Origin of the sequence: Desulfurococcus sp., from assembly GCA_026626905.1 — an archaeon.
Taxonomy (GTDB): Archaea; Thermoproteota; Thermoprotei_A; order Sulfolobales; family Desulfurococcaceae; genus Desulfurococcus.
The window spans coordinates 1-115,343 of the sequence record JAPNUX010000004.1; the positions used below are offsets into that span (position 1 = coordinate 1).

123 protein-coding genes, 4 tRNA genes, 2 rRNA genes and 2 pseudogenes (1 of these 131 running past the window's edge) are annotated in these 115,343 nt (G+C 47.4%); 62 read left to right on the top strand and 69 right to left on the bottom strand.

The annotated features are described in order from the left end of the window. Positions 1-1,130, bottom strand: a 1,130-nt coding sequence (locus OWQ48_03790; protein MCY0868338.1) for a hypothetical protein, incomplete at its 3' end; no start/stop codon positions are given. Positions 1,131-1,482: 352 nt separating this feature from the next. On the opposite strand from OWQ48_03790, the gene OWQ48_03795 reads away from it, so the two are divergent. Continuing rightward, positions 1,483-2,595, top strand: coding sequence for a glycosyltransferase (locus OWQ48_03795; protein ID MCY0868339.1), 1,113 nt, complete (start codon positions 1,483-1,485; stop codon positions 2,593-2,595). A 262-nt stretch (positions 2,596-2,857) separates the two neighbouring features. Here OWQ48_03795 and OWQ48_03800 read toward each other — a convergent pair whose 3' ends face one another. The 13 genes and pseudogenes from OWQ48_03800 to OWQ48_03860 all read right to left on the bottom strand — a co-directional run bounded on the left by OWQ48_03800 (position 2,858) and on the right by OWQ48_03860 (position 11,057). Beyond that, positions 2,858-3,661: a ZIP family metal transporter gene (locus tag OWQ48_03800; GenBank protein MCY0868340.1), complete on the bottom strand. Its 804-nt coding sequence runs from the start codon at positions 3,659-3,661 to the stop codon at positions 2,858-2,860. A gap of 3 nt (positions 3,662-3,664) precedes the next feature. Further along, entirely contained in the window at positions 3,665-4,045 is a 381-nt protein-coding gene (locus tag OWQ48_03805) for a hypothetical protein (protein MCY0868341.1), read from the bottom strand. Between the two features lie 428 nt (positions 4,046-4,473). Further along, on the bottom strand, positions 4,474-4,890 hold the full coding sequence (locus tag OWQ48_03810; GenBank protein MCY0868342.1) for a nucleotidyltransferase domain-containing protein: 417 nt from the start codon (positions 4,888-4,890) through the stop codon (positions 4,474-4,476). Then, the gene (locus OWQ48_03815; GenBank protein MCY0868343.1) at positions 4,853-5,248 is read right to left on the bottom strand and encodes a HEPN domain-containing protein; all 396 of its coding nucleotides are present in this window, start codon (positions 5,246-5,248) and stop codon (positions 4,853-4,855) included. The genes OWQ48_03810 and OWQ48_03815 overlap by 38 nt, the downstream gene beginning before the upstream one ends. A 124-nt stretch (positions 5,249-5,372) precedes the next feature. Then, a pseudogene (locus tag OWQ48_03820) lies at positions 5,373-6,293 on the bottom strand (ArgE/DapE family deacylase). Further along, the gene (locus OWQ48_03825) at positions 6,241-6,615 is read right to left on the bottom strand and encodes a hypothetical protein (protein MCY0868344.1); all 375 of its coding nucleotides are present in this window, start codon (positions 6,613-6,615) and stop codon (positions 6,241-6,243) included. The pseudogene OWQ48_03820 and the gene OWQ48_03825 overlap by 53 nt, the downstream one beginning before the upstream one ends. 14 nt (positions 6,616-6,629) lie before the next feature. Continuing rightward, entirely contained in the window at positions 6,630-7,544 is a 915-nt protein-coding gene (locus OWQ48_03830; protein ID MCY0868345.1) for an AbgT family transporter, read from the bottom strand. Then, positions 7,468-7,818, bottom strand: coding sequence for a hypothetical protein (locus OWQ48_03835; protein ID MCY0868346.1), 351 nt, complete (start codon positions 7,816-7,818; stop codon positions 7,468-7,470). Before OWQ48_03835 ends, OWQ48_03830 begins: the two co-directional genes overlap by 77 nt. Before the next feature lie 467 nt (positions 7,819-8,285). Continuing rightward, on the bottom strand, positions 8,286-8,564 hold the full coding sequence (locus OWQ48_03840; protein ID MCY0868347.1) for a U6 snRNA-associated Sm-like protein LSm6: 279 nt from the start codon (positions 8,562-8,564) through the stop codon (positions 8,286-8,288). 105 nt (positions 8,565-8,669) lie between these two features. Then, entirely contained in the window at positions 8,670-9,203 is a 534-nt protein-coding gene (locus tag OWQ48_03845; GenBank protein ID MCY0868348.1) for a class I SAM-dependent methyltransferase, read from the bottom strand. Continuing rightward, entirely contained in the window at positions 9,193-9,996 is an 804-nt protein-coding gene (gene nucS, locus OWQ48_03850; GenBank protein ID MCY0868349.1) for an endonuclease NucS, read from the bottom strand. The genes OWQ48_03845 and nucS overlap by 11 nt, the downstream gene beginning before the upstream one ends. A gap of 19 nt (positions 9,997-10,015) precedes the next feature. Then, positions 10,016-10,657, bottom strand: a complete 642-nt coding sequence (locus tag OWQ48_03855; protein ID MCY0868350.1) for an SAM-dependent methyltransferase — start codon at positions 10,655-10,657, stop codon at positions 10,016-10,018. A 115-nt stretch (positions 10,658-10,772) separates the two neighbouring features. Then, positions 10,773-11,057 (bottom strand): hypothetical protein, encoded by a 285-nt coding sequence (locus OWQ48_03860; protein MCY0868351.1) that lies wholly within the window; start codon positions 11,055-11,057, stop codon positions 10,773-10,775. Between the two features lie 50 nt (positions 11,058-11,107). On the opposite strand from OWQ48_03860, the gene rqcH reads away from it, so the two are divergent. Further along, on the top strand, positions 11,108-13,078 hold the full coding sequence (rqcH, locus tag OWQ48_03865) for a ribosome rescue protein RqcH (protein MCY0868352.1): 1,971 nt from the start codon (positions 11,108-11,110) through the stop codon (positions 13,076-13,078). Positions 13,079-13,208: 130 nt separating this feature from the next. Then, on the top strand, positions 13,209-14,447 hold the full coding sequence (locus OWQ48_03870; GenBank protein MCY0868353.1) for a methionine adenosyltransferase: 1,239 nt from the start codon (positions 13,209-13,211) through the stop codon (positions 14,445-14,447). Here the strand turns inward: OWQ48_03870 and OWQ48_03875 are convergent. From OWQ48_03875 to OWQ48_03895, 5 genes and pseudogenes are all read right to left on the bottom strand, one after another. After that, the gene (locus tag OWQ48_03875; GenBank protein ID MCY0868354.1) at positions 14,444-16,342 is read right to left on the bottom strand and encodes a DUF460 domain-containing protein; all 1,899 of its coding nucleotides are present in this window, start codon (positions 16,340-16,342) and stop codon (positions 14,444-14,446) included. The two genes, OWQ48_03870 and OWQ48_03875, sit on opposite strands and share 4 nt — an antisense overlap. 60 nt (positions 16,343-16,402) lie before the next feature. After that, complete coding sequence (locus OWQ48_03880) at positions 16,403-17,290, bottom strand: serine/threonine protein kinase (GenBank protein ID MCY0868355.1); 888 nt, start codon at positions 17,288-17,290, stop codon at positions 16,403-16,405. A gap of 16 nt (positions 17,291-17,306) precedes the next feature. Then, positions 17,307-18,428 (bottom strand): aminotransferase class V-fold PLP-dependent enzyme, encoded by a 1,122-nt coding sequence (locus OWQ48_03885; protein ID MCY0868356.1) that lies wholly within the window; start codon positions 18,426-18,428, stop codon positions 17,307-17,309. 45 nt (positions 18,429-18,473) lie between these two features. After that, on the bottom strand, positions 18,474-18,773 hold the full coding sequence (locus OWQ48_03890; GenBank protein MCY0868357.1) for a hypothetical protein: 300 nt from the start codon (positions 18,771-18,773) through the stop codon (positions 18,474-18,476). Next, positions 18,753-19,823 (bottom strand): annotated as a pseudogene (locus OWQ48_03895) (RuvB-like domain-containing protein). Before OWQ48_03895 ends, OWQ48_03890 begins: the two are co-directional and overlap by 21 nt. 242 nt (positions 19,824-20,065) lie before the next feature. Here OWQ48_03895 and OWQ48_03900 point away from each other — a divergent pair. After that, positions 20,066-20,905, top strand: a complete 840-nt coding sequence (locus tag OWQ48_03900) for a hypothetical protein (GenBank protein MCY0868358.1) — start codon at positions 20,066-20,068, stop codon at positions 20,903-20,905. Between the two features lie 99 nt (positions 20,906-21,004). Continuing rightward, on the top strand, positions 21,005-21,484 hold the full coding sequence (locus OWQ48_03905; protein MCY0868359.1) for a hypothetical protein: 480 nt from the start codon (positions 21,005-21,007) through the stop codon (positions 21,482-21,484). A gap of 1 nt (position 21,485) precedes the next feature. Here OWQ48_03905 and OWQ48_03910 read toward each other — a convergent pair whose 3' ends face one another. Next, on the bottom strand, positions 21,486-21,884 hold the full coding sequence (locus tag OWQ48_03910) for a DUF2153 family protein (GenBank protein ID MCY0868360.1): 399 nt from the start codon (positions 21,882-21,884) through the stop codon (positions 21,486-21,488). A gap of 132 nt (positions 21,885-22,016) precedes the next feature. Here OWQ48_03910 and OWQ48_03915 point away from each other — a divergent pair, with 132 nt between their 5' ends. Genes OWQ48_03915 through OWQ48_03930 form a run of 4 tightly spaced genes read left to right on the top strand, consistent with a single transcriptional unit; the run spans position 22,017 to position 25,112 of the window. Then, on the top strand, positions 22,017-22,796 hold the full coding sequence (locus OWQ48_03915; protein MCY0868361.1) for a PAC2 family protein: 780 nt from the start codon (positions 22,017-22,019) through the stop codon (positions 22,794-22,796). A gap of 15 nt (positions 22,797-22,811) precedes the next feature. Further along, a complete protein-coding gene (locus tag OWQ48_03920) occupies positions 22,812-23,213 on the top strand; it encodes an Hsp20/alpha crystallin family protein (protein ID MCY0868362.1) in 402 nt (133 codons plus the stop codon). A gap of 17 nt (positions 23,214-23,230) precedes the next feature. Then, a complete protein-coding gene (rnhB, locus tag OWQ48_03925) occupies positions 23,231-23,974 on the top strand; it encodes a ribonuclease HII (GenBank protein MCY0868363.1) in 744 nt (247 codons plus the stop codon). Then, a complete protein-coding gene (locus OWQ48_03930) occupies positions 23,952-25,112 on the top strand; it encodes a TGS domain-containing protein (GenBank protein ID MCY0868364.1) in 1,161 nt (386 codons plus the stop codon). The genes rnhB and OWQ48_03930 overlap by 23 nt, the downstream gene beginning before the upstream one ends. A gap of 5 nt (positions 25,113-25,117) precedes the next feature. Here OWQ48_03930 and OWQ48_03935 read toward each other — a convergent pair whose 3' ends face one another. Beyond that, positions 25,118-25,432 (bottom strand): hypothetical protein, encoded by a 315-nt coding sequence (locus tag OWQ48_03935; GenBank protein MCY0868365.1) that lies wholly within the window; start codon positions 25,430-25,432, stop codon positions 25,118-25,120. Positions 25,433-25,527: 95 nt separating this feature from the next. On the opposite strand from OWQ48_03935, the gene OWQ48_03940 reads away from it, so the two are divergent. From OWQ48_03940 to OWQ48_03950, 3 genes are read left to right on the top strand one after another with little or no spacing between them, the layout of a single operon-like run. After that, entirely contained in the window at positions 25,528-25,893 is a 366-nt protein-coding gene (locus tag OWQ48_03940) for a hypothetical protein (protein MCY0868366.1), read from the top strand. Next, a complete protein-coding gene (gene glmM, locus OWQ48_03945) occupies positions 25,890-27,263 on the top strand; it encodes a phosphoglucosamine mutase (GenBank protein ID MCY0868367.1) in 1,374 nt (457 codons plus the stop codon). The genes OWQ48_03940 and glmM overlap by 4 nt, the downstream gene beginning before the upstream one ends. Next, positions 27,260-27,649, top strand: a complete 390-nt coding sequence (locus OWQ48_03950; protein MCY0868368.1) for a hypothetical protein — start codon at positions 27,260-27,262, stop codon at positions 27,647-27,649. Before glmM ends, OWQ48_03950 begins: the two co-directional genes overlap by 4 nt. Here the strand turns inward: OWQ48_03950 and OWQ48_03955 are convergent, their stop codons facing one another. From OWQ48_03955 to arcC, 3 genes are all read right to left on the bottom strand, one after another. Further along, positions 27,650-28,834, bottom strand: a complete 1,185-nt coding sequence (locus tag OWQ48_03955; GenBank protein MCY0868369.1) for a PLP-dependent cysteine synthase family protein — start codon at positions 28,832-28,834, stop codon at positions 27,650-27,652. 76 nt (positions 28,835-28,910) lie between these two features. After that, the gene (locus OWQ48_03960) at positions 28,911-29,762 is read right to left on the bottom strand and encodes a DMT family transporter (protein ID MCY0868370.1); all 852 of its coding nucleotides are present in this window, start codon (positions 29,760-29,762) and stop codon (positions 28,911-28,913) included. A 33-nt stretch (positions 29,763-29,795) separates the two neighbouring features. Further along, positions 29,796-30,770, bottom strand: coding sequence for a carbamate kinase (gene arcC / locus OWQ48_03965; GenBank protein MCY0868371.1), 975 nt, complete (start codon positions 30,768-30,770; stop codon positions 29,796-29,798). A gap of 169 nt (positions 30,771-30,939) precedes the next feature. Here arcC and sufC point away from each other — a divergent pair, with 169 nt between their 5' ends. Genes sufC through OWQ48_03980 form a run of 3 tightly spaced genes read left to right on the top strand, consistent with a single transcriptional unit; the run spans position 30,940 to position 34,091 of the window. After that, positions 30,940-31,674: a Fe-S cluster assembly ATPase SufC gene (gene sufC, locus OWQ48_03970; GenBank protein MCY0868372.1), complete on the top strand. Its 735-nt coding sequence runs from the start codon at positions 30,940-30,942 to the stop codon at positions 31,672-31,674. Between the two features lie 5 nt (positions 31,675-31,679). Then, entirely contained in the window at positions 31,680-33,086 is a 1,407-nt protein-coding gene (gene sufB / locus OWQ48_03975; GenBank protein ID MCY0868373.1) for a Fe-S cluster assembly protein SufB, read from the top strand. Next, complete coding sequence (locus OWQ48_03980) at positions 33,087-34,091, top strand: SufD family Fe-S cluster assembly protein (protein MCY0868374.1); 1,005 nt, start codon at positions 33,087-33,089, stop codon at positions 34,089-34,091. It begins immediately after the preceding gene. On the opposite strand, the gene OWQ48_03985 is transcribed toward OWQ48_03980, so the two are convergent. The 4 genes from OWQ48_03985 to OWQ48_04000 all read right to left on the bottom strand — a co-directional run bounded on the left by OWQ48_03985 (position 34,078) and on the right by OWQ48_04000 (position 36,739). Next, positions 34,078-34,308, bottom strand: coding sequence for a hypothetical protein (locus OWQ48_03985; GenBank protein ID MCY0868375.1), 231 nt, complete (start codon positions 34,306-34,308; stop codon positions 34,078-34,080). The two genes, OWQ48_03980 and OWQ48_03985, sit on opposite strands and share 14 nt — an antisense overlap. Before the next feature lie 377 nt (positions 34,309-34,685). Next, the gene (locus tag OWQ48_03990; protein ID MCY0868376.1) at positions 34,686-34,919 is read right to left on the bottom strand and encodes a hypothetical protein; all 234 of its coding nucleotides are present in this window, start codon (positions 34,917-34,919) and stop codon (positions 34,686-34,688) included. Between the two features lie 61 nt (positions 34,920-34,980). Next, positions 34,981-36,237: an ORC1-type DNA replication protein gene (locus OWQ48_03995; protein MCY0868377.1), complete on the bottom strand. Its 1,257-nt coding sequence runs from the start codon at positions 36,235-36,237 to the stop codon at positions 34,981-34,983. 10 nt (positions 36,238-36,247) lie between these two features. Further along, a complete protein-coding gene (locus OWQ48_04000) occupies positions 36,248-36,739 on the bottom strand; it encodes an RNA-binding protein (protein ID MCY0868378.1) in 492 nt (163 codons plus the stop codon). Between the two features lie 139 nt (positions 36,740-36,878). On the opposite strand from OWQ48_04000, the gene OWQ48_04005 reads away from it, so the two are divergent. Then, on the top strand, positions 36,879-37,382 hold the full coding sequence (locus OWQ48_04005) for a DUF4352 domain-containing protein (GenBank protein MCY0868379.1): 504 nt from the start codon (positions 36,879-36,881) through the stop codon (positions 37,380-37,382). A gap of 783 nt (positions 37,383-38,165) precedes the next feature. Here OWQ48_04005 and OWQ48_04010 read toward each other — a convergent pair. The 3 genes from OWQ48_04010 to OWQ48_04020 all read right to left on the bottom strand — a co-directional run bounded on the left by OWQ48_04010 (position 38,166) and on the right by OWQ48_04020 (position 39,952). Further along, positions 38,166-38,642 (bottom strand): transglutaminase-like domain-containing protein, encoded by a 477-nt coding sequence (locus OWQ48_04010; protein MCY0868380.1) that lies wholly within the window; start codon positions 38,640-38,642, stop codon positions 38,166-38,168. Further along, complete coding sequence (locus OWQ48_04015; GenBank protein ID MCY0868381.1) at positions 38,626-39,042, bottom strand: hypothetical protein; 417 nt, start codon at positions 39,040-39,042, stop codon at positions 38,626-38,628. Before OWQ48_04015 ends, OWQ48_04010 begins: the two co-directional genes overlap by 17 nt. A gap of 834 nt (positions 39,043-39,876) precedes the next feature. Beyond that, positions 39,877-39,952, bottom strand: a tRNA-Gly gene (locus OWQ48_04020). Positions 39,953-40,042: 90 nt separating this feature from the next. Between OWQ48_04020 and OWQ48_04025 the strand changes: the two genes are divergently transcribed. The 9 genes from OWQ48_04025 to OWQ48_04065 all read left to right on the top strand — a co-directional run bounded on the left by OWQ48_04025 (position 40,043) and on the right by OWQ48_04065 (position 45,283). Further along, positions 40,043-40,549 carry a hypothetical protein gene (locus OWQ48_04025; protein MCY0868382.1) on the top strand — a complete coding sequence of 169 codons (507 nt, stop codon included), beginning with the start codon at positions 40,043-40,045 and terminating at the stop codon, positions 40,547-40,549. 48 nt (positions 40,550-40,597) lie between these two features. After that, the gene (locus tag OWQ48_04030; protein ID MCY0868383.1) at positions 40,598-41,242 is read left to right on the top strand and encodes a hypothetical protein; all 645 of its coding nucleotides are present in this window, start codon (positions 40,598-40,600) and stop codon (positions 41,240-41,242) included. Between the two features lie 56 nt (positions 41,243-41,298). Further along, entirely contained in the window at positions 41,299-41,427 is a 129-nt protein-coding gene (locus OWQ48_04035) for a hypothetical protein (protein ID MCY0868384.1), read from the top strand. Further along, positions 41,428-41,856 (top strand): hypothetical protein, encoded by a 429-nt coding sequence (locus OWQ48_04040; GenBank protein ID MCY0868385.1) that lies wholly within the window; start codon positions 41,428-41,430, stop codon positions 41,854-41,856. A 71-nt stretch (positions 41,857-41,927) separates the two neighbouring features. Beyond that, positions 41,928-42,188, top strand: a complete 261-nt coding sequence (locus OWQ48_04045; GenBank protein MCY0868386.1) for a hypothetical protein — start codon at positions 41,928-41,930, stop codon at positions 42,186-42,188. After that, entirely contained in the window at positions 42,178-42,570 is a 393-nt protein-coding gene (locus tag OWQ48_04050; GenBank protein MCY0868387.1) for a hypothetical protein, read from the top strand. Before OWQ48_04045 ends, OWQ48_04050 begins: the two co-directional genes overlap by 11 nt. Then, positions 42,552-43,376, top strand: a complete 825-nt coding sequence (locus tag OWQ48_04055) for an ABC transporter ATP-binding protein (GenBank protein MCY0868388.1) — start codon at positions 42,552-42,554, stop codon at positions 43,374-43,376. Before OWQ48_04050 ends, OWQ48_04055 begins: the two co-directional genes overlap by 19 nt. A gap of 183 nt (positions 43,377-43,559) precedes the next feature. Beyond that, on the top strand, positions 43,560-44,897 hold the full coding sequence (locus OWQ48_04060) for a DUF438 domain-containing protein (GenBank protein ID MCY0868389.1): 1,338 nt from the start codon (positions 43,560-43,562) through the stop codon (positions 44,895-44,897). A 2-nt stretch (positions 44,898-44,899) separates the two neighbouring features. Continuing rightward, a complete protein-coding gene (locus OWQ48_04065) occupies positions 44,900-45,283 on the top strand; it encodes a transcriptional regulator (protein ID MCY0868390.1) in 384 nt (127 codons plus the stop codon). A gap of 78 nt (positions 45,284-45,361) precedes the next feature. On the opposite strand, the gene OWQ48_04070 is transcribed toward OWQ48_04065, so the two are convergent. Then, the gene (locus tag OWQ48_04070; GenBank protein ID MCY0868391.1) at positions 45,362-45,805 is read right to left on the bottom strand and encodes a nucleotidyltransferase domain-containing protein; all 444 of its coding nucleotides are present in this window, start codon (positions 45,803-45,805) and stop codon (positions 45,362-45,364) included. After that, positions 45,786-46,220, bottom strand: a complete 435-nt coding sequence (locus OWQ48_04075) for a DUF86 domain-containing protein (GenBank protein MCY0868392.1) — start codon at positions 46,218-46,220, stop codon at positions 45,786-45,788. Before OWQ48_04075 ends, OWQ48_04070 begins: the two co-directional genes overlap by 20 nt. Positions 46,221-46,667: 447 nt before the next feature. On the opposite strand from OWQ48_04075, the gene OWQ48_04080 reads away from it, so the two are divergent. Next, positions 46,668-47,186, top strand: a complete 519-nt coding sequence (locus OWQ48_04080) for a type 1 glutamine amidotransferase (GenBank protein ID MCY0868393.1) — start codon at positions 46,668-46,670, stop codon at positions 47,184-47,186. 32 nt (positions 47,187-47,218) lie between these two features. Here OWQ48_04080 and OWQ48_04085 read toward each other — a convergent pair whose 3' ends face one another. Further along, positions 47,219-48,112 (bottom strand): DUF1028 domain-containing protein, encoded by an 894-nt coding sequence (locus OWQ48_04085; protein ID MCY0868394.1) that lies wholly within the window; start codon positions 48,110-48,112, stop codon positions 47,219-47,221. A gap of 169 nt (positions 48,113-48,281) precedes the next feature. Here OWQ48_04085 and OWQ48_04090 point away from each other — a divergent pair, with 169 nt between their 5' ends. Continuing rightward, positions 48,282-48,512 (top strand): hypothetical protein, encoded by a 231-nt coding sequence (locus OWQ48_04090; GenBank protein ID MCY0868395.1) that lies wholly within the window; start codon positions 48,282-48,284, stop codon positions 48,510-48,512. A gap of 161 nt (positions 48,513-48,673) precedes the next feature. On the opposite strand, the gene OWQ48_04095 is transcribed toward OWQ48_04090, so the two are convergent. After that, positions 48,674-51,925, bottom strand: coding sequence for an N-6 DNA methylase (locus OWQ48_04095; GenBank protein ID MCY0868396.1), 3,252 nt, complete (start codon positions 51,923-51,925; stop codon positions 48,674-48,676). A 595-nt stretch (positions 51,926-52,520) separates the two neighbouring features. Between OWQ48_04095 and OWQ48_04100 the strand changes: the two genes are divergently transcribed. Beyond that, positions 52,521-52,895, top strand: a complete 375-nt coding sequence (locus OWQ48_04100; GenBank protein ID MCY0868397.1) for a DUF996 domain-containing protein — start codon at positions 52,521-52,523, stop codon at positions 52,893-52,895. 89 nt (positions 52,896-52,984) lie between these two features. Here OWQ48_04100 and OWQ48_04105 read toward each other — a convergent pair whose 3' ends face one another. The 5 genes from OWQ48_04105 to OWQ48_04125 all read right to left on the bottom strand — a co-directional run bounded on the left by OWQ48_04105 (position 52,985) and on the right by OWQ48_04125 (position 55,412). Next, entirely contained in the window at positions 52,985-53,968 is a 984-nt protein-coding gene (locus OWQ48_04105; GenBank protein MCY0868398.1) for a hypothetical protein, read from the bottom strand. A 169-nt stretch (positions 53,969-54,137) separates the two neighbouring features. Further along, positions 54,138-54,356: a hypothetical protein gene (locus OWQ48_04110; GenBank protein MCY0868399.1), complete on the bottom strand. Its 219-nt coding sequence runs from the start codon at positions 54,354-54,356 to the stop codon at positions 54,138-54,140. Between the two features lie 5 nt (positions 54,357-54,361). Then, positions 54,362-54,493 (bottom strand): hypothetical protein, encoded by a 132-nt coding sequence (locus OWQ48_04115; protein MCY0868400.1) that lies wholly within the window; start codon positions 54,491-54,493, stop codon positions 54,362-54,364. A gap of 9 nt (positions 54,494-54,502) precedes the next feature. Further along, positions 54,503-54,928, bottom strand: a complete 426-nt coding sequence (locus OWQ48_04120) for a HEPN domain-containing protein (GenBank protein ID MCY0868401.1) — start codon at positions 54,926-54,928, stop codon at positions 54,503-54,505. 196 nt (positions 54,929-55,124) lie between these two features. Then, entirely contained in the window at positions 55,125-55,412 is a 288-nt protein-coding gene (locus tag OWQ48_04125) for a hypothetical protein (protein MCY0868402.1), read from the bottom strand. Positions 55,413-55,727: 315 nt separating this feature from the next. Between OWQ48_04125 and OWQ48_04130 the strand changes: the two genes are divergently transcribed. Continuing rightward, positions 55,728-57,167, top strand: a complete 1,440-nt coding sequence (locus OWQ48_04130; protein MCY0868403.1) for an N-6 DNA methylase — start codon at positions 55,728-55,730, stop codon at positions 57,165-57,167. A gap of 154 nt (positions 57,168-57,321) precedes the next feature. On the opposite strand, the gene OWQ48_04135 is transcribed toward OWQ48_04130, so the two are convergent. Further along, positions 57,322-57,432, bottom strand: a tRNA-His gene (locus OWQ48_04135). Positions 57,433-57,941: 509 nt separating this feature from the next. Here OWQ48_04135 and OWQ48_04140 point away from each other — a divergent pair. From OWQ48_04140 to OWQ48_04150, 3 genes are all read left to right on the top strand, one after another. Then, on the top strand, positions 57,942-58,157 hold the full coding sequence (locus OWQ48_04140) for a hypothetical protein (protein MCY0868404.1): 216 nt from the start codon (positions 57,942-57,944) through the stop codon (positions 58,155-58,157). Between the two features lie 145 nt (positions 58,158-58,302). Continuing rightward, on the top strand, positions 58,303-58,674 hold the full coding sequence (locus OWQ48_04145; protein MCY0868405.1) for a hypothetical protein: 372 nt from the start codon (positions 58,303-58,305) through the stop codon (positions 58,672-58,674). Between the two features lie 355 nt (positions 58,675-59,029). Beyond that, positions 59,030-59,497, top strand: coding sequence for a hypothetical protein (locus OWQ48_04150; GenBank protein MCY0868406.1), 468 nt, complete (start codon positions 59,030-59,032; stop codon positions 59,495-59,497). Between the two features lie 391 nt (positions 59,498-59,888). Here the strand turns inward: OWQ48_04150 and OWQ48_04155 are convergent, their stop codons facing one another. Continuing rightward, positions 59,889-60,140: a hypothetical protein gene (locus OWQ48_04155; protein ID MCY0868407.1), complete on the bottom strand. Its 252-nt coding sequence runs from the start codon at positions 60,138-60,140 to the stop codon at positions 59,889-59,891. A gap of 562 nt (positions 60,141-60,702) precedes the next feature. Between OWQ48_04155 and OWQ48_04160 the strand changes: the two genes are divergently transcribed. After that, a complete protein-coding gene (locus OWQ48_04160) occupies positions 60,703-61,485 on the top strand; it encodes an ABC transporter ATP-binding protein (protein MCY0868408.1) in 783 nt (260 codons plus the stop codon). 155 nt (positions 61,486-61,640) lie between these two features. Here OWQ48_04160 and OWQ48_04165 read toward each other — a convergent pair whose 3' ends face one another. From OWQ48_04165 to OWQ48_04195, 7 genes are all read right to left on the bottom strand, one after another. After that, the gene (locus OWQ48_04165; GenBank protein MCY0868409.1) at positions 61,641-62,366 is read right to left on the bottom strand and encodes a glycerophosphodiester phosphodiesterase; all 726 of its coding nucleotides are present in this window, start codon (positions 62,364-62,366) and stop codon (positions 61,641-61,643) included. Between the two features lie 137 nt (positions 62,367-62,503). After that, the gene (locus tag OWQ48_04170) at positions 62,504-62,791 is read right to left on the bottom strand and encodes a 30S ribosomal protein S25e (GenBank protein ID MCY0868410.1); all 288 of its coding nucleotides are present in this window, start codon (positions 62,789-62,791) and stop codon (positions 62,504-62,506) included. Between the two features lie 22 nt (positions 62,792-62,813). Further along, positions 62,814-63,359, bottom strand: coding sequence for a DUF998 domain-containing protein (locus OWQ48_04175; GenBank protein ID MCY0868411.1), 546 nt, complete (start codon positions 63,357-63,359; stop codon positions 62,814-62,816). A gap of 7 nt (positions 63,360-63,366) precedes the next feature. Beyond that, positions 63,367-64,134 (bottom strand): ABC transporter permease, encoded by a 768-nt coding sequence (locus OWQ48_04180; protein ID MCY0868412.1) that lies wholly within the window; start codon positions 64,132-64,134, stop codon positions 63,367-63,369. After that, positions 64,134-64,931, bottom strand: a complete 798-nt coding sequence (locus OWQ48_04185; GenBank protein MCY0868413.1) for an ABC transporter — start codon at positions 64,929-64,931, stop codon at positions 64,134-64,136. The genes OWQ48_04180 and OWQ48_04185 overlap by 1 nt, the downstream gene beginning before the upstream one ends. 2 nt (positions 64,932-64,933) lie before the next feature. Beyond that, the gene (locus tag OWQ48_04190) at positions 64,934-65,878 is read right to left on the bottom strand and encodes an ABC transporter ATP-binding protein (protein ID MCY0868414.1); all 945 of its coding nucleotides are present in this window, start codon (positions 65,876-65,878) and stop codon (positions 64,934-64,936) included. Positions 65,879-65,920: 42 nt separating this feature from the next. Then, on the bottom strand, positions 65,921-66,757 hold the full coding sequence (locus tag OWQ48_04195) for an SAM-dependent chlorinase/fluorinase (protein ID MCY0868415.1): 837 nt from the start codon (positions 66,755-66,757) through the stop codon (positions 65,921-65,923). A 266-nt stretch (positions 66,758-67,023) separates the two neighbouring features. On the opposite strand from OWQ48_04195, the gene OWQ48_04200 reads away from it, so the two are divergent. The 8 genes from OWQ48_04200 to OWQ48_04235 all read left to right on the top strand — a co-directional run bounded on the left by OWQ48_04200 (position 67,024) and on the right by OWQ48_04235 (position 72,922). After that, positions 67,024-67,908: a hypothetical protein gene (locus tag OWQ48_04200; GenBank protein ID MCY0868416.1), complete on the top strand. Its 885-nt coding sequence runs from the start codon at positions 67,024-67,026 to the stop codon at positions 67,906-67,908. 61 nt (positions 67,909-67,969) lie between these two features. Then, positions 67,970-68,043: transfer RNA gene (locus OWQ48_04205), tRNA-Ile, on the top strand. A gap of 70 nt (positions 68,044-68,113) precedes the next feature. Beyond that, positions 68,114-68,326: a hypothetical protein gene (locus OWQ48_04210; protein MCY0868417.1), complete on the top strand. Its 213-nt coding sequence runs from the start codon at positions 68,114-68,116 to the stop codon at positions 68,324-68,326. A 248-nt stretch (positions 68,327-68,574) separates the two neighbouring features. Further along, positions 68,575-68,727 (top strand): hypothetical protein, encoded by a 153-nt coding sequence (locus OWQ48_04215; GenBank protein MCY0868418.1) that lies wholly within the window; start codon positions 68,575-68,577, stop codon positions 68,725-68,727. Positions 68,728-68,800: 73 nt separating this feature from the next. Next, positions 68,801-69,595, top strand: coding sequence for a family 16 glycosylhydrolase (locus tag OWQ48_04220; protein MCY0868419.1), 795 nt, complete (start codon positions 68,801-68,803; stop codon positions 69,593-69,595). 99 nt (positions 69,596-69,694) lie between these two features. After that, positions 69,695-71,521 (top strand): aldehyde ferredoxin oxidoreductase family protein, encoded by a 1,827-nt coding sequence (locus OWQ48_04225; protein MCY0868420.1) that lies wholly within the window; start codon positions 69,695-69,697, stop codon positions 71,519-71,521. Between the two features lie 147 nt (positions 71,522-71,668). Continuing rightward, positions 71,669-72,034 carry a CTP-dependent riboflavin kinase gene (locus tag OWQ48_04230; protein MCY0868421.1) on the top strand — a complete coding sequence of 122 codons (366 nt, stop codon included), beginning with the start codon at positions 71,669-71,671 and terminating at the stop codon, positions 72,032-72,034. A 327-nt stretch (positions 72,035-72,361) separates the two neighbouring features. Then, positions 72,362-72,922 (top strand): hypothetical protein, encoded by a 561-nt coding sequence (locus OWQ48_04235; protein MCY0868422.1) that lies wholly within the window; start codon positions 72,362-72,364, stop codon positions 72,920-72,922. 48 nt (positions 72,923-72,970) lie between these two features. Here OWQ48_04235 and OWQ48_04240 read toward each other — a convergent pair whose 3' ends face one another. The 10 genes from OWQ48_04240 to OWQ48_04285 all read right to left on the bottom strand — a co-directional run bounded on the left by OWQ48_04240 (position 72,971) and on the right by OWQ48_04285 (position 85,788). Then, entirely contained in the window at positions 72,971-76,411 is a 3,441-nt protein-coding gene (locus OWQ48_04240) for a pullulanase (GenBank protein MCY0868423.1), read from the bottom strand. A gap of 106 nt (positions 76,412-76,517) precedes the next feature. Then, the gene (locus OWQ48_04245; protein MCY0868424.1) at positions 76,518-77,366 is read right to left on the bottom strand and encodes an ABC transporter permease subunit; all 849 of its coding nucleotides are present in this window, start codon (positions 77,364-77,366) and stop codon (positions 76,518-76,520) included. Next, entirely contained in the window at positions 77,366-78,793 is a 1,428-nt protein-coding gene (locus tag OWQ48_04250; protein MCY0868425.1) for a sugar ABC transporter permease, read from the bottom strand. The genes OWQ48_04245 and OWQ48_04250 overlap by 1 nt, the downstream gene beginning before the upstream one ends. An 83-nt stretch (positions 78,794-78,876) precedes the next feature. Beyond that, positions 78,877-80,499: an extracellular solute-binding protein gene (locus tag OWQ48_04255; GenBank protein ID MCY0868426.1), complete on the bottom strand. Its 1,623-nt coding sequence runs from the start codon at positions 80,497-80,499 to the stop codon at positions 78,877-78,879. Between the two features lie 356 nt (positions 80,500-80,855). Further along, positions 80,856-81,473 (bottom strand): CRISPR-associated protein Cas4, encoded by a 618-nt coding sequence (cas4, locus tag OWQ48_04260; protein MCY0868427.1) that lies wholly within the window; start codon positions 81,471-81,473, stop codon positions 80,856-80,858. An 89-nt stretch (positions 81,474-81,562) separates the two neighbouring features. After that, a complete protein-coding gene (gene cyaB / locus OWQ48_04265) occupies positions 81,563-82,045 on the bottom strand; it encodes a class IV adenylate cyclase (protein MCY0868428.1) in 483 nt (160 codons plus the stop codon). A gap of 182 nt (positions 82,046-82,227) precedes the next feature. Further along, positions 82,228-83,256: a histone deacetylase family protein gene (locus OWQ48_04270; GenBank protein ID MCY0868429.1), complete on the bottom strand. Its 1,029-nt coding sequence runs from the start codon at positions 83,254-83,256 to the stop codon at positions 82,228-82,230. A gap of 14 nt (positions 83,257-83,270) precedes the next feature. Continuing rightward, positions 83,271-84,290 carry a phosphoesterase gene (locus tag OWQ48_04275; protein MCY0868430.1) on the bottom strand — a complete coding sequence of 340 codons (1,020 nt, stop codon included), beginning with the start codon at positions 84,288-84,290 and terminating at the stop codon, positions 83,271-83,273. A gap of 57 nt (positions 84,291-84,347) precedes the next feature. After that, positions 84,348-84,932 carry an archaetidylinositol phosphate synthase gene (pgsA, locus tag OWQ48_04280; protein ID MCY0868431.1) on the bottom strand — a complete coding sequence of 195 codons (585 nt, stop codon included), beginning with the start codon at positions 84,930-84,932 and terminating at the stop codon, positions 84,348-84,350. Continuing rightward, positions 84,922-85,788: a TIM barrel protein gene (locus tag OWQ48_04285; protein MCY0868432.1), complete on the bottom strand. Its 867-nt coding sequence runs from the start codon at positions 85,786-85,788 to the stop codon at positions 84,922-84,924. Before OWQ48_04285 ends, pgsA begins: the two co-directional genes overlap by 11 nt. Before the next feature lie 46 nt (positions 85,789-85,834). On the opposite strand from OWQ48_04285, the gene OWQ48_04290 reads away from it, so the two are divergent. The 12 genes from OWQ48_04290 to OWQ48_04345 all read left to right on the top strand — a co-directional run bounded on the left by OWQ48_04290 (position 85,835) and on the right by OWQ48_04345 (position 96,984). Continuing rightward, positions 85,835-86,395 carry an NUDIX hydrolase gene (locus OWQ48_04290; GenBank protein MCY0868433.1) on the top strand — a complete coding sequence of 187 codons (561 nt, stop codon included), beginning with the start codon at positions 85,835-85,837 and terminating at the stop codon, positions 86,393-86,395. Positions 86,396-86,654: 259 nt separating this feature from the next. Continuing rightward, entirely contained in the window at positions 86,655-87,275 is a 621-nt protein-coding gene (locus OWQ48_04295) for a V-type ATP synthase subunit D (protein ID MCY0868434.1), read from the top strand. Next, positions 87,250-87,684: a DUF61 family protein gene (locus OWQ48_04300; protein MCY0868435.1), complete on the top strand. Its 435-nt coding sequence runs from the start codon at positions 87,250-87,252 to the stop codon at positions 87,682-87,684. Before OWQ48_04295 ends, OWQ48_04300 begins: the two co-directional genes overlap by 26 nt. Before the next feature lie 14 nt (positions 87,685-87,698). Continuing rightward, complete coding sequence (locus tag OWQ48_04305) at positions 87,699-87,992, top strand: hypothetical protein (protein ID MCY0868436.1); 294 nt, start codon at positions 87,699-87,701, stop codon at positions 87,990-87,992. Continuing rightward, positions 87,993-89,966 (top strand): ATPase, encoded by a 1,974-nt coding sequence (locus OWQ48_04310; protein MCY0868437.1) that lies wholly within the window; start codon positions 87,993-87,995, stop codon positions 89,964-89,966. It begins immediately after the preceding gene. 200 nt (positions 89,967-90,166) lie between these two features. Beyond that, a complete protein-coding gene (locus OWQ48_04315; GenBank protein MCY0868438.1) occupies positions 90,167-90,634 on the top strand; it encodes an ATPase in 468 nt (155 codons plus the stop codon). A 6-nt stretch (positions 90,635-90,640) separates the two neighbouring features. Beyond that, positions 90,641-91,216 carry a V-type ATP synthase subunit E gene (locus OWQ48_04320; GenBank protein MCY0868439.1) on the top strand — a complete coding sequence of 192 codons (576 nt, stop codon included), beginning with the start codon at positions 90,641-90,643 and terminating at the stop codon, positions 91,214-91,216. Between the two features lie 6 nt (positions 91,217-91,222). Continuing rightward, complete coding sequence (locus OWQ48_04325) at positions 91,223-92,170, top strand: hypothetical protein (protein MCY0868440.1); 948 nt, start codon at positions 91,223-91,225, stop codon at positions 92,168-92,170. Between the two features lie 2 nt (positions 92,171-92,172). Beyond that, positions 92,173-92,487: a hypothetical protein gene (locus OWQ48_04330; GenBank protein ID MCY0868441.1), complete on the top strand. Its 315-nt coding sequence runs from the start codon at positions 92,173-92,175 to the stop codon at positions 92,485-92,487. 605 nt (positions 92,488-93,092) lie between these two features. Continuing rightward, entirely contained in the window at positions 93,093-94,862 is a 1,770-nt protein-coding gene (locus tag OWQ48_04335) for a V-type ATP synthase subunit A (protein MCY0868442.1), read from the top strand. Beyond that, a complete protein-coding gene (locus OWQ48_04340) occupies positions 94,852-96,282 on the top strand; it encodes a V-type ATP synthase subunit B (protein MCY0868443.1) in 1,431 nt (476 codons plus the stop codon). Before OWQ48_04335 ends, OWQ48_04340 begins: the two co-directional genes overlap by 11 nt. A 30-nt stretch (positions 96,283-96,312) precedes the next feature. After that, positions 96,313-96,984: a diphthine--ammonia ligase gene (locus OWQ48_04345; GenBank protein ID MCY0868444.1), complete on the top strand. Its 672-nt coding sequence runs from the start codon at positions 96,313-96,315 to the stop codon at positions 96,982-96,984. Here OWQ48_04345 and OWQ48_04350 read toward each other — a convergent pair. The 3 genes from OWQ48_04350 to OWQ48_04360 form a co-directional block, all read right to left on the bottom strand. Beyond that, complete coding sequence (locus OWQ48_04350) at positions 96,976-97,224, bottom strand: hypothetical protein (protein ID MCY0868445.1); 249 nt, start codon at positions 97,222-97,224, stop codon at positions 96,976-96,978. The two genes, OWQ48_04345 and OWQ48_04350, sit on opposite strands and share 9 nt — an antisense overlap. A 126-nt stretch (positions 97,225-97,350) precedes the next feature. Next, positions 97,351-98,793: a proline--tRNA ligase gene (gene proS / locus OWQ48_04355; GenBank protein MCY0868446.1), complete on the bottom strand. Its 1,443-nt coding sequence runs from the start codon at positions 98,791-98,793 to the stop codon at positions 97,351-97,353. Continuing rightward, positions 98,794-100,359: an aminopeptidase gene (locus OWQ48_04360; protein ID MCY0868447.1), complete on the bottom strand. Its 1,566-nt coding sequence runs from the start codon at positions 100,357-100,359 to the stop codon at positions 98,794-98,796. 102 nt (positions 100,360-100,461) lie between these two features. Here OWQ48_04360 and OWQ48_04365 point away from each other — a divergent pair, with 102 nt between their 5' ends. Both OWQ48_04365 and OWQ48_04370 read left to right on the top strand, forming a co-directional pair. Beyond that, on the top strand, positions 100,462-100,584 hold the full coding sequence (locus OWQ48_04365; protein ID MCY0868448.1) for a hypothetical protein: 123 nt from the start codon (positions 100,462-100,464) through the stop codon (positions 100,582-100,584). After that, positions 100,569-101,546: a DHHA1 domain-containing protein gene (locus OWQ48_04370; protein MCY0868449.1), complete on the top strand. Its 978-nt coding sequence runs from the start codon at positions 100,569-100,571 to the stop codon at positions 101,544-101,546. The genes OWQ48_04365 and OWQ48_04370 overlap by 16 nt, the downstream gene beginning before the upstream one ends. Here the strand turns inward: OWQ48_04370 and OWQ48_04375 are convergent. Next, a complete protein-coding gene (locus OWQ48_04375) occupies positions 101,535-102,296 on the bottom strand; it encodes a DUF2258 domain-containing protein (protein ID MCY0868450.1) in 762 nt (253 codons plus the stop codon). The genes OWQ48_04370 and OWQ48_04375 overlap by 12 nt on opposite strands. Positions 102,297-102,382: 86 nt before the next feature. Between OWQ48_04375 and OWQ48_04380 the strand changes: the two genes are divergently transcribed. Together OWQ48_04380 and OWQ48_04385 are read left to right on the top strand one after the other, a co-directional pair. Next, complete coding sequence (locus OWQ48_04380) at positions 102,383-102,619, top strand: hypothetical protein (GenBank protein MCY0868451.1); 237 nt, start codon at positions 102,383-102,385, stop codon at positions 102,617-102,619. 3 nt (positions 102,620-102,622) lie between these two features. Beyond that, entirely contained in the window at positions 102,623-103,102 is a 480-nt protein-coding gene (locus OWQ48_04385; protein MCY0868452.1) for a hypothetical protein, read from the top strand. Positions 103,103-103,131: 29 nt separating this feature from the next. Here the strand turns inward: OWQ48_04385 and OWQ48_04390 are convergent, their stop codons facing one another. Next, positions 103,132-103,770 carry a hypothetical protein gene (locus OWQ48_04390; GenBank protein MCY0868453.1) on the bottom strand — a complete coding sequence of 213 codons (639 nt, stop codon included), beginning with the start codon at positions 103,768-103,770 and terminating at the stop codon, positions 103,132-103,134. Positions 103,771-103,864: 94 nt separating this feature from the next. Between OWQ48_04390 and OWQ48_04395 the strand changes: the two genes are divergently transcribed. The 3 genes from OWQ48_04395 to OWQ48_04405 all read left to right on the top strand — a co-directional run bounded on the left by OWQ48_04395 (position 103,865) and on the right by OWQ48_04405 (position 105,403). After that, positions 103,865-104,860: a bifunctional phosphoglucose/phosphomannose isomerase gene (locus tag OWQ48_04395; protein MCY0868454.1), complete on the top strand. Its 996-nt coding sequence runs from the start codon at positions 103,865-103,867 to the stop codon at positions 104,858-104,860. A gap of 42 nt (positions 104,861-104,902) precedes the next feature. Then, positions 104,903-104,978, top strand: a tRNA-Pro gene (locus OWQ48_04400). A gap of 128 nt (positions 104,979-105,106) precedes the next feature. Continuing rightward, positions 105,107-105,403, top strand: a complete 297-nt coding sequence (locus OWQ48_04405; protein MCY0868455.1) for a hypothetical protein — start codon at positions 105,107-105,109, stop codon at positions 105,401-105,403. Positions 105,404-106,242: 839 nt separating this feature from the next. On the opposite strand, the gene OWQ48_04410 is transcribed toward OWQ48_04405, so the two are convergent. The 5 genes from OWQ48_04410 to OWQ48_04430 all read right to left on the bottom strand — a co-directional run bounded on the left by OWQ48_04410 (position 106,243) and on the right by OWQ48_04430 (position 113,705). Continuing rightward, positions 106,243-107,094: a UbiA family prenyltransferase gene (locus tag OWQ48_04410; GenBank protein MCY0868456.1), complete on the bottom strand. Its 852-nt coding sequence runs from the start codon at positions 107,092-107,094 to the stop codon at positions 106,243-106,245. A 126-nt stretch (positions 107,095-107,220) separates the two neighbouring features. After that, positions 107,221-110,317: ribosomal RNA gene (locus OWQ48_04415) — 23S ribosomal RNA — on the bottom strand. 193 nt (positions 110,318-110,510) lie between these two features. Next, positions 110,511-112,044 (bottom strand): 16S ribosomal RNA (locus tag OWQ48_04420). Together the 16S and 23S rRNA genes form the textbook arrangement of a ribosomal RNA operon. Before the next feature lie 306 nt (positions 112,045-112,350). Next, positions 112,351-113,001: an HAD family hydrolase gene (locus OWQ48_04425; protein ID MCY0868457.1), complete on the bottom strand. Its 651-nt coding sequence runs from the start codon at positions 112,999-113,001 to the stop codon at positions 112,351-112,353. Further along, positions 113,001-113,705: a phosphoglycolate phosphatase gene (locus tag OWQ48_04430; GenBank protein MCY0868458.1), complete on the bottom strand. Its 705-nt coding sequence runs from the start codon at positions 113,703-113,705 to the stop codon at positions 113,001-113,003. Before OWQ48_04430 ends, OWQ48_04425 begins: the two co-directional genes overlap by 1 nt. Positions 113,706-113,860: 155 nt before the next feature. Here OWQ48_04430 and OWQ48_04435 point away from each other — a divergent pair, with 155 nt between their 5' ends. Next, positions 113,861-114,991, top strand: a complete 1,131-nt coding sequence (locus OWQ48_04435; protein ID MCY0868459.1) for an FAD-dependent oxidoreductase — start codon at positions 113,861-113,863, stop codon at positions 114,989-114,991. A 6-nt stretch (positions 114,992-114,997) separates the two neighbouring features. Continuing rightward, on the top strand, positions 114,998-115,343 hold the 5' portion of the coding sequence (locus OWQ48_04440; protein MCY0868460.1) for a 4Fe-4S binding protein. Its footprint extends 146 nt past the window's final position; the window shows 346 of its 492 coding nt (coding positions 1-346); its start codon is at positions 114,998-115,000; the stop codon falls past the right edge of the window.

Here is a 115,343-nt window from a genome sequence, read left to right on the forward strand (position 1 = left end):
TCGGGGAGCCATCCTATCCTCGCTATTCTTGAAAACTTCTCTTTGAAGTATAATTGACCGTATAATAGTTGTCTTGCAAGAGACTCCCCAGAAACCAGGTTTGTATCCGGTTCAACCCACATTCCTCCGACAGGGATCCACCGCTTCTCATTTACTCTTCTTGCAACAGCTTCGAACAGGCTTTTATCCTGTTCTTCAAGCCACTTGTAGTATTGTGCAGAACTCTGCGCGAATGAAAGATCGTATCCATGCTCGAATAAAGCTAGCACGTTAGCAAACGTTCTCGGAATCTTTCTGAGAGTCTCACTGTAAGGCCACAGCCATGCTGCATCGATGTGGGCATGCCCGAATACTATGACCTCCCCTGTTTTCCCGTACTTATCTGCAAGGTTCTTGAGATCCTCTATGAACACTTTGTACGCTTCTTCAATGCGAACTTCTGCTTCAAGGATTGCTGGATCCTCTACATCCCTATAGATCCCAAGGAGAACTGGTATACCATAAACGCTTGTAATATAACCTCTATCCCATCTACTTTCAAGGTTCTCGAATAATGCGTGTGCAGCTGTTACTTGCCTTATAGTGGGGACAATATCGATTAGCGAGAGAGCTTTTGAAAGTGCCTGGAGAAGTTCTGTCTTCAATGAATCCTGAGCATTCCTCGCTAGTTTTAAAGCTTCAAGCATTCCTATGCCAAGTGAAATCCCCTTCCAGTTTGCAGCTGCTGCAAGCGCGTAATTAAAGGTAATAGACCAGGGGTTTTCCCCGAAGAGGCTTCTAGGTGTAACCTCTAAGCGTACTGAGTGCTCGCCACTCTTCACAAACGTGAAACTATGATACGGGTCTATACCTTGATGAACTTTACCATTAATTTTAAGCAGGCCGTTTCCACTCAAAGAGAACTTTAATATCCACTCAGTATTCTCCACCTCTCTAAGCTTAACGCTAGTTTCAAACACATAGAGCTTATCAGGAGTACTCCTTGAAGCGTATGGAAGCTCTACTCTACCCACTCCTTCTAAACTCCACTCCATTAATGGGATAACTTCCTTAATGCTGAGGCTGACAAGATCGAATATTCTTCTATGTATCTCCTGTTCATTATATACAACCATATTCCTACTCACCACTTCAAGTACTCCATTCAATTCAATATAATATGTTCCCCTCACAAAATTTAAATGTTCATTAGATTTGGAAATCTGGTAGAAAGATGTGGTAAAGCTGATCTGACTGCAGCATAAATATACTGTATCCTATAGTTTTCATACAGGAATGCTATTATTAAATCTCAATGGTTTAATCTACTGATCTAGAGGGGGAAGAGAGTAATCACCGTGATGCCTGGAAGCTTTACTGGAGATACTGGGGGTGCTGGTGGAGAGGGTTGCTGCCTGGAGGTAATCTCGCCGTATAGTTCATTTAAGCTGGATGGGTTAGATGCATCCTTCAAATGGAGGATTAGGTTAGAGGTGTAGATGTGTGAGGATAGCAGTAGTGCACCACGGCTTGAATACCTTGGGTGGTGCGGAAAGGCTTTGTCTTTCCACCATTGAAGCCTTCGTGGAGCGCGGCTGGCATGTTATCCTGGCTACTATTGAGCCGACCGACTGGTCTAGGATATCATCGCGGTGGGGGAGTGTGGTTAAACCGGATGAAGAGATAACTGTTTCAATACCTGTAAAAGGCTTCACGATCTACAAGCGTCTTTTAACATCACTTATTATTCCAGGTCTTAGGAGGCAGGTTGATCTAGTAGTTAACACGCATGGAGACGCTCTAGCCGCTAACGCAGATATAACGTACATGCACTTCCCTGTATTCACCTTGTGGGAGTGGGCTCACCACAAGTATGAGAGAGGCTTCTGGAGGCTATACTTCACCCCCTACTATCTTCTTCAAAAAGAGCTCGCTAAGAGGCATACCAGTACAGTGCTACTAACAAACTCTAGTTTCTCAGCATCCGTGATCTATAGGGCACTCAATCGTAAAGCACTAGTCCTCTATCCTCCCGTGGATATCGACAGATACATAAGCCTGGAGGGTAGGCGAGAGACCAGCGTGGTGTCTATTGGAAGATTCTCCCCCGAGAAGAGGTATGAGTTTATAGTGGAGGTTGCAGAGAGATTAAGGGATACATTCTTCTACATAGCAGGCTCAGTGTCCGGTACTAAGGAAAGCAGAAGATACTATGAGAAGATAAAAAGCATGGTGGAGGAGAAGGACTTAAAGAATGTTGAGCTGATACCAGACGCCTCCGATAAGAAGTTGATGAGCATTCTATCCACAGCAAAGATCTACTTGCATTCAATGATCAACGAGCATTTCGGAATATCTATTGTTGAAGGGATGAGCGCGGGACTAGTACCAGTAGTACATAAAAGCGGGGGGCCATGGCACGATATAGTTGAGTACGGGAGGTACGGTTACGGATACTTGAATACTAGTGAAGCTGTTGAAGTGATCAAGCATGCAATAAGCAGCTATGATAAAATGAAGGATGCCGTCAGAATAAGGTCCATGTTTTTCTCTAAAAACAAGTTCAAGAAGAAGATTGTGCGCGTAGTAGAGAAATATGCTGAGTTGAAAGTGTAATACCTGCTGTAAGAGGCGGCTGCGTAATCCAGCACTGATACCTCTTGGAACATGACACGATACCCTAGAGCGGGGGGATCATGCTCCAGCAACCCTCTCAAGCGGAGAATTTCCATCCTGATACCTCGAGAAGGCTCCTTAAAGTATAGGGGATTTGATATTGTTGAGACGAGGGTGATTGAGGATATTCTAGAGGGTTGGAGAGCTCGTAGCAGAATGGAGAAACTACGGGAGGCTGTCGGGGAGCTGTAGCTGGTTGAATCTAGCTTAAGGCTACGTCAAGTGATAGCATTACGAGGAAGCCTATGAAGAAGCCTAGGGTTGCATGAGCTTCATGCCCGCTCCTATGGCTTTCTGGGAGTGCTTCATGGCTAACCACGTAGACCATTGCGCCTGCAGCGAAAGCTAGGACTAGTGCTAGGGTTACAGCTCCTCCTCCAGCTGCGAGTACTGCTATAAGTGCTGTAGCCACCTCGCTTAACCCGCTGAGTGCTCCGAGAGCCACCGCTAGTTTAAAGCTCCCTGTTGAAGCGTATACTGGGAGAGAGACTGCAAGTCCTTCAGGGAAGTCCTGTAGCCCTATAGCTAAGCCTGTAGCAATACCCAGCGGGATACTGTAGGCTGTTGAAGCACCTATAGCCATACCTTCAGGTAGATTATGAATTATCACTGCTATCGCTACAAGCCAGGCTGCTTTAATCTTTCTTCTAAGGCTTTCAGGACCCTCATAGCCTCTCACAAGATGCTCGTGGGGTGAGAGCTTGTTAACCACGTGTATTAAGAGTGCTCCAAGCGTGAAGCCTGCAAGCGATGTGGGGAGGCCTGCTAGATCTATTGCTGGAAGCAGGAGGCTCGTGAAGGATGCAACAATCATTACTCCACTGCTGAAACCCATTCCAACATCAAGGAGAGCTTCCAGCCTACCCTCTCTAGCTTTTCTAGCGAGTACTACGAGGATGCCGCCTAGAGTTGTAGTGAGAGCAGCGTACAACGATACGAGTAGTGCTGCTAGTAAAGGATTCTCCATTGAGAGCCCGGTGAGAACAGCAGTAAGTTCCTTCATCATGTTTCAACAACCATCAGGTAGCCTGCGGCCTTTAAACCCCTTGAGAGTAGAGTAGTCTTCACTGGACTGCGAGTCCGGCTTAGAGGAGAGCCCTAAAGCCTCGACTACTGAAGCACCTATAACAGGGGCTTCAACACCATCCTCCACGATGACTCGTGTCAGCGCTCTCTCACGGCCCACCTCAACTATCACGTAGGACTCCTGGATGACTCCTACACCACCAGGCCTCCTCTCGAATATTAAGGGTAATTGTAGTCTCTCAGCTATATCCGGGCCTACTATAGTGAAGGCTTTACTCGAGTCTACCACTGCATCTACATCAACACCTACACCGGTTTGAGGGTTAACTAATCTTACTCTCAGAGTCACCATTCTCCATCCCATTTACATCTCTCAGAATTTCCTGGCAATAACGTAATAATACATTCCAGCTAATAACACTATTCTACGAGGAGATCACCAGTTCAATCATCAGCAACCCTCCCCTCTTTGATAGCAGCTACCCTAAAGCTTATTTTACTCCTTCCAGCCACTCCATAGCTGTGTTTTTAAGTAATAGATTCCTCCGAGCACTTCTACATTAGGTTCGCATTTTTAACCCGTAGTTCAGCTACCTCTAGCTTTAACAATAGATTTAATACTGCTTTAGGCTCACTATGGAGTATCTTATTGGCTCAGCAGCTGTATAAGCCTCTCAATTATCTTCTAGTAGTTTAATACACTTCTCTACGCTTTAATAACTCAACTACACTGGGCTCGGAGTTAACCTGCCTCTACAGTTATATAAGCTGGGTATTTTCAAGAGCAGAGTTTCAAGAGTGAGGATTGTATGAGGGGATCCAGCCGGCTCTCGTTCTTATTAACCGCTTCTCTCTAATGTATTCTAAGGCTTTCTCTCTAGCTTTCTCTAAGATTACTCTATCACCGCATAGAAGTTTAGCATCAGCTAGAGCATCTAGAATTATCATAGACCATCCGAGAACTTCTTCAATTCTATCTAGAGGCAGCCAGAGGATTTGACCTATACTAGTAGATTCAATCCTGTACTCGCCGCTCTCCACTACAGCTAGTAGATCCCAGTCGCTTAAAGGAGTGTTATCACCACGGGCTCTAGAGCCGAATAAAGCTACAGCTAGTGCTCTACCACACAGCTCTTCGAGAAGCCTTCTAAAATCAGCTTCTCTCTCAGCTCTAATCTCTCCAACCAGTGAGATTATATCCCTGGACATAACTCCAGATAACCTCCATGCATTCTATAGCTCTCTCAGCCTCCCACCGCCTATACTCACTTATCCTTGCATCAGGATACCTTGCCTGCACGTAGTGTTGTTCTAGTTCTTCAGAACATCTAATAACAGATTCAGGTATTCTTCCATCGAGAGCTCTCGAAAGAATAGCCAGTAGCTCGGATGTCGAGCGAGTTAGAGGTCTAGCACCAGTTAACTTAATTAAGAAGGCTTTTAGCAGTAGTTCAACTGACTGATGAGAGTAGAAGGCTGCCGAGTCAAATCTACCTTTCTCTAAATCCTCTTTCGCATACCTCCTGAATCTCTCAGCTTTTGCAAGCCAGTTACTCCACATCTTCATCCAGACTTGTTGAAACCATTAAATGCTAATAAGTTTAACACCAGCTGAAAATAGACTACAAAATACGCTTGATACAAGTGAAGAGTACTAGAGAATGTGGAAAAAGTATAGATTAACTGCATGATTAGAGGGAGTTCTTCAGTAAGAGTAGGGAGTATACTGCTATCGCATCTAAGAGCTGCTGGATCTCAATGTACTCGTCTATGATGTGTGCTAGGTTTTCATCTCCTGGACCGAATGTGAGTGCTTTAATACCCTTGGAGCCGAAGAGAGCCATTTCTGTGAAGCCTGTTTTAACGCTGACTCTAGGCTTCACCCCGATGATTTTCTCTGTAGCCTGCATGAGAGCCGTAGTGAACTCTTCACCACCCTGCATGACGTAGGAGTTCTCCATGTCTTCGATAATGATTTCGTATGAGACTCCCAGCTCCTTGCTCTTAGCTTCTATGAATTCAGCTATCTCGCGGTAGGCTTCCTGGGTATCTTCATCTGGTAGTACTCTTCGATCGATCGAGAAGCAGAAGCTACCTGGGATTACATTGATTTTCTCTCCGCCTTTAACATACCCGCCTAGCTCCATTGTAGCTCTCCTAGACTCCTGGTCGTGGAAATCGTATCTAGATACTCTCCCTGTAATCCTGGGTTTAAGCTCTGAGAGAATCATGTATGCTAGTTGAACCCCCTTCTCGAATGCGTTCTCACCAAGCCACGGCCTTGAAGCGTGTGCAATCCTCCCCTTAACGCATATCTTCAACCATACACCTCCCTTACAGCCTATATCAATGCTCTTCAGGGATGTCGGCTCAGCTATCACAGCGTAGTCTGCTGCTACAAGATTCTCCTGGAGAAGATACTTTGTCCCCATGGAGGTTGTCTCCTCATCGGGGACTAGCGAGGCATTCACCCCGACATCCAGGTGGTCCTCGAACTCGCTTAGAATCCTCAGCATGCTGATTATGCTTGCTACACCACCCTTCATATCACTGGCTCCTCTACCGTAGAGTCTTCCATTGATGATTGCACCGGAGAATGGGTTGACGCTCCAGCCCTCCCCCGCTGGTACTACATCGTAGTGTCCATTGAAGTGTACTGTAGGCTTTCCCTTTCTTGAGCTCTGCTAGCAGGATGAACCTGGGGTACTCCCGTGGATTCTCAACGAACTGCCTAGCGTAGTCATCAGGGATTCTCACGATCTCTGTTCTCACGCCTCTCTCACTCAAGTACTCTCTCGCTCTCGCAGTGAACTCCTCGTAGTTCTCGCCTGGTGGATTCTGAGTTGGAATAGCGACTAGATCCCTGAGAATCTTGATGATATCATTCTTCTCCTCTCTGATCCTCTCGAGGACTTTCTCTTCTACTGCTACCACTTCTACCACCTCTACTAGAATGGCCCGAGGCGGATGATCACTGCTATAGATATGAATACTGCTGCAGTCAACCATAGTTTTACTGCTAGTGGTAGAATATACCTCAGCCATCTATCATAGGGTATCTTAGCCATAGCTATTGTAGCCATTACTATACCGCATGTCGGGTAGATCATGTTGGTTATTCCGTCACCAAACTGGTATGCGAGTACAACCGTCTGCCTTGTAACCCCTATAATGTCTGCTAGAGGCACCATAACTGGCATTGTGACAAGAGCCTTCCCGCTCCCCGAGCATATGACGAAGTCTAGTACGATGTGGACTAGGAAGACGCCTACACCGAATAGTTCATGGGGTACTCCTGTAAGTGGCTGGAATAGCATGTATACTATTGTATCCAGTATCCTGCCTTCACGTAGAATAACAGCTATAGTTCTAGCGAATCCTACAAGCAGTGCACCGTAGGTTAGTGACGCCGCTCCCTTTATGAAGTACTTTACAATATCGTTGGGGTGCATTCTGGCAATAAAGCCTGTGACAATAGCGCTAGCCATGAAGAGAGCTGAGATCTCATCTATATACCACCCGTACTCTAGCACACCGTATACTAGTACTGCGAATGTAGCCATGAAGCTTAAGAGCACTAGCTTCTGGCGTGTAGAAAGCTTAACCTCCCCGGTTCCCTGGGTGAGCCCGGCTTCCTCGTAGGGTATGTCGGCTACTATACTAGCCTTTGGATCCCTCTTCACTCTTGAAGCATATGAAGCATAGGATAGAACATGGTGTATTGCTATAGCTGTAAAAGCCAGCCAGACAATGAGTCTGAACTCTATGCCTGAGAATAACGGGAGCTCAGCTACTGATTGCGCGACTCCTATCGTGAATGGATTCATGAATGCTCCAGCGAAGCCTGCTGAAGCCCCCCACAAACGATATTGAGATCCCTACTACTCTATCATAGCCCATAGCTACACCAAGCCCTATCATTAAGGGAACGAATGCAAGAGTCTCCTCTGACATGCCGAATACAGCGCCTCCAAGACTGAACAGCAGCATTAGCACAGGAATGAAGAGTTTCTCCCTACCCTTCATTTTCAATGCTGCTGCTGTGAGACCTGCTGTTAGAGCTCCTGATGCTTCAACAATCCCTATGAGGCCGCCGATTACCAGTATGAAGAATACTATTGATGAAGCCTCATTCAATCCTTTAATAATGGATGTGAAGACCCCCAGAGGTCTACAGGACTCCTTTCAACGTAGTGGAATGTCCCTGGGACTACTAGAGTCCTCCCATTCACCTTTGTACGCTCGAATTCACCGGCAGGAATAACCCATGTTGCAGCAGCTGCTAGGAGTATTATGATGAATATTATAACATTATGTATCTGGGACTTTTACTACAGCTAGTCTATTACGTCTACTCCTCCTTTTCGCAATCCACTCCGCTCACCATTATTTCAGCGATGTGGAGAACTCAGGGTTAATAAGCTTTTCGCTCTCCGTCTTCAAGGGAGTATACTCCTGCCGGCAAGTTACACCATCCTAGTAGACGGGGATGTTGAGTCTAGTCTACGCGAGCTTTCATCACCTGTATCTAGCTCTAACTATCGGTTATTTAAGTTCACTGCTAGCGGTATTTGCTAGTGATTTTCAGCTGGCTGCTGGCTTAGCTAGAATGCTACTTTATCCGGCGCTACCTGCCCGTAGTTTGTGCTTATGAACTCTACGTGGCTTCCTCTAATTATTATCTTACCGTATCTTGATGATGGTTTACCGTTGTTATCGTACTCTGTGCAATCGCTTAAAACAATATTCATAGTGTTATCTATTAGATCCAGCACGCCGACGTACTCATGCCCGCCTTTAACTCTAACCAGTACTATCTGGCCTTCAGCACTCTTCAAGATCTTTAGGGGTGAAGGGGGTCTATACCTCTGCATGTTGCTCACGTACTCCACCACTACAGGCTATTCAATGTAGCTCTAAATATTAAAAGCATGGGGCTTTTTAAAGCATTTACTGTGAGACCTCCCGCGGAAGCTGGATCCAGGGGGTCATAAGCTGCAAGCGTAGAATTCATCAATGTGGACTGCTACAAGCCTGAAGCACTGGTTGTAGATGGAGGGAGGTGGCGCCTTATGCTTAGCGTGGCTGGATACAATGATCAACCCGCCTCTCCTTGCGACTCTTAGAAGCTCTCCTAGAGCCTTCTCTTTACCCTTGATATTACCCCATGCTGTGATTGAGAGAACTAGATCTACGGTTGAGTCTTTTAGCGGGGATTCCTCAGCGTAGGCTACGATAGGTATGACTCGGTGATCAAGCTTCTTTTCAAGGAGTCTTGCCAGCATCCCCTCGCTTGGATCAAGGCATATGTATCTGGAGTAGGTGTCAGCCCTGCTATCCCTTAAGTACTCAGCGAGCAATCCAGTTCCACAGCCGACATCAAGGATTAAAGCATCCCTAATTCTCTCTCCAGCGAGCTCTACGAGCACCCTGTACTTGCTGTACTGCTCCTCCCTGTACAACTCGTCGTAGGATGATGCTGTTGTATTGTAGAGTAGTATAGTGTCAGCGCTACCCTCCACTCTCCCCCAGCCCTCTTCTACGAGTATATTTGAAGAGGCTTTTCTTCAACCCCTTCTCTACTGCGAGCTTGTAGAGCTCTCTTGGATCTACACGCTTATACTCTAGTTTAAGCCTGTGGAGGGCTTCGAGAGCTGAAGGGGAGAATGAAGGAGCCACCAGTATTCCACGGGGCCTCCTACCATACTTCGACTCGTAGGATTCAACGTAGCTGTAGAGCTGGAGTACTGCTTCTCTTGAAGCCGTCACCCGCTTTAACTCTACTATAACAGGGTTTCCATTCTTATCCAGCCCGTATATATCGGCTTGCCCTGCCTCAAGCTTCTTCTCGTCTTCTACCACCCTGAACCCCGGCTCCACGATCTCAGGGTGCCTGACTATAATACTCTTCATTTCAGCTTCATCAAGGTACATAGTGTACTCAGCTTTATCCTTTAATCCAGCTATAACCACTAAGTCTACTCTCGTGAAGGATACATCCAGGACTTCTCTAGGCTTACTTCTCACTGAGAGTACCCTTAGTGCTGTATCATCGCTGCTCCATACCTCTATGGTTGATGAACTAGGCTGCCAGTTGATAGGTGAGTAGCCGGTGGGCCTGTGGAGGAGTACTGAGCCATCCTGCTTTATCACGAGGATTCTCTCACCGCTTCCTAGTCTTGATGCACCTCTACCCTCGTATTCAACACTACACTCTCCTATCACTATTACAAGCCTGCCCTCCCTGACAGCCTTCCTCAGTAGGTCTGGGAGCTGAGGGGAACTGGGCTTCTCGAGTACCACTAGGTCTTCCACTCACGCTCCCTCCAGTCTTCTACCCGTTATCCTTAAGCTCCTTCCACACGTGCTCCGGCAACCTCCTGTAGGTTAGGTAGTATACTAGCTCGCTTGATATAAGTGGCCTGCCATCAACTAGAGGATACCTGTAGGGTAGGTGTATCACACCGTTCTGTGTCTCAATTGTGACTCCATCCACGTAGCTGTAGCCTTCTAGGCCTTTACGAGTATACATGTAGTGCACGTAGTATACTGCCCCATCAATACTATACTGTCCCCCGCCGATATTGAAGGCTTCAACCCCTCTCAGCCTGCTTGTTAGAAGCTCTCTTGTTCTTCCTCTAGGCGGGTGGTCGCCTAGTATTCCCCCTATAACCACGTACCTCTTCTCGACGAGAACACTATATGCTAGGGGCTTCGGGCTTGAAGGATCCAGGATTAATAGTTCACTCGGCTTTACAAGCCCCTTCTCAACCATTTCAACTATGCTTTCAGGGAAAGGCCTACCATACTTTGAGAGCAGCTTACAGTATCTTCCAGGAATATTAGTGAAGAAAACGCAGTGTGAGCCGTAAATAGATGATAGATGCCTGTACTCTAGTAGTATCCAGGGTGTGAAATCCTCCTCTAAGTGCTCTACTACTATAATAGGCTTACTGCACGAGGACTCCTCTAGCATGGCTTAATCACCAGCTCACACTAAGGGAATCCACTCGGCTCATATTAACAATTAGTATATTAATACCTGCAGCCGCTGCAAACTCCTATAGGAGTAGTAGGGGGATGGTAACACTCTAGCCTGGCTTTAAGAGATCGTAGAGCACAAATACTGTTGCAAGCCATGACGCGTAGAACTCTAAGAGGCCGGTTACATACAAGTGCCATTTCCTAGCAGGCCTGTACTTTAAGTAGACGTATACTATTGTCGCATAATACACCATGGGCGAGAAGCTCCAGGCTACAGCTGTAGCTCTAATGGGATCCATGAAGTACAGTAGAATGAAGACTACCACGCCGTAGGCTACACCGGCTGCAAGCCTTGAAGCCCATATCTTGTCGTCTACATCCATGTACTGCATCCCATCATAATAATCCAGGATTGAGGTAATTAAGTGAAGTGGTGGTTGAAGTGCTTAAGAAATCCATGGATATCCTCGACGTCTACGCTTGGGCGTCCAGGTACGCGGGAAGTCTCCAGGGATGCTTCATCGACAACATATACCGCTCTAAATCCTACTGGATTCTCAAGGCTAGGTGTACTGAAGGCTTAACGCACATTAAGGTTGAACCAGGAGTTAGAGTACACTTCTCCCAGAGCATACCTGAAGAAAAAGGGATCGATGCGTTCACAAGATTCCTGAGAAGCAGGGTAAGAGATTCAAGAGTAACACTAGTTAAGCAGCCGTGGTGGGAGAGACTCCTGCTGCTCGAGACTACTCTAAGGGGAGTAGTGCTAAGACACTACATTGAGATCGTGCCGAGAGGCTTATGGGTTATCGCTGATACAAGCGATAGAATAGTGTACTCAACAAAGTTCACCGAGTTCAAGGATAGAGTTATCAAGCCTCTAGAAGCCTACAAGCCTCCACCCCTCAAGAATCCACCACCCTGGAGTAGAGAGCAGTTGCTTAGAGAGCTGGAAGCTGGAAGAGACCTTGTTAGAACAGTAGTTTCAGCATGGGGTCTCCCAGGCTATATAGCTGAAGAGCTACTCTACAGAGCGGGCTTGCTGGAAGTAAAGAACACTGACCCTAAGAGCATACCTAGAGTGGATTTAGAGAGGCTGGCAAGCGAGTACGAGTTGCTAGCATCCGAGGCTGGAAGAGGAGCCGGCTACCTAGTCTACGGTGACAGCACTCTCGAGTTATACACCTCCTACAAGCCACTGCTCTTCAGCGAGGTATACGATAAGAGTGTGAAGACCACGGGAGACTTGAATACAGCTATAGACGCCTACTTCACTGAGTACGAGGCTCTACTAGAGCATCAGAGGAGGATTGAGGAGGCCAGCAGAGCTCTGCGTGAAGCCGAGGAGAGAGTTAGAAGGCAGGAGGAGCTGATTGCAGAATACCGTAGAGAACTAGAGGAACTAGAGCATAGGCTTCAAGTAATATACAGCAACTACACTCTACTAGAAGAGGTATTAGAGTGCGCACGCTCCACTAGGGAAGCGAAGGGATGGGACTATATAACCAGGGAGTGCAGGCATGTAGCAGGTGTAGCCAGGGAGAAAGGAGCTATCACGGTAAGCTTGGATGGAGAGCTAGTAGAGCTGTCACTACGCGTGGACCTCGGGAGACAGGTTATAGAACTCGAGAAGAAGAAGGGTGAGCTGAAGAAGAAGATTGAGGTTGCAGCAGGAGTACTCGAGGAGATGAAGAGGAGGATGGAGGAGGCTTCTGGAAGCATTATCCACGAGGAGAAGACTATTGAGAAGCCCTCACCAGTCTTCTGGTATGAGAGATTCCACTGGCTTTACACTAGAAGCGGCCTCCTAGCTATCGGGGGCAGGGATCAATCCCAGAATGAAGTAATCGTTAGAAAATACCTGGGTGAAAGCGACGTCTTTATCCACGCTGACGTACACGGGGGTTCAGCAGTAGTCTTAAAGAGCAGTGGGAGACACTCAATCGAGGATGTAGTTGATGCAGCCTGTATAGCTGCATGCTACTCGAAAGCCTGGAAAGCCGGATTCAGCTACATAGAGGTATTCTGGGTTCCCGGGAGCCAGGTCTCGAAGACACCTCCTTCAGGCGAGTACCTTCCACGAGGAGCCTTCATGGTGTACGGTTCAAAGAACTACCTGAGAATCCCGTTGAAGCTGGCAGTTGGCGTTAGACTATTCAGTGATGAAGTATACGGGGAGTACGTTAAAGTAATCGTAGGACCCGAAGAGCTTCTCAAGGGATCCAGTATAGCGTACGCTATACTAGCACCGGGAGACAAGTCTCCCAGCGAAGTAGCAGGGATCCTCGGAGAGTTCTTCGAGAAGACTATACTAGAATGCAAGGGAGTACGGTACAGAGTACCTAGAAACGAGATTGAATCGAGGATCCCTGGGGCATCACGGATACTAGGGCTATACAAGCAGTGCTCTTAAACCCCTACTCCTAAAAGCCCTGGATGAAGCGCAAGTGGATTCTTCTCACCGGGCATCTTAGCCGAGGATATAGACTTAAATTCTCTAACATGTTATACTCTTGATTAAAACCATCAAGGAGGGTTACCCTGTGTCCGCGAGGAGACATATAGAGGTGGAGCTGCTGAGAACAGTTAGTGCGGGTAAAATGAGGGTTGAGCTAGTGGAGAGAAAGGGGGTTGGGCATCCAGACCACATTGCTGATGCTGCCAGTGAGGCTGCTTCAAAAGCTCTTTCTAAATTCTATTTGAAGGAGTTTGGCACAATACTACACCATAATCTCGATAAAACCCTGCTGGTGGGAGGCCAGTCTAACCCGAGGTTCGGTGGCGGCGTGGTCTTAGAGCCAATATACATTATAGTCGCGGGTAGAGCGACCACGAGAGTTAGAGTCGAGGATGGAGAAGTGAGAGTACCCTTCGGTAAGATCATCGTTGAATCCGTCAAGGAGTGGATTAAGAAGAACATGAGGTACCTTGACCCTGAAAGCCATGTTATAGTCGACTACATGGTTAGACCTGGTAGCGCTGACCTTGTAACAGTCTTTGAAGCTGGTAAGTCCATGATACCCTTAGCGAACGATACAAGTATGGGTATAGGCTACGCTCCCCTCACGCCACTAGAGAACCTAGTGCTTCAAGCCGAGCGGCTGCTGAACAGCCCTGAATTAAAATCTAAGATCCCTGCTGTAGGTGAAGACATTAAAATCATGGGTTTAAGGAGGGATAAAGAGATTACTCTAACAGTAGCTGCAGCCATAGTGGACAGGGAGGTTAGAGATAAATACGAGTACCTTAAAGTTAAAGAAGATATAGCTGAAGCAGTCCTCGAGCTAGCAAGCAGGATAACACCTGACTACAATGTTAAAGTAAACGTTAATACAGCCGACATCCCCGAGAAGAACAGCTTCTACCTGACTGTTACAGGCACGTCAGCTGAGCACGGAGACGATGGTGCTACAGGACGGGGGAACAGGGTTAACGGGCTGATAACACCTTTAAGACCCATGAGCATGGAGGCTACTGCTGGAAAGAACCCAGTCAACCATGTCGGTAAGATCTATAATGTGCTTGCTAAAAGCATCGCTGAGAAGATATACAGGGAGTACAATGGGATGTTCTCCGACGTCTACGTTGAATTACTCAGCCAGATCGGTAAGCCAATAGACCAGCCGCTCATAGCTAGCGTGAAGCTAGTGCCGGATAACTCCTCTATGAGCGATATACCCAGCCACATTAAGAGCGATGTTAGCAGTATAGTTGACAGAGAGCTATCTAACATCAAGAGGATTACAGAGCTGATAATCAACGACCAGGTGACACTGTACTAGGAGAGTGGTGTCTTAAACCTAGACTTCTGGTACTCCTCGATCATCTTGAGTATTCTTTCACGCCTCTCAATCTCCTCCAGCTCCTCTATCCTACGCCAGAGCTCTCCCGCCTTTTCTGAAACACCCCTATCTACTAGAACGTAGTCTCCGACTTCATGGACTACTACGGGTTTAACCACAGGTATTCTCTCCTTTAAGGAGTCTACTTCCACTATCGGTGAGACTATAAAGCCCTTTGACTCCACCAGCATCTTTTTTAGCTCGCTGGGTATATTGCAGGCTTTCTCCATGTAGACGCCTTTTACAGCCCCCTTCCACTCTCTCAGAGCCCCTGCTTTAGGTAGTAGTAGGAGCTCGCCGCGTCCAAGCTCCACGATCCATTCTTCAAGTGCCAGCAGCTTACTGTAGAGTTCTCTCACAACGCTATCCTTATCTTCAATTCTCCTCCTGAGGGCCTCTACTTCTGCTTCAAGCAGGCTTATTCTCCTCTCATATTCCTCTATCCCTGGCTTCCTGGAGCGGGCTAGCTTCAACTCTAACTCTAGATCCCTTATGTACTGCTCTCTCCTCTCCTTCTCCTCTAAGAGCCTCCGGACTAGTGCTTCAAGAGCATTCACGCTCTCCACTAGCTTACTACATCCCTGCTGAGCCGGCTGCTCTCTCCTCCACTCTACTACAGGCTGCTCGTGTGCCACGCTTCTCTTAAAGTATTCCTCGAGGACTTCGCTGAGAGGCCTGCCCTTCAAGACTTCTGCTATCAGCGAGTACTTATCGACTCCTCTTATTGATGCAAGTTTTGATTTAACCTCCTCAATTGTATTCCTGTAGCTATTGTATGCTTTCACAGCTGCCGCTAAGGCGTCCCGGGCATGGGAGTCAGGTATATCTAGAGAGTACTTTTCAGCGTACTCCTTTGCAATCCTATTCTTGTCTTCAACACTGATATCCTGCTCTGGAGTGTAGAGTATAGCGTTGAGCATGCTTGCCAGCTTAACGACTGTTTCAGGGGGCTTAGCGACATCTACTGCTACTATAACAGGTTTACCTAGCTTAGCTACCGCTTCAATTATTTCATCTCTATCAGGGTTCTTCACGCTTACAGCGAGGAGGGGTTCACCGTCTAAAGTGATTACTGCTACACCCGCACTCATCCCCGGGTCAACGCCTACTATAACAGGCCTTCTCAGCTCCCTCTCATCTGTAAAGAGTCTTCTACTCCTGTAGGGTTTAACAATAATCCTTACATTCTTGTACTTGAAGGGCTTGACTAAACCGTAAAGCCTCTCCCGTGGAGCGTAAACTATGAAGACACTTCTCTCTAAACCCCCCTTACTCTTCTTTAACATCATATCGTAGTCTAACCCCTCCTCGTCTAGAACCCGCTTTAAATCCCTTGTCGCCTGGATTATACTTGCTCTTATACTCCTGAGGAATCTATCCCTGCTCATCCCGCCCTGGCTAACACTCCTCCCCTTCGTAACCACTATCTTCGTCTTCTCAGAGAATATTTTTAACTGGGAGCCTACACCCTTGTAGGCTGCTAGAGCATTCACGTAGGCTGTTTTAAGCGGGGTTTGAGGTGCTGAAACCCCTAGCTCCCTGGCAATCTCGCCCATGCTCCTTGTGGAGCCGGGAGGCCCTGTAACCTGTACTACTTTAACCCCGCTGGGGAGTAGCTCTAGGAGTCTTCTAAGAGATGACTCGGAGGGTGCTAGCTCGTACACGTTGTCAACTGCTATTGTATCAACATGGTACTCTAATACCAGCCTCAGCAGCCTGTGTATCTCGATTGATTCAAAGGATGCTATGATCTCCCCATCCCTGAGTATAACTACCGAGTACCGTGGCTGCCTCCCGCTGCCGGGGGATGAGCCGGGCTCTATGTCAACGCCCATGACTGTGGACGCTATGATACCACCTAGTACTCCTAGTAGTATTTAACACCTTAAATGTCTTTAAGACCTCGAGGCAATCTCCCTGAAGACCTCCTCGGGGTTCACGTTAACCTTGTAGACTTTGCTGAAAAACCTGGTGATGTAGTAGACGTCTCTTCTAAGTAATTCAAGGGCGTTTGGATCATCGCGGTAGACGTATTGGGGCCAGTCAATAATGTATGGTTTCTCAGCTTCGATCGATACAATAATGTTGTACTCGCTTAGATCCCCGTGTACTATGCCTGCATCCCTGTAGGCCTTTCTAATAGTATCGACTATCAAGCCCAGCACTCCACCGGGGTCGCTTAGCTCTGGCCGCGTGTAGAGTTCAACTCCTTCAATATACTCTGTGACCACTACGTGCCTGTTGAATCCCAGTGGCGCCGGGACAAGAGCCCCTATACCTGAAAGAGCTTTCAAAGCCTTAAACTCTCTTTCAGCAGCAAGCTTCGACTCCTCGTACCATGATGCACTTGGTTTAATAGTACTCCAGGATCTCAGCCGCTTCGTCTTACGGAAGCTTGTCCTCCCAATCCTCAAGACTTTTACAGCTACTTTTACTCCACCTGGCGCTAGCCCGAGGTATATCTCGCTCTCCTTACCTACGCCTACTCTATCCCCTATAGCCTCAAGTACATTGCTTTTCGCGAGGGCTTTAAAGGCAAGCATATCGTAGCCTAGGTAGGTTAGCCTGTAGGCTTTAACACCAGCTATCCAGCCTCTTCTCACTAGTTTCAGCTGGTGGAGTTTACTGAGAATTAAAGCTAGTTTATCCTCGTGGATCCCGCTTATCTTCTCGATAACTTCAACTGGAGCTAGCTCTCTGCCTCTAGCAATACTCTTCTCTATGGCTGCGAGTACTCTGAAGTCCTCGCTGGTGAGAGAGGCGTATACTTCACCCTGGTTCACCAAAAACTATACACCCTTACAGCGAGTGTATCTCTCTTAGAGTATTAATTAGCTTATCCAGGTGGCTTCTGGTTACATGTGGTGCTACAACAACACGTAGAGCCTTGAGGGACGGCGACTTATACAGGTATAGCCTCCTCTCGAACAGCATTCTAAGCAGCTCCTCATAGCTGTACAAGCTGGATTTGAAGACGTTGATTGGTAGAATAGGCTTGTAGGCTACTAGACCCGGCACCTCTATGAGACCCTTGTAGAGGTAGAGGGAGTTCTCCATCATTTCCACAGCATTCTTCTCGTATCCTTCAACACCAGTAGCCATGTAGGCTGCTGCAGCAGCTATAATAGCACCACCAGGCCTAGTCCCCAGCAGCCCGCAGGAGCGGCTTGAAGGCATGTAATCCATGTTGAAGCATGCCTCCTCGAGAAGCCTCTCCTCGGAGAAGAAGAGTAGGCCTGAAGGTATAGGGCTACCTCCATTCTTATGCATATCCACGCTGATGCTTGAAACCCCTGGATACATCTTTAAGTCGACGCTTAAATACCCCCTCCTGTAGAGGAATGGAATCAGCAGCCCACCATAGGCTGCATCCAAGTGGAGGTATATATTATACTCCTCCGCCAACTCCCCGGCTTCTCTCACAGGATCCACTACTCCGGTCTCAGTAGTACCAGCTGTCACAACTACCGCGAAGGGCTTGTACTTCCTCACGTACTCCTCGAGTACAGCTGGATCCACAGGCTTTAATGGATCAACAGGTATCTTAACTAGCCTGCATCCTAGGAGAGCGCAGGCTTTATCCACGGAAGCGTGGACTGTTGAAGGAGCTACAACAGTATTGGTCTCGCCTCCTCTAAGCTTCCTTGCAACGTAGAGGGCGAGTATATTGGATTCCGTGCCCCCTGACGTGTAGAGTCCATGCTGGGCTTTAATTAACCCGCCTACACCTTTAACAAGTATCTCTAAGGCTTCTCTTACAACAGGAAATACCACTGGGTCATTACCGTTAACGTGGATGAACTCTGTGAATGCTTTAACAGCAGTAGGGTGGGGTTGGGTTGTCATGGAGCCTAGTATAGAGCCGTCGCTATGCCTAGGGGTTCTACGACTCCACTCTTCAAGCCATGCTAGAACATCCACGCTAGCACACCATGCAGCTGGATGTCGGTTTAAAAGAAATTAAAGCTACTTTAGGAAGAGCTTCTCGTACTGCTTTAAGTACTCGGTGCTCACTGTGGAATCTATGAAGAGTTTTCTCGCTCTCTCCACGTCTTCAACTTCAATTCTGCTGGAGCCTCTATCTCCTGCTATAATTCTCGCTGGCTCGAGTAGTTGTACAGCGTAGCGGAGGCTTGTCTTGCTTCCTATTTCAACAAGCTTCTCTAAGGCTTCACTAGATAGCTCTATCTCCATCTCTTCAGCTCTAATCCTAATAATCTCCCTGATCTCGTCCGGCGTGTAGGGTCTTGTAGGTATTATCAGCAGCCTGTCTAAGAGGTCTAGTGGGATCCCGTGAGGTGACTCGATGTCAGTGCCTCTAATCCTGGCTACACCGCGGTTTGTCGCCAGTATTAGTATTGGAGCAAACTCACTCTCCATGGCTCTAGTAAGGAAGCTGAATGCCTCTATATCCAGCATGTGGGCGTCGTCAATGAAGAGTACCCCGGGTATTATCTCCGCTTTCCTCTCGCTAATCCACTTTCTAACCATTTCATCAACCTGGCTTCTAACCTCTGATGGAATCTCTCTTTCCATGAATAAGCCTAGCAGGCTTACACTCCTCTGCGCCGCGTACACTGTATCCAGGTCGTGGAGTGTTAGAACATTTACTATCTCTTTCTCCTTCCTTACAGGTCCTTTAGGTATCTCGACAACCCTTTTAGTTTCAACATCGTATGCTCTCGCCCCCTCGATTTCTCTTGTACGGCCGACTCTGTGAACTCTACCTGTCTCAGCGTCAATCCAGATTACATCTCCCTTACGTACTCCTAGCTCGAGAATCTGCTGTGTGACCTCCTCGGGCACTGTGAGAGTGAGCTCTTCATCCTTGGTGGCTAAGACTACTCTAGCCTCCACGGGTACTGTAAGATAGGGGACCATGGGGTGTCTTGCCCTGCGGACCTTTAAATCTTTTACCACTCCTTCGTATACTTTTCTTACCTCCCTCAGCCTCACGCCAAGGGATCTTCTAAGTGCCTCCATGAGGATCTCAGTTTTCTTCTTCTCCGTGCTGTATATCTCGCTTCCACTCATAGCTACGAATGGTGTCTCCTCGCCTAGCTCTCTCGCAATAGCTACAGCGAGGGCTGTTTTACCTGTGCCTGGGGGACCGACCAGCAGTATTCCTCTACCGGCTATACGGCCTTCTCTAATCATCTTGACAACTATCCCAGCGGCTTCTCTCGCCTCGGTCTGGCCGACAAGACCATCTCCCACCGGCTTAGCTCTACCCTTCTCGTCGAGCCCGAGCCCCATTATATGGCTGTGAACACTTATTCTTCTACGAGTTGGGGCTTCAACACGTATACCACTCATCAGGGTTCACCCTCAATACTATTATATAATTATAATATTCTCAGTCTCCATTTAAGCCGTTTAAGCTGGTTTAAACTAGGTTTCAGCACCGCTGAACTCTTCACGGGCTTCAGCCCCTGAAGCCTCAGATCTACTCTTCATCACTGTGGAGGCAGGCTTCAAGCCATATGAATATTAATCCTGGAGTCTATTAGTGTTTTACCAGGCTTATAGATTTACCTGGGTTTAACGAGGGTTGAGTATTGAGTGAAGCTTCAAGGCCTGTGGTGAGCGCTGTCTTAAGGGATCTAGGGGTTCTTGAATCCAAGTTGAGGGAGCGGGGGGTACCGGAGGAGTGGCTTGGAGGCCTTAGGAGAGCAAGGTTAAAGCTGAGTGGTGTGAGAGCACCAGTGATTGCTAGCAGGGGGCTTATAGAAGCCTACACGTATGTTCAAGCCTTAATAGGAGAGCTCCAGATGCTACTGGATAGTGGAGCTGGTCTTCTAGACGCATACGTGCTTCTCAACGAGGTCTCAGAGAGGCTTGATGTATTCGCGGAGGCAGCTAGAAGATCGTATGTAAGGGAGAAAATCCAGTTGTCAATACCTTTAGTAATGGCTGTCTCCCTCCAGGCTCTCTCACTGTTATCCGGGTTCAAGCCGCCGAGCGTGCTCTCAATCCTAGTGCTTGCCGCGGGGGCTGTAGCCTACTACTTTAATACTCTAGCCGGGCTCGTGTTCACAGCTGCAGGCATCTCGCTGGGTATTGCTTCAACGCTAGTACTCTACGGTGGTATGCCTCTAGACGAGCTGCTGCTTGAGCTAATAGTACTGTTATCAGCTATACTCCACATCTACATTCTCCTGGAGGCAGGCGGCGTGCAGTACCGTCAGCGTGTCAGCGAGGTGCTTAAAGCCCTTGATACCATCATCATGGATAGCCTTAAACCCTCCGACCCCAAGGCTCTCACAGGCTTCCTAAGCAGCCTACTAGAGCAGTATAAGGGTGGTAGTATAGCTGAGCTCGCAAGATACAAGGCGGTAGTTATGCTGATGAATGGTTATAGTATTGAAGAAGTAAGAAGGACACTTCAATCCTCCTAGCTTGTGGAAGCCTGGCTTGAATACTACTAGCTGAAACCTTATTTAAGGGATTAGAATCCTCTATAACCCTTTAGAACTCTAACTCCAGGTGGCATCGTCATGCCGAAAGCCGAGAAGAAGCCTCAGCAGGAGGCTGGTAGCGAGAAGAGCAAGGAGGTTAAAATCATAGCTAGACAGGTTGTTACACCCCACGACTTAGAGAGGAATACTAGAGCAGTCAAGCTACTATACCTGGTATCTCTTAACGGTGGCAGTGGGATAAGCGAGAAGGCGCTAGTGAACCTTGCATACTTAATGAAGCAGAGCGGGTATGACTTAGGCTATAGCTTCGTGCTACTAGGCCAGAACCCCTCCAGCAGGGATCTCCTCAACGATCTAACAATGCTCAAGTACCTGGGCTTCGTTGAGGTTAATGCAAAAAGGAAGCTGGTTGCAACAGGTCTTGGAAAAGAGTTTCTTGAAACACACGCTACTATCATCAGCGATGCTGAAGTCTTGAAGAATCTCTTCAATGAGCTTAAACCTAAGATTGCACCCTTCGATGTAGAGGTGGATGTAAAAGCTAGGAGGAGAGCCTAGGCTATATTGTCGGTGAAACCCTCCTCCCGCCCTCCCTCTCCCCCTTCTCGATCATGAAGAGAGGATTCAAGGCGTTATCCTCCATAAGCTTCTTCAAGTGCTCGCTGAACTTGCTTGTATGCTCTATATCTAGGTCTATTAGCTCGTAGAGTATGACTCTCAGCTTAGACCAGAGTTCAACAAGCATTTCTCTAGGCATGTGGCTGGCTATCATTGGATCCTTCAGCCACTGGTCGAATGCCTCTATAGTCTTATTGATGTGCTGGAATGCTGCTCTCGAGAGAGTTATAAGAGCTAGTCTATCCAGGTTCTCGTAGTTTAACTCAGCCTTCTTAAACATCTCTTTAACAGCATCCTGCCTTTTAACCCATGCTTCTAGGTTCTCAAAGAATCCATCCACGATACTACACCTCTCCTGAATTCAAGGTTGATAAGCCCTTATATACTCGTATCTACAGTTCCGTGTTGAAGCTGCTATTAAACCCTTTGAATCTAGGAATTAATTAGTTGGATCTAGGGGTTGAGCTAGATTATGAGCGTGAAGCCTGCTAGAACAGTTAGGTTTCAGGATGTATTAATATACGAGTATCCTGAAGGAGCCTCCAAGCCCGTGAACCACCTGGTCCTCAGCTTCCCTGACACAGGTCTCGTGTCATCAATTATCGGCAGGCATCTCGTCGTCCACGAGGGCTTTAAGCTTGCTGGAGAAGTAGATCTACCGCAACTCCACAGTATCTCAGTAGTGCATGATGGCAGGGCTTTAAGCCCTGTGCAGATTTACCGCTTGGAGAGTCGAAGCGTGATGCTAGTACTCTCCGAGGTACCTCTACCACCGGATGCCACTGCATCCTTGATTGACGCGGTACTATCGTACTCGAGTAGCCTGGGTGTTAAAAGCATACTAGCTGTCACAGGTATTGCCGTGCCAAACAGGCTGGATTTAGAGAAGCCCGGGGTATTTGTTCTCCCGATAGGAGAGTGGATAGATATCAGTAGACTTCAAGTAGAAGAGTTAAAGGAGGGCTTTATAACAGGAGCCTATGCTACACTGATCAGGGAGGCTAAGAAGAGGAGTTTAAATGCCCTAGTAATATTCGTTGAATCCTTCTACGATATACCGGATCCAGAGTCAGCTGCCATCGGCCTTCAGGTTCTCTCGAGGATCATAGGCTTCGAGGTCAGCGTGGATAAGCTACTCGAGGAAGCTGAAGCATTAAAGCTCAGGCTACGCGATTTAATGAGGCAGACACGGGATGCTATGAGTAGAACCAGTAAGGATCTAGAGGCTAGAATGCCCTTAATGTACACGTAGAGGGGGGCTGGTTGAATGAGCTTGGAGCCATTTGATGAGTTCATTAGGAGGATTAGAGAGCTAGTGAGGAGCCTAGAGGAGTCTGCTAGCAGGCTGGAAACCACGAGGAGAGAGTTCATTGAGCCATTGTATAGTGTATACGAGTACACGGATAGATACGTGATAGTAGTAGACATGCCGATGGCCGACTTCAACGTGCTCTCAGTTGACTTGAGAGGGCGGAGGCTCAGCTTAGAGTGCAGGCTGAGAAGTGATGTGAGATTCGAGAGGTGGAGCATGCATAGGACTACTGGGTTCAAGTACTACAGGCTTGAGCTACAGCTACCAGAGGATGTAGTACCAGAGGAGGCCAGCATTGAGAGCATTCGATCCAAGTCAATGGTGAAGATCACTATACCCAGGAGGATCAGGCGGTAGGCGGGCAGGGTTTAAGAGTGAGCGGCAGGCTGATTGTAGAGATAGGTATTGATGAAGCAGGGAGAGGCCCCTTCATAGGAGACATGGTTATAGCCGGCGTGGCTGCCCCTAGAAGCGTCTTCGAAGAGCTCTCTAGAATCGGCTTAAAGGATAGTAAAGCTATTAGTCCTTCTAGAAGACGCATGCTGCTACAGGAGATCGTGTCTAGAGGTGTTGACATCGCAGCTGTCTACGTTGCACCACACCTAGTTGACTCGAGTAATATGAATAGACTAGAGTACACTGTGATGTGCAGTCTACTAGAACTCCTCTCATACAGCCATATGCTGAAATCCTCCAACAGCCTTGTAAAGATATACGTGGATGAAGTTAAAGGCTATGGGAGGCTCCTCGAGGAGTGCGCAGTGAGAGTCTACGGTGGCATTGAGGTACATGTAGAGCCAGACGCTGACGCTAAGTACCCTGCTGTCTCAGCTGCAAGCATAGTAGCCAAGGTGTTCAGAGACAACGGTATTAGAGCACTTAAGTTAATTGCTGGTGAAATAGGCTCAGGATACCCTAGCGATCCTACTTCAAGAAGATGGCTGACTACAGCTTACACGAGTATGCCGGAGCCCCCGGTATACGTTAGGAGGAGCTGGGGGCTGCTGAGAGAGCTTGCACCAGGATGGTATACTGTTAAGCATGCTAAACACTCGAGAACTAGAAGCCTACTAGACTACACAGGGGTCTCCCAGCATGGTGACAAATCTACCGGCTGAAGCTAAAGCTAAATGGCTTAAAGTCATTGAGGCTAGAACCCCTGAGGAGAAGATTAAAGCTCTAGAAGACTTTCTATCCAGCGTGCCTAAGCATAAGGGTACAGAGAAGCTTAGACTATGGGCTACGCGGAGGCTAGCAGAGCTGAGAGAGGAGGTTGAGGAGAGGAAGAGGAAGAAGGCTGGGCGTGGAGTATCCTTCCTCGTAGAGAAAGCCGGGGATGTTCAGGTTGTTGTAGCAGGCCCGCCTAATACTGGTAAGAGCATGCTTGTAAACAGGCTTACCGGCGCCAAGACTATTATAGCTGACTACCCTTACGCTACAGTGACACCTGTACCAGGCATGCTGAAGTACGAGGATATTTATATTCAGCTAGTAGACTCGCCGCCACTCGCTAGGAGTAGCAGGATGCTCAACAGGGTTCTAGGGCTTGTTAGAAATGCTGATGGACTCCTAATAGTCCTAGATGCTGCACGCAACCCTCTAGGTGAGCTCGAGGAGACACTAGAGATACTAGAGGAGTCGGGTATACTAGTCACTAAGCCTCGTGGAAGAGTAGTTGTAGAAGTCTACAGGAGCGGGGGGCGCGGGATACGCTTTACTCTAATGGGTAGGCTGGTTAATGCAACTCTCGATGATGCACGCAGGCTGCTAGAAGAGTACAGAGTGTACAATGCTCACGTGAAGATATATGGTGAGGTAGAGTTAGACGACATCGAGCAAGCATTATTCGGGAGCATAGTCTATAAGCCTACAGTAGTATTCATTAATAAAATCGATGAAGCAGGCAGCGTGGAGCAAGTCGCCGATGCTATTAGAGGTAGAGGTATCCCGGCTGTATTAGCAGGCTCAGCTCTAAAAGGTGTAGGCTTGGAGAGCGTGGGGGAAGCCCTCTTCAAGCAGCTAGAACTAGTGAGAGTCTACACTAAGTCACCTAACACTCAGCCCTCCAGTAAGCCACTAGTACTCAGGAGAGGGGCGACTATTAGAGATGTCGCTGAGGAGATACACAAGGATTTCGTGAGAAACTTCCAGTATGCTAGAGTATGGGGGAGATCCGTCCACTACCCTGGCGAGAAAGTCGGGTTAGACCATGTTGTTGAAGACAAGGATATAATTGAAATACATATTAAAGGATAATGCTGCTAGCACTTTACAATAGGTATCGGCAGCTTCTCCAGTATCACTGTTAAAGCTGTGAGAGAACCCTTCTCATCGCATACGTAGGCTTTGGAAGGAGTGTAAACTGAGATTAATTCTAGTACTTTCTCCTCAAGCCTCCTCCCTCCCAGAACTACTACTTCAAGACCCCCCAGGGCTTTAAGCAGCTTCATCTTCTGGAGCAGTCTAATGGTTTCAGCGTCTGCCACGAGAACTCTAGCATCACCTGCTAGAGCCTTCTCCATGAATGCTAGCTCGCTCTCACCTAGTCTCCTAAGTGATACAGCTATAATCTCCATTACGGTAAGCCACCTGGATGGTGATATCAAGGCCTGCATCTTATTTACTCTTATAGCTGGAATTATCTAACTGAGAAGGTAGTGGTGTTTCCGGAATGATTAATGATTTAGCTGATTTCCTCGCGAGAAATGGTTTTACTCCTGTAGTCCAAGGTAAAAGCTCGCTGAGAGTTTACGACTCCGAGCTACCAGTATACCTGGAGGCTAGACTGGAGGATAACAAGGTTTACACTTACATAGGCTTTACCGGCGAGCTGAGAGAGAAGCTCGAGGAGGCTGCTTTAAGCGGTGAGGATATCGAGGAGATGGTAGAAAACTCTCTCAGCTACCTGAATACCTGTGCTCTACTAGTTAAGAAGTGGGCTGATGAAAAGAGACTTATAACTGTCTTTAAGCTTAGAGAAGGAAGTGTTGAGCTAATGGAGCTGCTAGAAGACATCATGGAGGAATTAAAGGAATGAGTGGTCAGTCCAGGTTCTTCGGTACAGATGGAGTTAGAGGAGTACTAAACGAGGATTTAAACCCTGAGTTCCTTGTTAGGCTTGGATTAGCCATTGGATCCTTCTTCGAGAAGGGGTCTAGGATACTTGTAGGCATGGATGCTAGAGCAGGAGGCGATATCATAAAGCACTTGGTGATAGCTGCAGTAATGTCTACAGGAGTGAAAGTATATGATGCAGGGTTAACGCCAACACCAGCATTACAGTACGCTGTGAAATCCAAGGGGTTTGACGGCGGTATAATGGTGACAGCAAGCCACAACCCCCCTGAGTATAACGGCGTGAAGGTCATCGGCCCGCACGGGATAGAAGTAGATAGAGATGAAGAGAGAGTTATCGAGGAGTTATTCTGGGAGAACAAGTTTAGGAGAATCAGCTGGAGGGAGGCACTACACCGTGTTGAAGCATACCCGTATGTGAACGAAGAGTACGTTAAAGCTGTTATAAGCCACGTGGATGCTGAGAAGGTTAGAGCAAAGGGATTCAAGATCCTAGTAGATCCAGCTAATAGTGTGGGTGTTCTTACAACACCACTAATAGCTCGAGAGCTAGGTGTTAAACCAGTAGTAGTAAACGGCTCACTAGACCCCTTATTCCCTGGGAGGCTGCCTGAGCCTACAGCAGAGAATCTAGCTGAGACAGCCAGGCTTGTAGTAGATGTAGGCGCAGTAATAGGTGTAGCCCATGATGCAGATGCTGATAGAGCAATAATAATCGATGATAAAGGAGTAGTACAGTGGGGGGATCGCTCAGCAACTCTTCTAGCAAGATACCTCCACGAGAAGGGTTTAACTGGGAGGGTGTATACAGCTGTCTCCTCTAGTATTGTAGTTGAGGATGTCTTAAAGCCGCTTGGTGTTGAAGTAGTATGGCTTAAGGTTGGAAGCGTGGATATAGCTCACACAATGAGGAGGAGCGGGGATGCTTTATGCGGGTTTGAGGAGAACGGGGGCTTCATGTATCCTCCACACCAGTACGTGAGGGATGGAGGCTTAAAGACAGCTCTCTTCCTTGAAATGCTAGCCACCTACGGGAAGAAGGCTTCAGAGCTCTTCGCAGAGCTGCCGAGATACTATGTCTTGAAAACCAAGTATAGGATGGATCGCGAGAAAGCCTTGAAAGCCGTCGAGATAGTTAAAGAGGCATTTAAAAACGAGCGCTTGATAACTATTGATGGTGTTAAAGTAGTCTCTAGAGACTACTGGCTTCTCGTGCGTCCAAGTGGAACTGAGCCGCTTCTACGCGTCATGATTGAAGCGAAGAGCAAGGAGCAGCTAGCTGAACTATCATCCTACGTAGAGTCACTGGTGAAAGAGGCTGAGGAGCATTGATGAGGTACTGGGGTCTCGATGTACTAGTATGCGTTCACTGCAAGCACCACCCGTTAGAGCTGGTAGTCATAGAGACAGTAAAGCAGGATGTTGATACAAGCAGTATTACAACACCTGTATGCAAGGAGTACTGCGGGTACTTGAAGGAGAAGATAGATAAGAATAAAGCATACCCCTGCCAGGAGTGCCTTAGAACCGGGATTAAGACTGGAGTCCTCTACTGCCCTAGCTGCGGGAGATGGTATCCTATCAGGAATGGGATAGTCTACATGCTAACAGACAGCAAGAGGAATTTAAAGCAGGATAGAGAATTCCTAGAGGCCTATAAGGATAGAATACCGGAATACATTTTAAAGCAGGGTAAGCCGGTTAACCTTGAATCCTAGCTAGCTTTCAACGCACTCCCTGGCTACAAGCGTCTCTAGTAGCTCAGTATACTTGGTTCCATGGTCTGGGAATACTACTACAACATCACCTCTCACTAACCCCTCCTCGGCGAGCTTTACTAGAGCGTGTACTACGGCTCCAGCACTAAAGCCTGGGAGTACTCCGTCGCTTCTAGCTACTCTTAGCATGCCTTCAAGAGCTTCTTCGAGTGTTACATCTATGATCCCGTCTACTTCAACCATGTGTAGCCATTTAACACCTGTCTCTACTCTCCTCAATCCTGGTATACTGGAGTCTTGGGCTGGCTGCACGCCTATAACCTTGATGTTCTTGTACCGTTTCTTGAAGTAGAATGAGAGAGCTGAGAGATGCCCGCTTGTACCAAGCCCGGATACTATAGCGTTAGGCTTAACATTCTTTCTCGCTAGCTGGTAGTCTATTTCCTTAGCTGTATAGCTGAGGTGGACTAGGAAGTTGTAGTCGTTCTCGAACTGGTTTAACACGGTGGCGTTATCTCTAGAGGCTTCTAGTATAACTTTACCTAGCATGCCTGTTGTTATAGGAGTACTCTCTCTTCTCACCTCTGCACCCATAGCTTGAAACACGTACTCAATGCATCTCTGAGCTGTGGATGGAAGGTAGACTCTTGTTTTAATCCCATAGTAGTTTCCCAGCCCTGCGAGAGCCAGCCCTGTGTTAGTTGAAGAGGGCTCGTAAACCACGCTGGGCTTAATGTTCTTCTCGAGTAGTCTCTGAAGCATGTACCAGGCTACTCTATCCTTAATGCTAAGGCTGAATGGATGGTACCATTCCAGCTTAGCCCATACTCTCACACCTTGATCCTCGAGTAGCTTTAATCTAACTAGTGGTGTCGGGTTGTCTAATGCTACTAGCTCGGCGAGTGAATCGTATACTCTCGCATCACTGCAGCGTACATTGTAGAATGGGTCTAGTAGGTCTAATGGAACTTCTCCTCTCTCATCTTCTCTATCAGCTACAGGAATGTATTTCACCTTGAACTCGCGTAGAGCCTTATATACTACTACATCTTCATCTACTACTATATTTCCTCTAGCATGGATTAACGGAGCTCTCCACGTGGAGATCAAGTCTCCGAGAGCATTAATATATTCTTCGAGCTTTAAGTCTACTTCTCTAAGCCCTCCTGCTTCAACCAGCCTCATAAAGCACCCCTAGTCTGCTAGTGCATCTTGATTTAAGGGCTCTTAAACCTGCTATCCTACCGGCTGGTTGAAAAGCTCACTTAGAGCGCTTTAACTCAGCTATAGATGCAATGTATACTGCTAGTATTATCAGGCTTCCACCAGCCACCTTATAGAACTCTACCTCCTCGAGCCCCATTAACACTGAGAAGATTAAGGCGAATACAGGCTCTAAGAGGTATACTAGGGCTGCAGTCAACGGGGATACCTGTCTCTGCCCTAGTACTTGGAGGAGGGTTGCAAGCAGTGAGCAGAAGACTGCTAGGTATACTATATACCAGAATACCTGGGGGCTTGCTCCTCCATCTAGTATTACCGCGAGAGGGTATACGAGAGCTCCAGGCGTGAACATACCGTAGAGTATCTCGGTTAACCCAGTGCTGCTGAAACGCGAGACAAGAATTATCTGGGCAGCCCAGGCTAGCGAGCCGAGGAATACTAGGATAACACCTACTGTAATACCGCCTCCAGGTGATGTTAGAATGTAGAGGCCTAGTACTGCTAGAGCTAGGGCTACACCATCCAGCCTACTATACCCTCCTCTAGCCGCCACGATATACAGGTGAACGTGCACTGAGTTCAAGCCTGTCACGAAAGCACTTAGAGAAGGAGTTGTGTAGACTGTGCCAGCAGCTTGGAGATAAAGCCCTGTGAAGTATGCTATACCAGCTTGAACCCCGTTTACCAGTCCCCTAGCGTCAAGTCTTCCTCTAACAGCTTTCACAGCAATGAATGGAGTTAAGATTAGAACTGCTATCAGGCTTCTTAGAGCAGTATACATTAGCGGGGTTACATCTGAAACCGATAGCTTTATGAAGGAGAAGGATGTACCCCAGAGTAGCGAGACTAGTAGAAGTAGTAGTAAACCCTTTAAGAGCTCCCTATCCATCCTCTAAGACACCCAGGCTACCAGGCTTGTTATCTAACCTGGCACTATCCTCGTGCCAGCTTCTCCTCTTAAAGCCTCGTAGGCTTGATTCAAGTGTGCTATTACAGCCATTTCTCCCCCGTTAGCAATGAATCTCACGGCTGCAAGTACTTTCGGCCCCATGCTCCCCGGCTTGAAGTGTCCTTCCTCATAGTATCTTAAAGCCTCGCTAGCTTTCAGCACGCTGAGGGGTTTAGCCTCCGGTGTCCCGTAGTTCAAGTAGACTCTATCTACATCTGTTAGTATCACGAGTATCCTGGCTCCTAGAGCTGTAGCAAGTCTTTCAGCAGCTAGATCCTTGTCTATTACTGCTTCAACCCCATGGATGAATCCTCTTTCATCCCTGTATACTGGTACCCCGCCGCCACCACTAGCTATAACCATGAATCCCTGGTCTACTAGAGTTTTAACAGCTTCTACTTCAACCTGCACTACTGGGTCTGGGGATGCTACAACCCTCCTATAGCCGCCGCGCGGGTCAGGCTTGAAGACCCAGCCTAGTTCTCTTGAAAGTTTTTCAGCCTCCACGCTACTATACCATGGCCCAATATACTTTGATGGATTCTTGAATGCTGGGTCTCCTGCATCGACTAGCGTCTGTGTTATAATGGATACAACACCTTTAACCTTCGAGCCTAGTAGCCTTCTTCTAGCTAGCTCATTGTATAGAGCTTGCTGCAGCATGTAGCCCAGCCACCCCTGGCTCATTGCTCCAGCAACATCCAGGGGCATCGGCTGTATACCTTTCTCCTTTAACCCGAGGCTCATTAACTCTGCTATAATGCCTACCTGAGGCCCATTGCCGTGTGTCACTACTATACTGTAGCCTTCATCTACTAGTCTAGCTATAAGGCTTGCCGCCGTGTAAGCGTTCCTCCAGTAGTCTTCAGCTGTCCCTTTATCACCCTTACTCTGGAATGCATTACCGCCGAGTGCAACTACTATTAGGTTTCTTGAAGCCCTGCTCATACCTAATCCTCACTCTTAGCTCGAGGAGCATGAATTCCCATGGTAGACTCAGCTAATAACTATTACGCTACAAGTGGGATTAAAGCATATAAAAGTGTTTTACAGGCACTCAATACATCCCACTAGCTTTATAAGGTTTAATTGTATACTAGTTATCTCAGGTGGCCTGATGCTTGAAGCAAGAAATCTAACAGTAGAAGTAAATGGCAGGATAGTCGTAGAGGATGTAAGCTTCACTCTGAGCAGCGGTGAGATCGTAGTATTCATGGGGCCTAATGGAAGCGGGAAGACTTCTCTAGCCTACGCTTTAATGGGGCATCCAGCCTACAAGGTGGTTAAAGGCAGCATCATCATAGATGGAGAAGACTACACAGGTAGGCCTGCATACGAGAGAGCATTAGCAGGATTATTCCTAGCCTTCCAGAACCCTGTTGAAGCACCAGGCGTAACCCTAGAAATACTCTTGAAGAGCGCGTTGAATAAGAGGCTGGGTAAAACTGATCTCTCGGAGAGTATCCCAGGACTCTCCAGCAGGCTGAGAAGCGAGGCTATACTACTAGGATTAAAGGAGGATATACTAGCCAGGGATTTAAATATTGGTTTCAGCGGCGGCGAGAAGAAGAGAAGCGAGATACTCCAGGCTAGAATCCTCAAGCCTAGATACCTGATACTAGATGAAGTAGACAGCGGCTTAGATGTCGACGGGATTAGACTACTAGCAGACTACATTAATGAAGTAGTAGGAGGCGGGGGAGGAGTACTCCTTATAACGCACAGCCCTTCACTCCTCAAGCTGGTGTCACCTAGAGTAGTCTACGTGATACACCGGGGGAGAGTAGTTTTAAGCGGGGGTATTGAGGTAGCCGAGAAGATATCAGCTGAAGGATACAGCTGGCTTAGGTGAGAAGCATGCCGTTAGAGCTCGCTGAAAAACTAGGAGAGCTAGAATTAGAGCCCGTGGAGTACAAAAGAGAGATCGAGGTTAAAGGTAGGTTATCGAGAAGCCTTGTAGAAGAAGTCTCGAGAGCTAAGAAAGAGCCAGAGTGGATGAGGCTCTACAGGCTTAGAGCACTAGAGATGTTCGAGAAGCTGCCTTCACCAGCATGGCTACCCTGGGTTGAAAGCATAGACCTCGACGAGATATCCTCGTACTACGTTAAGCCTGAAGCCTCCCGAGTGGAAAGCTTTGATGAGCTCCCAGAGGAGATCCGGAGGATCTACGAGAAGCTAGGGCTACCAGAGGCTTACGTAAAGTATCTCGCCGGCCTCACAACAGTCCTAGACAGTGAGACAGTCTACGCTGTCATGAAGGATCTACTCAAGCAGCTAGGGGTTATAATGGTGCCAATGGAGGAGGCTGTTGAAAAGTATCCAAGCCTTGTTAAAGAGTATTTTGGTAGAGTATTCCCCTACACAGACCACAAGTTTGCAGCACTACACTACGCTCTCTGGAGCGGTGGTGTCTTCGTCTATGTTCCAAGAGGAGTTAGAGTACCATACCCTGTTGAAGCCTTCTTCTTCATTGGAAGCGAGCTGGAAGGGCAGTTCGAGCACACTATTGTTGTAGCTGAGGAGGGAGGCGAGATAACATTCATTGAGGGGTGTAGTGCACCCAGGTTAAAGAAGTACAGCTTCCACGACGGCATGGTTGAACTCTACGCTCACAGAAACTCGAAGATAAGCTTTGTAACTGTTCAAAACTGGAGTAGAAGCATAGTTAACTTCAATAATAAGAGAGGAGTGGCTGAGGAGAACGCTGTAATCGAGTGGATTGAAGGAAGTATTGGGAGCAGGGTAACAGTAACCTACCCTTCAACAATACTAAAGGGGAGGGGTTCTAGGACAACAAGCACTGTTATAGGTATAAGCAACGGTAGTCTTGTAAAGGATACAGGCTCTAAGGTAATCCATGCAGCTCCTGATACTACTAGTAGAATAGTATCAAAGAGTATTAGTGGTAGGGGGGGTGTGAACATCTACCGCGGCCTAGTACAGGTTAACAAGGGGGCTAGGAGGGCTAGAAGCTACACTCAGTGTGATAGCCTGATACTAGATGAAGCTAGCACGGCTAGCACTTACCCTATAGTACACGTATTCGAGGATGACGCTGATATAGGTCATGAAGCATCAACAGTTAAAGTTACAGAAGACCAGCTCTTCTACCTGGCTTCAAGAGGGCTCAGTGAGAGAGAGGCGCTCTCAATGATAGTATTAGGCTTTGTCCGAGACATTCTACCCAAGCTGCCATTCGAGTACGCTGCTATGCTATCGAAGGTCATACAGCTAGAGTTCAAGGAGCTCGGAGGCGTGGGGTGAGTGAACAGCGTGAAAGCCAGGGGGTCCGGTGACTCACCGACGATCAGAGAGTACATTGACAGAAGGAGTATAGTAGAGCTAGTTGAAAGAACCCTTAGAGGAGAAGTAGCTGCTAGCACAAGCCTTCTAACCGTGCTCGGTGGCGCAGTAGTCATCCAAGAGCCCTCTAAGCAAGGCAGTGGCTTCAAGCTGCTATCACCCGCGGGATACCGGGGACTCCACAGAGTTAAAACCACGAGTGGTAGAAGCGAGATTATAGTTAAAGGACTCGAGGAGAGCCCGGTGAACCTAAGCCTCTTAGAGTTGAACTTAGAGTCCAGTGGGTTAACAGTAGTCAGGGTTACAGGGGGCTCGGGCTCCAGGCTTACAGGCTTGAAGATACATGCTGCTAGGGGTGTAAGCCACGAGGTCATCGTGATACAGGATCCAGTGGGAGAGAATACAGAGGTCACCGAGATCATAGTAGAGCAGGAGGATTCAAGCAGTCTAATCCTGACAATTCTACTGAAGCCTAGCTCACTATCGTACACGAGTATTACTTCAAGACTTGCCGCCGGCTCGAAAGCCAGGAAGAATATTATCGTGAACCCACTGCCAGGAGCACGCGTAGACGTCGAGGATACCTCCCTAGTATCCGAGCCTGAGAGTAGTGTTGAATCCTACATTAGGTCCCGTCTCGAAGGAGGTTCAACCACAGCGCTACGCGGTAGAGGTGTAGTAGAGAGGAGTGCTAGGGGATCTAGAGTAGTCTACGGTATTGAATCACTGCTGTGCGATGAATCTAGTAGAGTCTACATGCAGCCCTTCCTAGACATACACACAGGTAGCGTAGTAGAAGCTAGACACTACGCTAGAAGCTACATGCTAACCCTAGACAGGCTATTCTACATTGAGACACGCGGGTTGAATACGAGTGAAGCCCGCAGGCTGCTAGTTAAAGGCTTTCTAACCCAGGGTTTAAGTGATACAGCTAGAAGAGTAGTTGAAGAGTCTATTTTCTCTTAAATAAGTACTCTACTAAGCCGCCCCCAGCCTCTAGGACTACTACTTCATACCCGTATCTTAAGCCTAGAAGTCTTGCTAAGCCTTCAGGGAGGATCTCAGGTTTAGATTTAACTCTTACTTCAGTATCCTGCTTCTTCAACACATCTAGTAGAGTGGTTAAAGGGTTCTCGCTACAGCTACCACTACTCGTTAAATCAAGCTCTCTAATCCTACTCATACAGGCACCTAATTGAACAGCTAGTTTAACCCTAATTTAAGTCTTCCCGTGGAGGAAGGCTAGTTGAGCAACCCTATTGAAATATTTAAAAGCATGTTCTACCCAAATTCAAGCCTTGGGGATGGAAATGTCCAAGAAGGCTGAGAAGAAGAAGGAGGAGAAGAAGGAAGAGAAGAAGAAGTAGACGGCTTCACTATCACCTTACCTCACGATTATTCTTTTTACCTCTCCCGCCCTCCCAGAGCCCTGCGCGATGAAGGGTAGCGGGATTAAATTCTATAGTGGATGTATTACAGTTGAAGGTACTTCTGTTATCACTGCTTCCATGGTAAGCGTGGAGTACTGAGTGGAGGTGGGGGAGTAGGCTGGGATCCGGGTTAAGGCTGGGTTAGACTACGTTTAGCGAAGGGGCAGGTTCTCCAGAGGGTTTCACATCTTTTTACAGCTGACTTGGTCAGGTATCTCTCGAGTACTGTGCAGTAGGCTACACAGTATTTTACTCCGTCTTTCTCGAACTCGAGTATCTTGAGGTTTACACAGGGGTCTTTAAGCTCGCATCTAGGTAGAGCGTGGATTGGCGTGTATATCTCCTTCGGTCTCCGTGACTCCATTTGCTTACACCGCCTACTAGATTACTTAGCGTCGAGCTGTGTTTTAAGCTCTCATGCCTGCTTAAACTCTACGCGGGCCCCCCTGTCTTCCACCAGCTATCTTTCTTGATATCTGCTCGCTGAGATACTGCTCTAGCTTCTCTAGGGGACCGTAGTGTAGTGATATCATGGTTGTCCTGCCTCGGTTGCCAAGGCTTTTCACTGTAGTAGAGATTACTCCTGCTCTTGTAAGACTCCTCACGTACTCGTATAGCTGTGTATGCTTACGCGGGATCTCATTGTAGAGGCTGCACAGCATTCTATATTCTTCTTCAACCTCGCCTATTCCTACAGCACTAGTATTCCTCCTGCGTAGGAGTCTCACGATGCTTAAGAGTAGTAGCTGCTCGTGGAGTGCTAGATACCCTACTAGATCCGTGATTCTCACGAGCTCCCTGCTCAAGCCTGCTATAGCTCTTCTAACATGCTCAGCACTCAGCCTGTCAGCACCTTCTCTCTCAGCTATATCGCCGGCTGTGAGGAGTACTGTTAGAGCGTGCCTAGCATTACCTTCACCTCCCCTGTCAACCCCCTCGTAGTCTGCTATTAGCTCTAAGACTTCATCACTATAGGAGTCCTCGCGTAGAGCCTGGGAAGCCCGGTATCTTAGGATGTCTAGTAGCTGCTTTGAGGTATAGGGGTTTAACTTGACTACATGCCTGCTGAGGTAGGATTCAGTCACGGGATCCATGAATCTCGCTACACCTGTATCAGTTGAAACCAGGATTGTGTTTAATCTTCTAGCAGCATCCCTTGACTCGTATATTCTAGCGAGAAAGTAGAGGTCTTCTCTACCAGCCATGCTTGCAAAGTAGTGGAAGTCGTCTAGTATGAGGAGTAAGTGCTTATCTTCCTCCTCTAGGCGTGATAACACTAGATCCATTACCTCCATTGGAGACAACCCTCTAACCGGCACGGGGATCCCCTGCTGAAGAGATATCTCGCTGATAACACTGTAGAGTGTTCTATTCCTATAGCAGTTTACGTAAGCGTAGTCTAAGCTAACCCCTCTCTCACCTGCAATCTCCACTAGGTTTTTAACGAAGACTCTAACCAGAGTAGTCTTACCTGTTCCAACCCCTCCTGTCACCAGGATGCTTTGATGCATGGAGCCAGGGTTCTCGAGGAGGCTCTTGAAGTAGGAGGCTAGAGCTCTAAGCTCGCTATCCCTGTGTGGTAGAGCACTAGGAGTATACTCTGGTGCAAGACTCTCCCTACTCTTAAACAAGCTCCTCCTACCCACCTCGCTTTCAATTAGTCTCCTAGCATCCCACTCCACAGTCACGCACCTAAACTAGACTCCTCCTAACACTCTTACACAAGCCTACACCAAGATATACTACTCCACCCACCCCTTCAATGAAGAGGCATGTAGGAGATGATGGATCATGGGTTACACCCATACTCCTCAACACCTCGGCAACTCTAGCAAAGAGAATCCTGCTTAATCCTCTCACACCCCTCATTCTAATCTTAATCTTCACTCTACCCGGGTATACTAGATTCCTGAGGATTACACCTGGATCCCTGAGGAAATCCTCGAGGCTAGCACTCCCGTGCACTGGGATAATGTTCTCTACGAAACCATACTCACTGCTAATAGCCCTCCTGTAAACCCTCTCAACACTAAGACAGCTGCGGACGAAGAGAACACCGGGGAATCCAGCCTCCTCTACAACAACATTACTATCTAGAGCGTAGAGTACATCACCAATCTCCCGAATACACCACTCAACACTACCAACCCTGCACGTAGCAATCAGCACAATACTACAAGCCATAAGCCAGCTCAACCCCTCGAGTAAACTCTTACCCTAGCACACCGTAAAAGAACAGGATCCAGGTGGTAAACCCAGTAATACACCACCATAGAATATTTAAACTACCACGCATACTAAAAGTATTATCGGTGAAGTAGTAGTGAAAGCAATCTCACCAGTAATAGCAACTGTCATCATAGTAGCTGTGACTATAGCTGTAGCAATAGCTGTAGCACTATGGATCTCAGGGTTAACCGGGGCATTCACAGGAACAGAAAACCTACAAATAGTGACAGCATACGCTACAGCATACGCTACTACAAACGAAACATACTGGAATATAACATTAGAAGTCAAGAATGTAGGGACAACGGATGCTACAATAGACCAGATATTCATAAACGGAAAGCCGTATACTGCGTATGGGGACAACATAACAGTTTCTGAAGTAACAGTAAGCACGAATACCATGCAAACTAATACTACGACTCCTACCATGCAAACTAATACTACGACTCCACCTTTATCGCTACCTGCTGGTAGCAATATAACCATACTCATAACGATCAAAAAAGACGCGGGGTTCACGTCAGGTCAGATGGTTGAGATTAAACTTCACACTGCTAGTGGTAAAGAGTACCCGAAGATGGTCACCCTCCCCTAACATAACAGTCTAACTTAGTCCTAGTGTTTTTCCACCTATCCCCTTCCTCTCCTAGTCTCCTAAGGGTTCCTGGTGTAAGTAGATGTGAATACCGTTAAACCCTCGATGTAATGTAGAGTGTTTTCAGGCTTGCTGCGGCCACGTCTCACTTAAGCTTATACTTCTCTTTCTCCTTCTTTTAATACACTCTAAGTGCTTTCAGTCTTTTTTATTGCTTCGGGTTATCTATGAATGTATCAAGGAGTGTATTCCACGCATTCTCATATTTCAGTCTTTTCTGATCGCTTCTAGACGTTGATTCTCACTGTAAGAGTCTATAAGCTTTTCGGCTAAGCTTCCCGCGAGCCGGTGAGATGCTAACTACGACTCTATGAAAAGTCAAGCATTCAGAATGCCATGAGAAAACCGGGGGTCAGTTTAAAATAAGCGGAACTAATAGTCTAGGGGTTAATGATGTATTTTTCGTATTTTCTCAGGGATTCCTGGTATTTCTCGAATTTAGGGCATATTAGCTTGAGAGTCCTCCAGAATCTCTTGGTGTGTCTCTTTACAAAGATGTGGGCAATCTCGTGAGCAATAATGTATTTTAGTGTACTTTTAGGTAGTGCTATAGCGTTCAGTTTAACTAGAATCTTGCTGCCTTTAAGCTTTACAATTCTCTGCTTCTTGCTATATAACCTCTATCACTCTCGAATACGTTTTCACGTAAGCCCACAGATTACTTTAGAGGTAGTTATTGAACCAGCTTCAGCCGATTGCCTGTAAATCTTTAAGTGGGAGAGGCTACGGGAAGTAGTGGATAATGACGTAGGGTTCGTGCTTTATCATGCCGACACAATAGTCGCTTTCAGAGGCGAATGGGTCTACTATGATCCAGGTATCTCCTTTTATTTCAAGGTATTTGACGCTGATGATATCTGGAAGCCTTGAACCTAGACCTACAGCTTCAGCTATCTCTTCCTCAGCATTCAAGAATTCCTTAAGGGAGCGCGGATAGCGGACAAGCACTGCGAGGTGATCGATGACTCTGTCGCCGTCTGTATCGACTTCAATAAACTTTGTTTGAAGACCCAGTGCCTGATACATTGAAGCTAAGAGTATAGCTACATCATCACAGTCACCCGCCTTAAGTTCAAGTGTCTCACTCGGCTTCTGGAAGAGTTCAAAGCCAGGGTCTTTAACATAACGGATGTTCTTCGCAACCCAGACATTCACAATCCATATATACCAGGCATCCCTGTCATCAATGTAGCCATACAAAGTTCTCGGTAAGCGGTTTTAGAGATTTCACAATCATTAATTTTACTCTCGCATCACCATAGCTAGCAGATACTATAAAATAGTAAGTCCCCTTCACTGGTACACGCCATTCAAAGCTAGAGGAGTAAACAGCTTTACGTGATAGTATAGTATAGTAGAATGAGCCTTTCTCCCTAAAGAGCTCGTAGTCATCCTCGCTCATAACATAGAAGTCGATGGGAGCTGTAGAGGAGAGAGAACCGTTCACGTAATCATACCTGTCGAGTTCAACTCTGATCGCCCAGTAATATCCTCTGCTGACATGCTTCTCCTCACTTACAAGTACATTTGAAGACCAGAGCTCAGGAAATGTTTCCAGAGGATTTGTTGCTAAGGCGACAGCGAATTTCCTCACAGACATGGGGTCAACAGCTTTTAGAACCCTTTCCTCGAAACTCGTTATATTATACCAGGAGGAGGCAATACTCGTTGTATTATACCAAGGAGAAACACTAAGGCGTGAGGCGTTGAAGTCTTAACCAATATAAGAATAAGATACTTCTAATACAAGCACCGTGGATGCTATCAAAATTACCGCGACAGCACGCTTCCGCCTCTCATCCTCACTCACTCTCCCATTCATACCCTCGCCTCGAATAGATTACTCCTAAATACACTTGTCTCGAACATGCCTAATAGTATTTTTATCAAATTAAACTTTATTTTTAGCGCCCTTAAGTTGCTTTGGGATCAATGGTACTTTTATCAGGCTCACACATATGGATGATGCTAACTTTTCCCGCTTTTACTAATTGATCCCCGTTAATCTAAGATGAGCGAGACTGAGAGATAATACTTTTCATGAGAGCCCGGTACTTCCAGGCTCCTAGAATTCAGCTTAAGCTTCAACAGGGTATTCCTATTTACTTTCTTTAATTAAACTGAGATACACCGGCACGATACTTCACGTTGCTCCATGCAGGCATTTCCATATAAACCTTAGCAGGAGACTCTAATACCTCGCTGTGAAGCCTAGTATCCTTAAATCCCCAGCTATCATTCAACACGTACCAGTATAGTAGCTAGTATAGGCATGAATACCACGGTACCCCTACAGTTCCCACTCTCCAAGCCTCCTCGTGTTAGATACACCTTCACTCTGCTATCAAGCCGAGAACACGCGTGCACGGCACTAGACCCCATGCGTCCCTCTAGGATGCCACCGAGTTTAAGCCGTGATTTTAATGAGGGGGAGTGCGGCGGCCGGGATTTGAACCCGGGATCTCCGGCTTGGGGGGCCAGCGTCCTAGTCCAGGCTAGACGACCGCCGCTCTAATACTAGTCTAAGAGATGTCGTGCTTTAAAATATTACTTCATTGTCTTAGTTTTGCTTGTTTTGAACTAGATGATAGAGCCTGTTATTGCTACTGCTAGCAGTACTCCTACCCGTATATACAACACCTGTTAATGCAAGCTTAGAGTTAGGTCTAATAGCATACGATGCAGAAGCCAATGGATATACAGGGCCTTCAACGACATTAACCCTTGAATTCTACTATGGTGGCGCAATATTGAAGGCAAGTGTTAGCGTTAATGGTGCTGATGCCTATGATGCCGCTCTGCTAGCAATAGTAGGAAGCTATGATACAACTCGAGGTGTATGGGTAAGTTTGGGGAACGTAATACAAGGGTATACTAAAAGCTGGTCAGGATCCTTGAACTGGGAGTCATATGATATCCGTTTAAAGAGCACCTATAAAACTGGTATTATTGTTACTCCCGGTTATGGAGGCTGTATTGTAGAAACCAGTGGATACGCTACTTTCGCTGTAACTCATTCCACGTGGTGGGGACTAGTAAGAGAAGAAAGAATTGATCTAATACCTCTTACTGCAATAGGAATCATCTGTAGTTCTGTAGGGTGTTAAAAATTTCTTACTTATTCTTCTCTTTAAACCATTAACGAGGTTGAGTGTATGCTTAAACCCATGGTATTCTACTCGCTTGCTCTCACCCTGCTACTCCTAGCTGGTGCTGTGAGCGCTGACTCTACTGTGTTAAAGTCTCCTGAGGTTCTCGCCTACTATGGCTCTATGTATTTTGTTGAGAGGCAGGGAGACAGCTTTAATTATAATGGAACTTACTTTGATGGGACTGTCACCATTGAGAAAATTGAACCCTTAAACGAGACAGCAGCCTGGGTTTATGTGGATATTACTGCCAGTGAAGTCTTGTATAGACCTGATGCATGCTCAGACACAGTAAACTTGACTATACCAGCTAAAATCGTTGTGCGTGACTACCGCTTGCAGTTGAAGTATCTGGTTGACACTGTAAGAAATTACGCGTGGGTTAATGGAGAGTTCATAGGCTTCTTCCCATTCTACATATTCCCTGAACTAAGCTATAGTAATGCATCTAAATACACCTACATCTACATGGAGGAGGAGCTAAAATTAGTCTCAGAAGAAGGTAAACCGCTCCCAAATGTAATAAGGCTTCCAGATAATACTACATTACCCACGCTCAATCTCGTGAACAAGTATATATCTATACTATACTATATCTATACCTATTTGTGTATCATTACCCAGTATCCATCTTTGGCTATGTACCTTTAGGGAATAACAGTTATCTGAAAGTTCGTCTATGGATTGATGGAAGCTGGCTTCCCTACTTGAAGTCTATTGACGACTACCCAAAATCTGTTACATTCATAGATTACAAGAAGCTAGCTTTAATTATCGCTACTATATCTGTAATCATAGTTTTAGTCATAGTATTCATTAAGAGAAGGAGGAAGTAGATGAAGCTACCTTTAAGAGAGGCTTTTTCAGCATCAGTTATTTTTATGATGGCTCTCCTAGTATCCTCGCCACTATTAATTGCTCTCCAGGGTTTTACACCCTACACTCTCAAAATTCAAGGCAATATCGCTAAGCAGTTTATCACTATAGGCTTTAATGAGAGTAGTAGAGGGCTGTGCCCGCCTACGGTGCTGGTGTACATTAATAGATCCATGCTTCTCTTAAACTACCGCGGGTATCTTGATGAGGTTTCAGCAGTATTCTTCATCATGCTAGGCGTTATTACAGCCTACATTATTGCTGAGCCATTAGAGTACAAGTACTTTTTCATTGAGGCTACTTATAGTGGTGGAAGACTAAGAGTATTTGCAACTAGACTCATCATTATATATATGCTTGGAGGTATAGCATCACTCTCGGTGGAGTAAATCTTGCTGGTGTAGCATACACCCTCAACCTCTTCGAGAGTATTAGTGAAGCACTGCTATTCTCCACGGTAATGCTCTTCCTTGAAGCCTTAATCTCCATAGCAGTTTCATCAGTGCTGTCAGTAGCCTCTAGGAGAGTATCTACAAGCATACTACTCGTTCTAGGTGTCCTAGTATTAATGCTAGCACTCGGCTTGAGATACGAAGTCTTTAATAGCGTAGTACTAGCTAGCAGGCTACTCGTAGATGGAAAAGGGATTGAAGTATACCTAGCAGTACTCCTTGTATCCCTAGCTACAGCTATCTGGAGGGTGGACTCCATTGAGTATTAAGACTAGAATAGCGGTTGCATTACTAGTACTAGCTGCTATAACACTCACAGAGTTCCTGGTGTTCATGCAGGGATACCTACCTCAATCTAGTATTCAAGTTGAAGTTAAAGCTCCACTCTACCCTGAGAAAACAGCTTATCTTTCAACTATTGATGTATTCCTCGGTAGAGGGTTATACGAGGTTAGAGTAAACCCTGCTACAGAACTCCAGGTATGCATTACAGCTGGAGGCAGTAGGAGTGAATTCAATGCTAGCAGGCCGGTAGTAGTCTACGTGTACAGTGAGACAGGGCTACACATTACTATTCTAGCTAGTATTGAACCATACCAGGTAGATTTAGGTTCTATCACGGTGGTTAGACGATGGGTGAAGATAGGGTAGTCTTAGAGAACATAGTTAAAAACTACAGGTATTTCACTCTTAGAGTAGACTACGCTGAATTCAAGAAGGGGTTAAACCTAGTGATAGGATCTAATGGCAGCGGTAAATCTACGATTCTAAAGATTATAGCTGGATTTATATGGCCTAGCAAGGGTAGAGTTAGAGTCGTGCTTGAAGGCCGCGAGTACACTCCAAGAGAATCCATGAAGCATGTAGGCTATGTCGCAGAAGATGTCATTCCCCCGAATATCAAGGTTAGAGAACTCCTAGAGGCATTTGCTCCCAGCTCATCTACACTAGAGTATCTAGCAGGTAGCCTCAAGCTAACCGAGCACCTCGATAAGAAGTACATGGAGCTTTCAGCCGGGCTAAGGAAGAGAGTTCAGATAGCTATAGCTCTGCTAAAAGACCCTAGATTAATTCTGTTCGACGAGCCCTTCTCAAACCTAGATGTCTCTATTATCCCAGCAGTGAAGAAGCTACTCGAGGAGCTTAAGAGTAAAGCTATAGTAGTAGTCACAAGCCACATATGGGTAGACATGGATGTAGACACTATAACAATACTAGACCAGGGCAGGCTACTTTACCACGGCGACTCTTCAATAGTAAAGCAGAGCATTCTATTCGATGTAGAAGTAGAAGGCGAGAAGACTACAGTAGACTTAGACTCCCTCAACAAGATTATACACCCGGTGAAAATACATAGAGTGAAAGCCAGCGACCCTGTAGAAGCCGTCCTCCAAGCAGTCCGTGATAAACCTTCAGGAAGCTCGTACACCACTAGTACTCCCACCAACAGTAGTTAAACTTGAATAACCGTGAAGTCAAAGTGAACCATCCCTGCCCTTACGCATCTAGTAGCACGCTTTTCAGTCTTTTCTAATGCATCCCCGTAAGGAATTACAGTTAACAGGCTTCACGATTTCTTCAGGCTCAAAGCATAAAGCTTATAAACCCATGTACTCTTAGTTTGGTACGGGTGTTGACGCGTGTCAAATACACTTAAGCTCCGTGGTAGCCTAGAGTTACTGAAGACCCTGCTTAGGAGGATTAGTGAAGGCGGGGATGTTAAGGAGTTAATGGAGGAGGCTAGAGTTCTCCTCAAGGAGTTATCACCTGCTGAAATCATACTAGCTGAGCAGCAGCTTGTCGCTGAAGGTATTGATGTAAGAGAGATTATGAGGGTTTGCGACCTTCACCTCGAGCTTGTTAAAGACTACTTGAGGGGTGTTGAATTAAAAGACGTGCCGGAAGGGCATCCACTCGACTACCTGCTTAGAGAAAACGACTATATTATCGCTCAAGCCGAGCTACTAGGCCTCTACGCTGCACAGTTGTTAAAGCTTGCTGGAGCCAGCAGCACGGATGCATTAAAGAAGACTCTCACAGAGCTCCAGGGGTTCCTGAGAGACTTGTACAGGAAGTCTAGGCTACACTACAGGAAGATCCAGATGCTCATATTCCCCTATATTGAGAGGAGGGGATTCGATGCTATACCTAGAGTACTATGGAATAAGGAGGATGGAGTTATAAGAAAGATAAGGGAGCTTGTAGACCAGTTGAACAAGATTCTCGCCGAGGGGAGCATTGATTCAGGCATCATTGAGAAAATAGCCGGCGACTTAAACTGGATTGCAAGAGAACTAGTAGACATAGCGTTCCGCGAGGATAAAATACTATTCCCGACAACATGGATTCTCTTCAGTGAAGGCGAGTGGACTGTAGTACACGAGATCGGGGAGGAGATAGGGTATATTGTTGAAGCTAGAGGCGAGTGGAAGCCTTCTGCGAAGCCAGTGTACCCTTATGAAGTAGAGGCTAATTTAACCCCTGAAATCCTCGAGAAGCTGCCTGCTAGCGTGAAGAGCATGGTTAAAGAAGTGAAGCCAGACTCATATAGGATTGAAAAGGATAGTGATTTAAAGCTAGAGACAGGCTTCCTCACAGAGGAGGAAGTTGAAGGAATCTTCAAGGCACTACCCCTCGAGGTGACATACGCTAACATTGATGATAGAATCAGATTCTACAGTAAGAGCATGTTGAGTAAGGGGTTTGTTAGAACTAAAACTATCATCGGGAGGCAGCTGTACTACTGTCATCCACCGAGGCTTGAAGCCCTAGTAAGACAGGTTGTTAAGCAGGTGAAGACAGGGGAGAAGCCTTATAGAGAATTCTGGACTAAGCAGGGTGATAGAATAATCAGAGTACTAATAACACCAGTAACAGGTAGAGATGGAAGAATCATCGGTGCACTCGAGGTAGTCGAGGATCTAACAGAGATCGTGAGGAATCCAGAGGAGGTATTAAAGAAGATAGTGGTGCTCTAGCCTTGAAATCCATCTACGAGATAGCGTACAGGTATATAGTGCCGTACGTTAACAGGCGTATCGTAGAAATTCTACGCGAGAAGGGACTAGCAGAGACGGAGATAGCTAGGAGGCTAGCCGTAACCCCTTCAGCTGTATCAAGATACATGTCCAGGGAGAGAGGAGGCCAGGTGGATTTAACAAGGTACAGGGATGTCGAGGAGAAGATCAAGAGTATTGCTGAGAGAGTAGCCAGCGGGCAACCAGTAATCGAAACTTACATGGAGGTAGCCAAGGTAACAGCATACATACTCTCGAGGAAATACGCTTGCAGCATCCACGTTAAACTAGACCCAGAAGTGAACCCAGCTCAATGCAATATATGCCCCCAGCTCTTCAACGTATAACCGCTTTGCCGGCTAAACTAGAGGAGTGCGAGCTAGAGAAAGCCTTCCAGCAGTTTATGTTGCAGTTCTCATGAAATACTAGTATTGCAGCTTGAATGCTTTCTCTGCTTTTGCCTTAATATCGTTAACCTCCTGTATTGACTTGAATCTCAGTCTCTCTGCTAATGCTACTTCTCTCTCAACGAGTACTACTCCTTCAAGCGCTTTTGCACGGAACCATGGTGGAGCATAGTCTACTATAATGGTATCTACAGGTATTCCTACCAGTGGCCCTAGAGTTCTAGATAACTCTTCTTCATATGCTTCCACCTCGCTGTACGGTATCTTGTACCCTGTGAATACTGCTACATCTATATCACGGAAGACACTGTACTTTACGAAGCCGCCGAAGACTACTGCCAGCAGCACCTCCCTCCTCTCAAGTAGAGCTTTAGAGAGGACTTCAACAACCCTCTTCTTCTCCTCCAAGCTTAACTCGTAGAAAGTAAACTTCTCTACGTCTTCACGGATCCTTAGAGACATACTCTTCTACCTCACGGATGAATGATTCAACAGCTTTTATACCGCTACTCTTAGCTTCACTGTATATTCTAGCATCATCAATACCCCAGTATCTATGAACAATCATATTTCTCAGTGAGGCTAGTAAACTCATACCTCTAGCTGTATTATAGCTTAGCACTCCTTTCTCAGCTAGCTTCACAAATACCTCTCTATAGCTCTCAGCTTTCTCGTTGAAGCATTGTCTAAGTATTGCTATACCGAGGTCGGCTGCAGCTTCAACTATAAGTATAATAGAGTATCTAGCTGTAAACCTCCTACTTTTATCACGCATAAAGCTCTCCATATCTAATGCCACGCTACTTCTAATTTCACTTAAACCCTCCTCAATCTCCCTGATAGTCTTCTCAACAAACTCTCTATCTACTCCCGTCACATACAACACCTTATCCAGCATGACCTCTTAGTATGAAGTCTCCCTGCTCTTTAAGATTAAGCTAAGCAGTAAACTCCTCTAGCTTAGAGAACCATAGCAGAATGAGGTAAAAGGATTTCCACTACTGGACTCCCTACTTAAAGGCTACTCCGGAATTCGTGGCTGCATCCCCAGATTACTGGAAACCAGTCTCACCTACCATCATTATATCCGTTATACTATTAATCGTAGTGTTCACTAAGAAAAAGGTGGATATTAAAGCTGCATTTAAGAGAGGCTTTCCAGCATCAATTGTTTTACTGGGTTGCTGGAAACTCTAGGATTCTACTGTAAGGGAAAGGGTTCCCCCAGGTGAAGTAGTAGAGGTAGCTAGAGTTGAGAAGCTAGTTAACTAGTGTAAGCTATATTAGGTCTTCCAGATATTCATATCCAGCTGGTGTCTAAGAGATGGCTAGAAGAATCCTCTTCTTGATTGGACCTGAATACGAGGATATAGAGCTACTATACCCGCTTTACCGCCTGCAGGAGGAGGGCTACGAGACTGTTATAGCTGCACCAACCCGTGGTTCTATTAAAGGTAAAGTAGGCTATAGCGTGGAGTCTAATAAGACTTTTGATGAGGTGGACCCCGCTGAGTATGACGCGCTGGTTCTACCAGGCGGCCGGGGCCCGGAGAGAATAAGGAATTATGAGAGTGTTAAGAGGATTGTAAGATACTTTATCCAGGAGAATAAGCCTGTAGCAGCTATATGCCATGGCCCGCAAGTCTTGATTAGTGCTGGAGTATTGAAGGGTAGAAGGCTGACTAGTACTCCAAGCGTGAAAGACGATGTAGTGAATGCTGGAGGAGAATGGATTGATCAACCAGTTGTAGTAGACGGGAATCTTGTGACAGCTAGGATACCAGCGGATATACCGGCATGGATGAGAGAGTTCACGAGGATTCTCAAGGCGGGTGAAAAATAACTGGATATTAGTCTAGCTAGACCACTATAGACTTATTTTTCTCCTGCTACCTCTAGAAGGAACCTGTATACAGTCCCCCAGATACGGTTATCGCTTCTCAGCTTATTCTCAAAATTGTTTACATGAGCCCACGTAGTGAACGCTGCCTCAGTCTCCTCGCTCCAAGCCCCGGTGACCTCGCCTTTATAGTAGCCTAGCTTCTTGAGAGCTGCCTGAATTCTTCTTACAGCCTCAATGTCGCTCTTAGAGACTGTATCCTCCGGCTTCTCTCTCGAGAGGAGTACTAGCTCCCATATCCTGAATATCCTCTTCAACTCCTGCACGGGCTCCGGGTGGTCGTCTACTCTAATGTCAACGTATCTATCCGTGTAGCCTCCGTAACCGCCGTTCTCTCTGACAACTAGTATTGCAGCAGACTGCTTACCCCTCCTGTCACCACCAGCCTTCTCTCCTGCTTCTAGTGCAGCTATAAGCTTGTCTACGAGTTCTCCACTAGTGTTCTCGAAGGCTCTAGCCATCTCCTCTAGAACCTGGGGTCCAGCTAGAATATTCCCTTGAACACTATAGCCATCGCCTATTATGTGGCCAGCGAACTCGTAGCACTTGCTGCCAGTGAAGGCTGCAGCCTCACCACGAGAGTCAACTATCCCCACCTGCCTCATCTCTCTCAACGGGTCATCGCTGACTAGCATCTCGAGCACGTGGCGGGCACTATAGCCTCTAGCTAGGAGCTCTAGTCCCCGCGGACCATATGAGACGTTAGCGTATGCTTGTGTTGCTATAGCACCAGTTCTAGCTTTAGCCCAGGGTACAACAACTCCGACAGCAATGAACTTTGAGGCTACAGCTACACCTAGATCCCCTGTGCTAGGATCGTATGCGACAATACTATAGGTTGACGTGTAGACTGGGCTACGGGACTGCAAGACATGCACCTAGTAGAGTAAATACTCTAAGCCTTTGATTTAAGCGTGACGTGAAGGCTTAAGCCTGTAAATCACCCCGGCTACTCCACGGGTTAGTACTCGCGGGTGAAGAATCCAGCTACAGGCTTATAAGTCCTCGAGTCGTTTTAACGCTCAGGGCTAGATGCTTATGCTTGATAGTAACGCTTTCGGTGTATGGAGTTTTATTGCTAAGAGGGCTTTCAAAGCTGTCTTCGAGAGGGCTTCAAGCGAGGAGGCCGCTGAGTCTATCAGCAGAAGCTTAAGAGAGCGTGAAGTAGCCTTATACATCCACATACCCTTCTGTACTGGCACATGTCTTTTCTGCCCGTATGTCAGGTACCCTATAGCTAGGAGTGAAGTAGAGAGGGTTCTATCTTAGTTTTGCTTGTTTTGAACTGGTTCCCACCTGGGTTTTTCAACTAGTCTTCTGTATGCTTGAATAGTTTTAAACTTTTCTTCAATGAGAGTGTTGTTAGCATTCTATGGGCTCGTGGAAAATCCTCCCGTTGAATGCTAGCCGAAAAACTTATAAACTCATCTTCAATGAGTAGAAGCAATCAAGAAAAGACTGAAAGGAAAGGACACTAGGTCTAGTGATTTTTCTAGTGCTTCTCTACTATTATGCTTCTCCACGTACTCGTCGAGTATTCTAACAATCTCCTTGAACTCAGAGTATTTATCGTATATGTGCTTTAATGCACTGGCTTGATTTGAGTATCCTCTAGCTTCTATCCTCCGGCTTAACTCTCTACTCAACTCTGCAATTCTCATTCTTGTATCCTTATTCACGCTACTCCAGCTTAAGCCGCTTAAAGCTACTGCTAGAAGAGGCCTTGCGAACTGAGTGCGTATGAAGCTTCTTCCCTCGGTGATAGCTTTGTATGCTAGGTAGTTGAGTACAGCTGCATAGTAGTATGCTTTATCTTCCTCCCTGCACTCTATGGATGCTACAGTAGAGTGTAGAACGAGATTCCTGCTGGCTGGCTTGACTACAAGTGACGTGAATACTCTACTAGCTCTGTATACAACGTAGTATGATTCAGGCTTCATTAACTCTAGTCTGCCTGGGTGAGCTATCTCCTCGAGGAGTCTTCTTATCTTCTCTTCATCCTCAAGCTTAATGCTATGCTTATTGTACTCTAAAGCATGATGCAGGAATTCTCTGAGTGGTTGAAGCCCGCCTTCAGAGAGTAGTACTGGTAGTGTTCTAGCTAGTTTAAACGGGTTTACCTCACTCATGTAGATAAGCTCGTAGACGCCTACCCTGTAGTTCTCCAGCCAGAATCTAGGTACACGCAGCTTTGATGTTGTCCCGTAGAGCTTGAACTCGAAGCCGCCTCCCGCGTACCTGTGCTCGCTGAGAACTAGGCCAGCGTAGGATCTACCCTTCCTGGCTTCTTTAAGCTCTCCTCCGAGAAGCCCTCTAATATACAAGCCCATTGGGATAACTTTCTCCACGCTGAGCGCTCTTGCAAGCTCCCCGCTACTCGTAGTAAAGTATAACAGGGGGGTTGACACGTAATCCTCGTATCTTATATTAAGCTTCTGGATTTCAAGTATATCTGGTTTTAGAGTTAGACTCTTAGTATAATTCTCTCTGTACCTGCTTGAGAGCCTGACTACGAGGAGCTCAGGCTCCTTCTTCAAACCTTTTTTAGCTATGACTAGCGCGGGATATATACCGTGCTGGAAGGCATCGTAGTCTACATCCACGAGCTTTAACTCGCCGTTAAAATCCTTTAGAACCGCGTATGCTGCTAGTATGCCGGCTCGCATTGAAGCCTTATGGTAGAATACCTGCTCTCTATTCATTACAAAGCCTACTCCTTCATCCACTGTGTTAACAGCCATCGCGAGAGCTACAGTAGCTACATCTGAGCCGTTGAGTATAGAAGTAATATTTTTCTTCTCGAGCTTCAAGCGCTTCTCTAATAGCTCCCCGAGGTATCTTCTAAGCTCTACCGCGTAAGAAGCTTTAAACTCTGTTAGCTTTATCCAGGGAGGATTAGTTAATATCAAGTCAACCCTGAGGTTTAGTAGGGCTAGCGGCACATACACTGAGGCTATTACTAAACCCCATTCACCACTCTCCTTGTACTTAGCGATGAGTTCTGCAAGCCTTAAGGCTAGAGGAGGCTTTAACTCTCTAGCATGCCTGAGAAAGCTATCCATTATAAGCCTGCTCAACTCTAAGGTGTTCTTCGAGTACTCACTAATATATTCTACTAGCTCTCGATCTATTACTTCTGCAAGATAGCTTCTAGCCTCGCTTTCACTCCACGCTAGACACTGGTTTCGAGTACACGAGTCGTAAGCTCTATAGAGAGCTAGTGTTAAAGCCTTCTCAATCCAGCTGAACGCTTCTAGGAGAGCTCTACTAGCTCCTTTAAGCCTTGGCGCTAAGTTAAAGTTTACTAGGATAGCAAGGTACTTCCAGGCGCTATCGAATAACGACTCTACCTCTGGAACCCACATGCCTGGAGCTGGCGGCGTTGGAAGCTCTCTACGCTTAGCGAAGCTTAAGAAGACGTCTGCATGGTATACTCGGGGAGGCTGGTCAGGCGTCCTGCCTGCTACTCTCGAGTACGCTATTATAAGCTCGGCTCTAGCTATAGATACTGCTAGCGGGTTTACATCAAAGCCTACTAGGCTCTTATATGCTTCCTCCGGGCTCTCACCCTCCATGATCTTCTTGTAGAAGGCTTTCACAAGGAATGTTCCAGATCCGCAGAAGGGGTCTAAGACTAGTTTACCCTTCAAGTTGAACTCGTTTAACATGTACTCGACTATCCATAGCGGTGTATAGTACTCGCCTATCTTCCTGCGTACCTCAGGCTCAACTAGAAGCTCGTAGAGGGATCTAAAGACGTCTTCAACCTCCCCTATACTACTATGCTCCCAGTCTATGAGGCTAGCTTTAAAGACTATGCCTGCAGCTACCTCTCCAAGCTTCTCCCGTAGCCTGGGGGGCATTGACTCATCACTGTATACCACCCTCCACCAGTTAAGGTATGGTAGTGCTACATCCACGCCTAGCAGGATGCCACTACAGACATCTACAGGATCCCCCTTTACTCCAAGAGTCTTTGAGAGGCTAGCGTGGACTATCATATGCATTAGTGTATGCTTAATAAACATGTCTTCAAGAAACTCCTCTGAGGCTCTACCGTAAAGCACCTCTAGGATTTTCCTGTAGGCTTCATAAAGGGGTTTAACCGCGGGATTCTCTCTTACATTCTCGAAGACTTCCTTCAAGGTGCTTACAGCCTCATCTATATTCCTAGTAAAGAACCTGCCTACAACTTCAGGTCTAGCTGGAAGCTTAACTCCCCCTAGAATACTAGGTAGAATCTGTGTTCTCAGAATCTCTACCGCGCTCGCTAATTCTACGTCTTTAGCAATAGATTTCAGCTCAAGCGCGCTATCCCTGCGTTCAACCCTATAAATCCTCCATAAATCGTAGTTAGTGATGACAACGTACTCCACGGTTACTGTCTCAGGGCATTGAAGATACTCCTCGAGAAGCTTGTAGTAAGCTTCATCAAATTCACCTGGCTGAGACTTAATTTCCACGATTAGCTTGCCGTGGAATACCATGTCAACAATCTTCCTACCTCTACACACGTAAACCTCGAATTGCACCATTCCGCGGAGGAGTTCTTTAAGAGTGTTCCCAGCGAGATTAGCAAGAGGTGTGTGAGTGATTTTAACGATATCACTGGCAAGGTATACGAGGAGGTCTTGCAGGATCCTCCTTACCTCCTCATGCTTACGCTCTCTCATAAGACTCATTGAAGTACACCGCAAGCTCTAACTTAAAGAGAAGTATCCTCTAAATCTAAACGAATCTTCATCTCGAAGTATTTAAGCACTACTAGGAGTCCACCATAGGTAAAGCCTTCTTCGAGAACCTCTACCTGTAACTCCCTCCTTTGATTACAGGTATAGGAGAAGTTTTGAGAACACTCCACGGGGAAAAACCCGTGAAGCACGACTTCTATACTTTTACTTTTACCGGTTAAAAATATTTATATTATCTTACCAGAAGAATAACTATATGGAGGATGGTATCTCTTGTCTAGTGTAGGGAGGGAGTTCGAGCGAAGTAAAATGATTGGCGGGATAGGAGCAATACTAACTGTAATTAGTTTCCATAACGCCTTCCTCTTAAATCCGCTCGGTATCCTACTCAGTTTCGGGGTCCCCTTCTCCGCCTGGAACATTGTATTATTCTTGAGTATCTGGAGTATAAGTATCACTGGGGTTTAATACTAGTGTTATCAGCTATGAAGAGTTTCTCTGAAATCTATGGTGAAAAATCAATATTCAGCAGTGTTCTCTACGGCTATATCATCAACATTGTTGGAGATATAATATTGGTATAATTATGGGATTTGCGTTCTCTACAGCCATAGCGAGAAGAATTACATATAGCACCTACTCACAGTTAAGTCCTGCTGAATTATACTCAATTCTTACCGAATCAATAGGAGTGTTAATATTAGCCTGGATAATGATTACGTTGTTTGCTATTTCTGGAGCCATATTCTATAGAACAGCATTCAAACTACTCGCTGAGAAGTCGGGGGAGAAGCTATTTGATACTGCAGGACTACTAATGCTTATAGGCGCGGTCTTAACAATAATAGTCATCGGTGGAATCTTAACTCTAATAGCATGTATACTTGCCGCTGTCGCATTCTTCTCAATTAAGCCGCCTTCCGCTGCAGCCCCCCAGCCACCCCCTCCATCTCCACAGTAAACTGCCTTTTTCTCTCTCCCAGCCCCCTCTCTACCAGAGCACTTTCAGTCTTTTTGACTGCTTCACATTCCTTTAGGGGTGGTGGGAGTTCAGTACTCTACTGTCATTGACCACTCGTAGAGGGTGTATCCGAGTTCTACTCTTCCATTAATGTCGTTGAACTCCATTCCTACATTAATGGAATTTAGGTAGTATTGGCTTTCATTTATTTCCGGGAATACCTTATTTATCCACCGGAACTCATCTTTTATGAAGAACGTTAGTGGGATGCTAACTTCTCCTTCTAAGTTCTTATTCGATAAATAGTATACTCCTATCCAACCAGTAGGAGAACCAGTATGAGGTAGCACGTACACGGTGAACGTCCACGTAGTTCTACTCCCATTCACGTAGATAGGTACTTGTACCTCCCCCATCTTTATGAAGGGGGGTGGGAGAGCCTCACCTTGGTGGTGTAGCCAAATCATTAATTCGATGTCCGGGAAAGCTAGACGCTTGGTATTCGGATTTTGAGTCAACCAAATGTCATAAGAGAAATCGAGAATGTAGCCTTCTTTTACCCATAACGAGTAGCGGAGGATAGAAGTAATATCAGGCAGGACACTTACCTTCATCGGTAATACTAGGTGAGGATTCTGTATAGTTCCTGCATGCGGGAACCACCATCCTTCATAACCATATACTAGTTTAGGGTAGCCGACAACTGGGATGCTTGGAGATTTTTTCATGACATTCGAAAGATTAACATTAGCATATACAACTCCGTTTTTATAGGTGAGATTAACATTACCGTCAGCATATGCCGAATTCCACAGGTTGGGTGAAGCAAAAAGTGAGCAATCACCACAATGAATTTCAGCCGTAATGAACTCGCTATGGGTCTTATGACTTCCAATTAGTGAAAGCGAACAATCATTACCACAATAAAATTCAGCTACAGGGCTCTTATAGTATTCAATTATCGAGAAATATCTTCCCTGATTAGAACTGCATACTTTATATTGCAAGCTTTTAGTAGACGCACTATTAATATTAGAATAATGCGATGAAATGAAAGCCATACTTAACACCATACTTAACATAATTATTGTAATTATTATTATGATTTTTTTCTCATTTTCATTCCCAATAATACTCGTAAAATTGAAGGGTTTTTATATCTTTAATCTTAGAGCCTGGGAAACCCGTGAAGCTTATTGAAGGATCAACCATTAAATAGAATTCTCTACTGCTGTGATTCCTTTACGAAGAAGTATTAGAAAAGACTGAAAGTGCTGGAATAATTCTGCCTCTCTTACTATACTCTTCTAGGTTCTCTCTGCCTACTATGTGGAGTTCTACTGGAGCGTAGAGTGGCAGGCCCTGCTGCTCAGCTTTCTCCATGATTTTTTCTCTGAGTTCAACTGCCTGCTGAAAGGATGGCTTCGAGGGGATCACTACTAGTATGTCTACATCACTCATAACAGTTAGCCTGTTTTCTGCGCACCTCCTACTACGTAGACTTCGGCTTCAGGTATAGTAGCTTTTACAGCTTCATATATTATTCTAGCATACCTCCTCCACTCCATTGGTATGCGTAGCGGGGTAATCCTAGTCATCTTAAAGCCTCATTCTAGTATTCTATTTCTATCAATCTCTCTAACTAAGTTTACAACCTGCCTTGAAGAATCAAGTATAGCCTCTGCTCGACTCCTAGTGTACTCGAATACCCCATAGACAGCTCGCACGTGTGCTTCGTCAAGCTCTGCTAGAATCCTCCTATTCCTCCTAATGAAGTCAAATATCTTGTCGGCAAGCTGATCCAGCCCGTTTTCTCTAGCTGCGTACGCGGGAACCCCGACTAGCGAGCGGATACTATGGCCTCTCCACTCATCACCAGTTAACTGGTAGAGTACGGCTTTAACGTACAGCTGGGCGGCGTATTCAGCGTTGAGAACTGCGAGATCATACTCTCCTTCCTCGAGGAGTCTAATAGCATTCCTCAACATAGCTTCAGCCCTACGCTTCAGAAGCCTAGGGTAACTACCACTCATCACACACCACGAGTTAGCATTGTTTTCCGCGTCACTAGAATGAATAACTGTAGATAGCAATAATAAAAACACTAGGCAGAAATAGTTCTACTACTGGGAACATATGGACTTGTAAACCAGGTTAAGCTGGGAGGACTGATCTCCAGAAGCACACTAAGCTTGAAGACTATGGTGATAGTTGAGGCTAAATACTACTCTAGGCGTGAACAAGTGCTGGTATTACTGTGCTGAATCCTAGATGTCTAAGCATCCCTAGACCTGTAGTGCACAGCTCACCTAGACGGATATTACAGCTTGACGAATCAGCATATATGATTGATCTCGGGAGTATAGCATTATATAGTGGTTTACGCCTACGGAATCTTAGACTGTAACCTAAGCCTATAACGGATACCACGCCGTCTACTGCTATCTTCTCCACGCTACCTCTACAGGTTTTCTCCAACTCCTCTTTAATGTATTCGAGTACCACTGCTGCACTCAAGTATACTGTGGTGGAACGGTTTACAAGGACTCAGGACTCTCTCCCGCTCCAACTTTAAATCTAGTGGTATTGGTGAAGCCACATAAAGCAATGGAAGATAGAAGAGACTAATTATCTCTAGGTTTCCTTATCGTCTTTCAACTTGCTATTCGTTTTCGCAGCTATCTAAGGAGACGTTATCCACTACGCTATAGCTCCTAGGGTGAGCGTCTCCTTGTAGCATGTAGCTAACGACTTATCGGGCCCCAATAGAAGGGCTAGGATCAATCTAATAATTTGAAGGAGAGATTTTGAAGGAGACGAGGTTTCTAAGGAATGGAGGATGCTGCCTCACGGAATGCGAGGAGAAGGCTGTTTGGGGAGCATTTAACTCCTATTCAGGTTTTCGAAGAGTTCATTCTACCAGAGATAAAAGACTACTTATACGATTACATATGGGTTGATCTTTTTGCAGGAGAAGGAAGCCTCATACTACCAATATTAAAGCACATCCCGGGGGATAGGAGAGTAGAGTTCTTCAGGAAGCATATTTTCCTCTTTGATATCCAGGAGGAAATGGTGGAGAAAGCAGTAGAGAACGCGGTGAAATACGGGATTCCAAGAGAGGTTGCCGCGCAGAATATTCTCCAGAGAGATACTCTTGAAGACTACCCGAGCTTTATTCTCAATAAAGGTCTACCTGTATACCATATAACGAATCCACCATACCTGTATATCGGCTACATTGTGAAGCATAAGGAAGCATGGAGGTACTTAAAGTACTTTAAGGGGGTTAACGAAGGATACCAGGATCTCTATCAAATCGCATTAATGAATGATCTACGGCATGGAATCAAGAAAATGATCTACATAATACCCTCCAACTTCCTATACGGCTACTCTGTTTCAAATAAGATAAGAAGAGACTTCCTGAAGTACTATACTATTAAAAAGGCTGTAATCTTCGAGAAAAGGATATTCGAGCACACAGGGACGAATGTCGCTCTCTGCTTCTTCGAGAGAAAAGAGAAGCCGGGGCATGAAGTCCTCGTATTCGAAGGCATTAAGATAGATAAGACAGCTAGAAGGAGAGTGTACACGCTCGACCCTAAATACTATTATAGAGCTGGATACGAGTTTGAAGCCTTCGTAAACGAGTTTCAAGCCGTTCTCCCCCTTAAAGTAGAATTTTATTTAACCATTGAGGAAGTAGAGGAGAATAAAGGTGACCTCGAAGTCGAAGTTATTGACGCCAACTCATTCAACGGTAGAGAGTATAGGAGGATGAAAATACACGTGAACAACAGGCTGTACAGGAAGATTAAATCAAATATTCTCTTCGCTAGAACCCTTGATACAGGGGATCCAGCAGGGAGAGCCGGCCTCTACGTGGTAATAGAAGTCTTCGGGGTAGATGGAATACTGGTGACTAAAGCAAAGTATAGAACACACCCTATCCAGGTGTTCATAGAGCCGCAGCTTACAGTTGAAGAACAACTACTGTTAAAAGACTACTTTAATCTAGTACTCGAGTACTTCAGGGAGAAAACTGATAGTGAATTCATGACTACATACAAGTACTCTGATAGCGAGTATACACGAAAATACCTGGGGTTAACACAAGTTAAAAAACTGATACAGACATTCCCATGGCTAAAACTCTCAAGTATTGAACGCGAGTACTTCAGAGAGCTAGTTAGAAGTAGAAATACTGAAAAACTAGTAGAATTCGTTAAGGAGAAGAATAGTAGAAAGCCGAGGCCCCATTTCTCCTAATAGAGGAAGACTGTAGCGGCCATTGCCCCCAGGTTTCTACGCCACGGCCTTCTTGAATGCAAGTGGATAGCGTTCTCAGTGACAAATAGTTGAATCAAGCCTCACTTAGCCAGGCTTTACACGGGTAGTTGGGGGTTCTTAAACTAGTTATAAGGGCCCGGGCCGGGATTTGAACCCGGGTCCTCCGGGTTTCCACTACCCCTCCTCTACTATCACTGGAGGGGTGTCCACAGCCCGGCGCTCTGCCAGGCTGAGCTACCCGGGCCACTCTACGGGCTGCTTGTGGCCTGGGCTCGTCACCGCCTTACGGCTCTTGACCGGGCCCTTCACGCTAGCAGGGTAGTGCTTATTGACTACCGCGTTTTTATAGTTTAATTCCTGTAGCCTTAACACTATACCTCTTCATTAAACTACCTTCCGAATTATAATGTGTTTACTCATTCGAAACCTATTCAGCAATGCTAATAGCTTATCTAGTTTTCGATGGTTGTATATTCGCTTTTCTTACTATGAATACCTTTTATTCCCTAAATTCATCGTGTACCATAAAGCTGTATTCAAGAGCCTCTATAACGTCTATTCTAGGTCTTTCTCTAATAGATTCCAATACTTCACCTCTAGTATAGCATTAAGGCTCTAAGGGAAATGAATAATTTCAATACCAACATCTACTGTTGAAAGGAAGCGAGCCATCATGGTTTTCCCAGGCAATTGATATAAAGCAGAACAGAGTCAGCAGACATGGTTTATATTCCGAAGGATTCACAAACACTTGTGATAGAGGTCGAGAAAATGATGCAATACAGTATATTTAGTGCTCTTAAAGATCTTGGTTTTAGAGTTGAAATTGACCCTTCAGCAAGCAGTTTAACGAAATACGCAATAAAAGTTGAAGTAGGACTGTATAATGTAAACGCATATGGAACGTTTAAGTTTCCACATCGTTCTATAGAACTGCCATTCTCCAAGCAAATTATTACAGGTCCATAGGGTATTATATTAGGTGAAGTAATTGAAAAGAATAGTGTGCTCACTGGCATGTGCTCTATTTTTTATTTTACTCATTTTAATTTATCCAATAGTTAGTGGTGTAGGGATACAGGCTTTTAGTAATAGTGAAGAACTGGTATACTACGTGAACGGGTTCGCTATTCCCATCAAGGATGTTAACTCGTTTGAACCCATAACTGTTGACCTATTACTGAGAGGAGTTGAAGAGGTTTACTCTATGGATCATAGCTATATTCAGAACTTACTGAGAAAAATTGGAGTTAATGAAAGCTTTAATGCTGAAGGTATCCGTGTACTTTACAATTGTAGTGAGATTGCAGGCGAGAAGCCGATCACTTATAGTATTGGATCTGATGGATGGTACTGGGTTAGTATACCTGTTGGGCCCTGCGTGCTCCATAATATACCTTTAATTATGAGGCTTAACGGCACCGTCCATGTTAAACATGTCGTCCATAATAATGTATATGAATTCCACCCTATCAGATATTTTTAAACATAATCTTTCAGGCTATGAGGTGCTAGTTCGATATCCTCCTCTATTTCCAGAAAACTTTAATGGTAGTATAGAAGCTAGCTTAACATATATGATATGATAATAAATAATACTGCTGTATCTAGTAATGAAACGATTGGTTTCTCCCAGCTATACATTGTTTATCCCAGAAATGCTATAGAGGTTAAAGAAGTATATGATAAAAATTTACTCCAATACTTTACGGTATCCCATTAGAGTTTAAGATGGAGATTGTTACTGAAAAATCCTAGGACACGTTACTAATTATAGCTACATCACAGCTTATGCTCGCTCAAACAGGTTTATCAGCCTAACATCATCTATTAGCAAAATAATGAATCAAGGAGTTTTCACTGAATACATGGAACCGAGATATAAGGATATGGATCTTTTCGATTTTTACGATGATCTCGCCCTCCGCGTGGTCATAAAACATGAGAATGTAACAGAGAGTATAACATATGCTCCTTCGAAAGAAAGGTATATCTCATTCACATTTCTATATAAGAATCTTAGTCTTCTATATAATCCTGATGGGAAGGTAGTTGATTATAGATGGGTTTATCCACTGAGGTTCTGGGGCGCTATTTTAAAGCTTGAATTGAGTAATGGCAGGTATCTATGGATATTGTTTTGGGGGGATGTGAAATATGATGAAAATGTTGACCCTTATAGTATTGATATAGGCTATTATAGTCCTGAAGGCCCTGTCGCAATAGATGTTAAGCAAATGCTATTGTTTATCGCGGTTATTGTATTGCCTATAGTATTGACAGCATACTATGTTTTAAGGAGGAGGTAGGAAATGTTGAAATAGTTTTCCGCGAGTATACCTATTTATTTTTCTCTAATAGTATTTGTGGCATCGTTTATCACGGTATACACGTATTACTCGCTAAAAAGTGATGCAATATCATTTAGTAGTGTGAGCAATGTAATGGGTTCATCGTATGATGTATATCTACAATTCTTCGATTACGGTGTATTTCCGGATGCTGTACATGACGCGATAGTTAGAGGTATTTCTAGAAATTATAACGAGTTATCCGTGATTTATGAAAGCTTCTATATTTCTAAAGTATACCATGAGGTTATAGGGGTTATCATACCTCTAACCATTATTTTACAAGCTATGGCATCCTTAATTATCTTAGCAAACTTTAACCCGGAGGAAACACTGCAGATAATCACGCTTATTGGAAAGAGAAGGTTTTCCAATACATGCTATACATGGTTACTACTGCTGATTTACTTCTAGCAGTGGCTGTTGGTGCACCATATGCTATTTTCACTAAGGGGTTCTCTACCCTGGAGCTTGCTATAAGTATTCTGTCTATTTTCAGCTCACTATTCATAATATCTCTTATCGTTCTAGTGTTTTTTATCTTGTTGAGTAATCCCTTCTTATCTCTGATGGTCGGGCTATCCGTTTTCATCGTATTCATTACTTACCCGGATATGATATTCTATATTTCACCATTTATTCGTGGACTAGAATATGCTGGTATCAATAACATTGTTTCTGAGTATAAATACTACATAGTGATGTACTGCTTATGGGTTATTGCTCTACTAGTGGTTTCCTATAAAGAGCTCGTAAGGAGGGAGCTTTACTAGTGTATGGGGGAAAGTTATGTTTGTGCTTCGAGTAGTAATAGTATTGCTATCATTAATTGCTCCGTTAGGCTTTGGGTTCTCATATTATATTCGACCCGTAGTTTTCCACATACCGTTGTATGATGGGTATACTGGTGGTTTAACCCTCTATAATCCCCTAGGTTCACCCATAATTATCAGTATGTCTTGCGGAGTAAATGCTAGTATTAATGTGACGGTAATTCAAGACTCCAGTATTCAAAGCTTCATATTGACATGTAATTCCTCTAGAACGATCAGTGCTGGTAGTAGGACAGTATATATCGTGTTCCGCGTAGTTTTACATGGAGATTTGTACTTGCTGGGTGAAACTGCTAATATAACTGTAAGGCGAGTACTATGGTAGTTGTAATGGAGAATGTTGTGAAGAAATATGCTGGTAGCATAGTGTTGAAGAATATTAGTCTCAGTATATCAGAGGGTAGTCGAGTAGTTATTGTAGGACCAAATGGTTCAGGTAAAACTACTCTGATAAAAATATTGCTGGGGCTGACGGGAAGGGATAGTGGAGTAGTCAAGGTATTCGGTATAGACCCATCAAGTAGGAAATTCGATGAGATGAGAAGAAATATAGGGTATCTCCCCGAGAAAACAACTCTCATCCAAGGGATGAGGGTTGAAGACTATCTAGACTATGTATCAAGTATTAAGGGATGCTACGGGTATGAAGATGTATTAGATCAGTTCAACCTAGTAAAGTACAGGAGATATAAATTAAAGGCTCTCTCCCAAGGCTATAAGAGAAGAGTTCTATTAGCAGCCTCCCTCCTATGTAAACCTAGATTGCTAATACTTGATGAACCATATGCTAACATAGATCTTGAAACAAAGCTAGTTATAGATGACCTATTAAACAACATAGCTAGGGAGCACATAACTATGCTTATGACAACACATATAGAGCCCTCTCTAAACAACTATACAGCGATTGTTATGATAAATGGAGAAATAATTGGAAAGATAGAAATGGAAAATACAATTAAATTAACATTAATGTGTAGCGGTGAAAAGATCGAGCTCACTGAAAGAGAACTAGACAAAGTAAACTATCTAGTAAGATCTGGATGCAACCTTACGGAAATATCAACAAGTTCCCTTACAGCGAGGCTTAGACACCTAATTCACCATCGATAAATAATTCCCTAAATTAACTAGCATGTGATCTAAGCAATTCCCTCATATAGTATTGTAGTTTACCAACAATACCTATCGATGCTAATATGAGAATAAAATGGTGTAGAAAGACATATAGATTAGTGGAGAGCTCACAGTAGACTTGATACGTGCTCTCAGAGCCCTCTAGTAAGACTTCTTCGCAGCTCGACTGCTCTATCAGGGTAGTCTGTAGCTATCCCGTCGACGCCTGCCTTATATGCTTTCACCATGTCGCTGGGGTTATTGATCGTCCAGGCGACAACCTTTAAACCCAGTTTGCGTGCAAGCCTGTTAGCCCTAGCAGTAGCAATCCTGTAGTAGGGGAGGACTATGCTTGCACCCAGCTCTCTAGCTCTAGTGATCTTACCGAGAGGCATGTAGTATATTAAGCCTGTAGCCACAGAGGGGTTGAGTCTTCTAACTTCAACTAGAACTTCCTCCAGGAAGCTTATTACGGCTACATTGCTTAAAGCCTTGTAGAACTCGATGAGCTCTACTGTTCTCTTAGTTGCCTCAGCCTCCTTGACTTCAATGAATACCCCGGCTCTCCCATCAACTAGCTCTAAGACTTCCTCTAGCAGAGGGATTACCTCGCCATTAATCCTCACGTTGCTTCGAAGCCACTCGAAGTCTACATCCCTAATGCTTCTCTCAACACCTGCTAGACGCTTAAGGTTAGCGTCATGGAAGACTACTATCCTGCCATCCCTGGTGGCTCTTACATCAATCTCCACGATGTCGGCTCCAGCTTTTACACCAGCTTCAACAGCTTTAAGCGTGTTCTCAGGTGCTATGCCACCGGCACCTCTATGGCCTACCACTGTGAAAGGCTTCATGTTAAGCTTCTCGAGTATACTCATTCAACCACTCTCAGAGCTATATTATGAGCAAATGGTGTTAATGAACCCTGCTTGCGAAAACTGCTGGAGGCGCTGCGGGATAGAAGACCCTGCTGCTTGGTAGGCTTAAAGGTATGCTTGAATATCCTGCTGGAAGCCTACTTGGAGCTAGAGTGCTGGGCGGGAATGTATACTGGTGCTCTCCTCCCACCGCTGTACAATTTAAGAATACCTTTCCTTGCAGCCTCGCGGAGTATCTTTCTCGCTGTGCTAATTCTTATGTTTAGCTCCTGAGCCAACGTGTAGGGAGTATAGTACTTTACCTCTCCTCTGGATACACTAGCCTGTATCCTCTTCAGTAAGTCTCCTCTAGGCTCGAATATATTCGCCTTAGACTCCCTGCTACTTGGAGCCGGCTGTGGAGTAGTCTTCTTGCGCTCAGACACTTAAACCACCCTTTACAATCTACTACCTGCATCCTGGATTTTTAAAAGCATAAGTGTAGAGGTAGGGGATAGTGAAGCATGCAATAGATACTAGCTCGGGGACTGCTGCTCCACGTGGAATCTTGTAGGCTAAGTGAAGAATCCATGCAGCCAGCCCTACAAGCAGGGCTACTAGGGATAGCGCTTTAACAGCTGGACCCTCCTCGACAACCACCATCCAGGCTAGAAAGAATGCTGTCCCCATGAAGAATAGTATTGAGGCAGCAAGGTGAAGCCAACCGTAGGCTTCATTGAATACACCAACAAAGACCAGGGATACTGATGTAAAGACGAGAATAGCATTATACGATCTACGGGTTGAACGAGATGTTAAAGCAACAGTATAAGCTAGCAGGCCGCCTAAGACGACTCCCGTGTTAAAGACTGCTGCCACGCTACTCTTCTCCGAGTGGCCTAGGTCGCTTAAAGCATTACTTAAAGGATTAAACCAGCCTGAGAGAACTGAGGCTACAACGATAAATACCAGCGGGATTGCAATTGAGAGGAAGGGCAGGTAGCAGTACCTCAAGCTGCTTTCACCCTATGAGGTTCCTCATGTAGAGCTTGTAGGCTGCAATCAACACCGTAATCGTCCATACGAGTAAACCTATAGTGTTGAAGAATAAGTCCACGCTCTCGTAGTAGCCGAACCCCCATCTATACATTGATGTAGCCATTGATAACGGTGAATAGTAGACTAGAGGGGCTGCAAAGCCTAGTCTAGCCTTTACAACCTGCTCGGGAAAGAAGACATTGGAGACTAGGAAGAGTAGATTGTAGGTTAGAGATCTAATTGTAGCCTGCAGATTAAAGTCTCTTGTGACAGTTGAAAGCGAGATTGAAAGGCTGGCCATTAGTGCTGATAGAGTGATACTAGTGTAGGCTATGAACAGCCATTTCAAGGGGGATGGGAAACCCATTAATAGTGCTGCGAAAACAAGGAATCCAGCCTGATATATCAGCCCTCTTAACATTCCACCCAGCATACGGCCTGCTACAAGCACGCTCCTCTTTACTGGGAGGGATACAAGGTATAGTGTAACCTCTCTTCTAAGCTCAACACCCACCTCTCTGCCGATACTGAACGAGGAGATGAATATGGATAACCCGAGTATCCCTGGAGTAATGAATTTAATGTAGTCTGGGATATACTTCGGGTTTACAATACCCCTGAATATCAACCCGAAGATCACTATGTCAGCTAGATTCATTGCTACCTGCCCGGCAAGCCAGAACTTGTAGTTCCAGAACCTCGCTAGATCCCTGCGGGCAATTATAATCATCTCTCTGAGATCCTCGAGCATTACTTCCACCCCCCGGCCTCCAGTTTCCTAGCATAGTACTCTATAGCCAAGACAGCGAGCCCCATGCTGAAGCCCAGTATGTATATTACTAGTGCTTGAGGTGACATAGCGTACAGAGTATACTCTGGAAGGAGGAGTAGCCTCAGGAAGTCCGCTATACTCGAAATGGGGTTTGCAAGGGCTGCATAATAGTATGCTATTAGACCTGAAGCCTCTATTACTGGAAGCGGGTAGAAGATACTGCTGAGCCTCACGAGGATTGCGTCAATAGTCCCAAATAATATGTCTGTTATATCGGTTGACTTCATTCTCATTACCACAGTGATTACCAGGCTGACAACACCAATGGAGAAAACGTACGCCATTAGTATCGAGGTCAGCAGGCTGAAGGGGTTTACGTAGCCTATTGCCAGCACTACTACCAGCATCATGGGGATAGTGAACACTAAGGCTGAAAGCGAGCTTCCCAGTATTCTCCCTAGCACGAGAATCCATCTCTCAATGGGGAGCGATAAATGATATTCTACTAAGCCGTCATCGAATTCGTCAGCTATCACGTAGCCTCTCGATATGCTGACAGAGTAGAGTGCTGAAACGTATATTCCAAGCAGGTAGAAGTCATAGTAGTTTACGCCTGCCACCATCCTGCTGGAGACTATAAGAGATATTGCTCTAGCGAATACTAGTACTTGTATAGCAAACCACGTGAACCTCATTGTCACAAAGACTTTCTCGCTCCAAAGCCTCCTTAAATCCCACTCCATGACGTGGAGTAGGCTGGTCAGTCTCCCAGGCATTGCTACTCCTCTCTCAGCCTCGCTCCGGTTAGATAAGTGAAGACATCGTCTAGTGACGGCTCTTTAATCATGAGCTTTGAGACAGGTATATTGTAGTGTCTAAGCACATCTATTATTTGAATAGCCTTCTCCTCTCCTTTCTCGAGGTATAGTCTCAGTAAGCCGTTCTCAAATCTCACTTTACCGTAGTTTCCCAGCTCCTCTAGAACATTCCCTGGTATCTTGGCGTCTTCAACGTATACTTCGACGACGTCGCCTCCAGGCACTAGATCCTTTAACTCTTCTACTGTTCCAAGGGCTCTCAGCTTCCCCTTGTACATTATTGCTATTCTCTCGCATACTCTTTCAGCCTCGAACATATCGTTTGTTGCTAGAATGACTGTTGTACCCTCCTCTCTCAGCTTCTCAATAGTATCCCATAAAGCGTGCTTAGCTAGAACGTCTACCTGGGCTGTCGGCTCGTCTAGTATTGCCAGCTTGGGTTTTTGGATGAGTATTTTAGCTAGCTCAACCTTCTTACGTGTCCCCCCGCTCAGCTGGTAGAAGTACTTACTTCTATGCTCCCAGAGTCCTAGAGCCTCCATGACTTCTCTAACAACTCTTCTAGCGTCTTCACTAGAGTACCCGACTACTCTTGCATGCCACATTAATAAGTCGTAGGGTTTGTCAACCCATAACGCCTTAGGATCCTGGAATGCTATCCCTATAAGTTTTCTAACCTCGTAGTCTTCTCTTAGAACGCTGTGCCCGTAGACGTAGATATCCCCGCTTGTAGGCTTGTACACCGTTGCAATTGTAAGTAGTGTCGTGGTTTTACCGGATCCATTAGGCCCCAGTAACCCGAATATCTCTCCATCGTATATGTCGAGGTTTAAGTTATCAACCGCCGTGAAGTTGCCGAAACGCTTGGTAAAAGAGCGTATTTCAACCGCCTTAGTTCTAGGCATGATGAAACCACCATGAAGGCTCTACAATCACTTACCACCTTTTTAAACGTGGGGGCTAGAAGACCCTCTTAACCTCCTGATAGTTACCCTTCCACCTGCTTCAATCCCTAGGATTCTAGAAGCGTCACCCATGGAGACAGCTATCTCAAGGTATCCCCATGAATTCATGTAGCATGCTAACTTGCCTGGCTCTACTAGGCTGAAGCTAGTGGTATACGTGCACTCGCCTCTCGTATCAGGTTCAACTGTTATCTCTAGCTTCTCACCTATCTTAAAGCCCATTCTGCCGGCTAACATGCTGTCCACATTAGTCATAATATTACCGTAGACATCTACGTAAAGGATGCTTGCTTCAACAGTATCCTGGTTGACTATTCGCGGCTCACTCAGCTTGAGCACTGTGAGAGAGCTTGCCGGGACTTCAACACCAATCTCCTCTAAGGGTACACCACGGCTAATCCATGCTGCTACCGGAGCGAAAATATCCCGCCCATGGAATGTATGCGATACACTGCTCAACCTGTACTTGGAGTTCGAGATATCGAAGACTCTTCTAACTCCATCCTTTAAGGCTAGTAGGCTTAGAGAACCATTGTCAGGCCCGATGAGCACGTAGTTACTGGTTTCCACTGCTATAGCTCTCCTACTGCTACCTACACCCGGGTCTACTACAACCACGAATATAGTGTCCCTAGGGAAGTACCCTGCTGAAACCAACAGTATTACGGCTGCCTCGAGAATACTATGCCTTGTGATACCGTGTGTTAAATCTACTACTTCAGCTTCAGGATTAATGCTTTTTATCACGCCCTTCATAACGCCAACATAGGGGTCTCTATACCCGAAGTCTGATGCTAGAACTATAAGCCTCCCACCCACCTCCACCACCCCCACCTACACCGGGTCCTAGAGCTACAATGGTTCATCACTCTTCAGGCCGCCCGTCGATACTCATCCCCGGCGTAGTGTAGGAATGATAAGACCGGGTTATTTACATGCTGCTAGAGGTAAACGCTACTGTTTAAAAGAACGTATAATACTTTAGAAATTAGTGCCCGATGAAGTACAGCGGATAATCAGATAGTGGTGAAGAACAGGCTATCTGAGGGCCTCTAGCTTAAACACTAGCATGGAGTGTGAAACCTGTGGCTAGTGGAGTGAGAGTACTACTAGGCAACCTATGGTTTCCCACTAGAGAAGAAGTTGTAAAAGGATACATATTCGTTGAGAACGGGAGGGTAGGCTTCACCGGTAGCAGTATAGAACCTGAACACGAGTTAAGCGAGCTCCAATACGATTTCCAGGGGTGGGGGTTAGCTCTCCACGGCTTCAGCGCTATAGTGGATATAGTTGAGTTCCCGCTGAGAATGCTAGGGGTGAAGGACACCTCAATTCTATCACGTAGTGAAGTAGAAATGCTTGCTGAAGCAGGCTTCGCTAATGCTATAGCTAGTGGTGTGACAATGCCTATAGCATTCACCCGGCACGCCGAGGTAGTATTAAGTGTTGCAAGAAGGCTTGGAGTTAAAGTAGCTGTTGTAAGTAGCAGGGGGGTTCTAAGCGATACCACAGGGTATATCTTCGAGCTGGAGAACAGTGTCTTAAGCTTCAGGGATAGCGTTCTCGGATACTATAGTGATGTAGTCTGTACTCCACGCTCACTTAAGCCATCCTGTAGAATACTGGATTTAAGGGGGGCTGGCTCAACCCTCCAGGTTCTCGCAGCATTCATAGATAGCATGGATTCAAGAGGATTCTACAGGCTTCTCACAGAACCCTACAGGATTACAGGGGAGAGCACAGGCTTCATAGAGGCTGGCTCACCAGCAGACATACAAGTGGTTGACTTAAGGAACCCGCTGAAAGCATCAATTATAGAGAGCGAAGCAGGCTACTGGTCCACTCTCTCCCGTTTCATGCCACCAGATATAGTGCTAGTTAACGGGGAAGTAGTCTACGAGAAAGGAGAGCATATAGCAGTAGTCCTGAAAGACTTAACCAGGATACTCGAGAAGCTGCAGTCACGCTAGAAGTATGTGTAGCAATGATTGAAAAGCTTTTAAGTCTTCTAAAACCCATTGAAATATCTCAGGGCCCGTAGCTCAGCTTGGTGGAGCGCCCGGCTGATAACCGGGAGGCCCGGGGTTCGAATCCCCGCGGGCCCATCCTGAAGACTCTTGTAGCCGTTTTATTTATATGCCTCTACGCTAAGAAACTGTCACAGGGGTGGCAGGAGTGCCTGTAAAATGCCCGTTCTGCGGGTATACTGGGGAGCTCTCGAGCTTTAAGCAGTTGAGAGAACCGTGGAGGTTCCGCTTCTACACGGTTGTAAGATTAGAGTGCCCGAAATGCCATAATATATTCAACTACTATCATGGTGTGTCACCGAGAGGAAAAACATCAGAGTTCACAGTGAAAATAAAGCCTAGGACGCCAGCGGGAGAGTAGGAGAGAGAATAGTTTAAGGGCTGCTGTAGCCTCTATCTTAATTTTATTTCAGATTTTCATCTCCTTAAACCACTGTAAAACTACCGTGGTAATAAGCTCTAATCTGCTACCCACCACGCTCTACCCACCTAGAGCTTACAGTTGCTATTTAAATCGCTGGTATCGAAGGCTTCAACTAGAGAATACTTCACACAGCTCTACAATTGGTTTAAGATCCTTGCTATATTTAAGGAGAGGAGTCGAAGTCTATGGTTGAAGTAGCCTTACACGCTGCTTTACATGTAAGGCTTGCCGTCCTTATTATTCTCCAGCTTTCAGCTTTAAGTGGTATCAGTGTAGCTTTAGACAGAGACACTCGGAGAGGTGTTGAAGAGAGGGTGAAGCCTCATATGCTAGGATAGCTATGTAAGCTATTATAGCCACCCTAAGGTTTTAGACCGAGTGGTTCTACTAGCATCATACCTGGTGGTAGTAGTGGGGACTTCGCATAATCCACTAGAGCGATCCTCTACTGGTGGCATACACCCTACATACCGTTGCCTTGAGCGAGGGACTCCTTTCACAGATGACTTCGAGGAGATTACTGAGTACTGGCTTCTAAGAGGTGATGGAGTCCATAAGATTACAGTTGAGAACAGTTTACTGATACTCGAGGTTGGCCCTACTGAAGCATTATACTATAGTAACGCAGAGGTAAGTGACGGCGACTTCAACTGCTTGAGGTGGTGGGGTCACAGCATTGAGTTTAAAGCCAGGTATAGGGGCAGCCACTACGGCTCCTGGGGTGTCGGCTTCTGGAATTACAGCATGGTTATTGATAGAAGTATGCCATTATGGTTTATCTACCTGAGGAGTGTTGATCCAAGTTATCCTCTCAACGGCTTCTACATTCAAGCTGGCAGAGTGTTCACGCCGATAAAATACTTTACGGGTCCCCCGTTGGCCGTGAAGCTTGGTGCACGACTACTAAAACCTCTTCTACCCATAAAATTCACATCTCTGAAGCCCGTGAAACCAGATCTAGACTTGGAGTCATGGCATGTATACAGAGTGGAGTGGTCTAGTGGAAGAGTAGAGTTCCTGGTTGACGGCGAGCTACTAGCTAGAGTTGAAGAACCATCGGGAAGCGAGAGATTTAGAGTTGACGCATGGATTGATAACGCTGTCTTCACGCCATTAAAGAATGACTATGCTAGAGTCTACAGGCATGTCACGCATGAGAACAGGGCTCCTGCAAGACTAGAATTAGACTACGTGAAAGTAGAGTAAGCTAGCTTAACTGCGAGAGCCATGGTTATCCTGGGAGGAGTTGAGTGCTGAAAGCATTAATATAGCTCGCATCTACTGAAATATATTATTGTGATGTATATGTACGGCTGGTGGGGTAGAGTTCTAGTAGTCGACTTATCTAGAGAGAAGGTTAGAGAATTACATCTTGACGCCTCAGTATACGCGCTGTACGTGGGTGGCCGTGGTCTAGCTGTAAAGCTACTATGGGATCTCATTCCACCGGGCGTTGACCCTCTATCACCATACAATGCTCTAATTGTAGCCTCTGGGCCTCTCTCAGGTATGCCTGTACCGAGTAGTGGGAAGCTTGTTGTAGCCTCTAAGAGCCCGTTAACCAATGGGTATGGTGACGGCAACATCGGCTCCATAGCCAGCTACCACTTAAAGCGTACCGGCTACGATGCACTAGTAGTCTTAGGGGCTGCAAGGAAGCCTGTATACCTTTACATCGAGGATGGTAGAGTAGAGTTTAAGAGTGCCGAGGACTTATGGGGCCTCGACACTTTTACAACAGAAGATAAGCTTGTTAGAGAGCACGGGAGGAGTGTAGGTATACTGGAGATCGGGCCAGCTGGAGAGAACACTGTTAGGTATGCTACAGTAATATCGCAGAAAGGAAGGAGCGGGGGGCGTCCAGGTATAGGTGCTGTAATGGGGAGCAAGAAGCTGAAGGCTATTGTTGTTAAGGGGTCTAAGGAGCCTCTCGTAGCAGACTGGAGTTCTCTAAGAAAGGTCTCCGAGGAAGCCTACAAGAAGATACTGGGGAGCGAGGGCTACAACTACTGGATTAGACAGGGGACGATGGCTACAATACAGTGGAGTAATCAGAATAGTGTTCTACCAACAATGAACTTTAGAGAAGGGGTCTGGGAACTCTACGACTCCATTAGCGGCGACCTAATGGAGAAGCTTAAGACTGGTAGAAGAGGATGCACATTCTGCAACATGCAGTGCGGTAACGTTATTCTAGATGATGTAGGCGAGGAGAGCGAGCTAGACTACGAGAATGTTGCAATGCTGGGAAGCAATATCCTGCTAGACAACCTGAAGCGTGTCGGCGAGTTAAACAAGCTGGCTGATAAGCTAGGCATGGATACTATAAGCCTAGGGAACTCCATAGGCTTCTACATGGAGGCTAGTGAGAGAGGGCTTGTAGAAGAGAGAGTTGAATGGGGTGACTTCAAGGCTATCAGAGAGCTCGTAGTGGATACAGCTTACAGACGGGGGCTCGGCTCATTCCTAGCTGAGGGTGTTATGAGGATGTCCTGGAGTCTCAAGAGTGAGGCACTAGATTTCGCTATGCACGTCAAGGGATTAGAGGTTTCAGCCTACAACTGTCATACGACACCTGGGATGGCTTTAGCCTACGCCACCTCACCTATTGGAGCCCACCATAAGGATGCCTGGATTATAAGCTACGAGGTTAGAACTGATAGATCCTCCTATAGCGAGGATAAAGTAGACCGGTTAATCAGCCTTCAAGATATTAGGGGAGGAATGTTCGAGGCTCTCACTACATGCAGGTTCCCGTGGGTTGAACTAGGATTAGACCTCGAGTACTACCCTAAGATGCTTTCAGCTGTAACCGGGTTAGAGTGGAGCCTCGAGGACTTTAAGACTATAGCTAGCAGGGTATACACGCTGATCAGAGCCTTCTGGATACGCGAGCATAGAGGATGGAGCCGTGCAATGGACTACCCGCCGCCACGCTGGTTTAAGCACCCGCTCACTAAAGGACCCTACGCAGGCCACCGCTTAGACCCAGCTAGATATGAAGCCATGCTGGACGCCTACTACAGGAAGCGCGGCTGGGATCACAATGGTGTCCCAAGAAGGGAAACCCTTGTGAAACTAGGCTTAGAGTACACTATCCCAGTCCTCGAGGAGATAGTTGAGCTACACTAGACTACCCAGCTCTGTTTTATCCCGTCTGCCAAGCCCCTAACAAGAGGCTACGGGTTTTAGAGGTAAGCTACCATGCTTTCTCTAGAAGTATAGCGGGGATTAAAACAGGAGACTGCACGAATTATAGTATCACAAGCGGGAGAAGCCATGAAGGTAGTTAAAGGTAGGGTAGTCGACGGCCTAGGAGAAGGAGGCTGGTATGTTAAACTCTACAGTAGCATAATCGAGAAAACACTCGGGATAACTCCCTACCCAGGCACACTTAACGTGGAGCTCGTGGACCCACCCAGACTAGACTTCAAGGAACTTAACTACGTAGAGATTAAACCACCTAAACAAGGACTTGGAGGCCTTCTCGCAGTTAAAGCCCTAATTAAAGATATCCCAGTATACATTGTTAAACCAGTAGTAACCCGCCATCCCCCTAGCATTATTGAAGTAATCTCAGCACACCACTTGAGAAAGAAGCTAGGCTTGAAGACAGGGGATCTAATTGAAATAATACTGCTATAATAAAAAGATTGAAGTACAAGACTTGATTAAGACAGCCCATAGTTAAATACTCGAGCAACAAAGCTTCCAGAAAGTTTTAGAAGGATTAGCGAGACCTTAGAACCTGATTAGATGATTATTAATGAATAATTAAATTGGTATAACGAATACATTACAAGCTAAATATGAAAGTAAAAGTTAGAATATAGTCTCTAGTTTGGTGGATACTAAATCATGGGTGTAGTCTTTATAAACCTATTATATCGTATACTAGTAGCAAGGCATCCAACACATCACTAGTGAGTTCCACTGAACAGTGGTATAAATAAGGTAGTATAGGTGGCGGAGATGAGGAGAGTAGCTGCTTTAGCTGTTGCAGGAGTAGTGTTAGCGTCGATGCTTATAGTGTTAATCATAGTCCAGCATATAGCACCCGCTCTTGCTACCCAGCCAGGCTGGATTCATGAAAGAGTAGACCTAGTTAACGGGGTAACACTACGTGCTCCACCTCTCGATAACTGGTATAAGTGCGGGGTTGAAGAAAGCTCGAGTAGAGAGTGTTCAGCTTACATCTCAATTGATGCCGGCTCTAAACTTGGCGGTGGAGAGGTCAGAGATATCAGGTTGATTGGTGAGGCTGAGGGAGAGGGGAGCATCCCATTCAACTTCTATATTATGAGTGAAGCCGACTATCAGAACTGGATTAATGGTAAGCCCTACACAGCAATATACGAGAGAAGGAATGTAATGTCTGTTTCATTCAATATACCTCTCACCGTGGAGCAGGCTAGCTCACGAATATACTTTATTGTTGAGAGAGCTCAGGGTAGTATGCCCTCGGTAACCCCATTCTCTGCAGCCGTTAAGATTAATGCTGTATTAGAATGGGAGAGAAAAACAATTATTTGAGACATCTACAGGCAGATAGATACCTGGAGGGTTAAAATGAAGAGTGGGCTACCTCCTCATCCTCCCTGCTAAGAATCTACACCCTGCTAGGATTCCGGCTACAAGTCCTAGTATGAGTATAACTGTCAACCATGTTAGAGGTGCTGGCTGAGGAGCCTGTGTTAGTGTTGTAGTCACTGTTTCAGTTGTAGTATAGGTTTCCCTCGTAGTTACAGTCTCTGTGTGAATCTTTGTCTCAGTCTCCTTTAAGATCATTGTTGTAGTAGTCGTCTCAGTGATAGTTTCCGTTACAGTTTTAGTTGTAGCTGTTGAAGGCCCGAAGCCTTCTAGCTGTGCTAGCTTGCCTTCAGATGGATTAAAGCTTGAAAGAATCCTATGCTGGTCTTCGGCTGAAGGTGCCAGCAGGTCTAGTATGTAGGGGAGTACTCCATTCAGTATTGCGAGAGAGTAGTTTTCAGGCACGTATACTTGCCATTCACCACCTCCAACCACGAATGGTCTTATTTTATTCACGCCGTATCCATCATGACTTGTCACTGCTACTATGTAAACCCATTTATCGAGGTTCCCGGTATCGTAGAGTAGTTCTTTTGGCACTTCTGCTACAATTGTATTGCTAGCTTGATCAGCGTATACGTTGAATCCTCCTGTTCCTTGAACCACGGGTGCCTCCTTATCATAGTAGTAGATGGCTGATCTCTCGCCCACCGGGAGCGGATCGCTACCCCATCCAGGTGCTAGTAGTACTGCTATATGCCACTCGTATCCTGGTGCTATAGCTGCATTCAAGCCTATAGTAGTGTTGTTTCCACCCGAGCTGATCGTTGTATGAATATATATGTGGATCTGCTGGAGGCTCCAGCCGTTAGGCCCGCTCCACGGGTTGCCGCCTAGATCCCTGAAGGAGACCATGAAGACTACTTTATCCCCTTGATCCACTACTGTGAACTTCGTCATATCGAATACTCCTGGCTTGAATACAGCGTTGCCCGGGTATTTGTAGCCGCCGGGTCCATCATCATCTCCCTCGGGGTCGCTCATCGAGAAGACTACTCTGCCTGTCGGCATGGCGCGCGGTATCTGCACCTGGTAGGCTAATCCAAGTCTTGTCGAGTACTCTGTGATAACTCCATTCTTGTAGAGTACTGCTGCAAGGTATGTTATACCACCCTCCGGTAGACCCAGCTGCGTGTAGTCTACTGCAAGCTCCCCGGTGGTTAATTCACCCTCACTTTTCACTTTAATGCTTCCACTCCAGGTTGTCGTCCACCCGTTACTCGTCGCTGCTGATATCTTAACGGTACCGCCTGCTACATCTATTAATAGCTCTCTGACAAGGTATATGCCTAAGTCTACTTGGCTTCCACGCGGGTATACCTGGTAGCCTGGGTTGAAGGGTGAGAGGGATGTGGTAGGCGACGTGAAGTATAATCCTATCTCGAGGCCCTGTGTGTTAGTCGTGGTTAGATTGAATGCAATGTAGAGTTTACTCGAGCCTAGAAGCAGCATGACACTGTCTAGTGTTAAGCCTACAGGTATCTTTAAGCCGTTGCCGGCTGAGATTTCGGAAAGCCACTCCTCCTCTATGACACCATCTACTATAGGAGTGTACTTGGATGGTTTAGGTACATTAGTGTTTAATACACCTATAGGTGTACCATCAGGGTATGCTGTGACGTTAAGATAGCTTGGCGGCGTTAACCCGGCTAACTCGTAGGCTCTCCTCAAGTAGGATTTAAACAGGGGGTCGAAGGTCTGCGGGGATCCACCTCCATCACCACCATACCACCACCACCAGTCGCTTGCCTCGGCTCTCAGCAGGTTTAAAGCTATATCGTAGTGCTCAGCGTAGAGCTGCTTAAAGCTTCCTACCCCGAGCTTACCTAGTATATCGTTTCTAGCTTTAACAAGCCACATCCATGCAACATTCTCCTGCCTATCCCCAATCCATATCGCTAGCTCGCCGCCAGCCCAGGATCCCTCGGGTATGTACGCGTTAACCGTTTTCCTCGGTAGTGTAGAGTAGCTGTCACCATAGCTGTCTGGTGGTATATTCGAGATATCTCTGCCGGCTAGATCCAGGTACGTGTAGGGTTTCAGGGTTAACTGTTGTGCTATACTACTATACTTGTCTATGAATTCACTTGGCGTTGTAGTTGCTAGAACTCCTTGAGATTGAAGCTCTGTGAGCCTCTTGTAGAGCTCGTTAAGGAATAAATCGCCGAACTCCTCGTAGTTCTCCCACGGGTTCTCGCCATCTAGTGCTATTACAACCAGTCTCGGTCCGCTGGCAGCAGCCTTAAATGATAGTATCCTGTTGATTAAATCATCTACAGCTGCCTTGTAATTCATCCCGCTGTACTGGAAGCTTATGAGGTTGCTGAGCTCTGTGTTTCTGAATACAACGTAGATCCTGCCTTCAGGGTAGTCAGCGTACCATGGTACTCCGAGAATATTTATGCTTCCTGCATCCACGCCTGTCTTAGCTAGTATTGATTGATCTGTGATAGTCCACATGAGGCCAGCTCTCTTAAAAGCCTGCAGGACACCGTCGTTTACAGCCTGTTCAGCCGGCCATACTCCTCTAGGGGTAACCCCGAAGTACTTCTGGAAGAGTCTTAAGCTCTCGCTTACGTGGACTTCCAGGTCCTCTGAGAAGCCGAGGTCAACGAGGACTGGCGCCATGGGGTGGCTGTAGGGGACTGGGATCAACTCGACCTGATTTCTTGAAGCTAGCTCGCGGTACGCAGGTATTATCTCGGACATAATACTCCTGTGCACTAAGAGAACCTGCCTGAGATCCTCCACAGTGTAGCCGGGCTTGGCTGAGTTATACGCTCTCTGCATGAGGTCGTAGATTCCTGGGTACTTCTCTCTAGCCACTTGCGGATCTATCCATAGCAGGTTGAAGAGTACTGCTAAGTCCACTACACTCTGATTCCCACCCGTGGTAAACGTGTTCACCACGCAGGCTTCAAGCTCTGCTGACGAGCGAGCTGTCTGAGAGCACTGAGTCCACGCTGACTGAGCAAGAGTTTGGAGTTCGGAGAACCTGGGCGACCTGCTGACAATTCTATTCCAGTTTATATCGAAGAATCCTCCAGGTATCTGGAGCATCTTGAATATATCGCTCCTGGAAGCCGTTCCATTAACAATCTTCCATGATATTATCTCGCGGGCATCCATTAATCCATTCTCAACTATCCTGGTAAGCTGCTCTAGTAGTGAGCCGGAGAACGTGAAGGTGGCTTTAACGTCGGGATACTTCGAGAGAATATAAGCCATTTTATAGTAGTTTCCAACAGAGTGCATTCTAACCCACGGTAGTATAAGGCTTGAGTCATCAACACTATAATACCATGGCTGGTGGAAGTGCCATACTATTGAGACGTATATACCGCTGTCGCTGGCTGACACCACACTATTAAGGAGTAATAGTGGCTGAGCTAGAAGTAGAGCTACAAGCAGAGGTGCAAGTAGTTTTCTCACTACTACCACCCATGTTATCTACGTATATAGCATATTGTAGTGTATTGATTATAAAGTTTATCTATGATGAGGTAAAGCAGGAAGAAGAGGGAAAAATACTCTTCACTTAGCGCTTAAACCCTACCCTGTAGGCTTCACCAATATACCTCTGGGCAACCATGTAGATGACTATTATTGGGAACGCGTATATTAGTGAGAGAGCAGCGTAGAGTGATGGATCCTGTAGTGCCCGCTCACCGAACGCTGTGCTATATATGTATGCTCCAATACTGTTAACGCGTAGCAGGTTTGCTATGAAGAACTCTCCCCAGGCACTCATAAATGAGAACATTGTTATAGTGATTATTGCCGGCCTAGATGCTGGTAGAACCACCTTGTAGAGTATTTTACCCCAGCTGGCTCCATCAATGAAGGCTGCTTCATCAAGTTCTCTCGGAAGATCGTCGAAGAATGATTTGAGAAGCCACGTCTGGAATGGTACTAGGCCAGCTGTATATATGAATGGCAGAATGTACCATCCATATAATGGTATCCCATAGGAGCCCAAGACCAGCAGGAACATTAGTAGAGCTATAACAGCTACTATCCCGAAGCCGCCTCCAGCTTGAGTGAGAATCAGGTATAAATATAGTATTACATCCCTCCCCCTGAAGCGGAATCTTGAGAAGGCGTACGCTGCAGGTGTTATAAGAAGAATAGAGAGGATTATGGTCATCACGCTGAGAACTATGCTTGTCTTCAATGCATCCCAGAACGCTGGATCAGTAATAGCCTTCATGTAGTTGTCGAATGTTAGAGCGCTTAAAGCACTAGCAGGATTCGTTATCAAGATGGGTTTAGCGTAGAACGATTGGAGTACAATAAATAGTATCGGGTAGAGGAGGGCTGATAATACTAGCAGTCCTACCGCTGTTAACGAGAGTTTAGCTATGAATAAGGAGAGCCTGAATGCCATTATCTCTCACTCCTCCTAGAGACATACATCCATAGCGCTACATATGTCATTATTATAGCGACTACTACAATGTATGTTGCAGCTGCATAACCCCACTCCTTGTCTATGATAGCTCTATCATAGCCGAAAAGCATGATCATCTCGTTGACATTCCCTGTCTTACACCCCATCCAGGATACACATATCATTTGAGTAGGGCCGCCTCCATTCAGCAGTAATGGCACCATAAACGCTTGTAGTGAAGCACCTGTAGTGAGTATTGTAGCTACAATTAGAGGCCTGGATATCAATGGTAGCATAATGCGTCTAACCCTCTGCCATACTGATGCTCCATCAATATAGGCTGCCTCTATGATCTCCTTCGCAACACCTGAGAGAGCCCCCATTGTGACAGTCATTACGAAGGGGTATGCCAGCCAAGCCTCGAAGAGATTGTAGACTAGGAATGCATGCCACTCGTTAGTAAATAACTGTATCCCAAAGGCTTCCCCGAGTTCACCGCTAGGTGAGAAGAGTAGGCGCCAAGCTAACCCGGAGAGTAGTAGTGGTATAGCCCATGGAGCTAGTGCTAGACCTCTCATTAGCTTCCTACCGTATATCATTGGAGATGAGTAGAGGAAGGCTAAGCCTACCCCGATTAATATTTTCAGCGGGACACTTGTAGCCACGAAGAGCAGTGTCTTGTAGAGAGAGTAGTAGAAGCGCGGGTCGGTAAACAGCTTTTTGAAGTTCTCTAATCCATTGAAGTGCATTACCTTGGAGTCCCTGAGCGCTTTAACCTGTGTTATAAAGCCATCCATGTAGCTCTTAAAGTCCTTTGAGAAGTATCCTACAGCTCTTTCCGAGATCTCTCTGGCTAGTAGAAGCTTCTTCAGGATTTCATCCTTACTCATGATAATGTAGGTTGAAGCTACATCGGAGACTATGCTGTAGATGTTGCTTAGATCTCCTATAACCTTCGGGTCTATTATACTCATGCTAGTAGCAAAGTTGTAGCTACTGCAGTTTAGCTGGGAGCTCACTCTACCTGGTAGCAGCATTAACCTTAAAGCTTTGCTATTCAATGATGATATTGCTGAGGCCACCTCAGGATCCATTGAGGGATCGCTAGATGCGTTCACTACGTTTATCGTAGTATTTAAGTCTGCTATCAACCCCTGGAGGGTGGAGTTGACTTCAGCGAACAGCTGGGCTGCTATTCCAGCTATAGTCTCATTATTCTTCATGAACTCAGCACATTTTATTGCATTATCATAATCGCTTAGAACCTCGGGTGAAACGAAGACATTATCCTCCCTTGCGTTCGTAAAGGCTATTCCAATAGAGAATGCTAGAGGCCATATATTGAAGAAGAAGTAGAGGATTATGCTAGCTACTGCTAGGGCTACACCTATTTTAGCCGGGTACAAGTGGTGTCTGCGAGACACTATTTCACCCTTTGACAATCAAGATGAAGAGTTTAATGGAGTGAAAAAGTCTCATTAAACTTCTCCCCTAGATTCAATCTCACTTAAGTCTTAATCTTGCTGACTATATCACTATACGCTTGATCAAGCTGCTGATCTACAACGCTTAAAGTATCCTGTACGGCTTGCTCAACAGTTTTACCTGCCTGCAGGGCTTTCGTGTACTCCCCGAATATAGCATTCATGTAGGTGCCGACACCCCATACTATATCCATTACTGGGTCGTTCGGCATAGGCGTGCTTCTAAGTATCTGGCTGAGGAATCCATAGACTATTGGATACTTATTCTTATTCTCCTGAATATACTTTATCATGGTAGTCTTAACTGGCACGTAGTTATTCATATCTACAAGGGTCTTCAAAGCATTATCATTTAACGCCATGTAGAGCACGAAGAGCACTGAAGCGTACAACCGTTGCTTGTCGCCGACTCCAGCCATTATGGTTATATACAGGTTTCTAAAGCCGCTGAAAGGCTTTGGAACTCTATCACCGATATTTGGTATGGGTGCTACAATTATTCCGCTGACATTATACGTCTTTATTATCTGCGACATAGCCCATGGGCCAGTTATGATCATAGGTGTCTTTCCTTCAAGGAAGAGGTTTAACTGGTACGTGTAGCTTAAGTCAGATACATCTAGGTAGGGTAATACATTGCTTATATAGAATTTTAAGCCCTCCTTAGTTCCAGTCGAGTTCACACCTATAGACTTAGTCGAGGGATCATAATAGTAGCCTCCGAATGCTGTTATAAACGGGTACAGGTGGTAGGGGTCGGTTTGATGAGATAACCCATAGGTGCCTTTACTCGGATTAGTGAAAGCCTTCATTATCTCCTGCATCTCGCTGAACGTTTGAGGTGGCTGGGCTACTAGATTCTTATTAATTATTAAGGCTATAGACTCACCAGCATATGGGAGACCGTAGGTCTTTAAGTTATAGGTTACAGCTGAGAATGCTATGGGCAGGAACTGAGGGGCTATATCACTTACAATAACCTCTGACCCTAGCACATCCTCAAGCGGAATTATGTAGCCTTTATCAGCGAAGCTGCCAATCCAGTCGTGAGCCCAAGTGAAGATGTCGGGTACCTTGCCCACGTAGCCTGATCTCTGCTCGGGTGGTAGTGCTGCTATAGCTGATATCTGAGTTTTCAGCTGATCCATTGTAGCGTATGGTATCTCGACAATTGTTATTCCAGGGTACTCCTGCTGGAACATTTCAAATACCTTCTTGAAGGCTGGTCTTTCATTTTCAGCTAGCGCGTGTCCAAAGTATATTGTGACACTGGTCTTCCCGGCTTTAACATCCTCCACAAACTTCTTGAAATCACTTGGAACATGTATTGATACGCCTCCTATGACTACAATATTCTCAGCAGGTGTTGTCTGTGGGCTTGTTGTTGTTTCAGTGGTGGTTGGTGTGGGTGTGGTTGTTGGTGAGGGTGTAGTTGTTGTGGGTGTTGGGGTGGGGGTTGTTGTCTGCGTGGTTGTTGGTGAAGGTGTTGTAGTTGTAGTTAATGTTGGTGAAGGCAGTGGAGTCGTAGTAGGAGATGGAGTCGGTGTAGGAGGAGCCTGGCGTACTAGAATAACTCCCGCTGCTACTGCTACAGCTATTATTATAATTATGAGTAGTGCTTGCATCTTCGTTAATGCTTGACTCATACACGTCACCTTGTATTGTCCTAGTAACTCCCTTAAAGCTTATAAAGCTTATATAATTTCATGTAGTACATGCAGATATATTTACCTAATATCACTATAGTGGTAATAGAATAATACCTGACCCTATGTTCCACAGGATTCCACTTCAAGTATCTAGGTTAGCTAAGCGTACTCTAGGAGTTCCGCGGGCTGAAAGCAGCCTCTTAAACTACTAACTATCTATCAGTGCTCAAGACCTTCTTCACAGCTGTGCTCGAGCTCTGTTGACCCGAGCTCATCATCCGGTTAGAGTAACTCGGCAGATCCTTAATAATCCAGGGCTGGGATACGAGTATAAATGTAGAAGAATCTACTCGCTACCTGGCCTCCGTGGAGTACGGGCATATCCTCTTAAAGGCGCAGTAATTACACTCCCACGAGTATCGTGGATGAATTAAATCGTTGATAGTGTTCTTAAGGAGGTCTCCGACATCAATTCTCTCCTTCAACACCTCGTACTCCTCGATTTTATCTGGTGTGATGTATACTAGGATACCCTTCTCAGCTTCCAGTAGATTCAAGTAGATGTTCAGCTGCTCGATATGGTGTTGTCTTGGAAGCTCCCTAGATGACCTCGAAGACTTTACTTCAACTACTACTCCTCTACTAGGGTTGAAGGCGTCAACTCTTCCTTTAACCGTGTAGAAAGCTCCCTCAACCTCCACTTGCCTTTCAACACTGTACTCTACCTCATAGCCTTCTTCTCTCAGAATACTTTCTAGCCCGAGGTGGAGGAGCGTGCCGAGCACGGCTGAAGGCTCGAAGCCTAGTGTCAGCTCCGGATACTTTCTCCTAAGATGGTATTTATGGCTGCAGGAAACCAGCTCAGTCACGTATACTACATCCTTTCTCCTAGACTCCTCGAGCTTCTCAAGCTGCTCCTTCATCACACGCCTATACAGGATCTCAGTGACTAGTGTTGAGGCTACATGCACGCATCCCACCTAGAGTTTATGTCAGCTCACGCTAGCTTAATACTTGGAGATCCTTATTATACGGTGAGTGAAGTAGCATCCATGCTCCTTCACTCCACTGGCTGATCCACGCATCTCCCAGTTTCAAGGCATATCTCGAGGTACGTCTTCTCGACAGGCTCCACTATGCCTGAGAGCCTGTTAACAATACTGCTCAGGGATACCGTTGGCACTGCATCCTCTAATTCAACCTCGAGGAATAATCCCACGCCCACCAGCTCATCAATGTATGCTGTCATGCCCTCTCCGCGATACAGGCGTCTCTTCTTAGTGAATGCTGTAAGCGGGGTTACACCTATGTGTTCAAGCAGGCTTAGAAGCTTGGAGGCCTGGTTTAAAGGTAGGTAGACTTCTACCTCCAGCCTGGTTTTAACTAGACTACTCTTTTCAACACGTGGCCCCTTGTATGTTAGAAGAGTGTATCTCCCGCTTCTACAAGCCCTATACCTGAATCTAATTGCTTCATCTGTTAATGCTAGATCCCTGCAGGGGTGCTTAAAGTACACGTCTCTCTCAATGCATTCATCTACTATCCTGAATCCGTGTTACACCAGGTAGTCCTCAACTACTCTAGCATCACCCAGTATTCTCAGCTTAATCTCCCTCTCCAACGCTACGCACCAACACCTGTAGCTAAGATGTGAGGCCTGGTATTATCTTTAATCAACTATGAGGATCTCTGGGCCTATACGCTTTCTGAGGCATACTGGGCACCCTAGCGAATATACTTCTCTGCTATTCTAACAGCTCTTTCAGCGCTTCTAGCATTAGCTTCTCTAACTGTTTTCGGGGACTCCTTCACCGGGTATTCTACTTTAACCCCCTGGAGCCCTTGCATGAAGGCTGGTAGCCCTCTCACAAGCCCGCTTGAATACCCTCCCTCAAGGACTATCAGCGTCTTCACGCCTAGGCTACGTATTAGGCCGCCAATCCTGTAGTACGAGTACTCTGTTAAAGCTAGGTCTGTGAGACCATCGTTCATAAAACCGTCGAATCCAGCTGAAACTACAAGGGCTTCAGGAGAGTACTCTTCTACAAGCCTCCAGGCTAATTCAAGTACCCGTGTATAGGAGTCATCGCTCGTGTAAGGCTTCAGCGGGATGCCTACTTTAAGCCCTCTCCCGTCTCCCTCACCAATCTCCCCCGGCTTCCTGGGGAATACGGGTAGAGTCCTAGTGTCTTGGTGTAAGTCTACCTGTAGAACTCTACTAGTATAGAGTAGCTCGATGGAGCCGTTACCATAGTGAGCATCGAAGTCTAGTAGAGCTATTCTCTTCAACCCATTGTACATGAAGCCTCTTACAGCTGCTACAGCATTATTTAGAATGCAGAATCCCTGGGTGCGGGCTCCTCTAGCCTTACCCTTGAATCCAGCATGGTGGCCCGGCGGCCTCGCCACGTAGAATATTATTTCCCCGCGAGCATCAGCTGCTAGCTTGAAGGATGTGTAGAAGGATTCAAGTGCTAGAGTAAGACTGTCCTCGGAGAGGTAGGTATCTGGATCCAGGTCTACAGGGGTTGCCTTGGAGAGCTGGAGGAGTCTTTCAATGTAGTCCTCACTGTGGATTTCCCTTGCTACTCTTAATGCTTCACTGGGTTCTAAGCGGGGCTCATAGAACTCGGGCTCCACGTTCTTCTTCTTTAAGCCTTTAATTATTCTTGAGATACGCTCGGGATTCTCCGGGTGGGGGTATCTAGGCTTATGCATACGCATGGAGTTAGCTGAAATAAGAATGCGGGCCATTAAGTCAGCCTACTCTAAGCTGAGTAGTATACAGCTTGGTGTAGTATCTTTACCAGCTCCTGCTTGTCAATATCCTTGGGTAGCCTGACGATAGCGATGTTAGGGTGCCCGGCGATATCTAATGCTACGCCCTCCCCGACAAGGTATTTAGCCACTCGGTAGGCTCTCCCATGGGGGGCTTTGATTACTAGGAGAGAGTACTCTCTATTAGTACTTGCTAGCATTACGACTGGTGCTTTAAGTATAGCAGCAAGCTTTGATGCTAGAGCTGTAACACCTCTCCTCTTCCACTTGCTTCTAGCATCCACGAAGCGGAAGTCTCCGATTTTAACGGCTCCTACAGCCAGCTCCCTTGCTTTCTCAGCAACCTCTCTATCTCGTTCTTCAACTATAGCTTTAACCTCACTCCACAGCTTCTCGTTGAGAGGCATGGGTTCTGGTGTGGGTGCTGCAAGCCAGTCAACTATCCTAGACCATAGCTCAGGGCTTCTTACAGCTGTGAGAGCCTTAGAGAACATTTTGGTTAACTCGAATAGCTTCATGTACTCCTGTGGCACCCTCTTCCCTGAATCCATGTACTTAACGACTTCAACAAAACTCTTCAACCTCTGGTGAACGCTCACATTTCTCCTAGATAGCTCCTCGTATATTATTTCAGCTGTCGGTACCCTGTAGTCTACTAGGGCTTCATCAACTATCTCGCTGAGCTCTCTCTGCTTCTGGAGGCTTGAAACATGGTGGTCAACGAATATCACCTTTGATACCCCGAAGTGAGTCTTCATCATTTTAATAGTGTTGCCTAAGTGCTCACTGTACGGTATATCCAGGAATACTGCTACATCATATCCTCCCTTGAAGTCTGCGAGAAAGTACTTGATTCTATCGGGATCTAGTGGTATTTTATCAACGATAGCCTTGGATTCAAGGGGGTATAAGCCTAGCTTCTCCTGGCTGTACACTATGAGAGCTGTTGCTACAACCCCATCTGCATCCCAGTCTCCTGCAACAAGAACTCTTCTAACATCCCTGGACACTTTAAGCACCCAGCCTGTGACACTAAGCTTATCCTTAGTAAACCATCACTTTAAAACCTAGCTTACACTCCTTAAACGCTTGTATACCCATACAACTCTCTGAATTACAGTGGCTACTGAGAGAGCAGTCAGAGCTACTAGCGCTACTACTGCAAGCTCCTCTGAAACCATGTAGAGTATTAGAATGAAGACTAAGCCTATAATCCTCTCAGGCCTCTCCACTAATCCAACCCCGATCACAGGGACACCTAGGCTCTCGCCGCGAGCCCTCGTGTAGCTTGTTAAAAGAGATGCTACTAGAAGCACGGTGACACACAATTGGTTTAACCCTAGTAGTGTAAGCGACCATATCATGATTGAATCATTCACTCTATCTACAACCGAGTCGAGGAAGGCTCCGAAGCGGCTGGTCTTACCAGTAGCTCTCGCTAAAGCGCCGTCAAGCATGTCGAAGATACCTGAGAATGCAATGAAAGCCATGTATAGTGGAATACTATGAGTCGCAGTGAAGACTAATGCACCAGTGAGTAGCACCAGCATAGATAGCACGGTGAGTGTGTTAGGGTGAATATTCAATGCTACAAGGGGTTTAACCAAGAGGTTTACGAGCAGCGATACCTTCTCGCGGAGTCTATTCAGCAATACAGTTCTCACCACACGTATTCAAGCATGTATCCCTCATGACCACAGCATCCTGTTCTAGAAGAGGGCTTTCACTAATGAAGACTGCGTCCACCCCAGTCTCGCAGAGAGCTTCACAGACATACGTGAAGCCGGGGCCGTAGGCCTCCTCGCTTAAAGCGTGATGCATTCTCTCCCCGCCTCTACCATACTCTATCTTAGAGAAGTGGGTGTGGAGTGGTTTAAGGTACTCGCTCCCCAGCTCCCTCTCTATAACTTCAACTATCCCTACTACATCACTTTTACTTCTCACGAATCTCCCCATGTATCTTGCATAGAGGTGGGCGAAGTCTACAACAGGTCTCACACCACTAAACCTCCTCGATATCTCTACTATCTCACTTAAATCTCCGATCTGGCTGATCCTGCCTGCTGTCTCCGGCCCGAGGTAGATGCCCGTGTAGTTTCGTTTATCCCTGTACTCGACGACTCCTTCCAGGCTAGCTATTACTTTCTCAAGAGCTGCTCTCTTCGAGGGAGCATAAGTGTAGTAGCCTGGATGGAATACCACGATGTACGCCCCCATAGCTGAGGCAGCATCCAGCGATGATGTTAAATGCCTTATACTCTTCTCTACGATGCTGCTTCTACCAGCTAGATTAATGTAGTAGGGTGCGTGCAGGCTGAGCTTAACGTTGAATCTTGAGGCCTCAAGACCTAGGCGTCTTGCTTTATCCACGCTTATATCAACGCCTCTAACAGCCTCATACTCCATGGCGTTCAATCCAAGCTGCCTGATGTATCCTGGTGCATCTAGTATACTCTTAGACTTAAGCCCTAAAGGCTTCCCAGCTGGCCCAAACCAGTATTTAGGCATGCCTCTACTACACCAGCTTATAATTAAGCTTCAAGCTATGCTAAAAATGCTTGGAAGGGTGGAGTACTTGGATAAACCCTTAATGACTAGAGAGGAGGTGCTGCTCGAAGGATTAAGATTCAAAGTTCTCCGCAGATACTACGAGAAGTCCCGGGGAGAAATCTTTGCTAGAGATGTAGTTGTCTTCCCTGAAGCAGTAGCAATCCTCCCCGTCCTGGAGGGCGAGGTTATCGTGCTCCTCGAGCAGTTTAGAGCTCCGTTGAACGATACTATAATAGAGGCGCCGGCAGGAGTAGTGGATCCAGGTGAAACCCCTGAGGAGGCTGCTAGAAGAGAACTCGTAGAGGAAACTGGCTACTATCCTAGAAGGCTCGTTAAGCTGGGCTCCTTTACACCAGCCCCCGGCTACAGCAGTGAGGTATTACACTTCTACTATGCTTCAAGCCTAGAGTACAGGGGTGCCAGGCCCGAGAGATACGAGGTGCTTAAACCATTCAAGATACACTTCAGTGAAGCCTTGAGAATGGTGTATAGCGGTGAGCTCAGAGACATGAAGACAGCCCTACTAATACTACTCTACGATTCCCTGAGAAGACAAGGCGGCTGAACCCTATGTAAACCATCCAAGGCCGCTACGCTTCCCAGGCAGCTAAGTCTAAATAAACCTGTAGGCTCGGGTTCACTCTGATCACGCTTCTAGCATCAAGTTGAGAAAAGTTAGCAAGCTATATACAGGAGCCGTGTTTCTTCAGCTCTAACAGCTATTACATCAACCTCAATAATTTTATAACGCGATGACATGATACATTCCAGAAGACCATAAAACACCTCAATAGCTATCTAGAGTTAAATGGCAGGTGGATGCTTTGTCTACTCTCCAGAGGGTGAGGCCAACCAAGATAGAGTTGATTAGACTTAAGAAAAGGCTTGAGATTAGTGTTAAAGTTGAAAGAATACTCAGGGAGAGGCTAACGATCCTTATCAATGAATTCCTCTCTCTAATCAAGGGTGGTGTTGAGAAGAGACTACATGTTGAGCAGGCTTTCACCAGCCTTACCCTGAGAGCAGCTATGCTTATAGGAGTCTACGGTGAAAACGCATTCAAGCTAGTAGAGAAGACTAAGCCTAAAGTAGAATACGTGGTGGGCGTAGAGAACATTATAGGCGTTAAAGTGAAGACAGCTATGCCTGTGAAGAGGGAAATAGAGAAGCCTGTACCTACCCCTATAGATGATTTCACTGCAGATGCATCGAGATTTATTGAGGAACTCGTAGAACTAGCTAGAACTGAGAGTGCTTTGAGAAGTATTGGTAGAGAAATACGCTCTGTTAAACGAAAAGTCAATGCCATCAACCATATCCTCATACCTAGATTGGAGTCGACTATAAGAATGCTCGAGTTGAAGTTCGATGAAAGGGAGAGAGAGGAGAAAGCAAGACTGAAGAGAGTTAAAGCAAGCCTTGAGAGAGGGAGGAGTAGTGGGTAGCGACTACATTGAGAGACTACTAGTCGAGGAGTTAAGGTTAGTTAACAAGCACGCTCCCTACGAGAGAAGAAAACTCTGCGATCTCCTTAAGACCGAAGTCCCTTTTATAGTGCTCAGAGATGGAAGCCTCCACTTATTAAATCCTCGTGAGCTAGAGATTCTTGCCGGGAAGCTCGGAGAAGACTCCTGTAGACTAGAGGTTCCAATAATCGTAGAGTACACTCCTAGCGGGAGAGAGGGAGTCTATATTGTGAGAGGAGAGGTTGAGGCTAAAGCTGTTGCACTACTACTCGGCTTAAGCAACTACACTGTACCATTATTCCTCAGTCTCCCGCATATTCTAGAGCTCAGACGTATTTTAAGGACTACTACGACAATCTTATTAAATCCAGGCTCGCTAACTCCCTAAGCGGGGTGCTTAGAGTGTCCACTATAAAGGATATTGATGAAGCAGTAGACGCTATAATCAAGGATGCCGAGAGGAAGAAACTGGGGATCTTGAAGGAGGCTGAGAGAAGAGCAGAGGAGATCTTGAAGCACCCTATCCCCGTCGACGAGTACAGGAGAGAAGCTGAAGCAATAGTATCCAGTGCTATGAAGAAGCGGGAGAAGATACTTGAAGACGCAAAACTAGAAGCTCAGAAGCTTAGAGAGGTAGCTGAAAAGAAGAAGAGGGAGGCAGTAGAGTACGTTGTTAGAGTGGTGGTGGGCCTTTAAATGGGGCTTATACTAAGTAAGCCCAGCGAGATGCTGAGAGTTAACGTGGTATTCCTCAGGGAGGATAAAGAGAGAATTCTAAAGATACTCCAGGAGGCAGGAGTAATAGAGATAGAGTTCGTTGAAGCCGAGAAAATCGTTAGAGAGTACGAGAAGCTGCACTCCCTAGCTGAGCGAGTAAACAGCCTACTTCAGAGGGTTAAAGGCTTAGTACTAGACGTATCTGTGACAGGGGTTGAAGTCTCCTCCATAGATATCACTCGAATAGAGAAGGATGTCACTGAGCTGGAAAGCGAGGTATCACTAGTAGAGGAGAGAGTAAAGGGGTTAAGGAGGCTTGCAGACTCCCTGAGAACCCTTCTAGAAGCAGTTAACCCGCTACCAGGCGGCATGGATGCAGCTGAGATATACTATGAGGGGAAGCGTGTATCCTCACTACTATTTCACGGGGAGCTCGAAGCGGTTGAAAAACTCTCAGAAGAGGTTAGCTCACTTGGCGTAGCTCAAGTCTACGTGAGTGGAGAGCATGCATCCCTCATAGCATACATCCCATCACGCGACTTAAACAAGGTTATCTCTAAGGCTGACTCCCTCGGCGTATGGTTCCCTAGCAAGCAGCTCTTAGAGCAAGTAGAGCTTAAAGGCGATGTACACTCGCTTCGAGTAAAGCTCTCAGAGAGGATCAAGGAGCTTGAGATGGAGGCTTCAAGCCTCGAGAAGAAGATTACTGAGACCGTGAGGTCTAGGAGTGAGGTTCTAGGAAAGTATCTTTTAATCCTGGAGAACCAGATGCAACGGTATAGAGCGCTAGGGTTAACAACGGATTTAAGGCATGTGTCAGCTGTGACAGGCTGGATTCCAAAGGACTCTGTTAAACTACTCGAGAACCTAGTTAGAGATTACAGTGCACCAGTTTTCATAGAGTATAGGAGTCCTGTGAAAGGAGTTGATGAACCCCCCACGAAATTCAATAACAGGGGGCCGGTGAAATTCTTCCAGGTTATAACAAGGCTCTACGGTGTACCAGGCTACTGGGAGCCTGATCCCACTCCGATAATAGCGTACTCCTTTGCCCTCTTCTTCGGGATTATGAATGCTGACGCCGGGTACTCTCTCGCCGGCCTTCTAGCTATACTACTCTTCCTGGATAAACTAGTAGAGGATCCCCGTAGCCCTATATACAGGGAGTTCAAAGGAGCTTTAATATCGCTGAATATAGTATCGTTTATTCTAGGATTCTTGAGCGGCTCGATCTTCGGGGGGCTTCTAACTGATGTATTCGGTGTCAGCGTGCCGAGCTTGATCACAGTATTCAATAATCCACTCGAGTTCATAAAGCTAGCACTCCTAGTAGGCTTCATTCACATTAATATAGCTCACGCTCTAGCAACAGCGAGGTTCATCAGGGAGAGAAGGATCGGTGAGCTGCTTAACGAGGTAGGCTTGTTTACAACAGAAGTCTTCGGTATACCATACATATTCAAGGAGTTTCTAAAGTACGATATACCTGTTCTCTCAGCGATACCTAAGGATACACTACTCCATCTAACTCTACTAGGGCTTCTAATCCTGGTTGCAGGCAACTACCTCGCCATGAAGGGGCTTGGATTCATGATGTGGGTATTCCAGCTGACAGGGGTGCTAGGAGATGTTATGAGCTATGTGAGGCTTGCGGGAATAGGCATGTCGACGTTCTATATGGCTTTTGCCTTTAACATTACTGTTAAAATGCTAATGGAGGGATTAGCCAGCATGCTGCCAGGTATGGCTGGAGTAATATTGGCCTACGCTGTATCAATACCCTTACTGTTCATCATACACTTATTCATAACATTCCTGTCGATGCTGGGAGCATTTGTTCACTCTCTCAGGCTTGTCATGCTAGAGTTCCTCATGAAGTTCTACGATGGAGCTGGACGCGAGTATAGTCCTCTCTCGATTATAGCATCTAAGCGTATTGTGATCCCGGGTTAGAAGCCTAGCATTTATCTTCTACATTCATGGAGACAGCCTACTCTACCCTCTAGCTATTTCAATTAATTCTACTAGGCATGTACTTGTAGCTCTAGGTTCATGGTTCCCTCAAATCCCAGCAGCAATATTTAGAAGGCTTTTTAAATTAGCGTGGTTAATCTATTAAGCGGAATGATAAATGACCTCTAAGAGGTGGAAGCATGGACCCCGTATCTCAAGGACTAGCATACTTCGCTGCATCCCTACCATTAATTGGAGGTATTATGGGTTCTAACATGGGTATGAAGCACTCAGCAGGTGTTGGGGCATCAGTGCTAGCTGAGGATCCAACACAGTTCAAGAATGTTTTAATCCTGGCTGCACTACCAATGACGCAGACATTCTACGGTCTAATACAAATGATATACATTCTACTAGTATACCTGCCAGGCCACCCTGAGATAGATCTTGTTAAAGCACTCGCCTTACTTGGCGTGACGCTAGCTGGATTTACAACAGAGTGGCTATCAGCATGGTATCAGGGTATAATCTGTGCTCGAGGTATAATCGAGCTACCTAGAACTAAAGGGAAGAACCTTGTTAGCTCGATAGTTCTAGCAGCCTACGTAGAACTCTGGGGTATACTCGGCATAGTATTCACCATACTAGGTTTATCTCTGATTGGGTGAAGCTTGTTGCCGGAATCCGTGGAGGACGTTAAGACAAGACTACTCCAGGAGGCTGAGGAGAGAGCCAGGCGGATAGTTGAGGATGCAAAGGCTGAAGCCGAGAGGATATTGAGGAGTGCTGAGGAGAAGTGGAAGGCTAGAGCAGAGGAGGAGAAGCGGAGAATACTGGGTAAGGCTGAGAGAGAGGCAGGCATAATACTCTCTGAAGCTGTGAGGGATGCAAGACTACTGGTTGCCAGCGAGATGGAGAAGATCTTAAGGGAGATCATTGAGGAGGCACGCAGCATAGTGAGGAATCGCGGGTTCAGTGTTGAAGACTCTCTTAGAAACCTTATAGCTGAATCATTACGCTTAGCGGATTCACCTAGAAGGATAGTTGTCAGTAGAGTTGACTTTGAAGTAGCCAAAAAGATTGTCAGCGAGGCAGGCTTAAAGAATGTGGTGGTTGAACCCGGAGATATTGATGGAGGCGTAATAGTTGAATCAGCGAGCGGCGTAGTAGTAGATAACACCTATGAGTCGAGGCTTAGAGAGTTCCAGAAGAAGAATCTGAATTCACTTAGGAGAATCCTGTGGGGATGAATAATCTTGCTTATTGAAACACCACGAGTATTTTTATCTAGAAGCGACTACCTTACAATACTCTCATCGCCGAACCTAGAGCATGCTGCAGGACATTTAAGCGGAAGCTTCCTCGCCGCATACGTAGGCAAGCTAGTTAGTACTCATGAATTAAACTTAAAGAACCTGCTAGCTACTCTAGATAAAGGCTACATGGATGTTATTGAACAACTCTTAGAGAATTCTGGAGAACTTAGAAGCCGTGTCGAGAAAGTACTCTGGCTGCTCAGCTCACTAGACTTGTATACTACTTTAAACGGGCTTCAAAAGGGTGTTGAGCCTCCCCTATTAACCTCACCGCTTCCAGACCTAATGGTGCGGAGGCTAGGCGATCTAAGCCCGCGTGCACTAGCGGAGAGACTGCCACCTGAAATGCAGGGTATGGTTAGCGAGTACCTTAAGAACAAGTTTGTTTCACCAGGCCAGCTTGTTAAAGCCATGGGGCTCCTCGCCTCAAGCTTAAGCCCGCTGGAGAGCTACGAGCTGGGAGTTTTAACCGGCATGCTCCACGACCTGCTCTTGATTAAGGCATCTAAAGTGATCACTGATTTAAAGCAGTTGCAGCCGAAGCCATTAGCTTTAAGCCAGAGCGAGCTCTACAGTGCTCTCGACTCAGAGGTAGAGGATTTGCCAGGCATTATATCGAGGGCTAGACCCCTAGCCAAGATGTTCGCTGAGATCCTCAGTGATTCACTCAAGCTCTCAAAAGGAGTTGAAGCTTTGGATTTAGCCATGTACACTGGTGCCTCATATCTAGCTTCACTGACGCTAAGAGGGTTTGGTGTAGAGGATTACATAAGATTGCTTTTCAAGCTTCTCGGGCAGCTAGTACTCTTGAAGTTATCCTTCACAATTGTTCACTCAGGATTCTACAGGCAGGAGGCTACACTACTAGTAGGTAAGTGGGTGGTTTAACAGTGCGTAAGGGTAGAGTACTCGTTATAGGAGACGAATACCTCGCCCTCATAGGTGCAGCAGGAGGTGCCCACTCAATAGTATACCATAACTGCGGGGAAACCACGGGGAAGCTCCGTGAAGTAGCCAGCGACTACGCTGTCCTAATAACCTACAAGGATATTCTAAGTGAATGCCGCGAGATACTCAGCTTAATAGACGAGGAGAAAACACTGATCGTCGAGCTTGAGAAGCCTAGAGAGGTCTCTGAGGCAAGAGTAAGAGAGTATTACACGGAGATCGCGAGAAGATACCTAGGCATGGAGATCCCAGTTTAACATAACTTGACTCCAGAGGACGTGCGTCAATATGAAGTAGTGTAAAATATCGAGGAACCTGTAAGAATGGCTAGAGCAGGGCCTCGCCAGCTCCAGCGCTTTTAGTAAAGAATTGAGTGAAGAAAGAACTTCCAATACTCTATCGAATCATAGAAGAAACAAAAAAGCCAACGTGAGATTTCATCTCTACCCTAGCGAACTTCACGAAAAACTATACCTGTAGCTTCAATCCTATCCTAGATATTAAGCTTAAGATGCTAAGATGCAGGGTTTCCCCATATAAGTACCTTCTATAGAGTAGTGAAATTATCTAATCAAAGGAGGATGTAGATGAGGGTGGATTGCTCCGAATGAGTGTAAGGCTAATAGCGAACCGGGGGCTGATGTACACTAAAGCCTGTATAAGCTAAACAGCTCCAATATTCTAGTTCCGGCTTAGCTGGAATACCTAGGCATATTCAAGATATTGAGGCTACACTTCTAAGAGCAGTAAGCTGTTTTCTATTCCATGAGTAGTGCTTATATATGCTCTAGTCAAATCTTGATAAGTATGATAGTATCTGTAGCACGGGTGCTTGATTAAAATATACGTAGGTGTAGGATGCATGGAGGCTAAACAGGGTAGAATACGCAGGGTCTCGGGGCCACTAGTGGTAGCTGAAGGCTTACGAGGTGTAAGCGTCTACGAAGTTATCGAGGTGGGGGAGGAGAGGCTTATAGGAGAAGCTATAGGTGTTGAAGGAGATAAAGCGATACTCCAAGTCTACGAGGATACCTCAGGGCTGAGTGTAGGGGATCCAGTCTACCCGACAGGCCAGCCTCTCTCAGCAGAACTAGGGCCAGGCCTCTTGAAGTCTATATTTGACGGTATTCAGCGGCCTCTACCGGTTCTCGAGGTGCTAGCAGGTATCTTCGTTAAGAGGGGGGTTAAAGCCCCCTCTCTCCCAAGAGATAAAAAGTGGTACTTTAAACCTCTCGTTAAAACAGGTGTTAAAGTCCGTGAGGGAGACTACCTAGGCTACGTTCAGGAGACAGAGGTTGTTAAGCACTACATAATGGTTCCCCCCGGCATCCAGGGAAGTGTTGAATGGGTGGCCAGTGAAGGAGACTACACGATAGTCGAGCCTGTAGCCAAGGTGAATGGCAGCGAGATAACAATGCTGCAGAAGTGGCCTGTGAGAAAGCCTAGACCATTTAACGAGAAGTTGGAGTCTAGGGAGCCACTGGTGACAGGTACTAGAGTCATAGACTTCCTCTTCCCACTCGCTAAAGGCGGTAAGGCAGCTGTACCAGGAGGCTTCGGCACCGGTAAGACTGTCCTCCTTCAAACGCTCACCAAGTGGAGTTTAGCTGATATAACAATCTACGTGGGGTGCGGTGAGAGAGGAAATGAAATGGCTGATGCTCTCCACAGCTTTATGAGGCTGGTTGACCCGCGTAGCGGTAAACCAATGATGGAGAGAAGTGTTTTCATAGCGAACACTAGTAACATGCCTGTTGCAGCAAGAGAGGCGAGCGTGTTCCTAGGCGTGACAATAGGCGAGTACTTCAGGGATATGGGCTACCACGTTCTCTTAGTTGCTGATTCGACAAGCAGGTGGGCTGAGGCTATGAGAGAGATTAGCGGCCGCCTCGAGGAGCTTCCAGGGGAGGAAGGCTTCCCAGCGTACCTTGGCTCAAGGCTAGCCCAGTTCTACGAGAGAAGCGGTTACGTTAAAACTCTCGGCTCTACTGAAAGATATGGTAGCCTAACTATACTTGGAGCAGTATCCCCTCCGGGAGCCGACTTCAGTGAGCCTGTCACTCAATCTACGATTAGATTGGTAAGGGCGCTCTATGCTTTAGATGTTAACCTAGCTTATAGAAGACACTATCCTGCGATCAGCTGGTTAACGAGCTTCAGCCTCTATGCTGATAATGTCAGCGAGTGGTGGTCGAAGATTCACCCAGAGTATATTCAGCTGAGAGAAAAAGCGTTATGGATACTTCAGAGAGAGGCAGAGCTAGAAGAACTTGTTAGACTTGTAGGCGCAGACGCTCTACCAGTAGAGGATAGACTCACTCTTGATGTAGCCAGGATGATCCGAGAGGACTTCCTCCAGCAGAATGCATTCAGTACTGTGGATGCATTCTCTCACCCGGTTAAAACAGTGAGGATCATAGAAGCTATTATCAGATTCTACGAGAAGGGGCTTGAAGCCATCAAGCAGGGCGTTCCATTCGAGAAGATACGTGGAATGAAAGTAAAGGAGAAAATAGCTAGAATGAAGGATATAATGCTAGGGGAGGATACCAGAGAGTTCGATGACGTGTTCACTACCATGGACAATGAATTTAAAGAATTAGTTGAGGAGGGATCCAGGATTGGTGTCTAAGCTTGCAGTAAGAGCTTCAAGCCGCTTGCTCAAGGCTCAAGGAGGACTACTAATCGCTGAAACAATACCCGGGGTATCATACGGTGAGATCGTTGAAGTATCACTACCTTCAGGCGAGTTAAGACTAGGCCAGGTGATTGATGTCAGCAGGGAGGCTACTATCATACAGGTGTTTGGTGGAGTAGCCGATATAGACTTACAGAAGACAGTTGTAAAATACAGAGGTGAAACCCTCAAGATACCAGTAAGCGTTGACGTGCTGGGGAGAATACTAGACGGCCTGGGGAGACCTATAGATGGAGGGCCAGAAGTCGTCCCAGAGGACTACATGGATATTAATGGCGCGCCATTAAACCCGGCTTCAAGGCTCCCTCCCTCAGAGTTCATTGAGACTGGTATCTCAGCAATCGATGGATTATTCAGTATTGTGAGAGGGCAGAAGCTACCGATATTCAGCGGCTCCGGGCTACCCCACAACCGTATTGCAGCACAGATAGTCAGGCAGGCTAGAGTCCTCGGGAGAGAAGAGAAGTTTGCTGTAGTCTTCGCAGCTATTGGAATACCGTATGATGATGCAATGTTCTTCATAGAGAACTTTAGGAGGAGCGGTGCTCTCGAGAGAACTGTCGCAGTAATTAATACTGCTAGCTCACCGGTAATAGAGAGGATAGCTACCCCGCGTGTAGCTTTAACTATAGCTGAGCACTTAGCGTGGAATCACGGCATGCACGTCCTCGTAGTGATGACCGATATGACGTTCTACTGTGAGGCTCTCAGAGAGCTTAGCGCTGCGAGAGAAGAAGTGCCGGGCAGGAGAGGATACCCGGGATACATGTACACTGATCTCGCGTCAATATATGAAAGAGCGGGCCGCGTGAAGGGGAAGGAGGGTAGTGTGACACAGCTGCCAATACTCACTATGCCTGACGATGATATAACACATCCAATACCCGATCTAACAGGCTACATCACTGAAGGCCAGCTAGTGCTTTCAAGACAGTTATGGATGAAAGGCGTGTACCCGCCGTTCGATGCGCTCATGAGCCTCTCGAGATTAATGAAGGATGGTATAGGACCTGGTAAAACTAGAGAGGATCACAGTGATGTATTCATGCAGCTCATGAGTGCTTATGCTGAAGGCGTAAGGCTGAGAGAGCTCACAGTTATAATCGGTACAGAGGCTTTAACACCGAGAGATAAGAAGTACCTAGAGTTTGCTGATAGATTTGAGAGAGAGTTCATCGGTCAGGGGGAATACGAGCACCGCTCAATAGAGGAGACTCTCAACAAGGGATGGGATCTGCTAGCAATACTACCCGAGGATGAATTAAAGAAGATTAAAGTAGAGTTCATCAAGAAGTATCACCCCAAGTATAGAGGGCTACAGGCAACCACGCTTCAAGCCGAGAAGCGAGGTTGAATAATACTGAGCAAGCCGGCTGCAACAGTATTGTTCACAGGGGGAAAAGACTCCACTTACGCTCTCCACAAGGCTATCTGGAATGGATATAGAGTAGCCGTTTTATCCTCCGTAATCCCCCTCTACAAGCATTCAATGCTATACCATCAGCCATCCCCTAGTATTCTCCAGGCTCAAGCATACTCTCTCGGAATACCCGTGGAGTCCATTGGCGTCAACAACCATGACTTCGAGTTAAACGCTCTAAGAATACTACTAGCTAGAGTTAGAGACAAGTATGGAGTGAGAGTAGTGGTAGCTGGAGCAATCTCAAGCAGGTACCAGAAGGAGAGGTTCAGTAGTATAGCAGGCGAGCTAGGCCTCGAGCTATACACCCCGCTATGGGGCATGGATCCTAGTAGCTACCTAAGGGAAGTAATATCTAATGGTATCAAGTTCACTATAGCTTCTATAACAAGCATGGGTATACCTATGGAGCTACTCGGGAAGGAAATTGATTTAAGGGATGCTGAGAAGCTAATAGCATTATCGGAGAAGTACGGCTTCAACCCATCCTTCGAGGGTGGTGATGCTGAAACTATTGTTGTGGATGCCCCGCTCTTCAAGTACAGGCTCTACTTAACTGGAGTGAAGAGGATTGTTTCAGAGTACGAGGGCTTCTTCGAGCCCTCTAGGGTTAAACTAGTTAAAAAGCTACTTTAGTCTCTCAACATAGACTCTTATAGTTTCAGCTAGATGTTCAGGCTTAGTGTACCACTTATCATACTTGTAGGAGTTGCCGTCTGCGGTAGTTAGTGTAACATAGTCCTTCTCGTCTCTAACTGTTGCTACCGCTCTACCCTCCTTTACAATGCTGACTTCTACTGCAGACTTATCCTGGAACCTAACGCCTGGGATCTTGCTGGCCACCTGTAGTTTAAGCTGCTTTATGTACTCGCTCACGCAGACCACCTGGAAACATTAGTGCTTGTTGATCTACTATCTTAGGGGCTTAAAAACCCGGATAGTAGGTGTGGCTGAGCCGTTAGATGCGCGTGGACACTCGAGGCCTCCATGCTTACTGAGCTCCTAGTAGGTTACACCTAGTAGAGCGTATCTATCAGCTTTAACACTATTGCACGCTGTATACCGGGATGGATGTGGAAGGCTTATGGGCGACTCAACTATTTCCCCGAGTATATTCTTACCTGTCTCTCTTTCAAGCTCCTCAGCGCACGTCTTGCTGCCATCCCATGGAGCTATTATTAGCCCATTGAAGGCTTTTTCATCCTGGTGCTCCGGTAGAAGTATAGTCATTCTCTTAAGGTGTTCTAGTCCTCTACTTCTAAGATGCTCGTTTATCTCAACCCATGCATTCTGGAGTGCTTCAAGTACTCCATCCAGCTTAACGCTCTGCTTACCCTTCAATCCACGCTTAACTATTGTAACCGTGCTAGTCTCGAGCTCCCGTCTTCCCACCTCTATTCTTGTTGGAACACCCTTCATCTCCCAGTAGTAGTACTTCCATCCGGGAGTATGCTCCATATCTGTGTCGACGTGTACCCTGATGCCTTTAGACTCGAGTATTCTACTCACTTTGAAGGCATACTCGAGGATCTCGTTTTCACTGGGCTTCATGATTGGTACTATTACAACCTGCACTGGAGCTATCTCCGGCGGGAAGAAGAGTCCTACTTCATCTCCGTGAACACCTATAACGGCGCCTAGAGTTCTCTCGCTGACACCGTAGCATGTTTGATACACGTACTTCTCTACGCCGTCAACATCCTTGAACTTGATGTCAAATGCTCTCGCAAACTTCTGCCCGAGGTTGATGACGCTTCCAAGCTCTAATCCTTTTCCATCCGGCATGACTGTTATGAAGTCGTAGTTGTATTCTGCTCCAGCAAAGGTATCCCATGGTGGTGTTTTAACGATGAAGTAGGGGAGCTGGAGCCTGTTGAAGAATTCCTTATATATGGATATAGCTTCTTGTATCTGTCTTTCAGCTTCCTCCATGGTTGCGTGAGCAGTGTGAGCTTCAATGAAGCTCATGATCTCTCTAACTCTCAGTATGGGATGTGTCATTTTCGTCTCATACCTGAATACGTTGACCACTTGGTACATCTTTAATGGTAGATCCTTTCTCCCCTTAATCCAGAGGCTCCACATGTAGTACATGACTGTCTCGCTGGTGGGTCTCACGAACAGTCTTTCATTAAACTTCTTTGTGGCTGTCCCTTCGACTACCAGGGTCTCCCCGCCGAATCCCTCCAGGAAGTCTTTTTCTCTCGAGAAAACGCTTTCAGGCACCATTGACGGGAAGTATGCTTCCTGATGCCCTGTCTTCTCGAGGAGGTCTATTATTATCTTCTGGATTAGCCTCAAAGCCTTTAAGCCGTAGGGTCTCCACACGTACATTCCTTTAACTGGGTATCTTGAATCCACTATCTCGGCTTCCCATAAAACCCTCTTATACCACTCAGGGAAGTCGCTATACTTATCTATTCCAATGCTTTTCCAGCTGCTCATCTACTGCACCTTGAGGCAGCTTCTACAGACTTGTAGCTCTAGCATCTTATTAAGTAGCTCGCTGTTTTTAACCAGTATCATTGAGTCCACTCTTCTCGCTATATCACTTAACACTTCTTCACTCAACGATACCTCAGCATCCATGATCAATTCATCCAGGCTCCAAGCTATAATCCTCCCGCGCTTAAAGCCGCTGGCGGAGCGCGTGCATTCTCCTGCAATCCTCGAGAGCAGCGCGTGTTCCATGCATGTATTCAAGCCCTCCCTGGTGACTAGGTACATGAATGTAATGCTAGATGAGAGTAGAGTGAGAGCTTTAAGAGCGCTCAACGAGCCTGTAAGCCTGGATAACTCGAGTACTCTTGTTAAGAGGTCTCTGAGCTCTAGCCTTGACTCGCCTAGCTTCACCAGTAGGCTGCTCCACGCCTCTTTTAACGCTCTACCTGGATCTTCTGCAATCTCTACCACACGCTTAGCGAGAATCTCGAGTATACTGTTTAATTGCCCGCGCTTTACGCTCTCTCTCACAGTATTCTTTAAACCTGTAACTGAGATTGCTGGAACCCCGTGTCTAAGATACATTAGGCTATCCAGCGCGAAGTGTACTCCCCTGGGGTCTATTACGTCCTGTAGACTCTGCTCTCCACTACCAGATAGTAGAGGCACCGGGTTATCTTTGACTATTACTCTATTATCCATGCCAGCCTCTAGGTTTAAATCTAGGAGCGTGTTCTCTAGTAGCCCTTTTGAATCCATGATGTCTAGGAGGTACCTGGAGCCCCACGACCACGTGTAGTCGTTTAACTCGGGGTCACCGGTCTCTTTAGCTGTGAAGGATGCGAGAACTACTGTCAGCCTGCCCTCGCTGGCTCTACTTAAATGTAAAACTGTATCTTTGAATAGCTTAATGTAATCTCTAATGGAGGCTGTATCCTGTGGTAGCCCATCGTGGTGTACCGATACGTGCACGCTTAGATCGCTTCTACCGTTAAATCCTGCTAGAATGGATCCACCAGTACCCTCCTCTAGCTCTGCATCCACGTATACTCTTACCACGCCTTCACTGCACTCACTAATACTAGCTGCATCTACCGTGACAACCGGGACTACTGGGGGAGTACTAGGCTTTAAGATAGGGAGGCTCCCGGATAAAACAGCATGCCTTGAGACCCCCTCGCCCACTAGTACTACAGCCTCTACTCCAGTTTTCAATGCCTCGCCGACCAGGAATCGTAGCTCTAAGATGCTGGTGGGATGCTTGTATAAGAGTACTCTGCCGCTTAAATCGCCTCTAACAGCAGCCGGCAGGCTGGCTTGAAGAAGTCTTCCCTCACCAGTAGTCTTCCCGGTGTATGGTAGAGGCCTGCACTCATATCTCCTCCCGCAGGCTTCAACAACACACTCTCTCCAATCCCATTTAACAACTGGAGTTGAGTACACTGTAATCCAGTCAGCCTGATCCTCGACTAGCTCTCTGAAAACCTCGATAACCCTTCTCTCGGAGCGTGAACCAGGTTTCACGTTCACCGAGGTCACCTGGAGCTGGCTACTAAACCACAGGTTCAACTATCATCTACCATGCTTTCAGCTTTAACGCCTAGTGTTTTAATCGGCGAGGCTAGCTTGAATTAAGCTGCCTGGCTTCGAGTAAGTGTTATTACCCTGGTTATGGTAGGAGTCTCCAGGAGGGATGAAGAGGCGTGGCAGGTTAAACCCTGCACGGGTGTGAAGAAACCGCGCGGGCCTGACCTCACACCCCCAATATGGGTGAATACATGCCTAGGCGTGTAGTATTAGTGCATGGAGATAGTGATGGTGTTGCCTCAGGAGCCTTAGCTAGAGCATTCTATAGTTCTAGAGAGGATGTGCAAGTATACTTTACTCACCCGGTCGGGCTTCTAAGAGACCTCGAGGAGTTCACAAGGAACGGAGACAACATCTTTATAGCTGATATAGCCTTGAATGAAACCCACGCTCAAGATGTTATAAGGCTCCTCGAGGAGAGAGGACTCCACGGTGACGTCGTCTACATAGACCACCATCCTGAGCCTCTCAGCTTTAAGCCTAAGGAGGCGAGAAACATAGTAGTTGTCCACGAGACAGGCTCCTCGGCTTCAGAACTCGTGTTCAGATTTCTATCCGAGAAGGGGTTAAACGATGAGTACTCGAGGATAGCCCTCTACGGGGCTATAGGGGATTACCTGGATGAAACAACCTGGGTGAAGGAGGCTCTACGTAGATGGGACAAGAGATCTGTGTACCTGGAAGCCGGCATCCTCATCCAGTCTCTTGAAGGCTCCCGAAGAGACTACGACTTCAAGAGAGAGGTAGTCGAGTACCTCTCAAAAAACCTTCTGCCTAGCATGCATCCTCAGATGGCTGCGAGAAGCCTGGAGCAGGCTAAGCGGGATGAGGAGTTGAGATTATGGGTTAAAGGAAACGTTTCAGTCCACCGTTGTATTGGATTCGTGGTGAATCCTCCCGGTAGTATCGGGAGAGCAGCTAACTATGCGAGAATATACGGTGGAGCCATGATTGGTGCTGCATTAGAAGAGAGAGGAGACATCTATGTTCTAAGCTTGAGGAGCGTTGAACCCGTGGATTTAAATCTGGCTCTTAGAATGATGTCGAGAGAGCACCCTGTAGCTGGAGGCGGGCACCCTCTCGCAGCCGGCGCTAGAGTTAAAAAGACCTTTTTCACAGAGTTCATGGATAAGCTGTGCGAGACCGTTGACCTCCTCTTAAAGCGCTAGCTCCATTTTCTCCTTTATCATCTCCTCTGCTTCCCTTCTACCTATTATAGCAGGGCTTAGTTTTCTAAGCTCGTCTATGATTATTGAGGGTTCCTCCACGTACTGCTCGAGCCTGCCTGGTATCCTGGCAACATACCTGTATGCTTCACCTCTCCCCCCGAGTATTATAGCGTCTACAACTACGCCTCCCTCACTGGATCCAAGTGTTGCAACACCTATCGACGAGTTATCTGCTTTCACGAATTTTAGAAGGTAGCCTCCGCCAACAGTCTCACCGATCACGTCTACGGATTTAACTACATCTAGAATCGTGCTTGGAGCCGGGGGTTTAACAGCTTCACCCGGGACTTCAGGTACCGGGCTAGGGGCCTCCTTGAACTGCTCTCTAACCTTCTCGAGTTTTTCTTTAATGACTCTCGAGGCTACTTCTCCAACTTTCTCATCGGGTACTCTCTTGAAAACCTCGATTGTGAGCGTGTCGTAGAACCACTCGATTCTGTTTGTTGCCTCGTTTAAAGTATATTCTACTCGGATTCTAACTGCATCGCCTTTCTCAACGCCTAGTCCTTCAACAAGGATGTGGAAGAGCATCATGTTGAGCTCGGCTGACGCCCTAGCTACCTCTTTTGCGAAATCCTTGCTGGATTTAACGAGATTTGAGAGCTGAGCGTAGAGGGTTCTACGTACTTTATCAGCGTAGGCTCCAGCTATCACGATACCTGTGTTAAGTACTCTTCTTTCCTCGCTCATGATCCCACCCTAATAATAATTATGATCCCTTGATATTTATATGATATTTATACCTTGCATGCGAAACATCATATTGGTGTTGAGGCGTGAGTAGTAGAGTAGTTTTTGCAGGCGTGGTTGTCAGCGTGGAGAGCCTGGAGGGGTTTGAGCAGCCCCTGCTCTACCTTCACGGTAGAGTAGATGGTGTTGAAGAAGACTTCTACGTTCTAGTCGACGAGGGGAGAATTGAAGAGTACTTGAGGCTTGGTATAGGGCAGAGCATAGAGGGTATCGGTGTTAAAGTCTCCGAGAAACCCTTGGTATTAAAGCTTGTGGAGGGTTAAGGGTTGAAGCTTCTAGGTAAACCCCCCAGGATTAAGGTTCTCGAGGCTGCTGGATGCATAGGTGACAGCAGGATTAAAGTACTGGATGATGAGAGAGCTATTGTATCATCGAGTAGCCAGGATAGGAGCTACAGGGTTATCCTGGTTAGCAGCGAGCCCGGTGTCTTTAGAGCTTACAGTGATGATAACGGCACGGTTCACAGGGGGTACATCGGGTACCCTATTATAGCATTCATGATCCTCAAGGGGTTCCTTCCAATAGATAACACGGTTGCAAGCGCATTGAAGGGGGTTCCCTGGCGGGAGCTCAACGAGAAGTATAAGAAGTACTCGCTGGTTGAAAACATGGTGCTGGCTAGAGTTGAACGCATGGGTGTCTCTAGGAGTATAGTGGATGACTACGTTAACATAGTCTTAAGGAAGCTGGGATTGATGAAAGTATACTTTGATGAATCCCTTCTAGCTAGATGGAAGACTAGTTGAGATAGTAGGGGTTTGATGCTTCAGTGGTTTCACTTAACTGCCTCCACCCTCCCATGCTTAATCCTCAAGTAGCCTTCCTCCACTAGCTTGTAGATTATCAGCCGGGCCTCTCTGCGGTTTACCCCTAGCTCGTGTGATACAGCTCTCACGGCATCTCCTACTAGTATCTCGCCGTGTTCACTTAGCATCCCTGCGATCACTTCTAGTGCACGCGCGTAGACTCCCTCAGGCTTTTCGACCACGTGGACTCTATCCTCATCTAGGCGTAGCCTTACTACCCTACGCTGCCCGCGTATTCTAGCAATGAATACACCGCTGCTAGCCCTGCTAATAGTTATCCTATTGAAGAATCCAGGTATCCTTACACTCGAGCCGGGTGTTGTGAAGACGAGTATACTGCTGCACTCTTCTGCAAGCTCCAGGAGATTTATTTCCCCGCTGGGCTCGAAGACTATTAGAAGGTCGCATTCCCCGGGGTGTGCGGTACTGTACTCTCTTAAAGGTACTTGAAGACCGCTTTTCTCAAGGAGCTTGTAGGGGTCTAATAGCATAGTGTTCCCCCGGGATCCTAGAGTTGACAGGATCTCGGCGAGTAGTCTGATCTTGATATTGAAGTAGCCGCTTACAACAGCATTGTAGCCTTTTAGGAGAACCTCGGCGAGCCTCATCTCCGGCTACCATGCTTTAAGCTATCACAGCCTGTACGCATAGAAGGATTTTTAGCTTTAAATCTTCATGATTCAGCATGCAAGGTGACCTTGAATGGAGGAAATGTACAGGGGTTGGGTTAACCAGATCGAGGAGGCTTTAAGCGAGTGGGGGGTCTATAAGACTAGAGGAGGCTTCGATAAGGTTGTTGTGCTTGGGATGGGTGGTAGCGGCGTAGTCGGTGATGTAATCTCAACTCTCTCCACTGTACTTGGAGGCCCGGTTACAGTATCCGTGAAATCGCATAGAATCCCCAGCTACGTTGACTCGGATACTCTCGTGGTAGCTGTAAGCTATAGTGGCAACACGCTGGAGACTATTCTAGCTGTAGAAGAGGCTCTTGAGAGAGCTGGGGAGGTCGTGGTGGCTTCAAGCGGGGGTAGGCTTAGGGAGATCGCGTTGAAGCGTGGACTCCTCTACGTGAAGCTACCTGGCGGTTTAGCCCCCAGGGCTTCACTACCATCAATGCTATTCAAGGTTCTTGGTTTACTGGACTCCAGCGGGCTGACAGTAGTTGATAGGAGGAGCGTCGAGGAGACCCTTATCTTCCTTAAGAGCACTCTAAGTAGCAGTGAGGATCTCGCAGCGGAGATAGCTGAGTGGGCTTACAGGGCGCCGGGACTCCTAGTTATAGCAACTCACAGTCCACTTGAATCTCTTGCTGTTAGAGGGAAAAACGAGTTCAACGAGAATAGTAAGATACCTGTTAAAGTAGATGTTGCACCCGAGTGGATGCATAACGATATAGTTGGATACGAGGCGCCGTCAGGCATATCATTCAAGGTGCTGGAGATCGTTGACCCGGAGGATAGAGTTGGAGCTAGACTAGTAGACTTCATGCATACCGTGTACGAGGATGCTGAGAGCGTCTTCTACAGGCTTACGCTTCAAGGCGGCAGCCTACTAGACAAGATCATGTATGGTAGCCTAGTTCTAGGGCTGGCTAGCAGTAAGCTGGCAAGGCTCAGAGGATTAAACCCGCTTGATACTAAGAGTATTGCGAGATATAAGGAGGCTGCACCAGGGATCTTCCCGAGCCCCAGGATTTAAAAGAATTAAAATCCTTGCATACCTAATAGCTTTCAATGTTGAGGGGCCGTCGTCTAGCCTGGACTAGGATGCGGGGCTTGGGCCCCCGTGGCCCGGGGTTCAAATCCCCGCGGCCCCACTCCACGCTTACCTCTCATGATGCCTGTAATCCTATTGTATGCTACTGGCGCCCCGAGTACTACTAAACCTATGAGAGCATAGGCTACTACTCTCACAGCCTCCTGCCCGCCTGCCACCTTGTAGAGGATGGCTGTTACCGCTGCTACAGCTGAAAGCACTAGCAGCCTCTGCTTAAAGCCCGCCTTTCTCACGGCTTCAATGGATTCCTCTATGAAGAAAGTAGATGATGCTATAGCTATACTTACCCCGGCGACTCCTAGAGCTGTCTTGTTGCCAGGATTTAATACTAGGGTTAGAGCTGAGAGTGCTATTCCCAGTAGGCCTGTAGCTGCTGTTAGCGTTTTAAGCCTGCTTCTAGCTGCTGTTATAAGAACGGCTACTAGCGTGCCGAGTACTACTCCACCGATAACATCTACTGGGTAGTGTGCTCTAAGCTGTAGTCTCGAGATTGATACGCCGGCTACGAGTAGTATTGAAGCTGACGTGAGGTAGGGGTTGCCCTGTATTAGTGAGAGAGTAGCCCAGAATGCTGATGTAACCTGGGAGTGACCGCTCGGGAATCCAGGCGAGTTCTCCGGGATCACCGGGTTAGGGGGTCTCGGAGAGTTAATGCTGTACTTTAACGCGAGGTTTAAGGAGCCTGAGGATACCACAGCTAGTATAGCGTAGAGGCCTGTAAGCGGGTCGACGAGGTAGTAGAGGAGGATGCCTCCCGCGATGTAAGCGTATTCTTCTCCAAGGAGGCTCCAGGCTATCCATGCTTCAATACTGCCTGCGAGGAGGCTTACTGCTAGCAAGAGAGCTATCAGAGCGTTTAGTAGAAGCCACATCCATCTCAACGCCTACACCTCTACTAGTATACTGTTTAAGCCCTCAACAAAAATATACTGCATACACTGCATGCAGATAGTGATGCAATGGTAAGGGTTAGCCTATATTGGTTTTGATGAACCTGCCTTGGAGTTCACCGGCTTTGGTTTACCATCAGCCCTACACTCTCTAGGGTAGCCATGCTCCTCTTCACGCAGCCCCAGGTAGCTCACTCCTCCAGCTGCTACTCGGTGGAGGCTGCTCGGAGAGGACCCCCTGTATTTGAAGGTTTAAGGCTTGTCTGAGTAGAGAGAGGGTTTAGTTTTCCTCTCTCACTGTTCTGTAGGGGAGTTAGTCTAGTATTCGATGCGAACAGCTATCTCTCTAAAAGGATAATTCATCTAGCCGCCAAGCACTACTACTTATTGAAGCATCTAACCGTACTCCTCCGGCTAGGCTTTAAACAGCCAGAAGGCTACTAGCCCTAGGAGCATTTCGAGAAGGGTTTCTCTTCTAGCCTTCTCCAGGACTGCTTTACTGCTTAGTGACCGAGTGGCTTTAATCATGCTGTAAGCGTAGAGGGCTCCAGCCAGTGATATCAGTGCAGTGTAGATGAGCCCCGAGCCGTTTAAGATGCCTGTAGCTACCCCGGCTGCAGGCCCTGCTACGCTGGCTGCAGCCATTAGCTTCGAGGACTCCTTGACTCCGAATCTCATTGGGATCGTGGTGTACCCGCGGGTTCTATCACCCTCTAAATCCTGGATGGCTTTTAAGACTTCTCTCCCAAAGGTTACAATGTATATTGTGGAGGCTAAGCCTACAGCAGTGTAGAAGTCTCCTCTAGGAGCTCCAGCAGCTATGTAGCCGTATGCTATAGGCCCTGTAACCGATGCTGGTACAAGCAGCTGACTCCACCAGTATCTTCTAAGGAAGCTGTAGCCTACACCTAGCAGCGAGTAGACTAGTGTAGTCAGCGTGAAGATAGAGCCTAGAAGAGTGTTCAGGGATAGTGCTGCCGCGAGAAGGAGGATTGATAGGAAGACAGCTGTCTTCGGTGAAGCCTTCCCGCTTGGCAGCGGCTTCCACGGCTTGTTAACCCTGTCAACCTCAACGTCCACTACATCGTTGACTATCATTGATGCCGCGGTAACCGTGAACCCTGTTGCAAAGCCTACTATGATCCTCGCAGCGCCAATAGATTCAGCACTATACCCAGCGAACATTAAGGCGGTGAATACTACTCCAATACCACTCATAAGTGAGTTCAACGGCCTCATCATGGATAAGTAGCTGGTGAAACCCATGAATACCACTTTTCAGTCTCTCTGATCACTTCTAGTTAAATACAAGAAGTTACAGGCGCTGCAGGACGCCTAGACGCAGAGCCTGTACCCGAGCCCAGAGAACCCTGCCATGCAGCACCCCCTGGGTGAGCGCGGCGTTCGGGCTCTTGGGAGCGGCGGGCTGAACCCCTCGGGTTAACCCCTTGGGGCTTACACCCCCGCTCCATCAACCCCGTCTTCTACGGGAGCCCGCGCCGCCACGGGGGAACCCGTAGCGGCAGGCCGCCTCTTTTCGGGGAGGGGTTCCCGCTTAGATGCTTTCAGCGGTTACCCCTTACGGCGTGGCTGCCCGGCGTTGCCCGCCAGGACAACCGGTAAACCAGAGGCCGCGCCGCCCCGTTCCTCTCGTACTGAGGGCAGCTTCCCCTCAGGCGGCCCGCACCCCCCGCGGGTAGAGTCCGACCTGTCTCACGACGGTCTAAACCCAGCTCACGTTCCCCTTTAATGGGCGGGCAGCCCCACCCTTGGGGGCTGCTGCACCCCCAGGATGGGAAGAGCCGACATCGATGTAGCAAACCGCGGGGTCGATGGGAGCTCTCGCCCGCGACGACTCTGTTATCCCCGGGGTAACTTTTCTGTCATGCCCGGCCCCCACCGAGGAGGGCACGAGCGTTCGCTAGGCCGCGGTTTCCCGGCCGGACCCCTTGTGTTCAAGGGTCCGGTCAGGCCGGCTTTTGCCCTTGCACTCTACGGCGGAGCTCTGACCCGCCTGAGCCGACCTTTGGGCGCCCATGTTATCTTTTCGTGGGCGTGCCGCCCCAGCCGAACCGCCCACCTGGCGTTGTCCTCCCGGCTACCCGGGAGTAAGGCGTCCAGGCCGCGATGGGTGGTGTTTCATTGACGCCTCCACTACGCCCGGAGGCGTAGCTTCACAGGCTCCCACCTACGCTACGCATCACGACCCAGACGCCAGCGCCAGGCTGCGGTAAAGCTCCACGGGGACTTATCGCCCTGCGGGGGGTTGCCGGCCTGTGCACCGGCTCCGTGTATTCACGGGGCCCCAGGCCAGGACAGTGGGGACCTCGTTGATCCATTCATGCGCGCCGGAACTTACCCGGCAAGGCATTTGGCTACCTTAAGAGAGTCAGAGTTACTCCCGGCCTTCAGCGGCGCTTCGCCGGGTTGAACCCCGGTTTCACGGACCGCCAGTGGCCAGGATTCAGCCCCCGTTCACACCCTTTCGGGCTTGCGGGGACCTATGTTTTTATTAAACAGTCAGGTCCCCCTAGGCACTGCGACCTGCGGTCCCAGGGGTTTACCCCAGAACCGCAGGCACCCCTTCTCCCGAAGTTACGGGGCCAATTTGCCGAGTTCCCTGGCCTGGGTTAACCCCCAGACGCCTGGGGCTTCTCACCCAGGGGCACCTGTGTCGGTTCTCGGTACGGTCGCGGAGGATCGCTCCCCGTCCCCTTTTCAAGGGCCCCTGGAGTCGGCGGAAGGCCCCTAACGGGACCCCATTCCCGGCTTCAGCCCCTTCTCACCGTGACGGTACTCCAGGGCCTTCACCGGTTAGCTGGGTCGCGCCTATTCAGGCGCCCCCAGTCCGCCTATCCAGAGGCGTCGGAGACGGGGCTTGCGTTGCCGCACCTACCCCCGCGGCACGGGAGTATTAACCCGTTTCCCTTTCCCCGGCTCCGTGTTACGGGCCGGGTTAGGACCGGCTAACCCTCGGCCGACGACCGTTGCCGAGGAACCCTTGCCCTTTCCGGCGGAGGGGATTCCCACCCCTCTTCGCTGTTACTGCCGCCGGGATCTTCACCCGGATCGGGTCCACCGGACCTCACGGCCCGGCTTCTGCCCCGACCCGGCGCCCGCCTACCGGATCACGGCTCCAGCGGAGCCGTGCCCCGGGGTCTCGGCGGCCGGCTTAAGCCCCGACCAATCTTCGGGGCCCCGCGGCTCGGCGGGTGAGCTGTTACGCACTCCTTAGAGGATGGCTGCTGTTAGGCCCACCTCCCCGCTGTCTAAGCCGCGGGACGCCCTTTGGCTTGGCACTTAGCCGGCACTTTGGGGCCTTAACCCCGGTCTGGGTTGTTCCCCTCTCGGCTCCCAGGCTTACCCCGGGAAGCCCCACTCCCGCCTTCTACGGCGGCTACGGGTTCGGAGTTGGACCGGGGACCGAGGCCTTTCGGCCTCCGCATCCCCGATCCGTAGCTCTACCCCGTAGCCTGCCTCCGGCGGGGCTGGGCTGAGACCCACTTCGGCGGGAACCAGCTATCACCGGGCTAGATTGGTCTTTCGCCCCTAGACGGGGGTCATGGGAACGAATTGCACGTCAGAACCCTTTCGGGCCTCCACCGGGGTTTCCCCCGGCTTCACCCTGCCCCCGCCTAGATCGCCCGGTTTCTGGTCCCACGGCAGTGACTCCAGGCCCTTTGGGACCCCGCCCCTCACCGCCTCACGGCGGCTGCGGGCTTGTCGGTTTCCCTGCGCCTACGGGGATCCACCCCCTTAAGCTCGCCACTGCCGTGGACTCCCCGGCCCGTGTTTCAAGACGGACGGCGCGACCCTGGTCCACCCGCCTCGTACTCCCGGGTTGCCCCGGTTTCCTTCAGCGGGCTTCACTCCTTTAGGGCCGCGCCGTATGTAGCCGCCTGGTTTCAGGCTCTTTTCACCCCCCTTGCGGGGTGCTTTTCAGCTTTCCCTCACGGTACTTAGTTCGCTATCGGTCTCGGGACGTATTTAGCCTTGGAGGTCGGTGACCCCCAACTTCCCACGGCAAAACCAAGCCGTGGTACTCTGCTCCACGGCGCAGGCCCCCACCGTTTAGCCTACGGGGCTGTCACCCTCTACGGCGGGCCGTTCCAGGCCACTTCGGCTACAGCGGGTCGGCCTGCTGGGGTCGAACCCCAGCCGTGGAGCCTTTAACCCCACATCCCTCCACGGTCATCCCGTGGAGGTTTGGTCTGGGCTGTCCCCCTTTCGGTCGCCCCTACTCAGGGGATCCCATTTTGGTTTCTTCTCCTCCCCCTACTAAGATGTTTCCGTTCGGGGGGTTCCCGCCCGGTACTCCCCTTACGGGTTTCCCGGGCGCCGCAGGCTTGAAGCCCGCGGCAGGAAGTCCCATTCGGCGATCCCGGGTTCAACGGCTGCCTGCGCCTACCCCGGGCTTATCGCAGCTTGCCACGGCCTTCCTCGGCGCCCGAGCCGAGCCATCCACCAGGCGGCGTCTGCGCCGCGCCCGTGGGGGCGAGAGGCAGGGTTCCCTGGGACTCGATTAGTACCCCTGCGTCCAGGCGTCCTGCAGCGCTCATAACCCCTGGTTCAACCAGGGGGTTCACGCCTTCACACGGGTGTTAGACCCGTGTTGCATCTACAAGGGAGGCAGCCCCTCTAAAGCCTGCTTCCAGCCCTGACCCCACCCTTCGGCGGGGTTCAGGAGGTGATCCAGCCGCACCTTCCGGTACGGCTACCTTGTTACGACTTCTCCCCCCTCAGGGAGGGAGAGTTCGACCCAGCCCGAGGGGCCAGGCCTCACTCTCCCTCCCCTCGGGTGGAGCGACGGGCGGTGTGTGCAAGGAGCAGGGACGTATTCACCGCGCGATGTTGACGCGCGGTTACTAGGGATTCCGCGTTCACGAGGGCGAGTTGCAGCCCTCGATCCCAACTACGGCGGGGTTTGAGGGATTACCTCCCCCTTTCGGGGTCGGATCCCGCTGTCCCCGCCATTGTAGCCCGCGTGTAGCCCGGGGGATTCGGGGCATGCTGACCTGCCGTGGCCCCCTCCTTCCTCCGCCTTGAACGGCGGCAGTCCCCCTAATGTGCCCCGGAGCCGTAGCCCCGGGTAGCAATTAGGGGTGGGGGTCTCGCTCGTTTCCGGACTTAACCGGACATCTCACGACACGAGCTGGCGACGGCCATGCACCTCCTCTCAGCGCGTCAGGCAAGGCCTTTAACCTGGCCGTCATCCTGCTGTCTCCCCCGGTGAGATTCCCGGCGTTGACTCCAATTAAACCGCAGGCTCCACCCCTTGTGGTGCTCCCCCGCCAATTCCTTTGAGTTTCAGCCTTGCGGCCGTACTCCCCAGGCGGCGGGCTTAACGGCTTCCCTGCGGCACTGGGTGGGCTCTAAGCCCACCCAACACCTAGCCCGCATCGTTTACAGCCGGGACTACCCGGGTATCTAATCCGGTTCGCTCCCCCGGCTTTCGCCCCTCACCGTCGGGCGTGTTCCAGCCGAGCGCCTTCGCCACTGGTGGTCCTCCCGGGATTATAGGATTTCGCCCCTACCCCGGGAGTACCCTCGGCCTCTCCCACCCCCTAGCCTGGCAGTATCCCCTCCAACCCCCAGGTTGAGCCTGGGGATTTAGGAGGGGACTTACCAGGCCGGCTACGGGCGCTTTAGGCCCAATAATCATCCCGACCATTCGCGTCGGGGTCCGCTGTGAGGCGGAGCCCCTGATCTCGCGGGGCTGGTATTACCGCGGCGGCTGACACCAGTCTTGCCCCCCGCTTATTCCCCCGCCTTCTTACAGCGGGGAAAAGCCCCCGTAAGGGGGCACTCGGGGTGACCCCGTCACGGTTTCCCGCATTGCGGAGGTTTCGCGCCTGGTGCGCCCCGTAGGGCCTGGGCCCTTGTCTCAGTGCCCATCTGGGGGCTCCCGCTCTCACGGCCCCTACCCGTTATCGGCTTGGCGGGCCGTTACCCCGCCAACTACCTGATGGGCCGCAGCCCCATCCTCGGGCGGGGTAGCAGCGTTAAACCCCTGCTACCCCCTTTCAGGGAGGAACCCTTCCAGGCCTCCTCCCCTATGGGGGATTAGCACCAGTTTCCCGGTGTTATCCCCCTCCCGAGGGTAGGTTAGCCACGTGTTACTCAGCCGTCCGCCACGCCCCGCAGCGGCGGGGCGTTCGACTTCCATGGCTTAGCCCCACCCCGATAGCGGTCGGGACCGGCAGGATCAACCGGAGTTGCGGCCGCTTGGGTGGGGTCAGGGTTTCCGGCGTGGCTTAGAGGGGCTGCCTCCCGTCGGATCCAAGCTCTCGAGGGGTAAGTGCCCCTCGGCTGGCTTGGATCCCCATTGTTGAGCTGGTAAGCGTCTGTATTCTAGTTGTAATGTTAAGGGTTTATATACTTTATGGCTTCTTGAACGTTCACGCCTAGTAGTGTACCCGCGGCGGGAGACCAGCTTATCACTCACCGGGCTACGCCCGGCGTCCAAGTGATGCCGCCGCCGGGTGCGCCGCGGGCTGTGACATGTGACCTCCTAGGGGAGTATTAATTGTTTATGAGGGCGAGGAGTGAGGGTATAGTGTAGTCGGGAGTACACTCACCCTTATTCTTCAGCCATCCTCTATCCACGAGTACAGATCTAACTCTAGCACGCTTTGCTGCAATACAGTCAACGATTCTATCACCAATGTACACGGCTTCACTAGAGTCAACTCCAGTAGCCTTCAAAGCCCTTAAGAGTACATCAGGCTCAGGCTTCCCTCTAACACCCGGCTCAACACCTGATATAGTCTTGAAGAACCTAGTTAAACCAAAGTACTCTAGGAAGAGCTCTAGTCTCTCCCTCACGCTCGAGGATGCAACACCAAGCGTGAAGCCGTTGGAGGAAAGATACTCTAAGACAGGGGGGACATCAGGGTAAACCCTCACGCGTTTAAACCAGTTCTCGCTCACAAGCCTCCTCCTAACCTCAGTAAACTCTCTAAGCTTCTCCTCGCTTACACCACCGAGGATTACTCTCACGAGGGATTCAAGAGGATAACCTATCATCTCCCTGACTAGCTCAGGGTCTACTTGAATCCCTGTAAGCCTTCCAGCCTCCGTGAAACTCCACACTATGAAGTCCTCGCTATCCACGAGAGTACCATCAAGGTCGAAGAGAACTAGTTTAACTCCTAGGAGAGCTGGGTGAACCATTAAAACCACTCCTCGAAAACCTTCCTCAGGATTTCTACAAGCCCCCTCCCACCCGGTGAAGCTGCCCGTATATTGCATGCTTCAACGAGTTCTCTATCAGAGCCTCCGACAGCAGCTTTAAACCCGAGGCGCTTAATAAAATCTAAATCCATAACGCTATCGCCCACCCCGAGAGCCTCCTCACTGCTAACCCCGAGCCTCCTGAGAACATAGTCGACTGCAACACCCTTACTAACACTCTTAGAGTGAACGTGGAGAGCGTAGCCGCTGTAGTCTACCGTGAACCCGCTGAAATTAAACTCCACGTACTCCTTCAACTCCTCAGCCAGCACAGCCGCCCTACCCCTGTGCTCACCTCGAATCCTCAACGCGAAATCATAGAGCCTAAACCTATTCTGCCAGGAGTCCTCGACGAACTCACTAAACCTCTCCAGGATATCATGGTACACGTAGCGAGCCGACTTATCTGCAAGCTCCACTAAACCCCACTCATCATAGTAGACTAGAGCACCAGACTCCGCGATCACAGGTCCATTTAAACCCATATACCTGGACAACCCGACTACTACTGGGAGAGCATTACTAGAGACTAGTGATACTAGAACCCCTCTCTCAGCCACCCTGCGGAGAGCATCTACTGCCTCAAGCGAGATCAAGTAGCTACCCCTGTCAACTGTTAGCGTTCCATCCACGTCTGTAAACACTACTCTAACAGGCAGACGCCACCACCCCGCACAGGTAGATGAGTAAGGAGATTTAAATGACGTAAAGATATATAAAGGAGACCTGTATATACTGTATATAGCAGTATAGTTTAACCATATGCTGATAGTAAAAAGCAATAATAGGTGTGCATAGGATGGATCGCGCATTAGATATAGATATCGAGGTGGCAATTATCGCAGACTACATGAACTTCGGCTTCCACTGCAGGGAGAAGCCGCGGGAGAACGGTTTAAGAGTAGCAGTAGTAGGCGCTGGGCCAGCAGGGCTCTCCGCAGCAGGATACCTAGCCTGCAACGGGTACAGTATCGACGTCTACGATAAGCTACCCGTGCCGGGAGGACTAATAGTGCACGCTATACCCCCCTGGAGGATACCCGTGGAGAGAGTCCTCGGAGGAATCAAGGATCTCGAGGAGAGACTCGGCGTCAAGTTCATTACTAAGGTGAAAGTCTACTCAGGCAGCGAGCCCAGGCGGGATGAAGGCGACGAGTTCGCTGAGAGAACAGTAGGCTTAGAGGAGATAGTAGACAACTACGACCTCGTCTTGATCTCAACTGGCACATGGCTCTCCAAGATCCCCAGGATCCCGGGGTCCAGTGCCAGAGGTGTTGAAAGCGCGCTCTCATACGTGCATAAATTCAAGCTGTACGAGCTGGGGTTAATCAACCATAAGCCTGAAGCCGGCAGGAGAGTCCTAGTGGTGGGTGGAGGATACAGTGCTATAGATGCAGCAGAATGGGCCTTGAGAAGTAAGGCGGAGGTCTACGTGGCTTACAGGAGAACCCTGAGAGAAGCCCCGGCTGGAGTATACGAGATGGAGAGAATTAGGAGAATGGGAGCTGAGATCATAGAGCTCGCCTCACCCATCGAAGTCATCGTGGAGAAAGACTCCGTGAAAGCTGTTAAACTCCAGAGAATGCAGCTAGGCCCCCCTGATGAAACAGGGCGCCCCAAGCCCATACCAGTGCCTGGAAGCGAGTTCACTATTGAAGCAGACGTAGTAGTCTTCGCGACAGGTGAATCACCTACACCACCCCTCCAGCAGGCAGTAGACTACATGAACAAGCTGGGAGTCAAGCTGGATAAAGATGGAAGAATAATCGTGGATGAGATGATGCGGACAGGAAACCCGAAGATATTTGCTGCTGGAGACGTGGTCACAGGGCCCTCGAAGATAGGGCCTGCAATCAAGAGCGGGCTCTACGCAGCCCGCTTCATGCACAACTTAACCCAGGTGAAGAAGGCTATAGCCGTAGAGAGGTGACCCGCTATCTCGAACCCAGGTAGGTACTTAAGAGTCATAGACCTCGGAGCATGCATCGGCTGCGGGGCATGCGAGGCTGTATGCGACTTCCTCCACGATGGGCGCTCGAACATTAAGGTGTACAGGACGAGCATCGGCCTCGAGATCCCGGTTTCATGCATGCACTGCGCGAAAGCCCCCTGCATAGACGTCTGCCCGACGAAAGCCATGAGTAGAGACAGAGACGGCGCAGTCTACATTGAAGCAAGCAAGTGTATAGGCTGCATGGCCTGCCTCTACGCCTGCCCCTTCGGCATCCCCGAGCTAGACGACACGCTTAAAGTAGCCGTGAAGTGCGATCTATGCTCAGCTC

What these genes read in the sequence shown, in the direction of transcription:
- OWQ48_03800 (MCY0868340.1), bottom strand. Translation starts at nt 3,661, where the DNA reads ATGATGAAGGAACTTACTGCTGTTCTCACCGGGCTCTCAATGGAGAAT.
- OWQ48_03805 (MCY0868341.1), bottom strand. Translation starts at nt 4,045, where the DNA reads ATGGGATGGAGAATGGTGACTCTGAGAGTAAGATTAGTTAACCCTCAA.
- OWQ48_03810 (MCY0868342.1), bottom strand. Translation starts at nt 4,890, where the DNA reads ATGTCCAGGGATATAATCTCACTGGTTGGAGAGATTAGAGCTGAGAGA.
- OWQ48_03815 (MCY0868343.1), bottom strand. Translation starts at nt 5,248, where the DNA reads ATGAAGATGTGGAGTAACTGGCTTGCAAAAGCTGAGAGATTCAGGAGG.
- OWQ48_03855 (MCY0868350.1), bottom strand. Translation starts at nt 10,657, where the DNA reads ATGCTAGAGGAGTCCTCGTGCAGTAAGCCTATTATAGTAGTAGAGCAC.
- OWQ48_03860 (MCY0868351.1), bottom strand. Translation starts at nt 11,057, where the DNA reads ATGCAGTACATGGATGTAGACGACAAGATATGGGCTTCAAGGCTTGCA.
- OWQ48_03875 (MCY0868354.1), bottom strand. Translation starts at nt 16,342, where the DNA reads ATGGGCGTTGACATAGAGCCCGGCTCATCCCCCGGCAGCGGGAGGCAG.
- OWQ48_03905 (MCY0868359.1), top strand. Translation starts at nt 21,005, where the DNA reads ATGCCGAAAGCCGAGAAGAAGCCTCAGCAGGAGGCTGGTAGCGAGAAG.
- OWQ48_03915 (MCY0868361.1), top strand. Translation starts at nt 22,017, where the DNA reads ATGAGCGTGAAGCCTGCTAGAACAGTTAGGTTTCAGGATGTATTAATA.
- OWQ48_03920 (MCY0868362.1), top strand. Translation starts at nt 22,812, where the DNA reads ATGAGCTTGGAGCCATTTGATGAGTTCATTAGGAGGATTAGAGAGCTA.
- OWQ48_03930 (MCY0868364.1), top strand. Translation starts at nt 23,952, where the DNA reads ATGGTGACAAATCTACCGGCTGAAGCTAAAGCTAAATGGCTTAAAGTC.
- OWQ48_03935 (MCY0868365.1), bottom strand. Translation starts at nt 25,432, where the DNA reads ATGGAGATTATAGCTGTATCACTTAGGAGACTAGGTGAGAGCGAGCTA.
- OWQ48_03940 (MCY0868366.1), top strand. Translation starts at nt 25,528, where the DNA reads ATGATTAATGATTTAGCTGATTTCCTCGCGAGAAATGGTTTTACTCCT.
- glmM (MCY0868367.1), top strand. Translation starts at nt 25,890, where the DNA reads ATGAGTGGTCAGTCCAGGTTCTTCGGTACAGATGGAGTTAGAGGAGTA.
- OWQ48_03955 (MCY0868369.1), bottom strand. Translation starts at nt 28,834, where the DNA reads ATGAGGCTGGTTGAAGCAGGAGGGCTTAGAGAAGTAGACTTAAAGCTC.
- OWQ48_03960 (MCY0868370.1), bottom strand. Translation starts at nt 29,762, where the DNA reads ATGGATAGGGAGCTCTTAAAGGGTTTACTACTACTTCTACTAGTCTCG.
- arcC (MCY0868371.1), bottom strand. Translation starts at nt 30,770, where the DNA reads ATGAGCAGGGCTTCAAGAAACCTAATAGTAGTTGCACTCGGCGGTAAT.
- sufC (MCY0868372.1), top strand. Translation starts at nt 30,940, where the DNA reads ATGCTTGAAGCAAGAAATCTAACAGTAGAAGTAAATGGCAGGATAGTC.
- sufB (MCY0868373.1), top strand. Translation starts at nt 31,680, where the DNA reads ATGCCGTTAGAGCTCGCTGAAAAACTAGGAGAGCTAGAATTAGAGCCC.
- OWQ48_03985 (MCY0868375.1), bottom strand. Translation starts at nt 34,308, where the DNA reads ATGAGTAGGATTAGAGAGCTTGATTTAACGAGTAGTGGTAGCTGTAGC.
- OWQ48_03990 (MCY0868376.1), bottom strand. Translation starts at nt 34,919, where the DNA reads ATGGAGTCACGGAGACCGAAGGAGATATACACGCCAATCCACGCTCTA.
- OWQ48_04000 (MCY0868378.1), bottom strand. Translation starts at nt 36,739, where the DNA reads ATGGCTTGTAGTATTGTGCTGATTGCTACGTGCAGGGTTGGTAGTGTT.
- OWQ48_04015 (MCY0868381.1), bottom strand. Translation starts at nt 39,042, where the DNA reads ATGTCTGTGAGGAAATTCGCTGTCGCCTTAGCAACAAATCCTCTGGAA.
- OWQ48_04030 (MCY0868383.1), top strand. Translation starts at nt 40,598, where the DNA reads ATGCTTAAACCCATGGTATTCTACTCGCTTGCTCTCACCCTGCTACTC.
- OWQ48_04040 (MCY0868385.1), top strand. Translation starts at nt 41,428, where the DNA reads ATGAAGCTACCTTTAAGAGAGGCTTTTTCAGCATCAGTTATTTTTATG.
- OWQ48_04045 (MCY0868386.1), top strand. Translation starts at nt 41,928, where the DNA reads ATGCTCTTCCTTGAAGCCTTAATCTCCATAGCAGTTTCATCAGTGCTG.
- OWQ48_04055 (MCY0868388.1), top strand. Translation starts at nt 42,552, where the DNA reads ATGGGTGAAGATAGGGTAGTCTTAGAGAACATAGTTAAAAACTACAGG.
- OWQ48_04070 (MCY0868391.1), bottom strand. Translation starts at nt 45,805, where the DNA reads ATGTCTCTAAGGATCCGTGAAGACGTAGAGAAGTTTACTTTCTACGAG.
- OWQ48_04080 (MCY0868393.1), top strand. Translation starts at nt 46,668, where the DNA reads ATGGCTAGAAGAATCCTCTTCTTGATTGGACCTGAATACGAGGATATA.
- OWQ48_04090 (MCY0868395.1), top strand. Translation starts at nt 48,282, where the DNA reads ATGCTTGATAGTAACGCTTTCGGTGTATGGAGTTTTATTGCTAAGAGG.
- OWQ48_04095 (MCY0868396.1), bottom strand. Translation starts at nt 51,925, where the DNA reads ATGAGTCTTATGAGAGAGCGTAAGCATGAGGAGGTAAGGAGGATCCTG.
- OWQ48_04100 (MCY0868397.1), top strand. Translation starts at nt 52,521, where the DNA reads ATGGGATTTGCGTTCTCTACAGCCATAGCGAGAAGAATTACATATAGC.
- OWQ48_04105 (MCY0868398.1), bottom strand. Translation starts at nt 53,968, where the DNA reads ATGGTGTTAAGTATGGCTTTCATTTCATCGCATTATTCTAATATTAAT.
- OWQ48_04110 (MCY0868399.1), bottom strand. Translation starts at nt 54,356, where the DNA reads ATGAGTGATGTAGACATACTAGTAGTGATCCCCTCGAAGCCATCCTTT.
- OWQ48_04115 (MCY0868400.1), bottom strand. Translation starts at nt 54,493, where the DNA reads ATGACTAGGATTACCCCGCTACGCATACCAATGGAGTGGAGGAGGTAT.
- OWQ48_04120 (MCY0868401.1), bottom strand. Translation starts at nt 54,928, where the DNA reads ATGAGTGGTAGTTACCCTAGGCTTCTGAAGCGTAGGGCTGAAGCTATG.
- OWQ48_04130 (MCY0868403.1), top strand. Translation starts at nt 55,728, where the DNA reads ATGGAGGATGCTGCCTCACGGAATGCGAGGAGAAGGCTGTTTGGGGAG.
- OWQ48_04150 (MCY0868406.1), top strand. Translation starts at nt 59,030, where the DNA reads ATGAATCAAGGAGTTTTCACTGAATACATGGAACCGAGATATAAGGAT.
- OWQ48_04155 (MCY0868407.1), bottom strand. Translation starts at nt 60,140, where the DNA reads ATGAATACGATGAAAACGGATAGCCCGACCATCAGAGATAAGAAGGGA.
- OWQ48_04160 (MCY0868408.1), top strand. Translation starts at nt 60,703, where the DNA reads ATGGAGAATGTTGTGAAGAAATATGCTGGTAGCATAGTGTTGAAGAAT.
- OWQ48_04165 (MCY0868409.1), bottom strand. Translation starts at nt 62,366, where the DNA reads ATGAGTATACTCGAGAAGCTTAACATGAAGCCTTTCACAGTGGTAGGC.
- OWQ48_04180 (MCY0868412.1), bottom strand. Translation starts at nt 64,134, where the DNA reads ATGCTCGAGGATCTCAGAGAGATGATTATAATTGCCCGCAGGGATCTA.
- OWQ48_04185 (MCY0868413.1), bottom strand. Translation starts at nt 64,931, where the DNA reads ATGCCTGGGAGACTGACCAGCCTACTCCACGTCATGGAGTGGGATTTA.
- OWQ48_04190 (MCY0868414.1), bottom strand. Translation starts at nt 65,878, where the DNA reads ATGCCTAGAACTAAGGCGGTTGAAATACGCTCTTTTACCAAGCGTTTC.
- OWQ48_04215 (MCY0868418.1), top strand. Translation starts at nt 68,575, where the DNA reads ATGGTTGAAGTAGCCTTACACGCTGCTTTACATGTAAGGCTTGCCGTC.
- OWQ48_04225 (MCY0868420.1), top strand. Translation starts at nt 69,695, where the DNA reads ATGTACGGCTGGTGGGGTAGAGTTCTAGTAGTCGACTTATCTAGAGAG.
- OWQ48_04230 (MCY0868421.1), top strand. Translation starts at nt 71,669, where the DNA reads ATGAAGGTAGTTAAAGGTAGGGTAGTCGACGGCCTAGGAGAAGGAGGC.
- OWQ48_04235 (MCY0868422.1), top strand. Translation starts at nt 72,362, where the DNA reads ATGAGGAGAGTAGCTGCTTTAGCTGTTGCAGGAGTAGTGTTAGCGTCG.
- OWQ48_04245 (MCY0868424.1), bottom strand. Translation starts at nt 77,366, where the DNA reads ATGGCATTCAGGCTCTCCTTATTCATAGCTAAACTCTCGTTAACAGCG.
- OWQ48_04255 (MCY0868426.1), bottom strand. Translation starts at nt 80,499, where the DNA reads ATGAGTCAAGCATTAACGAAGATGCAAGCACTACTCATAATTATAATA.
- OWQ48_04270 (MCY0868429.1), bottom strand. Translation starts at nt 83,256, where the DNA reads ATGGCCCGCATTCTTATTTCAGCTAACTCCATGCGTATGCATAAGCCT.
- OWQ48_04285 (MCY0868432.1), bottom strand. Translation starts at nt 85,788, where the DNA reads ATGCCTAAATACTGGTTTGGGCCAGCTGGGAAGCCTTTAGGGCTTAAG.
- OWQ48_04290 (MCY0868433.1), top strand. Translation starts at nt 85,835, where the DNA reads ATGCTTGGAAGGGTGGAGTACTTGGATAAACCCTTAATGACTAGAGAG.
- OWQ48_04310 (MCY0868437.1), top strand. Translation starts at nt 87,993, where the DNA reads ATGGGGCTTATACTAAGTAAGCCCAGCGAGATGCTGAGAGTTAACGTG.
- OWQ48_04315 (MCY0868438.1), top strand. Translation starts at nt 90,167, where the DNA reads ATGGACCCCGTATCTCAAGGACTAGCATACTTCGCTGCATCCCTACCA.
- OWQ48_04335 (MCY0868442.1), top strand. Translation starts at nt 93,093, where the DNA reads ATGGAGGCTAAACAGGGTAGAATACGCAGGGTCTCGGGGCCACTAGTG.
- proS (MCY0868446.1), bottom strand. Translation starts at nt 98,793, where the DNA reads ATGAGCAGCTGGAAAAGCATTGGAATAGATAAGTATAGCGACTTCCCT.
- OWQ48_04365 (MCY0868448.1), top strand. Translation starts at nt 100,462, where the DNA reads ATGGTAGGAGTCTCCAGGAGGGATGAAGAGGCGTGGCAGGTTAAACCC.
- OWQ48_04370 (MCY0868449.1), top strand. Translation starts at nt 100,569, where the DNA reads ATGCCTAGGCGTGTAGTATTAGTGCATGGAGATAGTGATGGTGTTGCC.
- OWQ48_04375 (MCY0868450.1), bottom strand. Translation starts at nt 102,296, where the DNA reads ATGAGCGAGGAAAGAAGAGTACTTAACACAGGTATCGTGATAGCTGGA.
- OWQ48_04390 (MCY0868453.1), bottom strand. Translation starts at nt 103,770, where the DNA reads ATGAGGCTCGCCGAGGTTCTCCTAAAAGGCTACAATGCTGTTGTAAGC.
- OWQ48_04395 (MCY0868454.1), top strand. Translation starts at nt 103,865, where the DNA reads ATGGAGGAAATGTACAGGGGTTGGGTTAACCAGATCGAGGAGGCTTTA.
- OWQ48_04405 (MCY0868455.1), top strand. Translation starts at nt 105,107, where the DNA reads ATGGCTGTTACCGCTGCTACAGCTGAAAGCACTAGCAGCCTCTGCTTA.
- OWQ48_04410 (MCY0868456.1), bottom strand. Translation starts at nt 107,094, where the DNA reads ATGGGTTTCACCAGCTACTTATCCATGATGAGGCCGTTGAACTCACTT.
- OWQ48_04425 (MCY0868457.1), bottom strand. Translation starts at nt 113,001, where the DNA reads ATGGTTCACCCAGCTCTCCTAGGAGTTAAACTAGTTCTCTTCGACCTT.
- OWQ48_04435 (MCY0868459.1), top strand. Translation starts at nt 113,861, where the DNA reads ATGGATCGCGCATTAGATATAGATATCGAGGTGGCAATTATCGCAGAC.